The 115,343-nt window shown below is 55.5% G+C and carries 96 protein-coding genes and 1 pseudogene (1 of these 97 cut by a window edge); 81 read left to right on the forward strand and 16 right to left on the reverse strand.

The features are described from left to right. Positions 1-79: 79 nt before the first annotated feature. Complete coding sequence (locus FLT43_RS21545; RefSeq protein ID WP_087443144.1) at positions 80-1,165, reverse strand: suppressor of fused domain protein; 1,086 nt, start codon at positions 1,163-1,165, stop codon at positions 80-82. A gap of 309 nt (positions 1,166-1,474) precedes the next feature. On the opposite strand from FLT43_RS21545, the gene FLT43_RS21550 reads away from it, so the two are divergent. The 11 genes from FLT43_RS21550 (at position 1,475) to FLT43_RS21600 (ending at position 19,646) form a co-directional block, all read left to right on the forward strand. Then, entirely contained in the window at positions 1,475-2,692 is a 1,218-nt protein-coding gene (locus tag FLT43_RS21550; protein ID WP_087443145.1) for an ABC transporter substrate-binding protein, read from the forward strand. Positions 2,693-2,742: 50 nt separating this feature from the next. Continuing rightward, the gene (locus FLT43_RS21555) at positions 2,743-3,771 is read left to right on the forward strand and encodes an ABC transporter substrate-binding protein (protein WP_174818147.1); all 1,029 of its coding nucleotides are present in this window, start codon (positions 2,743-2,745) and stop codon (positions 3,769-3,771) included. Positions 3,772-3,784: 13 nt separating this feature from the next. Then, on the forward strand, positions 3,785-4,633 hold the full coding sequence (locus FLT43_RS21560) for an alpha/beta hydrolase (RefSeq protein WP_087443146.1): 849 nt from the start codon (positions 3,785-3,787) through the stop codon (positions 4,631-4,633). A gap of 13 nt (positions 4,634-4,646) precedes the next feature. Further along, positions 4,647-5,435 carry a 2,3-dihydro-2,3-dihydroxybenzoate dehydrogenase gene (locus FLT43_RS21565; RefSeq protein WP_087443147.1) on the forward strand — a complete coding sequence of 263 codons (789 nt, stop codon included), beginning with the start codon at positions 4,647-4,649 and terminating at the stop codon, positions 5,433-5,435. 25 nt (positions 5,436-5,460) lie between these two features. Then, positions 5,461-6,714, forward strand: a complete 1,254-nt coding sequence (gene dhbC / locus FLT43_RS21570; RefSeq protein ID WP_087443148.1) for an isochorismate synthase DhbC — start codon at positions 5,461-5,463, stop codon at positions 6,712-6,714. Next, complete coding sequence (locus FLT43_RS21575) at positions 6,690-8,345, forward strand: (2,3-dihydroxybenzoyl)adenylate synthase (protein WP_279627761.1); 1,656 nt, start codon at positions 6,690-6,692, stop codon at positions 8,343-8,345. Before dhbC ends, FLT43_RS21575 begins: the two co-directional genes overlap by 25 nt. 26 nt (positions 8,346-8,371) lie before the next feature. Further along, positions 8,372-9,352 (forward strand): isochorismatase, encoded by a 981-nt coding sequence (locus tag FLT43_RS21580; RefSeq protein ID WP_087443149.1) that lies wholly within the window; start codon positions 8,372-8,374, stop codon positions 9,350-9,352. A 15-nt stretch (positions 9,353-9,367) separates the two neighbouring features. Next, positions 9,368-16,576, forward strand: coding sequence for an amino acid adenylation domain-containing protein (locus tag FLT43_RS21585; RefSeq protein ID WP_087443150.1), 7,209 nt, complete (start codon positions 9,368-9,370; stop codon positions 16,574-16,576). Next, the gene (locus FLT43_RS21590) at positions 16,569-16,796 is read left to right on the forward strand and encodes an MbtH family protein (protein ID WP_087443151.1); all 228 of its coding nucleotides are present in this window, start codon (positions 16,569-16,571) and stop codon (positions 16,794-16,796) included. Before FLT43_RS21585 ends, FLT43_RS21590 begins: the two co-directional genes overlap by 8 nt. Further along, positions 16,793-18,238 carry a DHA2 family efflux MFS transporter permease subunit gene (locus FLT43_RS21595; RefSeq protein WP_087443152.1) on the forward strand — a complete coding sequence of 482 codons (1,446 nt, stop codon included), beginning with the start codon at positions 16,793-16,795 and terminating at the stop codon, positions 18,236-18,238. The genes FLT43_RS21590 and FLT43_RS21595 overlap by 4 nt, the downstream gene beginning before the upstream one ends. A gap of 316 nt (positions 18,239-18,554) precedes the next feature. Continuing rightward, a complete protein-coding gene (locus FLT43_RS21600; RefSeq protein ID WP_127510898.1) occupies positions 18,555-19,646 on the forward strand; it encodes a hypothetical protein in 1,092 nt (363 codons plus the stop codon). Between the two features lie 136 nt (positions 19,647-19,782). On the opposite strand, the gene FLT43_RS21605 is transcribed toward FLT43_RS21600, so the two are convergent. Together FLT43_RS21605 and FLT43_RS21610 are read right to left on the reverse strand one after the other, a co-directional pair. Then, complete coding sequence (locus FLT43_RS21605; protein ID WP_087443154.1) at positions 19,783-20,487, reverse strand: SMI1/KNR4 family protein; 705 nt, start codon at positions 20,485-20,487, stop codon at positions 19,783-19,785. Between the two features lie 99 nt (positions 20,488-20,586). After that, positions 20,587-21,027: an NUDIX domain-containing protein gene (locus tag FLT43_RS21610; RefSeq protein WP_087443155.1), complete on the reverse strand. Its 441-nt coding sequence runs from the start codon at positions 21,025-21,027 to the stop codon at positions 20,587-20,589. Between the two features lie 267 nt (positions 21,028-21,294). Here FLT43_RS21610 and htpG point away from each other — a divergent pair, with 267 nt between their 5' ends. Then, positions 21,295-23,175 carry a molecular chaperone HtpG gene (gene htpG, locus FLT43_RS21615; RefSeq protein ID WP_087443156.1) on the forward strand — a complete coding sequence of 627 codons (1,881 nt, stop codon included), beginning with the start codon at positions 21,295-21,297 and terminating at the stop codon, positions 23,173-23,175. Between the two features lie 187 nt (positions 23,176-23,362). Here htpG and putP read toward each other — a convergent pair whose 3' ends face one another. Beyond that, positions 23,363-24,859 (reverse strand): sodium/proline symporter PutP, encoded by a 1,497-nt coding sequence (putP, locus tag FLT43_RS21620; RefSeq protein WP_087443157.1) that lies wholly within the window; start codon positions 24,857-24,859, stop codon positions 23,363-23,365. A gap of 118 nt (positions 24,860-24,977) precedes the next feature. On the opposite strand from putP, the gene FLT43_RS21625 reads away from it, so the two are divergent. Beyond that, on the forward strand, positions 24,978-25,265 hold the full coding sequence (locus FLT43_RS21625; protein WP_087443158.1) for a hypothetical protein: 288 nt from the start codon (positions 24,978-24,980) through the stop codon (positions 25,263-25,265). Positions 25,266-25,296: 31 nt separating this feature from the next. Here FLT43_RS21625 and FLT43_RS21630 read toward each other — a convergent pair whose 3' ends face one another. Beyond that, positions 25,297-25,776 carry a hypothetical protein gene (locus FLT43_RS21630; RefSeq protein ID WP_087443159.1) on the reverse strand — a complete coding sequence of 160 codons (480 nt, stop codon included), beginning with the start codon at positions 25,774-25,776 and terminating at the stop codon, positions 25,297-25,299. Between the two features lie 1,673 nt (positions 25,777-27,449). Between FLT43_RS21630 and FLT43_RS21635 the strand changes: the two genes are divergently transcribed. From FLT43_RS21635 to mntR, 4 genes are all read left to right on the forward strand, one after another. Further along, positions 27,450-28,193 (forward strand): metal ABC transporter ATP-binding protein, encoded by a 744-nt coding sequence (locus tag FLT43_RS21635; RefSeq protein ID WP_087443163.1) that lies wholly within the window; start codon positions 27,450-27,452, stop codon positions 28,191-28,193. Further along, the gene (locus tag FLT43_RS21640; protein WP_087443164.1) at positions 28,193-29,053 is read left to right on the forward strand and encodes a metal ABC transporter permease; all 861 of its coding nucleotides are present in this window, start codon (positions 28,193-28,195) and stop codon (positions 29,051-29,053) included. Before FLT43_RS21635 ends, FLT43_RS21640 begins: the two co-directional genes overlap by 1 nt. Before the next feature lie 47 nt (positions 29,054-29,100). Continuing rightward, on the forward strand, positions 29,101-30,084 hold the full coding sequence (locus tag FLT43_RS21645; RefSeq protein ID WP_087443165.1) for a metal ABC transporter solute-binding protein, Zn/Mn family: 984 nt from the start codon (positions 29,101-29,103) through the stop codon (positions 30,082-30,084). A gap of 109 nt (positions 30,085-30,193) precedes the next feature. Then, complete coding sequence (gene mntR, locus FLT43_RS21650; RefSeq protein ID WP_087443166.1) at positions 30,194-30,604, forward strand: transcriptional regulator MntR; 411 nt, start codon at positions 30,194-30,196, stop codon at positions 30,602-30,604. A gap of 58 nt (positions 30,605-30,662) precedes the next feature. Here the strand turns inward: mntR and FLT43_RS21655 are convergent, their stop codons facing one another. Next, positions 30,663-31,226, reverse strand: a complete 564-nt coding sequence (locus tag FLT43_RS21655) for an SLOG family protein (protein WP_087443167.1) — start codon at positions 31,224-31,226, stop codon at positions 30,663-30,665. A 317-nt stretch (positions 31,227-31,543) separates the two neighbouring features. On the opposite strand from FLT43_RS21655, the gene FLT43_RS21660 reads away from it, so the two are divergent. From FLT43_RS21660 to FLT43_RS29425, 8 genes are all read left to right on the forward strand, one after another. Beyond that, on the forward strand, positions 31,544-32,200 hold the full coding sequence (locus tag FLT43_RS21660; RefSeq protein ID WP_087443168.1) for a hypothetical protein: 657 nt from the start codon (positions 31,544-31,546) through the stop codon (positions 32,198-32,200). Beyond that, entirely contained in the window at positions 32,197-33,693 is a 1,497-nt protein-coding gene (locus FLT43_RS21665; protein WP_087443169.1) for a contractile injection system protein, VgrG/Pvc8 family, read from the forward strand. The genes FLT43_RS21660 and FLT43_RS21665 overlap by 4 nt, the downstream gene beginning before the upstream one ends. Positions 33,694-33,734: 41 nt before the next feature. Continuing rightward, a complete protein-coding gene (locus tag FLT43_RS21670) occupies positions 33,735-34,880 on the forward strand; it encodes a pentapeptide repeat-containing protein (RefSeq protein ID WP_087443170.1) in 1,146 nt (381 codons plus the stop codon). A gap of 68 nt (positions 34,881-34,948) precedes the next feature. Further along, on the forward strand, positions 34,949-35,557 hold the full coding sequence (locus FLT43_RS21675) for a hypothetical protein (protein ID WP_087443171.1): 609 nt from the start codon (positions 34,949-34,951) through the stop codon (positions 35,555-35,557). Between the two features lie 46 nt (positions 35,558-35,603). Further along, positions 35,604-36,113 carry a DUF4280 domain-containing protein gene (locus tag FLT43_RS21680; protein WP_087443172.1) on the forward strand — a complete coding sequence of 170 codons (510 nt, stop codon included), beginning with the start codon at positions 35,604-35,606 and terminating at the stop codon, positions 36,111-36,113. Positions 36,114-36,135: 22 nt separating this feature from the next. Further along, positions 36,136-43,731, forward strand: a complete 7,596-nt coding sequence (locus FLT43_RS21685; RefSeq protein WP_087443173.1) for an RHS repeat-associated core domain-containing protein — start codon at positions 36,136-36,138, stop codon at positions 43,729-43,731. A gap of 13 nt (positions 43,732-43,744) precedes the next feature. After that, positions 43,745-44,230, forward strand: a complete 486-nt coding sequence (locus FLT43_RS21690) for a hypothetical protein (RefSeq protein ID WP_087443174.1) — start codon at positions 43,745-43,747, stop codon at positions 44,228-44,230. 68 nt (positions 44,231-44,298) lie between these two features. Then, the gene (locus FLT43_RS29425) at positions 44,299-44,448 is read left to right on the forward strand and encodes a hypothetical protein (RefSeq protein ID WP_164776227.1); all 150 of its coding nucleotides are present in this window, start codon (positions 44,299-44,301) and stop codon (positions 44,446-44,448) included. A 476-nt stretch (positions 44,449-44,924) separates the two neighbouring features. Here FLT43_RS29425 and FLT43_RS21695 read toward each other — a convergent pair whose 3' ends face one another. Next, positions 44,925-45,176 carry a helix-turn-helix domain-containing protein gene (locus tag FLT43_RS21695; RefSeq protein ID WP_307719679.1) on the reverse strand — a complete coding sequence of 84 codons (252 nt, stop codon included), beginning with the start codon at positions 45,174-45,176 and terminating at the stop codon, positions 44,925-44,927. Positions 45,177-45,268: 92 nt separating this feature from the next. Between FLT43_RS21695 and FLT43_RS30675 the strand changes: the two are divergent. The 6 genes and pseudogenes from FLT43_RS30675 (at position 45,269) to FLT43_RS30900 (ending at position 49,212) form a co-directional block, all read left to right on the forward strand. After that, positions 45,269-45,535 (forward strand): annotated as a pseudogene (locus FLT43_RS30675) (DUF6809 family protein). Between the two features lie 390 nt (positions 45,536-45,925). Continuing rightward, positions 45,926-46,744: an RHS repeat-associated core domain-containing protein gene (locus FLT43_RS21705; protein ID WP_087443177.1), complete on the forward strand. Its 819-nt coding sequence runs from the start codon at positions 45,926-45,928 to the stop codon at positions 46,742-46,744. Positions 46,745-46,750: 6 nt separating this feature from the next. Then, on the forward strand, positions 46,751-47,296 hold the full coding sequence (locus FLT43_RS21710; protein WP_087443178.1) for an SUKH-4 family immunity protein: 546 nt from the start codon (positions 46,751-46,753) through the stop codon (positions 47,294-47,296). Between the two features lie 727 nt (positions 47,297-48,023). After that, complete coding sequence (locus FLT43_RS29755) at positions 48,024-48,197, forward strand: hypothetical protein (RefSeq protein WP_174818143.1); 174 nt, start codon at positions 48,024-48,026, stop codon at positions 48,195-48,197. Positions 48,198-48,357: 160 nt separating this feature from the next. After that, on the forward strand, positions 48,358-48,897 hold the full coding sequence (locus tag FLT43_RS21720; protein WP_087443179.1) for a SecY-interacting protein Syd: 540 nt from the start codon (positions 48,358-48,360) through the stop codon (positions 48,895-48,897). Between the two features lie 42 nt (positions 48,898-48,939). After that, the gene (locus FLT43_RS30900; RefSeq protein WP_373994916.1) at positions 48,940-49,212 is read left to right on the forward strand and encodes a DUF3349 domain-containing protein; all 273 of its coding nucleotides are present in this window, start codon (positions 48,940-48,942) and stop codon (positions 49,210-49,212) included. A gap of 825 nt (positions 49,213-50,037) precedes the next feature. On the opposite strand, the gene FLT43_RS29435 is transcribed toward FLT43_RS30900, so the two are convergent. Together FLT43_RS29435 and nfi are read right to left on the reverse strand one after the other, a co-directional pair. Continuing rightward, positions 50,038-50,181 carry a hypothetical protein gene (locus tag FLT43_RS29435; RefSeq protein ID WP_164776223.1) on the reverse strand — a complete coding sequence of 48 codons (144 nt, stop codon included), beginning with the start codon at positions 50,179-50,181 and terminating at the stop codon, positions 50,038-50,040. Between the two features lie 119 nt (positions 50,182-50,300). Continuing rightward, a complete protein-coding gene (gene nfi / locus FLT43_RS21730; RefSeq protein ID WP_087443183.1) occupies positions 50,301-51,008 on the reverse strand; it encodes a deoxyribonuclease V in 708 nt (235 codons plus the stop codon). A 325-nt stretch (positions 51,009-51,333) separates the two neighbouring features. On the opposite strand from nfi, the gene FLT43_RS21735 reads away from it, so the two are divergent. The 3 genes from FLT43_RS21735 to FLT43_RS21745 are packed head-to-tail and all read left to right on the forward strand — an operon-like array spanning position 51,334 to position 54,881. Continuing rightward, the gene (locus FLT43_RS21735; protein WP_087443184.1) at positions 51,334-52,086 is read left to right on the forward strand and encodes a DeoR/GlpR family DNA-binding transcription regulator; all 753 of its coding nucleotides are present in this window, start codon (positions 51,334-51,336) and stop codon (positions 52,084-52,086) included. Next, on the forward strand, positions 52,087-53,013 hold the full coding sequence (gene pfkB, locus FLT43_RS21740) for a 1-phosphofructokinase (RefSeq protein WP_087443185.1): 927 nt from the start codon (positions 52,087-52,089) through the stop codon (positions 53,011-53,013). After that, positions 53,010-54,881, forward strand: a complete 1,872-nt coding sequence (locus FLT43_RS21745) for a PTS fructose transporter subunit IIABC (RefSeq protein ID WP_087443186.1) — start codon at positions 53,010-53,012, stop codon at positions 54,879-54,881. The genes pfkB and FLT43_RS21745 overlap by 4 nt, the downstream gene beginning before the upstream one ends. Before the next feature lie 90 nt (positions 54,882-54,971). Here the strand turns inward: FLT43_RS21745 and FLT43_RS21750 are convergent, their stop codons facing one another. Further along, positions 54,972-55,859: a helix-turn-helix domain-containing protein gene (locus tag FLT43_RS21750; RefSeq protein ID WP_087443187.1), complete on the reverse strand. Its 888-nt coding sequence runs from the start codon at positions 55,857-55,859 to the stop codon at positions 54,972-54,974. 296 nt (positions 55,860-56,155) lie between these two features. Here FLT43_RS21750 and FLT43_RS29440 point away from each other — a divergent pair, with 296 nt between their 5' ends. From FLT43_RS29440 to paaX, 24 genes are all read left to right on the forward strand, one after another. Continuing rightward, positions 56,156-56,296 (forward strand): hypothetical protein, encoded by a 141-nt coding sequence (locus tag FLT43_RS29440; protein WP_164776221.1) that lies wholly within the window; start codon positions 56,156-56,158, stop codon positions 56,294-56,296. Between the two features lie 859 nt (positions 56,297-57,155). Then, the gene (locus FLT43_RS21755; RefSeq protein WP_087443188.1) at positions 57,156-58,160 is read left to right on the forward strand and encodes an ABC transporter substrate-binding protein; all 1,005 of its coding nucleotides are present in this window, start codon (positions 57,156-57,158) and stop codon (positions 58,158-58,160) included. Positions 58,161-58,187: 27 nt separating this feature from the next. Next, positions 58,188-59,144 (forward strand): ABC transporter permease, encoded by a 957-nt coding sequence (locus FLT43_RS21760; RefSeq protein WP_087443240.1) that lies wholly within the window; start codon positions 58,188-58,190, stop codon positions 59,142-59,144. Beyond that, on the forward strand, positions 59,131-59,919 hold the full coding sequence (locus tag FLT43_RS21765; protein WP_087443189.1) for an ABC transporter ATP-binding protein: 789 nt from the start codon (positions 59,131-59,133) through the stop codon (positions 59,917-59,919). Before FLT43_RS21760 ends, FLT43_RS21765 begins: the two co-directional genes overlap by 14 nt. Positions 59,920-60,020: 101 nt before the next feature. Next, on the forward strand, positions 60,021-61,094 hold the full coding sequence (gene pdhA / locus FLT43_RS21770) for a pyruvate dehydrogenase (acetyl-transferring) E1 component subunit alpha (protein WP_087443241.1): 1,074 nt from the start codon (positions 60,021-60,023) through the stop codon (positions 61,092-61,094). Further along, positions 61,091-62,074, forward strand: a complete 984-nt coding sequence (locus FLT43_RS21775) for an alpha-ketoacid dehydrogenase subunit beta (protein ID WP_087443190.1) — start codon at positions 61,091-61,093, stop codon at positions 62,072-62,074. Before pdhA ends, FLT43_RS21775 begins: the two co-directional genes overlap by 4 nt. 22 nt (positions 62,075-62,096) lie before the next feature. After that, positions 62,097-63,416, forward strand: a complete 1,320-nt coding sequence (locus FLT43_RS21780) for a dihydrolipoamide acetyltransferase family protein (RefSeq protein WP_087443191.1) — start codon at positions 62,097-62,099, stop codon at positions 63,414-63,416. Then, positions 63,417-64,859 (forward strand): dihydrolipoyl dehydrogenase, encoded by a 1,443-nt coding sequence (gene lpdA, locus FLT43_RS21785; protein ID WP_087443192.1) that lies wholly within the window; start codon positions 63,417-63,419, stop codon positions 64,857-64,859. It begins immediately after the preceding gene. Continuing rightward, positions 64,852-65,835 carry a 1,2-phenylacetyl-CoA epoxidase subunit PaaA gene (gene paaA / locus FLT43_RS21790; protein ID WP_087443193.1) on the forward strand — a complete coding sequence of 328 codons (984 nt, stop codon included), beginning with the start codon at positions 64,852-64,854 and terminating at the stop codon, positions 65,833-65,835. Before lpdA ends, paaA begins: the two co-directional genes overlap by 8 nt. Next, entirely contained in the window at positions 65,832-66,173 is a 342-nt protein-coding gene (gene paaB, locus FLT43_RS21795; protein ID WP_087443194.1) for a 1,2-phenylacetyl-CoA epoxidase subunit PaaB, read from the forward strand. Before paaA ends, paaB begins: the two co-directional genes overlap by 4 nt. A gap of 1 nt (position 66,174) precedes the next feature. Next, complete coding sequence (paaC, locus tag FLT43_RS21800) at positions 66,175-67,008, forward strand: 1,2-phenylacetyl-CoA epoxidase subunit PaaC (protein WP_087443195.1); 834 nt, start codon at positions 66,175-66,177, stop codon at positions 67,006-67,008. Positions 67,009-67,023: 15 nt separating this feature from the next. Next, positions 67,024-67,524 carry a 1,2-phenylacetyl-CoA epoxidase subunit PaaD gene (gene paaD / locus FLT43_RS21805; RefSeq protein WP_087443196.1) on the forward strand — a complete coding sequence of 167 codons (501 nt, stop codon included), beginning with the start codon at positions 67,024-67,026 and terminating at the stop codon, positions 67,522-67,524. A 121-nt stretch (positions 67,525-67,645) separates the two neighbouring features. After that, positions 67,646-69,106 carry an NAD-dependent succinate-semialdehyde dehydrogenase gene (locus FLT43_RS21810; protein WP_087443197.1) on the forward strand — a complete coding sequence of 487 codons (1,461 nt, stop codon included), beginning with the start codon at positions 67,646-67,648 and terminating at the stop codon, positions 69,104-69,106. A gap of 53 nt (positions 69,107-69,159) precedes the next feature. Continuing rightward, entirely contained in the window at positions 69,160-69,462 is a 303-nt protein-coding gene (locus FLT43_RS21815) for an EthD family reductase (protein ID WP_087443198.1), read from the forward strand. After that, positions 69,459-69,920, forward strand: a complete 462-nt coding sequence (locus FLT43_RS21820) for a PaaI family thioesterase (protein WP_115057727.1) — start codon at positions 69,459-69,461, stop codon at positions 69,918-69,920. Before FLT43_RS21815 ends, FLT43_RS21820 begins: the two co-directional genes overlap by 4 nt. A 154-nt stretch (positions 69,921-70,074) precedes the next feature. Next, positions 70,075-70,851 (forward strand): enoyl-CoA hydratase-related protein, encoded by a 777-nt coding sequence (locus FLT43_RS21830; protein ID WP_087443242.1) that lies wholly within the window; start codon positions 70,075-70,077, stop codon positions 70,849-70,851. An 11-nt stretch (positions 70,852-70,862) separates the two neighbouring features. Further along, positions 70,863-72,218: a phenylacetate--CoA ligase family protein gene (locus FLT43_RS21835; protein WP_087443200.1), complete on the forward strand. Its 1,356-nt coding sequence runs from the start codon at positions 70,863-70,865 to the stop codon at positions 72,216-72,218. After that, entirely contained in the window at positions 72,215-72,997 is a 783-nt protein-coding gene (locus FLT43_RS21840; RefSeq protein WP_087443201.1) for an enoyl-CoA hydratase-related protein, read from the forward strand. Before FLT43_RS21835 ends, FLT43_RS21840 begins: the two co-directional genes overlap by 4 nt. Before the next feature lie 14 nt (positions 72,998-73,011). Then, a complete protein-coding gene (locus tag FLT43_RS21845; protein WP_087443243.1) occupies positions 73,012-73,833 on the forward strand; it encodes an enoyl-CoA hydratase-related protein in 822 nt (273 codons plus the stop codon). A gap of 3 nt (positions 73,834-73,836) precedes the next feature. Continuing rightward, the gene (locus FLT43_RS21850) at positions 73,837-74,715 is read left to right on the forward strand and encodes a 3-hydroxyacyl-CoA dehydrogenase family protein (protein ID WP_087443202.1); all 879 of its coding nucleotides are present in this window, start codon (positions 73,837-73,839) and stop codon (positions 74,713-74,715) included. Continuing rightward, complete coding sequence (locus FLT43_RS21855; RefSeq protein ID WP_174818145.1) at positions 74,705-75,475, forward strand: 3-hydroxyacyl-CoA dehydrogenase family protein; 771 nt, start codon at positions 74,705-74,707, stop codon at positions 75,473-75,475. Before FLT43_RS21850 ends, FLT43_RS21855 begins: the two co-directional genes overlap by 11 nt. Beyond that, positions 75,453-76,652, forward strand: a complete 1,200-nt coding sequence (locus FLT43_RS21860) for a thiolase family protein (protein ID WP_115057726.1) — start codon at positions 75,453-75,455, stop codon at positions 76,650-76,652. Before FLT43_RS21855 ends, FLT43_RS21860 begins: the two co-directional genes overlap by 23 nt. 60 nt (positions 76,653-76,712) lie before the next feature. After that, positions 76,713-77,135: a thioesterase family protein gene (locus FLT43_RS21865; protein WP_087443205.1), complete on the forward strand. Its 423-nt coding sequence runs from the start codon at positions 76,713-76,715 to the stop codon at positions 77,133-77,135. A 127-nt stretch (positions 77,136-77,262) separates the two neighbouring features. Next, positions 77,263-78,117, forward strand: coding sequence for a phenylacetic acid degradation operon negative regulatory protein PaaX (gene paaX, locus FLT43_RS21870; protein ID WP_087443206.1), 855 nt, complete (start codon positions 77,263-77,265; stop codon positions 78,115-78,117). Between the two features lie 202 nt (positions 78,118-78,319). Here the strand turns inward: paaX and FLT43_RS21875 are convergent, their stop codons facing one another. From FLT43_RS21875 to FLT43_RS21885, 3 genes are all read right to left on the reverse strand, one after another. Then, entirely contained in the window at positions 78,320-79,300 is a 981-nt protein-coding gene (locus FLT43_RS21875; protein ID WP_087443207.1) for an electron transfer flavoprotein subunit alpha/FixB family protein, read from the reverse strand. Between the two features lie 89 nt (positions 79,301-79,389). Continuing rightward, entirely contained in the window at positions 79,390-80,148 is a 759-nt protein-coding gene (locus FLT43_RS21880; RefSeq protein ID WP_087443208.1) for an electron transfer flavoprotein subunit beta/FixA family protein, read from the reverse strand. Positions 80,149-80,345: 197 nt separating this feature from the next. Continuing rightward, complete coding sequence (locus tag FLT43_RS21885) at positions 80,346-80,930, reverse strand: fatty acid metabolism transcriptional regulator FadR (protein WP_087443209.1); 585 nt, start codon at positions 80,928-80,930, stop codon at positions 80,346-80,348. Between the two features lie 208 nt (positions 80,931-81,138). Between FLT43_RS21885 and FLT43_RS21890 the strand changes: the two genes are divergently transcribed. The 14 genes from FLT43_RS21890 to FLT43_RS21945 all read left to right on the forward strand — a co-directional run bounded on the left by FLT43_RS21890 (position 81,139) and on the right by FLT43_RS21945 (position 100,246). Next, entirely contained in the window at positions 81,139-83,313 is a 2,175-nt protein-coding gene (locus FLT43_RS21890) for a (Fe-S)-binding protein (protein ID WP_174818144.1), read from the forward strand. Between the two features lie 299 nt (positions 83,314-83,612). Then, complete coding sequence (locus FLT43_RS21895) at positions 83,613-86,009, forward strand: 3-hydroxyacyl-CoA dehydrogenase/enoyl-CoA hydratase family protein (protein WP_087443211.1); 2,397 nt, start codon at positions 83,613-83,615, stop codon at positions 86,007-86,009. A 35-nt stretch (positions 86,010-86,044) separates the two neighbouring features. Beyond that, the gene (locus tag FLT43_RS21900) at positions 86,045-87,226 is read left to right on the forward strand and encodes an acetyl-CoA C-acyltransferase (protein WP_087443212.1); all 1,182 of its coding nucleotides are present in this window, start codon (positions 86,045-86,047) and stop codon (positions 87,224-87,226) included. A 107-nt stretch (positions 87,227-87,333) separates the two neighbouring features. After that, entirely contained in the window at positions 87,334-89,118 is a 1,785-nt protein-coding gene (locus FLT43_RS21905; RefSeq protein WP_087443213.1) for an acyl-CoA dehydrogenase family protein, read from the forward strand. A gap of 38 nt (positions 89,119-89,156) precedes the next feature. After that, a complete protein-coding gene (locus tag FLT43_RS21910; RefSeq protein ID WP_087443214.1) occupies positions 89,157-90,836 on the forward strand; it encodes a long-chain-fatty-acid--CoA ligase in 1,680 nt (559 codons plus the stop codon). A 56-nt stretch (positions 90,837-90,892) separates the two neighbouring features. Further along, the gene (locus tag FLT43_RS21915) at positions 90,893-91,321 is read left to right on the forward strand and encodes a PaaI family thioesterase (protein WP_087443215.1); all 429 of its coding nucleotides are present in this window, start codon (positions 90,893-90,895) and stop codon (positions 91,319-91,321) included. A 292-nt stretch (positions 91,322-91,613) separates the two neighbouring features. Next, on the forward strand, positions 91,614-92,909 hold the full coding sequence (locus FLT43_RS21920) for a CapA family protein (protein WP_087443216.1): 1,296 nt from the start codon (positions 91,614-91,616) through the stop codon (positions 92,907-92,909). A gap of 146 nt (positions 92,910-93,055) precedes the next feature. Continuing rightward, the gene (locus FLT43_RS21925; RefSeq protein ID WP_087443217.1) at positions 93,056-94,588 is read left to right on the forward strand and encodes a cellulase family glycosylhydrolase; all 1,533 of its coding nucleotides are present in this window, start codon (positions 93,056-93,058) and stop codon (positions 94,586-94,588) included. A 197-nt stretch (positions 94,589-94,785) separates the two neighbouring features. Next, positions 94,786-95,340, forward strand: coding sequence for a delta-aminolevulinic acid dehydratase (locus FLT43_RS21930; RefSeq protein WP_087443218.1), 555 nt, complete (start codon positions 94,786-94,788; stop codon positions 95,338-95,340). Positions 95,341-96,848: 1,508 nt separating this feature from the next. After that, positions 96,849-97,010 carry a hypothetical protein gene (locus tag FLT43_RS29445; protein WP_164776686.1) on the forward strand — a complete coding sequence of 54 codons (162 nt, stop codon included), beginning with the start codon at positions 96,849-96,851 and terminating at the stop codon, positions 97,008-97,010. Positions 97,011-97,202: 192 nt separating this feature from the next. Continuing rightward, a complete protein-coding gene (locus FLT43_RS21935; protein ID WP_087443219.1) occupies positions 97,203-97,451 on the forward strand; it encodes a hypothetical protein in 249 nt (82 codons plus the stop codon). Beyond that, complete coding sequence (locus tag FLT43_RS29450) at positions 97,435-97,587, forward strand: hypothetical protein (RefSeq protein ID WP_164776685.1); 153 nt, start codon at positions 97,435-97,437, stop codon at positions 97,585-97,587. Before FLT43_RS21935 ends, FLT43_RS29450 begins: the two co-directional genes overlap by 17 nt. A gap of 288 nt (positions 97,588-97,875) precedes the next feature. Continuing rightward, positions 97,876-98,745, forward strand: a complete 870-nt coding sequence (locus FLT43_RS21940; protein WP_087443220.1) for a MurR/RpiR family transcriptional regulator — start codon at positions 97,876-97,878, stop codon at positions 98,743-98,745. Positions 98,746-98,902: 157 nt separating this feature from the next. Next, positions 98,903-100,246 (forward strand): helix-turn-helix domain-containing protein, encoded by a 1,344-nt coding sequence (locus FLT43_RS21945; protein ID WP_244194241.1) that lies wholly within the window; start codon positions 98,903-98,905, stop codon positions 100,244-100,246. A 1,076-nt stretch (positions 100,247-101,322) separates the two neighbouring features. Here the strand turns inward: FLT43_RS21945 and FLT43_RS29760 are convergent. Further along, the gene (locus FLT43_RS29760) at positions 101,323-101,766 is read right to left on the reverse strand and encodes a hypothetical protein (protein ID WP_140399036.1); all 444 of its coding nucleotides are present in this window, start codon (positions 101,764-101,766) and stop codon (positions 101,323-101,325) included. A gap of 500 nt (positions 101,767-102,266) precedes the next feature. Between FLT43_RS29760 and FLT43_RS21955 the strand changes: the two genes are divergently transcribed. The 3 genes from FLT43_RS21955 (at position 102,267) to FLT43_RS21965 (ending at position 104,809) form a co-directional block, all read left to right on the forward strand. Beyond that, positions 102,267-103,142, forward strand: coding sequence for a radical SAM/SPASM domain-containing protein (locus tag FLT43_RS21955; RefSeq protein ID WP_087443222.1), 876 nt, complete (start codon positions 102,267-102,269; stop codon positions 103,140-103,142). A gap of 218 nt (positions 103,143-103,360) precedes the next feature. Beyond that, positions 103,361-103,543, forward strand: coding sequence for a hypothetical protein (locus FLT43_RS21960; RefSeq protein WP_087443223.1), 183 nt, complete (start codon positions 103,361-103,363; stop codon positions 103,541-103,543). A 414-nt stretch (positions 103,544-103,957) separates the two neighbouring features. Next, complete coding sequence (locus tag FLT43_RS21965; protein WP_087443224.1) at positions 103,958-104,809, forward strand: DUF6612 family protein; 852 nt, start codon at positions 103,958-103,960, stop codon at positions 104,807-104,809. A 108-nt stretch (positions 104,810-104,917) separates the two neighbouring features. On the opposite strand, the gene FLT43_RS21970 is transcribed toward FLT43_RS21965, so the two are convergent. Both FLT43_RS21970 and FLT43_RS21975 read right to left on the reverse strand, forming a co-directional pair. After that, positions 104,918-106,210, reverse strand: a complete 1,293-nt coding sequence (locus FLT43_RS21970) for a histidine--tRNA ligase (RefSeq protein ID WP_307719737.1) — start codon at positions 106,208-106,210, stop codon at positions 104,918-104,920. A 254-nt stretch (positions 106,211-106,464) separates the two neighbouring features. Next, on the reverse strand, positions 106,465-107,298 hold the full coding sequence (locus FLT43_RS21975) for a hypothetical protein (protein ID WP_087443225.1): 834 nt from the start codon (positions 107,296-107,298) through the stop codon (positions 106,465-106,467). Between the two features lie 499 nt (positions 107,299-107,797). Between FLT43_RS21975 and FLT43_RS29765 the strand changes: the two genes are divergently transcribed. The 6 genes from FLT43_RS29765 to hflX form a co-directional block, all read left to right on the forward strand. Then, on the forward strand, positions 107,798-108,004 hold the full coding sequence (locus FLT43_RS29765) for a hypothetical protein (protein WP_221936163.1): 207 nt from the start codon (positions 107,798-107,800) through the stop codon (positions 108,002-108,004). After that, positions 107,980-108,615, forward strand: coding sequence for a transposase (locus FLT43_RS30590; RefSeq protein ID WP_221936164.1), 636 nt, complete (start codon positions 107,980-107,982; stop codon positions 108,613-108,615). Before FLT43_RS29765 ends, FLT43_RS30590 begins: the two co-directional genes overlap by 25 nt. 28 nt (positions 108,616-108,643) lie before the next feature. Further along, the gene (locus tag FLT43_RS30905) at positions 108,644-108,934 is read left to right on the forward strand and encodes a transposase (RefSeq protein ID WP_423250189.1); all 291 of its coding nucleotides are present in this window, start codon (positions 108,644-108,646) and stop codon (positions 108,932-108,934) included. Between the two features lie 1,174 nt (positions 108,935-110,108). Then, a complete protein-coding gene (locus tag FLT43_RS21985) occupies positions 110,109-113,708 on the forward strand; it encodes a family 10 glycosylhydrolase (RefSeq protein ID WP_244194023.1) in 3,600 nt (1,199 codons plus the stop codon). Positions 113,709-113,883: 175 nt separating this feature from the next. Then, positions 113,884-114,036 (forward strand): hypothetical protein, encoded by a 153-nt coding sequence (locus FLT43_RS29780; RefSeq protein WP_164776476.1) that lies wholly within the window; start codon positions 113,884-113,886, stop codon positions 114,034-114,036. A 657-nt stretch (positions 114,037-114,693) separates the two neighbouring features. Continuing rightward, a protein-coding gene (gene hflX, locus FLT43_RS21995; RefSeq protein WP_087440579.1) for a GTPase HflX crosses the window boundary here: on the forward strand, positions 114,694-115,343 show its 5' portion. It continues 625 nt past the right edge of the window; the window shows 650 of its 1,275 coding nt (coding positions 1-650); its start codon is at positions 114,694-114,696; the stop codon falls past the right edge of the window.

Consider the following 115,343-nt stretch of genomic DNA (forward strand, 5'->3'; position numbering starts at 1 on the left):
TGCCGTATGTAAGCTGCCTGCACGACAAGCAACGCCCCATCGAGCACAGGCAACCCTGTGTTCGACGGGGCGTTTGCGATCATATACAGAATTTGACTCTCCCGTCGAAAATCCATTCCTCCGGGGCGGACGGGCGCTCGAACAAGCGCTCCGTGCCTTGTTCCTCAGCATAGTGCCGCTCTTCCTCCGTAATCGGAATCATCCAGAGCAGATTGACCGGATCGCCGCCGATCTTCGGCAGAGCGATAGCCGGCGCATACGGCGGCTGGGCAAGGGCCACCGCGGTGAAGCGCTCGTGACTGAGGGCGATCTCGCTGCACGGAATCGTATGGCCCTTGGCGACGAACGTAAGATAAGTCCAGGGCAGATTGGCCTGCCCGCTTATGTACTGCAGCATCGGCTTCCCATGCTCGGCCAGCCAACGCGAATCGCAGGCGAAGGCGAACTCGAACCTCCGCAGCAGCTCCGGCGTCTCCGTATATTGCTCTACCTTCGGCTGCGGCAGAATGGATACCCCCAGCGTCACCACATACGTGATATCGCCTCGTTCGACCGTCACCATGGCCCGCGGAGGCCAATGGCCGCCGTCTATGGCATAGTAGTTGGCCACGGGACCAAGTCCGGATTCAATAGCCTCTAGATACTGCTGCTGTATCCCTTCCCATGAATGCTCGTCCCAGCTCTGCCAGAACTGATTGGCGAGCTCGATGCGCCGGAACAATGCGTTGGAATCCGGCGTTCCCAGCGGGAAGCACAGGTCCGACTCCTTGATGCAGTCCCTCGCATAGCCGGGATAACTGTGTTCGTCGGTGGACGAACCGGCCCATCCGGGGATGACGCTCACGATCTCATCCCGATAGAGCAGGGCGGCGGCATCGCCTTCCTCGAACCAGACGACAGCCAATTGCTCGGGAGCGAGCCGCTCCGCCCCTTCGGGATGGGCGCAGCAGTCTCTCGGCAGCATCGGAGCCCGGCCATGGCCCATCGTTTCCACGTCGAGCGCCTCCGGCGCTGGCCCGTAGTTCCTGACCCAGCAAGCGCGAACGCTCGCGTATTCCTCGCCCGGGCAGTTCCATAAATAAAAATAAACGCAATCCTCATATTCCTCCACAAACGCTTGAATCGGGCAGATGGGCGAGAACTCTTCCAAAATGATATTTTTCATGTCTTCACCTCACAACGCGTATGCAATCCATTTGTTGCCGCCAAGTGGATATGGAGATAGGATAGCATCCGGCCGGCGAGGATACAATCAAGCTCGATATTATTTTATAGCTCTCCTTTTGGCAGCCCCTTTCCTTTGGAGTTCATAAGATTTGCATGGTCACATTTCTTCCATAATTTGATTGACTAGAGTGGATACTTATGGTAATTTAATTAATGATAATGATTATCATTATCATTAATAGCGCAGGAAGGCAACCACCATCCTATGCTTCATGCTTATCTTATATTAGCAAAAAGGAGGTTCCCCGTGGTTTCAAAAAAAGAGCTGCCGATAGACAGAAGCTTGCGGTCGCCTGACCGGAGCCGGAAAACCAACCTGAATGGGATCAAAGAATTTATGGATCAGCATTATGACGAATCGCTGTCGATCGGGCAACTGGCGCGGATGGCCAATATCAGCCCCAAATATTTTGTCGATCTCTTCAAGAAAACCTATGGCCTAAGCGCTATGGATTACTTGACGGCCGTGCGTATGAACCACGCGAAGCGATATTTGGCGGAATCCGGAGAGCGTCTGCGCGATATTGCTCTGAAGGTTGGGTATAAGGACGAATTCTACTTTAGCCGCAAATTCAAGAAAGAAATCGGTGTGTCTCCGTCCGACTTCGCGAAGAACGCGAGACGGCATATCGCCGCCTGCTCCTCTGCGTTGATAGGGCAATTGCTTGCGCTGGATGTCATGCCGGTGGCGGCGCCGCTCGATCCGAAGTGGACGCCTCATTATTACCACGCTTTGCGGACGGAGATTCGATTCCATCTGATGCTTACCGCTCCTTATGCCTATCGCCCGTTCGAAGTGAATCTGAACCGGCTGGTGCAGGCTCGTCCCGATGCGATTATTGGCACCGATGATCTCACATCCCTGGAGGAGACGAAAGTGAAGGAGATTGCTCCCTCTCTCATAGTGTCGGCGCAAGACGGGTGGCGGGATCAACTGCAGAAGATTGGCCATTTTTTAAATAGAGAAGATAAAGCGGCGCAATGGATAGGCCGTTATGAACAGAGGGTTCAGTCCGCCCGGAAGCAGATTGGCGAAGTGTTGGGACAGGACAAGATACTCGCTCTGCGCATCTATGGACACCGCATCCATATCTATGGGAACCGCGGGCTAGAGGAGGTGCTCTATCACGACCTCAAGTTGGAATCCGCATGCCAGAACGAAGCGTCCAGCGGTCCGCCGTTGACAATAGAGCGATTGGCGGAGATTGCCCCCGACCGAATTCTGGTCTTGATATGTCCCGAAGCGTCGTCCCGCGCCTTCTGGCTGGCGCTGCAGCACTCAGCCGAATGGCGGAAGCTGACAGCGGTAAAGAACCGGTATGTCTATCCCATTACCTCCGATCCGTGGTGCGAATATTCCGCCGTCGCTATTACGCGTATGCTTGATGAAGCCTTGCTGCTGTTTACCGGAAATTGTCCAAATGGTTTTCTGGATAATGGCTATGGTGAATCCTTCGCCACCTGATCTATACTCAGTTCGAATGAGAATCATTATCACTTAGGGGGAGATATACCGTGTCAAAATCTCAAATTCATGCCAAGTCCAGCTTCATGGCCCGCATGTCGGGATTGCTGTGCTGCGTGCTTCTGGGAAGCGTGCTGACGGCCTGCTCGATGGCAGAGAGCGAAGCCGCGCCGACCGGCCAACCAAGCTCTGTAACCGCCTCGGAAGTGTCTGCCGCAGCGGCGGACAGCGGCGCGAAGCCTTCCGGCGGCGAGCGGACGGTAACGGACGAGCTTGGCCATGAAATCAGAATTCCCGCCGAGCCCAAGAACATTTTCGCTCCCAACATGGAAGATTCCTTGCTCAAGCTGGGCGTCAAGCCGATAGCGCAATGGTCCAACGGGAACATGGGGCATGATTACCTGCAAGAGGAATTGAAGGACGTGCCGAAGCTTGATCTCTCGGGAGGACTGCCATCGCCGGAGACGTTAATGGCTTACAATCCTGACTTGATTATTTTGCATACGGACACCTATGCCCAGAACGGGAACTATGAAAGCTACTCCAAGATTGCGCCAACCTATGTATTCAAAAATGCTTCCGGAAATATTGAGAAATCCCTCACTGCCATTGGAGATCTGCTTGGCAAAACCGAGGAGGCCAATAAGGCGCTGGAGGCTTATCAGCAAAAAGTGAAGGAAGGCCGGGAAAAGCTGAAGGAAGCGGTCGGAGACAAAAAGGTGGCGATTATCCGCTTTGCCCATAAAGGCGTCAGCCTGATGGGCGGCCAATACTTGTGCGGTTATGTCGTGCACCGCGATCTGGAGCTCGGGATATCCAATCTGGTAGGGAATGAGAATAGCGCCAGCATATCTATGGAGATTCTCCCGGAATTGGACGCGGACTATATTTTTGTTCTCAATGCCTATAACCAGGGGACGGAGCGCATGACAGAAATGATGGAAAGTCCAATCTGGAAGAGCATGCCTGCCGTCAAGGAGGGCCATGTATACGAAGTCAGCAATAAATATTGGCTTGGCAGCGGGCTCATCGCTTACGAAAAAATTGTAGACGACACGGTTCGGCTGCTGACGGAATGAGCGGGGGGATAACATGACACGGAACATCATTACGCTTGATCAGCTTGCGCGCCGCCAGGTCGGCATTCCCCGCGCGGAGCAGTGGACGCTGCGCTCGCGGGCCGAGAACCGCACCTACCGGATTATTGTGGCGCAGCCGGAGGGGGAGCCCCCTGCTTCGGGATATCCGGTGATCTATTTGCTGGACGGCAACTCGGTATTCGGAACGATGGTCGAGGCGGTGCGCCTGCAGAGCCGCCGTCCTGACAAGACGGGAGTGGCTCCGGCAATCATTGTAGGAATTGGCTATGAGACGGAGGCTTCCTATGCGCCGAATCGCTTTTACGATTACACGCCGGTTCCGAATACGGAGTACAGGCGCAGATCCGATGGAGCAGAGCTGCCTGAACAAGGCGGGGCAGTTGCGTTCCTCCAATTCATCGAGGAGGAGCTGAAGCCGCAGATCGCAAGCGAGTTCCGGATTGACCGGAACAGGCAGACGATATTCGGGCACTCTCTCGGCGGTCTGTTCGTGCTGTATGCGTTATTAACGAAGCCGGATGCGTTCCGGCACTATATTGCAGGCAGTCCGTCCATCCATTGGAGCAAGGAATATTTGCTGGAGCAGGAGGAGACATTCACGGCCCGTGTGCGGGAGGAGCCCGTCAACGTCCGGCTGCTGCTCGGAGTCGGGGAGCAGGAGAAAAGCCATGTCGCCCGCAATTGCGACAGCGCCAGGGAGCTCGCAGAGCGACTGTCTTCTCTCTCCGACTGGGGAGTGAGCGCCGTATATCAAGAATTTGAAGATGAAGGGCATGTCTCGGTGCTGCCGATTCTGATCAGCCGGGCATTGCGGTTTGCCCTGCATCCGGAACAACAATGAGGGGTTGACTAAGGTGGAGTATCCAGGAATCAAGGGAAAAGTCGCATTGGTTACCGGCGCTGCCCAAGGCATCGGGGAAGCGGTGGCGCGGTCGCTTGCCGGACTCGGGGCGATCGTCGCGGCCGTCGATCAGAACGCCGCGGGCGTCGAGAAGCTCGCAGCCGAACTGCGCGGCGCGGGGAATTACCGTGCCGCAGCATACCCGGCAGACGTGGGAGACCGGGCGGCCGTGGAAGAAGCGGTGGAGCGAATCGAACAGGAGCTGGGTCCGATTGAGATTGTCGTCAATGTGGCGGGGCTGCTGCGGGCAGGGCCCATCGAGTCGCTTACCGATGAAGATTGGCAGGAGACCTTCAGGGTCAACGTCAACGGCGTATTTTATGTGTCCCGCGCTGCCGTCAGGCACATGGCGCTCCGCGGTTCCGGAGCCATTGTGACCGTAGGGTCGAACGCGGCCGGGGTGCCGCGGATGCATATGTCAGCCTATGCGGCTTCGAAGGCGGCCGCAGCCATGTTCACCAAATGTCTCGGGCTGGAGTACGCCCGGAACCATATCCGCTGCAATATCGTAGCGCCCGGATCCACGGACACGGACATGCAGCGGGCGTTATGGAGCGGCAATGACGGCGCGGCGGCCGTCATTAGCGGCTCGCCGGAGGCGTTCCGCTTGGGTATCCCGCTTCGCAAGCTGGCCATGCCCTCAGATATTGCCGATGCGGTGATCTTCCTCGTATCCGACCGGGCGCGGCATATTACGATGCATGAATTATGCGTCGACGGCGGTGCGACCTTGGGGTGCTGAGATAGATGGAAGGGAGACGGTTGAAATGCTGAAATATGACGATGCGGCTCTTGCGGCTTCTGCCGCAGAGCTGCTGGAGCAATACCGGACGGGAACGTCCTTCTTTTTTTCTTCGCCCGAACGGACTGTGCTGGCGCGGGGAGAATGGGCGCGGGTGCCCGTACAAGAGGGGCTGGACGGGTGCCATCGCCTGCCCGAGCGCGTGGCGGCTCTTCTCGCCGTGGCGAGACAGGCGGGCCATGCCATACCGCTCGTTGCAGGCGCAATTCCATTCGCTCCTGCGAAGCCCGCGCAGCTCATCGTCCCGAACGATGTGCAATGGGCAGGACCGTTGCGCTTCGATACCGGCCTGCTGCGGGAACAGCCCGTGGCATCGGCATGGGAGATCCAGCCGATTCCGGAGCCGGACAGATTTATGGATGGCGTGAACGAAGCGCTGGCCCGTCTTGGCGAAGGCGCGCTTCAGAAGGTGGTGCTGTCGAGAACGCTGCGCATGACGGCGCCGGAAATTGTCGATGTCCATCAACTGTTGCGCAATTTGGCTGGTCATAATACCCATGGTTATACGTTTGCGGTCGATTTGGCGGCGGGAGATGACAGCGCGGCGGAAGCACACACGGGGCGCACCGGTCCCCGCACGCTGATAGGGGCCAGCCCGGAGCTGCTCGTCACGAAGACAGGGGGGCGGGTGACGGCCAATCCGTTGGCAGGCTCCGCGGCCCGCAGCGATGATCCCGATGAGGACAAGCGCAGGGCGGCTGCGCTGCTCGCCTCCGGCAAGGACAGGCATGAGCATGAAGTCGTGATCGATGCGGTCGTCGCCGCGTTGCGTCCCTATTGCCGGGCCTTGCATGTTCCCGCCGGGCCGTCGCTCGTGCAGACGAAGACGATGTGGCATCTCTCCACCAACATAACCGGGGAGCTTGCCGATCCTGCGGTTTCATCGCTGGAGTTGGCCATGGCGCTTCATCCGACGCCTGCGATTTGCGGAACACCCACGGATCTCGCTCGCGCCGTGATTAAGGACATCGAGCCCTTCGAGCGGGATTACTATACAGGCGCAGTCGGTTGGTGCGACGTGAATGGAGACGGGGAGTGGGCTGTCACGATCAGGTGCGCGGAGGCGGAAGGACGGACGCTGCGCCTGTTCGCCGGAGCGGGAATCGTCGCCGGCTCGAACGCGGCCTCGGAGCTTGAGGAGACATCGGCCAAGTTCCGCACGCTGCTGCTTGCCATGGGAGTGGATCAAGAACAATGTTCAACGGTGAAGGAGAGATGAGCATGGTGCTGCCGGGATGCCCTGCATGGCCGGAAGAATGGGCCGAACACTACCGCGAGCTGGGATGCTGGCGCGGAGAGACGTTCGGCGGAATGCTGCGTCAGCGCGCCGCGGCTCACGGGGATCGCGTTGCTATCGTCAGCGGCGATCGGCGGATAAGCTATGCGGAGCTTGATGCCAGCGTGGACCGCCTCGCTGCCGGATTCCGCAACTTGGGGATTCGGCCGCGTGATCGGGTTATCGTTCAGCTGCCGAATATTCCGCAATTTTTTGAAGTTATTTTTGCGCTGTTCCGGTTGGGGGCCCTGCCCGTCTTCTCGCTGCCGGCGCACCGCAAGAGCGAGATCGTCTATTTATGCGAATTCACCGAAGCCGCGGCTTATATTATCCCTGATACCGACATGGGATTTGATTACCGGAAGCTTGCCGATCAGGCGCGGGAGGCGGCTCCAGGCTTGCGCCACGTGATTGTGGCGGGGAATCCGGGGAAGTACGCGGCGCTGGACGAGCTGTATGCCGAGCCTGCGGACGACATCGAGGGGCCGCGGCCCGAGGATGCTGCCTTTTTCCAGCTTTCCGGCGGGACGACCGGGCTTCCTAAGCTGATTCCCCGCACGCATGATGATTACATCTACAGTCTGCGGGTGAGCGCCGAGATCTGCGCTCTGGATGGGAACAGCGTCTATTTGGCGGTGCTTCCCGTCGCTCATAACTACCCGCTCAGCTCGCCGGGAACGCTGGGAACGCTCTATGCCGGCGGCAAGGTTGTGCTGGCGCCTGGAGCCAGCCCTGACATCGCGTTCCCCCTTATCGCGAAGGAATGCGTCACAATTACAGCCGTCGTGCCGCCGCTGGCCTTGATCTGGCTCGATGCGGCGGGATCCCGCCGTGATGACCTGTCTTCTCTTCAGGTCTTGCAGGTAGGCGGAGCCAAGTTCAGCGCGGAGGCGGCCAAGCGGGTACGCGATGCGATGGGGTGCACGCTGCAGCAGGTCTATGGAATGGCGGAAGGGCTGGTGAATTACACGAGGCTGGATGATCCGGAAGACATTGTCGTGAACACGCAAGGACGGCCGATGTCGCCATATGATGAAATCCGGCTGGTCGATGACGATGACTGCGATGTCGGGCCGGGGGATACGGGGCATCTGCTGACGCGCGGGCCTTATACCATCCGCGGCTATTACAAGGCCGAGAAGCATAACGCCAGGGCGTTCACGACCGACGGATTTTACCGTACGGGCGACTTGGCCCGATTGACCTCATCCGGTTATCTGGTCATTGAAGGCCGGGCGAAGGACCAAATTAATCGCGGCGGAGACAAGGTGGCGGCCGAAGAAGTAGAGAATCACCTTCTGGCCCATCCCGGCGTGCACGATGCGGCGGTGGTGGCGATGCCGGACGAGTTCCTCGGGGAGCGCACATGCGCCTTCGTTATTCCTTATCCGTCCTCGCCGCTGACGGCTGCTGAACTGAAAGCCTTCCTCAGGGAGCGAGGGTTAGCAGCTTACAAAATCCCCGATCGGGTGGAGCTCACGGATTCGTTCCCGAAGACGGGGGTTGGCAAGGTAAGCAAAAAGGCGCTGCGCGAGCTTATTGCCAGTAAGCAGCACGCGCTCGCCGATCTGTGAAAATAACGATGAAAAGAGGGGATATTATGGCTCTTCCTTCCATATTGCCTTATCCGATGCCTGCGGAGTCTGAACTGCCGGCCAACAAGGTGGCCTGGACGCCCGATCCGAAGCGGGCCGTTCTTCTGATTCACGATATGCAGCAATACTTCGTCGACGCTTTCAACGCAGATGAATCGCCTGTCCCGGAATTAGTAGAGAACATCCGGGAGCTTCGCGCGCAATGCGCCGCGCTCGGCATCCCTGTCGTGTACTCGGCCCAGCCCGGCGGACAGAGCCCCGAACGGCGCGGATTGCTATGCGATTTCTGGGGACCGGGCATGAATGACGGGCCAGATCAGAAAAAAATCGTGGAACCGCTGGCTCCCGGCGAGCAGGATATCGTGGTGACGAAATGGCGGTACAGCGCGTTTCAAAAAACAGAGCTGCTCGATATCCTGCGCCAGCAGGGCCGGGATCAATTGATTGTGTGCGGCATTTATGCACATATTGGATGTCTCATGACCGCATGCGAAGCATTCATGCAGGATGTGCAGCCTTTCTTCGTCGCCGACGCTGTCGCGGATTTCTCGGCAGACAAGCATCGGATGGCTCTCGCTTACGCCGCCGAACGCTGCGCGGTCACGATTACGACCCGGCATCTCGTCGAGGATCTGGCCCGGTTGGGGGATTCGGCGTCTATTTCTGAATCCGCTCCGGCGTCTGAGCCGAGCCTTCAGGCCCCGCCCGAAGGAGAGCCCTTGCCATTGACGCGGCAAGCGGTGCGCGTTGAAGTGGCAGGACTGCTGCAGGAGCATCCGTCCCGGATTGCGGATGATGACAACCTGATTCATATTTGGGGACTGGATTCGATCCGGATTATGAGTCTGATCGAACGTTGGCGCCGCGGCGGAACCGAGGTAAGCTTCTCGGAGCTGGCCGAACGCCCTACATTGGCCGACTGGTGGCAGCTTATATCTTCCCGGATGAGCCGCTCTTTGCCGAACGGCGATTATTTTACTGTATAGAAGGAGGCGATGCTCATGCATGATCTTGATGGTGGCCGCTGGCCTTTGTCAGGGGCGCAGTCGGGCATTTGGTTCGCGCAGCAGCTTGATCCGGACAACCCGATATTCAATACCGGAGAATACATTGACATCCGCGGACCTGTTGACCCGGATCGCTTCGAGACGGCGGTACGCCAGGCCGTAATGGAGGCGGAAGCGCTGCACGCGCGCTTTGAGGAGGATCAGGACGGTCCTTGGCAGACGATCGTCCCGTCATCCGATTGGACGATGCATAGGATCGATGTCAGCAGCGAGGAGGATCCGCATGCAGCGGCAGAAGCCTTGATGAAGCACGATCTGGCTCAGCCTGTTGACCTGCGCCGCGGTCCGCTGTTTACCGAAGCGTTATTCAAGCTTGCGCCCGATCGGTTCTATTGGTACCAACGCATTCATCATATTGTCATCGATGGTTACGGCTTCTCGCTATTGACGCGAAGGGCGGCGCAAATTTATACGGCGCTCGCTCATGATTTGCCGTTCAGTGAAGGGGCATTCGGTTCGTGGCGCTCGGTCCTGAAGGAAGATGCGGCTTATCGCGCATCGGAACGGCTGGAGCGGGATCGGCAATTTTGGCTGGCCCGCTTCCCCGATCATCCGGAAGCGGCCAGTCTGGGCGATCGGACTCAGCGCACGTCGCGAAGCTTCCTACGCCAGTCCATGGAGCTGCCGTCAAGCGTCATGGACGCTTGGCAGGCGGCCGCAAGCGGAATGGGGACAAGCTGGCCCGACGCCGTGTTGGCCGCCGCTGCGCTCTATGTGCATCGGCTCGCCGGCACGGACGACGTCATACTCGGCGTGCCGATGATGTGCCGCCTCGGTTCCGCGGCGCTGCGCGTTCCCGGCATGGTAATGAATCTGCTGCCGCTGCGTGCCGCCGTCCGGCCGGATATGAGCGTGAGCGAGCTTGTGGGGCAGATCTCCGGGAATATGCGCGAGATCCGAAGGCATCAGGACTATCGGCATCAGGATCTGCGGCGCGACCTGAAATTAGTGGGGGACAACCGGAGGCTGTTCGGACCTCTCATCAATATCATGCCGTTTATCGAGGAACTGAACTTTGCCGGATACCGCGGCAGCATACGCAATCTGGCGGCCGGTCCTGTCGATGATCTGACGATTCATGTCTCCTGCGGCTCCAGCGGGAGCGGGCCGCGCATCGACTTCGATGCCAACCCCGCAATCTACGATGCAGGTGAGCTGAGCGCGCATCTGCGCCGCTTCCTGCATGTGCTGGACAAGCTGGCTGCGTCCGATCCCGGCCAACCGATCGGCCGCCTGGATCTGCTGCTGCCTGAAGAACGTCTTCAGGTGGTGGATGCATGGAATGACACCGCCCACAGGCTGGCGCAATGGAGCGTGCCGGCATTGTTCGAGGAGCAGGCAGCGAGCACGCCCGATGCCGTGGCGGCGATCTTCGAAGATACATCGCTCCGTTATGCGGACTTGAACGCGCGCGCCAACCGGCTGGCGCATCTGCTGATTGCGCATGGCGCCGGCCCGGATCGGATCGTGGCTCTGGCCCTCCCGCGTTCGCTCGAGATGGTCATCGCCATCCTGGCGGTGCATAAGGCGGGAGCGGCTTATTTACCGATCGATCCGGATTATCCGCCCGCCCGGATTGCCTATATGCTGAATGATGCCGCTCCGATGTGCCTCGTTACGGTCCAGGAGGCAGACTCCAGGCTGTCTGGTTCCGGCCCAATGCCGAAGATCTTGATGGATGAACCTGCGACCAGGGACCGCCTGGAACGGCAAGCCGAACACAATCCGAATGACGCCGACCGGATATGCCGCTTGTCGCCGCTTCATCCGTCTTATGTCATTTACACCTCCGGATCGACGGGCAGACCGAAGGGCGTCTTACTTACCTTCGAAGGACTGGCCAACCTGCTGTTATGCATGCGTGGGCGGTTCGCGCTGGATGACCGGGATCGGCTGCTGTCCGTGACGACGATCTCCTTCGATATTTCCGTCATGGAGGTGCTGCTGCCGCTCACGACGGGCGCCAGCATCGATATCGCTCCGAAGGATACGATTCTGGATCCGCAAGCGCTGGCCCGGATAATCAAAGAAACGGGGGCCACGATTATGCAGGCGACCCCGACGCTATGGCAGGCGCTTGCCGCCAGCCATCCCGGCAGCTTCGACGGGCTGACGGTGATAACCGGGGGCGAGGCCTTGCCGATCGGGCTCAAGCTTGCTCTGCAAGATCTGGATTGCGAGGTGAATAACCAATACGGCCCAACGGAGACGACCATTTATTCGACCGCTGCCTTGCTGGGTCCGGAGCGCACGGGTAAGCCGTCTATTGGGGGGCCGATTTGGAATACGAGGCTGTACGTGCTCGATGCGGCGCTGCAGCCGGTTCCGCCGGGGGTCGCGGGGGAGCTGTACATTGCGGGCGCCGGGTTGGCGCGCGGCTATCTGGGCCGGCCGGAGCTGACGGCGGAGCGGTTCGTGGCGGATCCGTTCGGGCCTCCGGGCACCCGGATGTATCGCACGGGCGATCTCGTGACATGGCTGGCTGACGGCTCCATTGATTATTTGGGGCGTGCTGATCATCAGATTAAGCTGCGCGGCTTCCGCATCGAGACAGGCGAGATTGAGGATCTTCTCGTCCGGCATGCCGACGTCGCGCAAGCTGCGGTGATCGTCCGGGAGGATCGGCCGGGGGAGCGGCGCTTGGCCGCTTATGTCGTTCCGGCCTCGCCTTCCGGGATCGATCCGGACGCTTTGCGCCGCTACGCTGCCGGCCAGCTGCCTGACTATATGGTTCCCGCGGCGATCGTCATGCTGGATGCCATGCCTCTGACGCCGAACAAGAAGATTGACCGCAAGGCGCTGCCTATGCCCGATTCTGGACAAGCAGCTGCAGGGCGCGGACCCCGCACCCCGCAGGAGGAGATGCTCTGCGCACTGTTCGCCGAGGCGCTCGGACTGCCCCGCGTCGGCATCGATGATGACTTCTTTGCGCTGGGCGGCCATTCCTTGCTTGCCGGGAGAGTCATCCTCCGCATACGCGAGTCGTTGGGCGCCGACCTAAGCATTGGCAGCCTTTTTGAAGAGCCTACGGTGGCGGGGCTTGTCCGGCGGCTGGACGATTCGCGGGAAGCCCGGCCGGCTATGCGTCGAGCCAAGCGGGAGGACGATATTCCGCTGTCCTTCGCCCAACGGCGGTTATGGTTCTTGTATCGTCTGGAGGGACCGGCTCCGACTTATAATATTCCGCTGGTCGCCCGCCTGTCCGGTGAGCTGGACATTCGTGCACTGGAGGCGGCTCTCGGCGATGTGGCGGACCGGCATGAGACGCTGCGTACCGTGTTCCCCAATGATGCATCCGGCGCCTCGCGCCAGCTGATTCTGGATGCCGGCGAGGCACGCCCTCGGCTGATCTTGACCAAGACCAGCGAGGCGGAGCTGCCTGAACGGCTGAAGGAAGCCGTCCGCTACCGCTTCCGGCTAGCGGACGAGCCTTCGCTTCGGGCCGAATTGTTCGAGCTTGGGCCGAATGAATACGTGCTCCTGCTGCTCCTGCACCATATCGCCGGGGACGGATGGTCGCTGTCTCCGTTGACGCGCGATCTGTCTGCCGCCTATGCGGCACGCAGCCGTGGCGAGCATCCGGCATGGCCGCCTCTTCCGGTTCAATATGCGGACTACGCAATCTGGCAGGAGCGCCTGCTGGGAAGCGGCGGAGATGCTGACAGCCTGATGGCCCGCCAGCTTGAGTTCTGGACGCGAACGCTCACAGGGTTGCCGGAGGAGTTGGACTTGCCGGCCGATTACCCGCGTCCGGCAGCGGCCAGCCATCAAGGCGGCACCATCCGTTTCCATATTAACAAGGAGCTCCACGGCCAGCTCTTGGATCTGGCCCGAGCTGGCAAGGCGAGCCTGTTCATGGTGCTGCAGGCCGCGCTGGCCGTGCTTCTGACGCGGCTGGGCGCGGGCACCGATATTCCGATCGGCAGCCCGATAACCGGCCGGAACGACGATGCGCTTGACGGTCTAGTCGGCTTGTTCATCAACACGCTGGTGCTTCGAACCGATACGTCAGGGGACCCCAGCTTCCGCGAATTGCTTGCCAGGGTCCGCGAGGTGAATCTGAACGCGTATGCGCATCAGGATGTGCCGTTCGAGCGTCTCGTCGAAGCGGTGAACCCCGTTCGCTCCCGTTCTCGGCATCCGCTCTTTCAGATTATGCTGGTGCTGCAAAATACGCCGGCTCCCGCGCTCGATTTGCCGGGCGTTGCAGCCAGCCTTCAATTGGAAAGCGCGGACACGGCGAAGTTCGACCTGACCGTGGAGCTTCAGGAACGCCGCGATGCGAATGGCGGACCAGACGGATTGGACGGCATGGTGGAATACAGCGCCGATTTGTTCAAGCGCAGCACGGCCGATGCGCTGGCGGCCCGCTATGTGCGCGTGCTGGAGTCGGCCGCTGCCGCACCGGACAAGCCGATGGGCCAGCTTGATATTTTGATGCCGGAAGAGCGGCGGCGCATCCTGACGGAATGGAGCGCTCCCGAAGCTGCAGCGCAGCCGCCGGTCACCATTCCGGAGCTGTTCGAGGCCCAGGCCATTCGTTCGCCGGAGGCGGCAGCCGTCGTTCATGAAGGCAGCGCACTGAGCTATGAGGAGTTGAACCTGCGGGCGAACCGGCTCGCGCATCTGCTCATGGCGGAGGGGGTAGGTCCCGAGCAGCTCGTGGCATTGGCCCTGCCTCGGTCTATCGAGATGGTTGTCGGCGTATTGGCCGTGCTCAAGGCGGGTGCCGCCTACCTGCCGCTCGATCCGGATTATCCCGCCGAGCGGATCGCTTATATGCTGGAGGATGGAGCACCGTTGTGTATGGTGACGAACGCTCAAGTATCCTCCAGGCTGCCGGAGGCCGGAGGCCTGCCGCGGATCGTGCTGGATGAGGCCGCTGTCCATGAGCGGCTGCGGGAGCAATCCTCTGCCAACCCAAGCGCTCAGGAACGCAACGGGCTCCTGTCTCCGCTCAGTCCGGCCTATATCATCTATACGTCGGGGTCTACGGGCAAGCCCAAAGGTGTCGTTATCCCGCACCAAAATGTCGTGCGCTTGTTCGCGTCCACCCGGCACTGGTTCCGCTTTGGAGCGGAGGATGTATGGACCTTGTTTCATTCGTACGCATTCGATTTTTCGGTATGGGAGATCTGGGGTGCGCTCCTGCATGGAGGCCGTCTCGTCGTCGTGCCTCATACGGTAAGCCGATCGCCGGACGAATTCCTGCGCTTGCTCGCGCAAGAGGGCGTGACCGTCCTGAATCAGACGCCGTCCGCCTTCTATCAGTTGATGCAAGCCGAGCGGGAACAACCCGGGTTAGGGCAGACGCTTTCCCTGCGGTATGTTATTTTCGGAGGCGAAGCGTTGGAGCTGGGCCGGCTGGAGGACTGGTATCGCCGCCATCCGGATCATGCTCCGAGATTGATTAACATGTACGGCATTACGGAGACGACTGTCCATGTCAGCTACAATGAGCTGGATCGGGACAGTGCCGCCCCGGGAGCCAGCAGCTTAATCGGCGGGCCGATACCGGATCTGCGAGTGTATGTGCTCGACGGGGCGCTGCAGCCGGCTCCGCCCGGAACGGCGGGGGAAATGTATGTTGCAGGCGCTGGTCTGGCCCGCGGTTACTGGGGCCGTCCGGGATTGACGGCAGAGCGGTTCGTCGCCGATCCGTTCGGCCCGCCGGGCAGCAGAATGTACCGCACCGGGGATGTGGCGAAATGGCTCGCTGACGGCACCCTGGATTATGTGGGCCGCGCCGATCATCAGGTGAAGATTCGGGGCTTCCGCATCGAACCGGGCGAGATCGAAGCCGTGCTAGCCCGTCATCCCGAAGTCGCCCAGGCGGCCGTCGTGGTGCGCGAGGACCGGCCGGGGGACAAGCGGCTGGCCGCTTATGTGGTGTTCGCCGCGGGCGCAAGCCTCGGGCCGTCCGAATTGCGCCGGCATGCCGCCTCCCAGCTGCCCGATTACATGGTGCCGTCCGCGATTATCGGCATCGACGCGCTCCCGCTCACCCCGAACGGCAAGCTGGATCGCCAGGCGCTGCCGGCGCCTGAGCTCGCCCTGGAGTCGGACGGCGGCAATCCGAGAACGCCGCAGGAAGAGGTGCTGTGCGATCTGTTCGCCGAAGTGCTCGGGGTGCGGCGCGTAGGGATCGACGACAGCTTCTTCGAATTGGGCGGTCATTCGCTGCTGGCGGTTCGCCTCATTAGCCGCATCCGCGAGGCGTTGGGCCGGGAGCTTGGCATCGGCAGTCTCTTCGAGGCGCCGACGGTAGCCGGGACTGCGGAGAGGCTCGATATGGACGGAGGTCACAGCGCGCTGCAGGTGCTGCTGCCGCTCCGAACCTATGGCGCGCAGCTGCCGCTGTTCTGCGTGCATCCTGCGGGCGGGCTGAGCTGGTGCTACGCCGGCCTGATGAAGCATCTCGGCATGGACTATCCCATCTACGGCCTCCAGGCCCGGGGCATCGCCCAAGCGGAAGAGCTGCCGAAGACGCTGGAGGAGATGACGTCAGATTATATAGAAGCCGTTCGCTCGATTCAGCCGCACGGTCCTTATCGCCTTCTGGGCTGGTCTCTGGGGGGAAATGTGGCGCATGCGATGGCTGTCCAGCTGCAAGAAGAGGGGGAAGAGGTCTCGTTTTTGGCTATGCTCGACGCTTACCCGAGCCATTACCTCCCGATTCGGGAAGAGCCGGATGAGGAGGAGGCGTTGACCGCGCTGCTTGCCTTGGGCGGCTACGACAAGGACAGCATTGGCGGCGTTCCGCTTACGGTCGCGAACGCGATCGAGATACTTCGAAGCGACAGCAGCGCTTTGGCTACGCTTGACGAAGCAACCATTTTGAATTTGAAAAAAACGTATGAGAACTCGGTCCGCCTTCTCGGAGCCTATACTCCGCGCCGATTCGAGGGGGAGCTTCTGTTCTTCCGCTCGACGATTATACCGGATTGGTTCGATCCGATTGAGCCGGAGATGTGGATTCCTTACATAGGCGGACGGATCGATCGGCATGATATCGCCTGCCGGCATAAGGACCTGTGTCAGCCAGGGCCGCTTGCCGAGATCGGCGCGACGCTTTTGGCCAAGCTGAATTCCGCGAACGGCGCGGCCGCCAGACAAGATGGGAGGGAGCTAATCCATGAGTAATCCTTTTGAGCAAGCGGACGGCGCTTATCTGGTGCTAATTAATGAGGAGGGGCAATATTCGTTGTGGCCTGCCTTCGCCGCGGTGCCGGATGGATGGAGTACGGTCTTGGGGCCGGAGACGCGTCAGGGGTGTCTGGACTATATCACCTTGCATTGGACCGACTTGCGGCCCCGCAGCCTGCGCGATTCTTCGGATCCTGTCCATGGAGCAACGCAATGAAGGCAGGATTGAACCCGAAAACGGCCGTATGCATCGTATACGTGGCGGCCATGTTCACGGTGGCCATGGACGCCACCGTCCTGAACGTTGCGCTGCAGACGATCAGCCAGGAGCTGCAAGTGCCTCCGGCCGCATCGGGAGTGCTCAATGTGGGCTATCTGGTAAGCCTCGCTGTCGTCCTGCCGGCTGCAGGCTGGCTGGGTGATAAGTGGGGGACCAAACGTGTTTTTATGCTCGCGCTCGCCTTGTTCACGGGAGCCTCGGCACTGTGCGGCTTCGCCGGCAGTTTGACGGCGTTGACCGTTTTTCGGGTCGTGCAAGGGATCGGCGGCGGGCTGCTTACTCCGATAGGAATGGCGATGCTGTTCCGCATGTTCCCCCCGCAGGAGCGGGCCAAAATATCTCGGGCACTCATTCTCCCGATCGCGGTTGCACCTGCGGTCGGGCCGATTCTTAGCGGGCTGCTTATTGAGCATCTGTCGTGGCGCTGGATATTTTATGTCCATTTGCCGATCGGGATTCCCGCCTTGCTGTTCGGTATCGTCTTTTTGAAGGAGCATCGGGAGCATGAGGCGGGACGCCTTGATGTTCGGGGCCTCCTCTTGTCGGCGCCTGGTCTGGCTCTGTTGATGTATGCCCTTAGCCAAGGTCCTATGCAGGGCTGGGGTTCTCCCGCGATCTGGACAACGGGGGGAATGGGTCTCATCCTGATAGCGGCCCTTGTCGCCGTCGAGCTGCGGGTGAAGCAGCCGCTGCTTGATCTGCGGTTGTTGGGCGACCGCTTGTTCCGTACCGCAGGTCTCGTCGCCATGTTTTCTGCGGCGGGCTTGCTCGGCATGCTGTACGTGTTCCCGCTAATGTACCAGAATGCGCTGCATGCCTCGGCGCTCGATACCGGCTTGACCACCTTCCCGGAGGCGCTTGGCCTTATGCTTGCTTCTCAGCTTGTGCCGTGGACCTATCCGAGGCTAGGGCCGAAGCGCGTCATGGTTATGGGGCTATTGTGCACGGCAGTCTTCTTCGTGATGCTGAGCACGGTCGGCCCTCATACGAATCCATGGCTGATTCGGAGCCTGCTGTTCGGTGTCGGCGTCTTTTTGGGCCATACGGTCGGCGCCGTTCAGATAGCGGCCTTTAGCAATATTCCGCCTGCATCGATGGGCCGCGCCTCGACCTGGTTCACCGTACAGAACCGGCTGGGGCCGGCCATAGGCTTGGCGATTCTGTCCGGCATTCTTGCATTGGCGGGAACCCACACGATAAATGCCGCTGGAGGCATAGAACCGAATATCATGGCGTACCGTGCCGCTCTGCTCGGGGCCGCAAGCTTTCTGCTCATGGGCCTGTGCTGTGCGTTGTGGATTCGCGACAGCGATGCGGCCGCCACCGTTGCGAAGCAACCCCCGGTGAAGCCGGATGGGGAAAAATCGGTTCAAGCGTGAAATGAAGCAAGCGATGAAGCGGCAGGGGTAACAGACCTTGGTTCAGTACGCTGAACTGAGGTCTTTTTTCGTTGTCTGGGTTGGTCCCCTTCCTTATGCACATGGAATTACCGAACCGCGAAGCGGACTGAAATTATTTTTTTCACGCCACCTGGTTGTACTTATCCCTTCCGGATCTCCTCTATATATGAAAGAACACATATCGCGCAGGGCAGGGCAGTCATCTTAACCGGGGAGACCGCCGCGGGGGATGCGCGCCGCTCTTCCTTATCCTAATGATGATTCCGGTCTGCGCGGCCAAATTGGAGGAGGTGTAATGATGATTCGATGTTCGCAATCCGACAAACCAATCGTGACCGTGCCCAATGTTGTCCCCCAGATTCATGTTTACGGGAAAAAAAGCGGAACGACCCGCTTCTTCCTCTCGGACAACCCGGAGACGATCAGCAGCGTCACGACGTCATTCACGAACGGCTTTGCCACGCTGTGGCATGATACCGTCCGGGGAAGGAAGCGCGTGCAATACCGGCTGTTCGTATGGCATCTGAACCAGACGGGAGCTCCGATTACATTCGGCGTCACGGTCGAGAACGCATCCTGCGGCAGCCCGATACGCGTTCGCCAAGTCAAGCATTCCATCGGCGTGATTGCGGACTTCCCCGCACTCGGCAGATGCTCTGCCAAGGCACTGCTCGGGCGTACGCTCGCCCCGCTTATTCCCGACGACCGCTCGATCCGCGGCGGGCAGACCGGGCTGGTGAAGGAATGGCTCGTCCCTGACGGAGAACTGGTAGGCGGCGTGATGGAATTTACGCTGTCCAGTCCGAAGGAGCTTGATTACCGGGTGCGCACCGTGGCCGCCAATCGTCCGGGGGCCGATGTAAGGCTCAATCATACCCCGGTCGTGCCCGCCTATCGGACGGCCGAGGGCAAGTCGCACCCGCGCGGCTCCTGGGACTTCTCCGACATCGAAGGCTTCGCGGATCCGGCGTGCTCGCAGCCTGTCACGTATGTCGCCGGAAGCGGGAGCATGAGCTTCGCCATCCATAACGGCGGCAATGATAATCTGATGACGGCCGCTTCCAGCTATGATCCGGCGAATGCGGAAGTGGCGAACAAGGGACATTACGGCGTTATCTACAAGCTGAACCTTGCCCTTAGCAATCCGCATCCTCAGCGCAAGACGGTGACCGTCTACTTGACGGGACGCGGAGGGCCTTACGCGGGAGCCGTTCGCTGGAACCGGGGACGAACCTATGGAGTGCCCCGGCTGTCGCCCGCCGTAGAAGCGGTCGAGGCCGCGACGGTCACCATTCCGGCCCGGCGCACAGTAGCTTGCCCTGTCTATGTGTCGACCGCAGGCGCCTACAGCACGCCGGCCGCAGTCTTATGCGTTACGCGCGAATAAGAATCCAATCCAACACTGCGCCCTGATCGCCGATCAGGGCGTTCTTATGGAAATAAAAATATAGAGGAGAATTTTCAGCGGCCGTGGGATTATGAATCCCGCCGAACGAGGGGTGACGGCGGGAGCGGCGATATTGTCAGCCCATATATACGAATTCTTTGTCAAGGTTTTCAAATCCAATTTCTTGATGTAAAACCTCTTCCAACTCGTCTAACGAAATCAGCCCGGATAAAGTTAATTCGTTGCCATTCGGAATGTTGTATTTATAGTCAAACAAGTCCCGGTTGTATATTTCTTCTATTTTTGCGGCTTGGCGCTGGCTTAAATACGGTTTATGAGTTCTCAGCATATTAAATAAATTCGCTTTCAAATCACCGCCTTCCGCTGCGCTTGAATACTCATCAATTTCAGCAACACACTCTAATAGTTTCCGAAAAATAAAATCTTGCAGGTTTTTGGCCAATATACTCGCACTTTCACTATCATGCGGAACCAAAGTAACAGGAACATTTTCCACGCACTGTTGATCAAATTGGAATACATATAAGTCACCTCCGCCTGTCATCGCAAAGGGAACAAATTGAAATTCAGGTTTTGTCGCTCTGTAATCTTCCGGGTCTTTTAACTCTTCAATCTTTTCTACGATTTGATTCAATTCAAGAAGTTCAATGTCATCTCCGAATAACAACAGTGGCGGGTTGCTTTTAAATTTTTCCCAGTAAGTAGCATGCCAATTGGGTCCATATTCTCCCCAATCAAGCATTCCATCGTCGTATAGTCTTTTATACAAATCAGGGTATTTGACACCAAATCGTTGCTCTATTTGTTCTATTTGATTCATATGTTCTCTCCTTAAGTCATGTTCGTGCGCCTAATGTATGCTCAAGTGTGAATCTCCGCCGATTTTGAGGAAAATTCGATTCGTCAAGCAGCCGGGACATCATTCGTTCCGGCCGGAATATGCGGCAGCGCCGGGGCTGCGCAAAGCTTGAATTGCGGGCCACGTGAAAGAGGCCAGATTGTCCGGCAGCTCCGATAATGGGAACCAGCGCACATCCTTCAGCGCTCCGCCTTCTTCGCGGTTGCTGGCATCGCCCGCGACGACACGGGTCTCGAAGATGACCGAGATCCAATGCTCGCCCCGGCCCGGATCGATCGTCTCGGCGGTGCAGAGCAGCCGCTTCACCTGGATGTGAAGCCCGACCTCTTCCAACACCTCGCGAACGGTCGTATCCTCCAGCGTCTCGTATAAGTCCACCTTGCCTCCGGGAATGCTCCATTTGTCCTTCTCCGGCTGGCGTCCCCGCAGCACAAGCAGAATCTCGTTCGCTTCATTCATAATAACGGCGCCGACGCCGATTCTTGGTAAGGATGTTTCCATTTTTGTTCTCCTATGAAACTCTATTTTGGGATGATTAGCGAGGCTTCGGGAATGGGCCTGCCTCGTGTTTACTATACATCCAGGCGTCCAAGCAGGCAAATGAGAGGTGCATTGACAAGCTGCAAGCAGCGAAGAGAAGGAGAAGTTGCTTTCTCTTATGCTTGAACATATTGACACCCAAATTTAGTATATGATATATAAAAGGAAGTGTTAGCACTCGTTCGTCTAGAGTGCTAAAAAAGAAGTGTTATCGAAAGGAGACCCATCATGGCGAAAAAACAATTTAAAGCAGAGTCGAAACGACTGCTCGAGATGATGATCAACTCCATTTACACCCAGAAGGAAATCTTTTTAAGAGAATTGATCTCCAACGCCAGCGACGCGATCGATAAAATCTACTACAAAGCCCTGACCGACGATCAACTCGTGTTCGACAAAGACAGCTATTACATCCGAATTACCCCGGACAAGGAGAACCGGACGCTGACCATCTCTGACACGGGGATCGGCATGACGAAGGACGAACTCGAGAACAATCTGGGCGTTATCGCCAAGAGCGGATCATTCGCCTTCAAGAACGAGAACGAGCTTAAGGACGGCCATAATATTATCGGGCAGTTCGGGGTCGGCTTCTATTCCTCATTCATGGTGGCGGATGTCGTGACTGTCATCAGCAAGCCGCTGGGCGGCGAAGAAGCGTACAAATGGGAGTCGAAGGGCGCCGACGGATATACGATCGAGCCATGCGAGAAGGATTCGGTAGGAACGGACATTATTTTGAGAATCAAAGAAAATACCGAGGATGACAGCTACGATGAGTATCTGGACGATTACCGCCTGAAATCGATCATCAAAAAATATTCCGACTTCATCCGCTATCCGATTAAGATGGATGTGAAGGGGCATCGGCCGAAGGAAGACGCCGAGAATGAATTCGAAGAATATACGGAAGAGCAGACGGTCAACAGCATGGTTCCGATCTGGCGCAAAAATAAAAACGAGCTGACCGCGGAAGATTACGAGAACTTCTATGCCGAGAAGCGGTACGGCTTCGACAAGCCGATCACCCATGTCCATATCAAAGCGGACGGCGCTGTCGTCTACAATGCGATTCTCTTCATTCCGGAGAAGACGCCGTTCGATTATTATACGAAGGAATACGAGAAAGGGCTGGAGCTGTATTCCAACGGCGTCCTCATCATGGACAAATGCGCCGATCTCCTGCCGGATTATTTTAGCTTCGTCAAAGGGATGGTCGACTCCGAGGATCTGTCGCTTAATATTTCCCGGGAGATGCTGCAGCATGACCGTCAGCTCAGCCTGATCGCCAAAAATATCAAGAGCAAGATCAAGAGCGAGCTGCAGCGCCTGATGAAGGATGATCGGGAGAAATACGAGCAATTCTATGAATCGTTCGGCCGTCAACTGAAATACGGCGTATACAGCGATTACGGCATGAACAAGGAAGTGCTGCAGGACCTGCTCCTGTTCCGCTCCTCGAAGGAGAAAAAGCTCGTCAGCCTGGACGAGTATATCTCCCGCATGCCGGAAGATCAGAAGTATATCTACTATGCGTCCGGCGAATCGATCGACCGGATCGAGAAGCTGCCGCAGACGGAACTGGTGGCTGACAAGGGCTATGAGATTCTGTACTTCACCGATGATATCGACGAGTTCGCGATCAAGATGATCATGAGCTACAAGGAGAAGGAATTCAAATCGGTCTCCAGCGGCGATCTCGGTATCGACGCGGACGACAGCGAGAAGGAATCCGACACGGAGAATAAGGACAATCAAGAGCTGTTCGATGCGATGAAAGAGATTTTGAAGGACAAAGTGAAGAACGTGAAGGCATCGAAGCGGCTGAAGTCCCATCCGGTCTGCCTCTCTAGCGAAGGCGAATTGTCCATCGAGATGGAGAAAATTTTGAAGGCGATGCCGAACAGCCAGGATGTTCAGGCGGACAAGGTGCTGGAAATCAACGTCAACCATGACGTATTCCAGTCGTTGCAGGACGCGCTGGCGAACGACCGCGAGAAGCTGAGCCTGTACACGAACCTGCTGTACAATCAGGCGCTGCTGATCGAAGGGCTGCCGATTGGCGATCCGGTACAATTCACGAATGATATTTGCAAAGTGATGGTATAGATGAGGGCAAGGAGAGAACCCGATGCTGGCGTTAGCCGGTGTCGGGTTTTTGGCGTACGCCAGGCATGGGCGTCATCTTTAGGGTGAACGTCCCGAAAGGGAACTGGCTTGCTCCATCTGAGGATTGTTTTCACATACGGTGATGTGTATGCAGAGGCGGGGGGAATCTCCCCCCACCCGCAATGGATCATGCTTCTTCTACATTTGTATGCAACAGTTTCAAGCTGGTATCAAACTCTTGTTCGATAGCTTCGTCCCGTTGATAGGTAAACAGGCTTATGACAATACTGGCGATAAGGTTGACGATAAATCCGGGAATGATTTCGTATATATCCTTAGTAATTTGCAAGTCAATGTTTTTCCAGATAATCACGGTTGCTGCACCTGCTAACATTCCGGCAATGGCACCCCAATTGGTCATTTTTCTCCAGTACAGGCTTAATACGATAACGGGGCCAAAGGAAGCGCCAAAACCGGCCCAGGCATAAGCGACGAGACTTAAAATGGTTTTATTCTCACCGCCCAACGCGAGCAGGCAGGCGATGACTGAAATCGTTAGAACAGCCATTCTTCCAAAGAACACAAGTTCTTTATCAGAGGCATTTTTACGCAGAATCAGCTTATATAAATCTTCTGTTAATGCACTAGAGGTTACAATGAGCTGAGAAGACACCGTGCTCATTATGGCAGCCAATACAGCAGCAAGGACTATTCCGGCAATAAACGGATGGAATAAAATTTGTCCAAGTTGAATGAAGACAGCTTCTGGATTAGACAATATATAATTTGTTTGTGTAAAAAAAGCAAGACCAATCAATGCTGTTAATGAAGCGCCAAGTAATGAGGCAACCATCCAGCCCATACCGATACGTCGCGCAGTTTTGGTCTCCTGTACAGAGCGGATGGCCATAAAGCGGACGATAATATGTGGTTGACCAACATAGCCAAGTCCCCAGGCAACTGCGGAGATGATGCCGAGCGCAGTGGTGCTAGTAAATAAATCCAGGAGGGACGGATCTATGGATCTGATTGTATCAACTGTGTTGGCCAACCCACCCGTCTCGCTCATCGCTAACAACGGCACAAGGATAAGGGCAAGCAGCATGATAAGCCCTTGGACAAAGTCCGTCCAACTGACAGCAAGAAAGCCCCCAAACAATGTATAGGCAACAACCACTCCGGAAACGAGGAGCAGCCCCGCTAGGTAAGGAAGGGAGAAGGAGTTTTCAAAAAAGACGGCTCCTGCCACCATACCTGAGGAAATATAGAATGTAAAGAAAATAAGGATAACAATGGAGGAAACGATCCGCAGAAGTTTGGTGCTATCCTTAAATCGATTTTCCAAAAACGACGGAATGGTAATGGAATTTCCGGAAACTTCCGTGTATGTGCGCAAACGCGGGGCAACAAACAGCCAGTTAAGATAGGCCCCAACCGATAAGCCAAGGGCAATCCAGGTATTTGACAGTCCCGTCAGGTAAATTCCTCCCGGAAGCCCCATTAACAGCCATCCGCTCATATCGGCAGCCCCAGCACTTAAAGCGGTTACAGCAGGCCCTAAGGAACGTCCCCCTAACATATAGTCCGTCAAGTTTGTCGTTTTGCGGAAAGCATACCACCCTATACCCAGCATCGTTGCCATATATATCACGATGGCAATCATTTTTAGGGTATTTTCTGACATTCTCCCACCTCGCTTAAAATGGTTATCATTCAATATATAACCATTACATTAACATGTTGACCTGAATTTCGAAACAGCCAGGATGGGTGGTTATGCTACAGCTATGGGATTTCTGGCTATGGCGAGAAATTACACTGCTTTGGGGTGGGCATCAGCTATTCTCGCAGTACTCGCTGAAATGGAATTCGGTGGAAAAAGCTTACTTTCGAAGTATCTTGATAACGGAAACAGATACTTAATCGAACTTCTTACCTTCATGGATAAAAATAAACAATATGATATCATCAGAGTAAAGCTTCCATTTCTTCAGTACTACCATGTTGATGGTGATATTCGATTCGTTATTGGCCAGGGCCAAGTCACCGGGGTTCATTATCGTGGTGGTGACTGGGCTACTGATCAATAATCTAGGTAGAAAAGTAAGAGATAACTGTATGTTATCTCTTACTTTCTTCTATTTCCTTTAAAAATTGGTCTAGGAATTTTAATTTATCAAACATGAATTCATTTGTAATTTTGTATTCTTTAGTTTTGGATTTTTCATAATCATGTAGTGAAATTTCCCCATTCTCAGAAATAATAAATTCCAATAACTCTCCGTCTTCCCCCTTAATCCTAAGTTGATAGCTTGGAGGCCCAGGGAAAGCATGAGCAAAAGTGGCCTTTTTAACTTTTATTTCAGGAAGTGATTTCATTACTAATTCAATTTCTTTTTTATCTTTTACACTTCCAAGACTATAGTGTTGTATCTCTTTCGATTTTAGTATATAGATAGAGTCAATTTCTGTTCCTTCAATGTGCTCCATAATCAAATCATTAAATGAGAAAGATCTAGTCTGATCGTAAAATCTGGTCCCGTACACACAAAACCATAATATAATTGCAATATAGATGATAGGCCTCTTATATTTTGACATTCTGTTCCCTCCTTAATTATTTGCAATTAATACACTCCCTACATTTTACCAGGAAATATCAATTACAGAACCACCCTGAATCCGCTTCCCGGCATACATCAACCCACGGTCACTCACCCGGATGTTCCACGAGGTTCATCAAATCCTTAGGCCTCAAGCGCGTGCCGTCCTCACCCACACTCCGTCAGCGTCTGGATTCGGCGGCGGCCAGCAGTTACGATTGGCAAACCATTTTGCTGGAAGAGTCGGCAGACTTACTGTGTGCACTTAACGTCCCGCTAACGCCTGTTCATGCTACAAGTCCAGAGAGGCAAGCGTTATCCTGACTGCCACTGGATCTGGACGTTTCGCCGTTCGACAATAGCAATACCCGGAAAGAAGGCCCTGACGTAGGTGGAGGGCTATGCTCCTTTTTTGCTTATCTGGCACAGGAAGGGTATGGGGTCAACGTCAATCTGCGCGAAGGCGTGAAGAACGAGAAGGCAAGCGCGTTTACCTGGGCTCCATGGAAATGGACCGACAAAAAGTTGGAGCGCCCCATTCGCGTAGTCTACCAGGTGATTGAACGAACCGTGGAAGCCGATGGACAAATCCTGCTGGTGCCCAAGATTGAGGTGCAGGTGTTTTTCACCACACTACGGTGTCCGCCTTGGCAAGTGATTAAGCTTTTCCGTGACCACGCTACCAGCGGCAGTTTCACAGCGAACCCTTATAAAGCAAAAGCAACTACTAATCACTAGCATCTTATTCCAAACGTATGGTAATGTGGGAAATGGTGGGATGAAACGGCGGAAAAATATTTCAAAAGAGGGAGGTGAAATAGAATGTAGGGAAGGCAAGCAGTGGATTTTTCGGAACTGACACAATATTTTAATGGCATACGTTCCAGTATTGGGAATGTCGCGGATCGAACCGGGCAATCGCTGTGGAAAGTAGAAGTGCAGTTGGGCCAGTTAACGAGACAACTGGAAAAAATGAATACCCTACTTACCGTGCTCGTCGTAGTTGTTATCGTATATTTGGTGGTTAAGCTGATCATGTTCAAAAAGCATAAATCGCAAGCTTCTCAATAAACCAATGAAAGGGAGGGTGACTTTCCGGAAAAATACGGGAAAGCCACACTTCTTCTTGTCGTTGTGTTCATCATTGGTGCACTGTATATTCCCAAGCTAAATCATACGGCCAAAGTGATTTCATTTAATGAATTGATTAAAGAGCATGTTAACGAAGAAGAGATCGAATATCTCTTCCTTAGTAAATCGATTATGGGGGAGAGGGAACGAGTACTCCGGATTTATTCCAAGATTGAAATGAAAAGGGAGGATAACCCAGAACGTCTGTCTCAGAAGGAAAGGATTTACTTGAACTTCGGGAATGTGTATGGACTGCAATACGTGATAATGGTTACTGACCTTGGAATCGTGGATACATTCGATTATAAGTACGCCGCTTATTCGAACACGAACCCGGTGCTGGAACTCCAGTGCCGGGTTCTTTTGCTATATCCGCTGCACTGCAGCCGAATAGTTTTTCTCTTTTTTCGAAACTTTTTTCCTCCAAAAAAACACAATAACGAGCCTTTACTTTTCCTACGAGATGGTCTAAGATAATAAATAAGTTTCCCTAGGAAAACATTTTTGTTCAGAAACATATTTTATGGGGGAGGGAAAAATATGCGTCAAACTATAGATGTTAATAATTTGCACATATCGTATTACGGAAAAGAGGTCATCAAGGATGTAAGCTTCTCGCTGCAGACCGGCAAGCTTATCGGCATCCTCGGGCCGAATGGGGCGGGCAAGTCGACATTGATGAAGGCCATGCTCAATCTCATTCCCCGCGACGGCGGCGAGATTACGCTGGGGGGAGAGCCGCTTACCTCGATGCGTAAAAAAATCGCCTATGTGCCGCAGCGCTCTAATATCGATTGGGACTTCCCTATTATCGTGAAGGATACGGTGCTGTTGGGGACGTTCCCGACCCTCGGCCTCTTCCGGCGGCCGGCCAAGCAAGATAAAGAATGGGCGCTCGAATGTCTCCGCAAGGTCGGCATGGAGAAATTCAAAAACAATCAGATCGGCGAGCTGTCCGGCGGCCAGCAGCAGCGGGTGTTCCTGGCGCGTGCGCTTGCCCAGAAGGCGGAGTACTTCTTCCTTGACGAGCCGTTTGTCGGAATTGATGTCGCCAGCGAGAACGTCATCATCGATATTTTGAAGACGCTGCGGGATGAAGGGAAGACGGTGTTCGTCGTCCACCACGATTTGAGCAAGGTGGAAAGCTATTTCGACAATCTGATATTGATGAATAAGGAATTGATCGGCTGCGGGCCGGTCGATCACGTCTTCCGCCCGGAATTGATGCAGGAAGCCTATCAGACGCCGTTTACGATGATAGGGAAATTGGGGGTTGGAATGTGATGGAATTTATCCAAGATTTAATGGCCTATGAGTTTTTGCAGCGAGCTTTTGTCACTTCGATTATTGTAGGTATTATTTGCGGCGTTATCGGCTGCTTTATCGTATTGCGCGGGATGGCGCTCATGGGGGACGCAATCTCTCACGCCGTTCTGCCGGGTGTGGCCATCTCCTATATGCTGGGGATCAATTACTTCTACGGGGCGGTAGTCTCGGGGATATTGACGGCGGTCGGGATCGGAGTCATCAATCAGAACAGCCGCGTCAAGAGCGATTCTTCCATCGGGCTGGTGTTCTCCGCCGCCTTTGCTCTCGGCATCATTCTCATTACGAGCGCCAAGAGCGCCACCGACTTGACGCAAATTTTGTTCGGGAATGTCCTGTCGGTACGGGCATCGGATATGTGGCTGACCGTTGCCGTCGGAGGCATCGTGCTGCTGGCGGTCCTGCTCTTCTACAAAGAACTGCTGGTCTCGAGCTTCGATGAGACGATGGCTGCGGCTTATGGATTGAAGACGCGCCTTATCCACTATTCCATTATGGTTCTGCTGACACTTGTCACGGTAGCGTCCTTGCAGACGGTTGGCGTCATTCTCGTTGTCTCGATGCTGATTACGCCGGCGTCCACCGCGTACTTGCTCACGAACAGACTGTCCACGATGATTGGGCTCGCGATGTTCTTCGGCGCCTTGTCTTCGATGATCGGCTTGTATGTCAGCTTTCTCTACAACCTGCCGTCCGGCCCGGTTATTGCCTTGGCGACGACGTCTATCTTTGTGCTGGCGTTCCTGTTCTCTCCGAAGCAAGGAGTGATTCGGCGCATGCTGAAGATGAACAAGCGAAGAATGGCCGTCGGGAAGTAATAACGGGATAAGGATAAATTTATGATAACAAAAAGGAGTTCAGGAAAATGAAAATGTTACAAAAATTCATGCTGCTGTCAGCGATGGCAGCCCTGCTGGTGCTGGCCGCGTGCGGGCAAGCGAATTCGGGCAAATCGGGGGATGTTCCTGCCTCTTCGGATTCAGCTTCCGAGTCTGCCACAGAAGGACCGCTTAAAGTCGTCACTTCCTTCACGATTCTCGAGGACTTCGCCCGGGAAATCGGCGGCGAAGATGTAGAGGTTCACAACCTGGTGCCAACGGGCACGGATCCTCATGAGTACGAACCGCTGCCGGAGGATATTAAAAAAGCGACGGATGCGGATGTCCTTTTCTATAATGGCTTGAATCTGGAGGGCGGCAAAAGCGGCTGGTTCTTCAAAATGGTCGAGTCCGTCGGCCAAAAAGAGGAGAATGTGTTCAACCTGACAGAACGCGTAGAACCGATGTATATCGGCGGCAAAGACGGCCATGAGGAAGAGATTAACCCGCACGCATTCATCGACCCTGCCGTCGGCATCAAGATGGCGGAGGATATGCGGGATGCGCTCATGAAGAAGGACCCTGCACGCAAAGAGAATTACGAGAAGCGGGCAGACGAATATATCACCAAGCTCACAGAGATTGATAAGGAATATGAAGAAAAAATCAATTCCATCCCGGAAGAGAACCGTATCCTCGTTACGAGCGAACGCGCATTCCAATATATGACGACGCATTATGGACTGAAGGAAGCGTATATTTGGGAGATTGACACGGAAGAGAACGGCTCGCCAACCCAGATTAAATCGCTGGTTGAATTTATTAAGGAGCATAAAGTACCGGTCCTCTTTATTGAATCCAATGTGGACCCGCGGCCAATGGAGACCGTCTCGAACGAGACAGGCGTCCGCATCGCCGAGAAGCGGATCTACTCCGATGAGATCGGGCAGCGGGGAGAAGAAGTCGATACGTATATCAAATATTTGGAATATAACCTTGAACTTATGCATAGCGAATTAAGCAAATCATAGAAGGATGAAGCCAAGTGTGCTTCCGTGACTCACCGGAGAGGAGCACGCTTGAAGCATGAACTGCCGGTAGGCAACGAGCCTGATCGCGATTCAGAAAAGGGGGGAGGGCATGCGAACCCCGGGTATGGAGGATCACCTCGAACAGATCTACCTGTTGACCAGAGCCAAAGGGTTCACAAGAGTATCGGATATCGCGCAAGCTCTGTCCATTCATGATTCCTCCGCTTCCAAAATGGCGCAGAAGCTAGGGAGAACGGGATATGTGCAGTACGAGAAATACGGGAGAATCTGCTTAACGGATAAAGGGTTCCAGGTGGGACAGCAACTGTTCAACCGGCACCAATTGCTGGAGAAGTTTTTGCGGCAGATTGGTGTTCAGGAGGAACAGATCCATCAGGAAGTCGAGCAGATTGAGCATCATTTCAGTTGGAGCACGATTGCCCGGATTCAAGAGCTTGTCCGTTTTTTTGAAGAGGAGCCGATCGTGCTGAGGGAGTTCCACAAAAGGCAGACGCTCTAGCTTGGTCTGGATGGCTGCCTGACTGCTTTCAAGACAGTGCACACTCTGCAGCCGGGCTTCAGCATCCGCCGAAGGCGTCGAGATGCTCTTCCTCTGCGATCGCCTGAATCTCTTCGGCCCCGATGCGGAGGTACATATAACCGTCCTGGGCCTGCTTCTGCAGCGCGCGCTCCTGGACGAAGCGGGGGCTCGCTTCCCCAGCGTCTTCATCGTAGACGAGAAGAATGCCGTCGGTCTTGCGGAACAACAGATCGTCTCTGGCGACGAACTGCCATTTTCCGATGTAAGGGCCGTTGCTGACTGCGCCGTAATAATCGACCTGTTGTATAAGCTGCTCGAAGAATGCTTTTTTCTCTTCATTCCATTGGTCCGCCTGCTGGCTGTAGGCCGTAATGATCGAGCATTTGAGATGCGGGTATTGCGCCTTCAGCGCGAGCGCGGCTTCGCAAGCCCACAGATCGACCCCGTATTGGCCCGGGGTGATGACCCATTCGAGCCCTTCCTCCAGCAGGGGGATCAGCCGGGCTGCGATCGCTTTGCGAATGTAAGGGATGCCTTGATGCTTGTTATTGTAAATGCCGAGCTCATGAGCGCGGTAGCCGGTAACAAATAAGTTTTTCAAGTGGACTGCCTCCAAGTATGGAATCATCGTCAATCGTTCGTTCTAATCCACTATTATACATGAGGCGGCATGAATGTGCCGCAGGCAGGGCGGCATGCGCCGCCGCCCGTGCCAGCAGATGGCTTCCGAGTGACTCGGGAGTCATCTTTTTTTTGTTCCTGTCCGCCGCTTGATTAGATACAAAAACTGAAAAACTTGGCCAAATGTGCCGATATCATTAGTAACCTTCAATGGATATTTATTCAAGTTTATCGAAGAATGGGAAGTTGGCGGGACGAGCATAAAAATCTGGCGACGATTCAAGGAGGAGTCAGGCGATGACGCATCTGGATAAGAAGATTATTGAGCTAGAGCAGGCGAAGAAAAGGCTGGAGCAGCAGAACAGCCGCAGTCAGGAGGGCCAGGAGGACGCGGAGCGCGAGGCGCAAGCCGAACGGCACGCGGCCCGTGAGGAGAGGGAAGCGCAGTGGCGGAGGGAGATTCGGGAAGGAATGCGGAGCGGCCGCCTCGACATCGCGGGCACTTCCGTCGAATTCCAGCCGGCAAGCTTTTTTCAACCGGGTATTCGTTTCTTGTTCCCTGGGGAGTTTCTCGTCTGCGCGCTTGATACCGAGCAGCAGAAGGTGTACCGGAACGAAGCCCATGCCGTCAATATCCTCTTGCAGTACACGGATCACCCCGGGCAGCCCATCGATATGACAGCGATGAAGAGCGAGATGATTCGCAATATGAAGAGCATGGAGCTGAATACCGAATGGGTGGAGGATGGCATGAAGGAGGTGAACGGACGGCCGATTCACTACTGCGCATTTTTGAACCCGGTGGCGCACGGGAAGGTATTTAACTTTTTGTTTTTTGCGGATGCGGGGCGCAAGCGGCTTATCGGGAACATCAATTGCAACGGGAAGGACAGCAAGCTGTGGTCCTGCATTGCCCAGGAAATGATCGATTCGATGGAGGTGGCGCGCAGATGAGCGTATCGCAATTATCTTATCAAAATGTGAGAATTGCCCCTTTTCCCCATATGCAGCTGTTGGAGATGTCTATCGTGCAAGAGGTGAACGAGCATGGGAAGCTTACGTTCACGGGCCGAATGCCGGAGGATCATAAGGACAATGATCTGTTCGCGATGAATGAGCAGACGCCGGTTCAAGTCGTGCAGATCACGGAGCAGGGCGAGGAGCGGGTCTTATTCTCCGGTATTTTGTCGGAGATGCGGATCGAGAAGTCGCGGGAGGTCTATTCCGTCTATGCGGAAGCGCTCACAAGCACGGTCATGCTCGATATCCGCGTGAAAAACCGGTCGTTCCAGGACGCCGCGATGACCTACAACCAGCTCGTCCGCCATCTGGGCGGCGATTACTCGAATTACGACGTGAACTATACGTCGGAACAAAATCCTCCCCTCGGCGCCTTGGTCGTGCAGTACAAGGAAACGGATTGGGCCTTGCTGAAAAGATTGGCCTCCCGTCTTGATACGGTGGTCGTGCCGGCCGAGAACTTCAAGGACATCAAATTCAGCTTCGGTCTGCCGGATACCGGGGCGGTCAAGAAGCTGTCTCCTTCCAACTATGTCATTACGAAAAAGCTGGCCGACTATATGAGCTACCACAAAAATGTCCGCCGCAATGCGATGGAGAGCGATTTTATTTTCTATGAGCTTACGACGGATCAGTGGCTGCATCTGGGCGATGCCGTTGATTTCCAAGGGGCGCGGCTCTATGTCGGCAAGGCCGTGTCCACGATGGACCGGGGAAGCGTCAAGCACACCTACACGATTACGACCCGCAAAGGCTTGAACCGGCAATCGCCGTACAATGACGCGATCCGCGGCGCATCGATAGGCGGCACGGTGCTGGCCATTAACCGCGACAAGGTGAAGGTGCGGCTTGATATCGACAAGGATCAGGATGCCGGCAAGGCTTGCTGGTTCCCGTATTCCACCGTCTATGCCTCCGCGGACGGCAGCGGCTGGTATTGCATGCCCGAGGCGGGCGACAGCGTCCGGGTGACGTTCCCGAGCGAGCGGGAGGAGGAGGCGTTCGCCATCAGCTCGGTCAACTCGTATGCGGGAGAGCCGGCAGGAGGCGGACCGCAGGCTAGCCTGGGAGCAATGTCCGGCGGCGGCTCTGCGGGCGGGGGATCGCAGGATCGGATGGGCGATCCGAATGTCCGGTATTTCCGCAACTCTTCGGGCATGGAGGTCACGCTGGCCCCCGGCCATGTGTTGATTTCCGCGAATAACGGCCAGGCGACGATTCGGCTTGCCCAGGACGGCTCGATTACGATCGCCGGGCAGAACGAGGTCTCGCTGACCTCGAAGGAGAACGTGACCATCCGGGCGGACAAGACGCTGATGATGACCGCAAGCGAGGAGATCGCGATCGAGAGCCAGAAAGGCGGCAAGATCGTGCTCAACAGCGGGGGAGACGCGGAGTTGAAGGGGAACAAAGTACTTACGAACTAGTGTGGCACTAAAGGCGCTCCGCGCAGAAAGGGAGATTCGCCGTGACAAGAGATGAGGCGCTGCGGCATTGGACGGATACGGCCGTTGCCGCGAAGCGGTGGGAGCAAATGCATGCGCTCCATCAGAGCGTGATGAGGGACAGAGACAGGCTGGCGGCGGAATTCATCGCGTCGTTCAAGCACCTATGCCGTCACATTCGGCGCATGCAGGACGAGAAGCGCAAGGGAAAAATCAAATACATTCATTACTCGGCGCTGCGGAGCCGCCTCATGAGCGGCGATCACCGCTGCCGGATTGATGCGTATGACAGGCAGTGGTATGCGGATGCCGCGGACTGTTCCGCCGAATATGATGCAGGTTGGGCGTTCGGCCGCCTGGACGAGTTCACGCGCGCGATTGCGGAGCAGGGCAAAAGGTATGTCGGCAAGGTGCTGCCAGCCGATGTGGAGGCGGTCATGCGGGGCGAGGCCGTCTGGTATACGGCCTACCTCGTCAAGCTGGCCCGCCATGCGGTAAGAGAGGCGGTTCGCAGCGACGAGTTCGCGGCCATCGACAAGGAAGACGAGCTCTACATCATGGTCGGCGAGTACAAGGACCGGAGCGAGCTGGTCTATCGCTATGAGGCCCGGGAGAAGGGCAGCCGCGAGATGCGGGAGATGCTCTCCGCGGGCCAGCGGAGCGAATATGTCTATGAAGTATTCAGCGGGACGGATCTGAGCGGGATGTATTTCTCCTTGCTCAACTTCAGCTACGCGAATCTGTCCGCAAGCACGCTGGCCGGCAATGCCATCTGGGGCTGCGCGTTCATCGGCTCGGACTTCCGCGGGGCCAATCTGGAAGGAGTCGATATGAACCGCAGCATCGTGCATGGGGCGAGCTTCAAGGAGGCGAACCTGCGGAACGCGAGCCTGGAGCATATTCAGGGAGGACTGTCCTTCCCGGCGCCGGAGGAGCTTCATATTCCGCCCTTCATGGAGACGAGCTTCCAGGATGCCAATCTGGAGCATGCGAGCTTCCGGGGGGCCGATCTGCGGGGCGCGGATTTCCGGGGCGCGGCTTTAAGGCAGGCATGCTTCACCGAGGCGGGACTGGAAGGCGCGATATTTGCGGCCGAGGATGTGAGGCATCTCGGCTTGAGCGAGCGGCAGCTCGCGGGCATCGTGATTGCGGAAGGGTGCCGGGCCTGATGCGCCGCGATTCGGCGGGGGCATACGACTGATCAGGAGTGATCAAATGGATAGGGGGCGGGAGGTATATGGACTATTTCATCATTGCGCAGGATGAGAGCGCGGATCAGCAATTCCGCTTCGCCGGCTTGAAATCGACGAATAAAATCATCGAGGTGACGCCGGATCAGGCGGACGATATTCAGGACATTACCATCGTATTCGTCGAGGGCCAGGCCGACAGCGTCTACCCCGATTATATCGGCAAGCCGGTCGTGCTGGTGGCGGATGAGGTCAAAAAAGTGCTGGAGCTGCATGATCCGAAGCTGGTGTTCAAATGCGCCATCCTGTCAGACCCGAAGCACAGCATGCAGAAGGTATACTGGCTCCTGCTGCTGCCGAGGGTCGACTGCTTGTCGGAGCGGACGGAGTTCCAGAAGACGGGCGCGGTCAAGCGCATCGTCATCGATCAGGCGAAGGCTGCCGGACATGCCATTTTCCGGGTTCAAGGCTTGCTGGAGAAGCATGTCTTCATCCCTCTCGATGTGGCCGAGAGTCTGCTGCGAAGGGAGCTGCTGGGGATTCGGCTGGAGAAGGTGGAGCAAGATCGTGGAGATTCGGACGTATCCCAATCGGACGTATCCCAATCGGATGCATTCCGACCGGGCGCATTTAAAGAAGGAGCGGTGCGCTCGTGATTGATAAGCCGAGCGTTCATAGACGGAAAGGCAAGGAGGAATAGATATGCATGAAATGATAGCGGACGGCGGAGGCGGCGAGGGTCAAGCCGAGCCGAAATATGTGGTGCACGGCGCCTTCTGCGCCTGCAGCCAGGGAACGCGCCCCGCTCGGCTCATTATCCCGGCGAGCCACGGGGATTACATCCATGATCAGCCGCAATTGAATGTAGAGGACCAGGTGCCAATGGTCAATATCCGTCCGTTCGGACTATGTCAGAGCACGCAGAATCCTGCCGTGCAGGCCGTCATCGACGCGCTACCGCCGATGCCGAAGCAGGAGGAGGCCGGGTGGTTCGCCAGCCTGTTCATCAAGAAGGAGGCTCCGCCGCCGGAAGAGGTTCCGGTGCCCGTATGCGTAGCGATGTGCGTGCCCAATGTGACGCCGGGGATGCTCTGGCAATCGGGCAAGGAGAACGTGTTGGTCGAGGGTGCGCCCGCCCTGCTGAGCGACGGATGGATTACTTGCGCATACGGGGGCCTCATCACGATCGTGCACGACGGGCAAAGGGAATAGAACCTCGAGGAGGGGGAAGAGGATGAGGATTCGTTACGGGGGAGTAATCCTCGAACTCCCGGTTGAGCTTCAACGCCTGACCGGGCTTGTTTTAACGAGAGAGGTCAATGAACATATCCAGCTTCAGTTCAGCGCCATCATCCCGGAAGAGAAGAAGGACAGTTATATTCATGAACTCGGGTACGGATCGCCGATTATCGTCTACCGGGAGCTGGAGGACAGCAGTGAACCGGACAGCGGGAGCCGGCAAGGGGAAGTGTTGTTCCACGGCCCGATCCGCCGGATGGATATCCAGTGTGTGCGCGGTGTGTATACGCTGCAGGCCGAAGCCTGTTCCTATACGTGGGCGATGGACATCGAGCGCAAGCGGCGCTCGTTCCAGCGGGTCGATATGACCTATGCCGATGTGATTGAGCAGGTGCTGCAGGACTATCCGCATGCCAATATGCAGGATCATGCGACGAATCACGCCCGGATTGGCGGGCTGATTATGCAGTATGACGAGACCGATTGGCAGTTCATCAAGCGGCTGGCCTCGCATTTCGGCGCTGTCGTGGTGCCGGATGCGGCTTCGGGAAGCGCTCGCTTCTCGCTCGGCGTATCTGCGGATCGGGAACCGGTGGAGGTTAGCGATGCGCAATATGTCATCCGGAACGACTTCCGCCGCAGCCTGCTGGCGCGGACGAACGAGAATCCGGAGCTGCAGGAGACCGACTTCATCAGCTTCGAGATCGACACGCCGCTCTGGCTTCCGTTAGGGGGACGCGTCAGCTTCGCCCGGAGGCCGTTCGTTATCCGCGCCGCCGCATCAGCCGTGCGGGACGGCCTTCTGCGCCACACGTATACATTCTGCACCGCCGATGGAATCAGACAAGGCTATCGGTCCAATCCGCGGATTCAAGGCTTGTCGCTGGACGGGACGATTACGGACATCTCGCGCAACCGCATTCGGGTGCAGTTGGCCATCGATTCCGCCCAGGCGAAGGGCGATACATGCTGGTTCCCTTATTCGACGGGGATAGACAACCAGATCTCGTACCTGATGCCGAAGCCGGGCTCGGGCGTCAAGCTGCATTTCCCGACGGTGAATGAGAGAGAAGCCATTGCGATCGGCTCGGTCAGGAAGGGAGGCGAGGCGAGCAAGTACGGGCATAAGCAGTCCGACCCGAAGGTGCGATCCTTAACGAATGATACGGGCAAGGAAATGAAGCTGACCGGACAGGATGTCGTCTTCAGCGCCAATGACGAGGGCAGCATCAAGGTGCGTGTGTCTGGAGACGGCACCGTGGAGATCGCCGCGGATACCGATCTATACCTCAGCGCCGCAACTGCTGTGGCGCTTGGGGCCAGCGAGAGCGCTGCGGCGGAAGCGGCTGCGGCCGTGCCGAAGCGAATCTCGATCTCGGCGGGGGAAGATGTGTTCATCAGCCGGAGTCCGGGGGAATACGTCGATCCGGCGCATGCGATCGCAATCCAGGATTCGACTTATGTTCAAGGAGCGAAGATTATCTATCTGGGCGAGCCCGGCGAACCGCCTGCCGAGACCTTCGACGACAGTGCTCAGCTGGCCGAGGACGCCAAGCTGATGGAGGAGGTTAACGCTCAGGCGCTGGCCTATCGCGAGGCGTGCATTGCCAAGGCGGAGGCGGCGAAGAGCAAGTTCGGGTTCGGCGCCATCGCCTTGGTGGTCGGCGTCGTCGCGGTAGCGGTCGCGACGGTTGCGACCGGAGGCGCCGCACTGCCGCTAATCGTCGGCGCCGCCGGCACCGTCTCGGCCATCGTGGGCGCGAGCGAGATCGCGGAGGGCCGGGAGGATTTCGCCAAGGCTCAGGTCGGCGATCTGAGCCAATCCTATAACTTCATGCGGGATACGGTGCTCGGCGGCGACGAGGAACTGTACAATATCGTCAAATACGGCTCGGTCACCATTTCCGTGCTGGGCGGAGGCTTCTTGGCCGGGGGCACGACTTTGTTGGCCGGCGGTGTGACCGGCGGGACGATGAGTGCGGGGATAACAGCGATATTTGATCCGTACCAGCCATTGGACGGCACCTTCAGTTGGAAAGCGATGGCCGGGCATTATTTGAAGAGCTTCTATAACGGGGCCTTGGCCGGAACGCTCTCGGCCGGCGTGTTGAAGGGTGTTCCGTGCGGGGCCGGTCCGCTCACCCAGTTCGGCGGCAGATATAGTGCAAGCTTCGTGGCTTCAAGTGTGCTCGATATCAGCAATTCCGGCGATGTGAATTTCCTGAACAATGCGGTAAGCAGCGTATTCGGCGCGGCGTTCTCCTTCATGGGAGGAAAAAGCCGGATCGGCCGCTACGGCGCGTCCGTCACCGGGGATATGGCTGGAGGTTCCGCGATCCAGCTTCTGCAGAACGGGACCATCGACAAGGATACTTTTTTTGACCAATTGAAAAAGTCCCTCGTGAGCAATGTCGGAAATCTGGTGACGAGGTTAGACCCGATTGATGTCGCCAAAGGCCGGTTCTATCTGCAAGCGACTGATCTGGTCGTGCATGATATCGGTGATACGCTGGAGCTGACGCGCAGCTTCAATTCGCAGAACCCGTTCGTGGGCATGCTGGGCAAAGGCTGGCTTAGTTCGCTGGAGAGCTCGCTGACCCGGGTAGAGGATCGCGCCTTCCTTATCTGTATGGATGGCCACTATGAGAGCTTCATCCTCCAGGAGGGCGAATGGCGCAATGAACGGTCGGGAGCGCTCGATTACCGGTTAGTCGAGGAGCCGCGCCGAGGGAGATATGTCGTCAAGCATCAACGATACACGTATGTCTATGACGGGTCCACCGGACGGCTGGTCTCGTTCACCGACGGCAACGGCAACCGCACGGAGCTGGAATATGAGGAGGAAGGCCTGCGATCGTTGACGACGCCAGGCGGCAAGGAGCTTGCTTTTACCTGGAGGAACGGCAAGCTCGCCGCGATCACGGACAACATCGGGCGCATGGTCGAATACCGGTATGCGGGCGATCTGCTGGCCGGGGTCACCTACCCGAACAAGGGCGAGGTCACTTACGCCTATGATAGCGAAGGGCGTCTCACTTCGATTACCGATCAGAATGGCCATACCTATGTGCGCAATGAGTACGACCACGCCGATCGGGTCATTCGCCAGTATGACGGCGAGGGCCATGTCGCGGATATCGTCTACGACGAGCGGGCCAGGATGACGACCTTTACGTTTCATGCCACCGGAGTCGTGGAGACGTACAAATACAACCGCGATTATTTGGTTACGGAAGCGCACTACGATGACGGCACGCAGGAAGCCTACACCTACGATGCCTGGCAGAACAAGGACAGCCATACGGCCGCCAACGGCACCGTCACGCGCTGGGTGTACGATGCCTATGGCCATTTGCTGGAGGAGGTTCGGCCTGATGGCACGAAGGTGGAGCACCAGTACGACGAAGACGGGAACCGGATTCGCACGGCGACGGCCGGTGGCAGCGAGACTTGTTACGCCTACGATACCCAGGGGAATCTGCTGGAGGAACGGGTGCGGATCGACGACACGAACGAATCCGTCACCGCTTATGAGTATGATGAATTCGGACGGCTGATCCGCCGCATCGATCCGATGGGCCAAGCGACAACGTTCCGGCATGAGGTCAAGCATACCGATGCGCCGACCTTCGTACAGGATGCGGAAGGCCAGCAGTTCAAGTATGGCTATGACGCCGCGGCCCGGATGACGAGCATTACGACCTCCTACGGCACGGTGGAGATTGCCTACAATGTGCTGAACCAGCGGACGCGCATCATCGATGCGGCCGGCAACACGACGGTGCTGTTCTATGATCCGATGGGCAATGTGATCAAAAAAGTGCTGCCGAACGAATATGTGGAGCGCTTGGGCAACGGCATCGGGACGGAATATCGCTACGACTTCATGGACCGCCTCATTCGGACAACGGATCCGATGCAGAACGAGCAGCGGGTCATGTACGATATCCATGACAATCTGGTGAAGGCCGTCCATCCGAACGAATATAGCCGGACAGAGGATGACGGGGCCGGAGTCGAATATGAATACGATCACCGGAACCGCCGCATCCGGAGCTTGTTCCCGGACGGCGGCATCGCCCGCACGAAGTATGATGCTGTCGGCAATATCATCAAGACGATCGATCCGGAACGGTATAATCCTGAGACTGATGATGGTCCGGGCACCGAGTATGTCTATGATGAGATGAACCGTCTCGTTCAGATTACCGATCCAGAGGGGCATGTCATCAAGCGCTTCTTGTATGACGAGGAAGGCAGAGTCGTCAAAATGATCGATGCCCGCGGGTGGCTAAGCGGGGAGACGGATGAAGAGCGCTTCGGCACGCTGTATGCCTATAACCGGGCCGGCTGGCTGGTCGAGAAGCGGGAGCCGATCGAAGCCGAGGGCGGGGCGATCCTGTACAAGCTGACCTTGTACCGGCATGACCAGGCGGGCCGTCTCGTGGAAGAGCGGCGGACGGCGGAGCATGTCGGGGCGACCGGGTATGCGAGCCGGTACCATCGTATCCGCTACCGGCATGACAAGCTGGGCCGGGTCATCCTGGTCGAGGATGATACGGGAGCCGAGATCCGCTACACCTATGATTGCTTGAATCAGGTTACGTCCGAGCGGCGCAAGCTGAGCGAGCAGAAGGAACAAGTCACCCGCTATCAGTACAACGCGGTCGGGCTGCTAGAACGCAAAATCGATCTGATCGATGCGGAAGATCTGGCGGAGGGCCGCTCGTTGAGCGGAAGCGAGGATAAGATCGCCGCCGTGACCTCCTATCGCTATGACCGGAACGGCAATATGATCAAGCTGGTCACGCCGGAAGGCTATGAGACCGAGATCAGCTACGATCGGGCCGATCGCATCATTCAGATTAGCCGCCGGGAACGCCAGGACAGCAAGGCGCGGAGTGTCTACTTCAAGTATGACCGTGCGGGCAATGTGCTGGAGGAGACGGATACGAACGGCCACCGCGTGGCCTATAGCTATGATCTGATGAATCGCCTCATCCGCACGACAGGCAAGCGGGGCGAGACGACGCGCCTGTTCTATGATCGGACGGGACAGATCATCAAGCGGGTGTCGCCGAACCAGTATAATCCGCTTACGGATGACGGCGACGGCACTATATACCGTTATGATGCGTTGAACCGGCTGATCGAGGTTCGCGATGCCTGCGGTCAGATCGTGGAGCAGAACCGTTATAATCAGGCGGGCGAGTTGATCCGAAAGCTGAGCGAAGGCATTGGCGTGGAATATACGTATACCATCGGCGGCCGGGTGAAGCAGATTCGCACCGCGGAGGCTGCAGCCCGCGGCAAGGTAAGCCAGGAGTACACGTACGACGCGCTTGGCAATATTACGGGCGTCGTGGACGGCGAAGGGAATAGGACGTGCCACAGCCTGGACGCATGGGGCAACATACGGGTGCTCACTCGTGCGGATGGAAGCGAGGAGCGGTACAGCTACGACCGTGCAGGAAATATCATTAGCTCCACGGACGCCAACGGCCATACGACCTTGTACCGCTACAACAGTCTGGGCAAGCTGGCGGCGGTGGAGGATCCGTCGCAGCAGCATATTGAGTACCAATACGACCGCCAGGGCCGGCTGACGCGGCAGGTCGATCGCAACGAGCGCGTTATCGAGTATGCGTACAACTTCGACGACCAACTGGTGAAGCGAAGAGAAGCCGCAGGAGGCGCGGAAGAAATCTACGTCTACAACGAGGATGGCATGCTGCGAACGGCCGGCAATGATCGGATGCGGTATGACTATACGTATACGCCGGACGGCAGATTGGCGGCGAAGTATATAAGCGAACCGCCGCTTGGCATCCGCCGCAAGGGCGAATGGGCTGGATCGCCTCCGTTCGCGGACCCGTTGACAAGTCCCGGAGCGAATGGAGCGGCCGCTCCCCAGTCTTGGCATCCGATGGATGCGCTTGAGCCGGAGGCTGCGGGTGCGGGTATGCGTAAACTGCTCGAGTTCCGCTATGACCCGGACGGACAGGTAACCGGGTTGACCGACGCCGCAGGCAGACATACGGAATACCGCTATGATAAAATAGGCCGTATCCAGGAAGTTCTGCAGGGCCGGGAACGTCTCGCGCAGTACCGCTATGGCGAAGGCAACCGCATCGCCTCCATTCTGTACGGAAGCGGGATCAGCGTCGAATACGGCTATGACCGGGACGGCCAGATGACGAGTCTGCGGGCGGCCGGCCAAGACGGCCGGGACCTGATGCGCCATACGTACAGCTACGACAATAACGGCAACCAGATTGCCAAGATGGAGCATCATCAGCTTACCCTTTACAGCTATGACCGCTTGAACCGCTTGCAGGAAGTGGATTACGGCAGCGGCGCCCAGGAGTCGTATAGCTACGACCCGGCGGGGAACCGCATCCGCCGCGTGCTGGACGGACATGCCACAAGCTATGCCTACGACAGCCGCAACCGTCTGCTGTCGCTGCTCGAGGACGACGGTAGCCGCACCGAATTCGAGTACGACCGCCAGGGCAATTTGCTCTTCGAACGCTCTGGCTGCGCCATGACGACCTATGCCTATGACGCGTTCAATCGGACCGCGCAGGTCGAGATGCCGGACGGCAGCTATGTCCGCCATGACTACGACCCGGAAGGGCTGCGTAGCGGCATATGCGAGAACGGCGTGACCAGCCGCTTCGTGTTCGACGGCTGGAACATGGTGAACGAGTTGGACGAGGAGTGGAACGCGAAGGCCTCCTATGTGCGCGGTCATGAATTGCTGGCGCAAGTGGACGGCCAAGGAGATGCCTACTACTACCTGAACAACCAGCACGGCGACGTCGTGCATATCACGAATCGGCTGGGCGGCATCGTCAACAGCTACGAGTACGACGCCTTCGGCCATACCTTGTCCGCCACCGAAGGCATCCCGAACCGCTTCCGCTATGCGGGCGAGCAGTTCGACCCCGTCACGCAGCAATATTACCTGCGCGCGCGGTTCTACAACCCGGTCATTGCCCGGTTCACCCAGGAGGACGAGTACCGCGGCGACGGCCTGAACCTGTACGCGTACGTGGGTAACAACCCAATTCGGTATGTGGACCCGAGCGGGTATAGCAGCCAGAATGTTGGTTGCGGTGGTGGCGGTAAGAAGGAAGGGCCTTATGGAGGACAAAATAAATCTGATTTTAATGAGTTTACAGAAATAACGTTAAAATACAAACCCGAAATGCCTAAATATCAATTTATTAGAAAAGCTCAAGCTCTTCAAAAATTGGGAGATGAAGGAAAATTAGTCAAGGCACAAAATCCTGTATCAAGAGATAGAAGTGTTACGAAGAATTATAGACAAGATCTAATTAAAAGGATTTGGAAGCAATATGGAAGAAATAATCGAGACTTTGCAGATAGGCTAATAGATAAAATTACCGATCATAAAAAAATGCAACCTGATCACATTTGGGAATTGCAGCTTAATGGTCCAGATAATGTAAATAATCTCAAGTTTTTGGACTCATTTACAAATGAGGATATTGGATTGAGGCAAATCTGGCCACAAATAAGAAATTTACCAGTAGGTACAAGAATTAAAATAAAGATAGAATTATAAGAGGTGAAAGTTAATGAATGAAACATTAAAAAAAATTATTGAAAAAACTCGAATTGCTCTAGAATCAGATCCAGATGGGCCTGTTATAGGAAAAATTAGGTCGGGGAAAGAGGTTGATTTTGAGAAAATTAAAGGTCCGAAAGATTACTATGATTTTTTAGGTATTAGTAATGGGGCAAGATGTGGTGCTATAGACCTGTTCCCATTAGAAACCATGTCAGGAAGTCAAAGTCTATTGGAATTTATAGAAAATCCAGAAGATGCTAAAGAACAGTGGATTTATATAGGTCAAACTCTTTATGAGCCACTGCTAATAAACGAGTTAGATGGATTGGTTTATCAATTTTATGAGGGTCCGCCTCTTGAAAAAGGGGAATGTTATGGTACATTTGATTGTTTTTTGTTGAATTATGTATTTGGAAAGAAATATAGTGAAATAATTCCAGATGCTGATAATGATGATTGGTTCCAGTTACTAAAGAAATTGCAAATTGTATAGCTATGCAATTAAGAACTGCCCTACTTGTTCCAGGATATTACACATTCAATGAGAAAGAGCAACGAAGCATGAAAAAAGTCCTAGAAATGTGCATGGAAGATAAAAAAACGAATTTTGAAGGGGTTATTATGGGGTTAACTATGCCTTTTGAAAGTGATATCGTGGACTGGAAGGCTTTTTTTGAAAATATCTACAAGGAACTATTTGGAGAAAAATAAGGACTAATTCTGGATTCCGCTCCTCGACTGGTACTGGTTTAAAGAACACCCGTAGGATGCACTGGTATTATTCCACAAAAGGTCACAAGTAAGCTTCAGGGTCAAAAATTTAATAGTTTTGTCTTTTTCATAATTTCTTGAATGACTTTGTATTTGGTGAGCGATATATTGAGGTGGGGGGAAAGATGAATGGTATAATCTTCTGAAATCATCTGAACTTTTTTAAACCATTTGAAGTGTTAACTTTTATGAATAATTTGATTGTTTAATACACCCTAGACAGGGTGCCAATTTGATAGCGAACTTTAGGATTTTATGCACCAGCACTGCTACCTCACCAAAAGGCATGGGGAGAGGGGGAAATTCGGGACACTACTCCGACGTATTGCTTGGACAGACCTTTAATAATGAGATGATTGTGAAAAATGAGAAAATACCAAGCGCTGCATCCTGACATTCAGGTGTGCAGCGCTTTGTTATTTACGTTTTTTGCTTGGCGGGTAAGGCTCCTTAAGATCCGTTCGGTTTAAAAGATAGTCTGTACTCGTGTTGTGCAGATCAGCCAGTTGGATTAGGATTCTGGTTGGTATGTCAACATCACCGCGTTCGTAGTTGCTGTAAATACGTTGGCTGCAATTGAGATATGCGGCGATTTGTGTCTGTGTCATGTTCTTCATTTCTCGCAGATCTCGAATTCGTTTGTACAATTGTACCACCTCAAATATCATTATAGTTTAGCGATTAATTCGCTATTTACTTTTAGTGAAATATTCGCTAAACTAACTTCAAGGCACTGATTATAGAAGAGAGGGGTGCACATATGAAAACCATCTTAGGAGAACTGTATCACGGTAATCTTTGCCCGGAAGCGCAGATCGTATCCAAAAATCCGGCATGCCATGACACGACTCAAAAAATTATGGAGGAGATGAAAAGGTGGCGGGAGCGACTGCCCGAAAGCGAGTAAGATCAGCTTGAAGATTTGATGAATTTGGTTGCTGAAATGAATGCGCCGGATTCTTTTGTATACGGCTTTAAACTGGGAGCAATGATGATGATCGAAGTTTTAGGCGCTGGGGAGAAATAAGGGACGGGGACAGTGAAGACTATGTGCGCGAGAGCTAGAATCGGTGCTGGGAGAGTCCAGAAGGAAACGGTTATACTGTCGCTGCTTGAGGACGACGGCGGCCGGACCGAGTTCGAGTACGACCGCTCCAGGGCAATTTGCTTTCCGAGCGTTCTGGCAGCGCTATGACGACTCTATGCCTATGACGCGTTCAACCGGACCGCCAAGGTCGAGAAGCCGGACGGCAGCTATGTCCGCCATGAATACGACCCGGAAGGACTGCGCAGCGGCATATGCGAGAACGGCGTCACCAGCCGCTTCGTGTTCGACGGCTGGAATATGGTTACCGAGCTCGCCGAGGAGTGGAATGCGAAAGCCTCCTGTGTGCGCGGCCATGAATTATTGGCGTAGGTGGACGGCCTTGGAGATGCCTACTACTACCTGAACAACCAGCACGGCGACGTCGTGCATATCACGAACCGGCTGGGCGGCATCGTCAACAGCTACGAGTACGACGCCTTCGGCCATACCTTGTCCGCCACCGAAGGCATCCCGAACCGCTTCCGCTACGCGGGCGAGCAGTTCGACCCCGTCACGCAGCAATATTACCTGCGCGCGCGGTTCTACAACCCGATCATTGCCCGGTTCACCCAGGAGGACGAGTACCGCGGCGACGGCCTGAACCTGTACGCGTATGTGGGTAATAACCCGATACGGTATGTGGACCCGAGCGGGTATTCGTGTGAGGAAAAAGGGAATGTTTATGGCAAGGGTGAAAATTTTGATGCTATAAGAGGTTATAGGGGAAGAGATTTAACTAATTTACCAAAAGAGTATCTAATTGATCCTAGATTAATGGTTGAAATGAATTATAAAGGTAAAGGCGCTTCGGGAACGAATTCAGCTGGTTGGGAAAGAAACTCAAAAAAATTCTTTAAAGAATTGCTTAAGAGAAACCCAGAGTTTTGGAGCGAAAAAAATACATCGGAAATTAGGAGAGGTAGGGCTCCAGAAGTTGATGAGCACTTTGTAAAATATTTTCCTCAATATATGGATTATTTAGAAGATCCATTGAGACACCATCATATTGGAGAAGGTGGCCAAGCCGCAGCTTTGCCAGTCACATTGCACCCTGGCTATGGTGGGGTTCATAATATTGAAAAAGAATGGGGAATAACAGGCGTGGATGATATAATTGCAAACAGATTAGATACCTTATTAAGGAGATGATTCGGTATGATTTCACCACGCGAGTTTAGGAAGAAATGGGATTCCGAAAAAAATGGAAAACTTATTAATTATTCTGCTGAGCACCTTGAGAAATTACCACTCTCAAAAGAAGATAGATTATTTTTGAGCGAAGCTGGATTACCCGCGTCTGCTCCTCCATATCTAGAATTTAAAACAGTACAAAATTTATATGATCAAAAAAATAACAATTGTAAAGTGAAAGAGGAATATCTCCCAATAGGTACTACAGGGGGAGGCGATTATGTCTATATAAACACATATAATAGGAACATAATATATCTCGACAGTGGAAATCAAAATAAAGAAGTTTTCATTAACTCCACTATTAATCAACTTGCTGAATGTATACTTTTATTTTCAAATATGATAGATAAAGCTATTGATACAAATGGTGAAGACGCTTATCTTGATAATGATATTCCTCCTGAGTTAATAACTTGGATTACGAATGAAATAAAGCGTGCAGATCCAAAATCTCTAGAAGAAGGAGCATTTTGGCACACAGAACTCAAAGAATTAATAAATGAATAGGTTTTTTGAAAAAAGGATTAGTATTAGGTTGAAGGGCCCCAAAAGTGAGAAATTAAAAGAAACTTTTGGGGCTATGGACTTAAAGCGATACGTTCCGGAAGGATTTTGTATTACTGGTTTCTGTATTTGATTCATTTTGGATCCCAAGCAGTTACTATATTGAAAAATAAATATGATGGAAGTTAATTTTGGAGACCTTCCGAGCGTGAATCCAGACTTTCGTCAATAGCTTAATAAAATGAAATTGAGGTTGTTATTTATGAGTACAGATGAAGTGGCACCTCCGTGTGAAGTCCTTGACGCTCTTATAAATAACACAATTATACCGATTCTTAAGCAATTGGAAGAGATAACGAGGAGAAGAGTTTTCAGTTAATAGATTTATATGGAGAACAAAAGTCAAGCGCCTAACTCAACCAATAAGAATAAGATTTAGACCTACCTTCAACTCCGAACAATTAAAGTTTCAGGTTGAAGCTGTTTTTTCAAGGACATTTCACCAGAAGGAACAGGATGCTCAGGTTTCTGGACAAAAGGTAAAGTTAACACTGATAATCTCAAAGTATCAAGAACTCCTTGGGTAGCGTAGTAAAATGTGTGGCAATGGAAAGGGGGAAGTAGGGTTACTTTTAAAAATATGATTCCGGCTTTCACGCAAAATAATTTCAAACCTAACATACCATTAATTGAGGCTTATTTCCGTTTTATTAAGATGGAATAAGCCTTTTTGTATAATAAGCATAACCAGCACGGCGACGTCGTGCACATCACGAACCGGCTGGGCGGCATCGTCAACAGCTATCGAGTCCGACGCCTTTGGCCATACCTTATCTGCTTCGAAGGCATCCCGAACCACTTCCGATATCCGGGCGAGCAGTTCGACCTCGTCATGCAGCAATAGTACCTGTGCGCGTGCTTCTATAACCCGGTCATTGCCCGGTTCACTCAGGAGAACGAGTACCGCGGCGACGGTCTGGACCTGTACGAATAGGCGTATGGGGAAAAAACCAGGTTTTTGCAGATAGACTTCAATTATTATTGACAATTAAGAGGTGATTAGGGTGAGTGTCAAAGAAGAATTAGCCCATTATTATGATGAATTACTGAGTTACTGGAATAATACTTTTGGAACTTTACCAAAGATCCCATTTGATGAAGAGGCTAATCCCTTATTATATCAAGGCGAACCGGATGAAGATGAGTATGTCTCTTGGAAGCCGATAGTAAAAGAAGAGCAGGAAGATTTTGAAGCGATTGAGACGAATATTGATTTACATTTACATTCATCTATAAAGGAGTATTTTAATTCCTTTTGGTTTTTAAACCTTCAGGGTTTTTATAATTCAAAGTTAATTATTCTAGAACCTGTTGAACCAGGTATGGACATTAATAATTTTTTTGTTAATCAAAAAAAATACGAGGAACATCAAGGAAAAATAATAAAAAATATTCAACTTGGTTACATTTCACCAGAGAATATGGCAGTGATGGTCAACAACGAGACTGGAGAAATTCTACAAGAAGATTTTGAAACAGGGCATACTACTGTGATTGCCAAATCTTTAGAAGAACTTATTAAAGGCTTACGAGTCACAAGATAAAATTGATTGATAATATATGAAAGGTGGGCTTCTGCCCTAGGAGTGAATTTTGATGTATATATTTACTCTCTAGTATCTTTAGGAGGTAAGCCAATTCCAAAGTACTTGGAAAGCACATATATGATGTTAAAAAGTACTTTTCCTAATGGTATTGGAGATGAGGAATACTTTCCACTCATTTCCTTGCTTTACGAGTATATGTCTGACAGAAATTTAGCTAAGGTTATTTCGTCAATCACTGAAAAAGACATAACTATCACTATTAATGACATTCAAAAACAGTGTCAGCAAACCTCGCAAGTGATGAAGTCATAGATAATATTAGAGCGAAACTTCTTCGTCATGGTTTTGAAGAGTGGACGGAAGAGGAATAAATACTGTGACCTTGAATGCTTCAGACATTCAAGGTTTTCTTTATTTGTGGGGCTACCCAGTGTGGAGTGAAGAATAGCACACATAACCCATGTATTTGTTCACGAGGCATTAAGGCACAAGCTAAATTACTGGAAAAAATATACAACAAACTTGAGGAAGAGGTAGATTGGGGGCTAATTGACAACATTGATCTCAAGACTGTTTAATTGTTTAGATTAAGAAGTGGTTTCCCAAAATACAGCCACCGAACCAAACACTAAACAACTTGAAAATCACACTTGCTAACTAAAAGCTTATTCCACTTTGAAGATAAGGAGGAATAAGCCTTTTTTCAAAGTAGGGTAAGAATATAGGGAAGAAAATAACTAACAGAGGAAAAGGCAGGATTATTAAGCTTTGATACAATTACCATATGAGGCGGCAATGGAATCTCCACAGTTACCCACCGTATGGAAGAATGTCCACGAAATTGAAATTATGAACTCGATTAGATTTAGCAGACCGAATTCGGCTTTATAAGAGGGGGTGTTGACCGGAAGGGCTGCGCAGCGGCATTTACGAGAACGGCGTCACCAGCCGCTTCGTGTTCGACGGCTGGAATATGGTGAACGAGTGGACGAGGAGTGGAACGCCAAGGCCAGTTATGTACGAGGCCATGAATTAATGGCGCAAGTGGACGGCCAAGGAGATGCCTACTACTACCTGAACAACCAGCACGGCGACGTCGTGCAGATCACGAACCGGGATGGGCCGTATCGACAACAGCTACGAGTACGACGCCTTCGGCCACACTTTGTCCGCCACCGAAGGCATCTTTCGAACAGCTTCCGCTACGCGAGCGAGCAGTTCGACCCCGTCACGCAGCAATATTACTTGTGCGCGGTTCGAAATACGGTAGACTTTCTTCATAGAAATATCATCGACGTACTAACTTACGTAGATCTGTTAATGTGCTATTAACTTCTGGTATCGGTAAGAAGAAGATGGGCCCTGCCTTGAGTTTTACAAGGCGATCTTACTCCTCTTACTCAAGTCCCGCTCTCCTCGGTTTTCATATTCTTTTGAATTTGGGACAACACTCTATTAACAAGTTGATCAGCTTGCCGAGTTGTTTCTGGTAAACGATATTTGGGAGAGAGCTTTAATATCCATTCGCAGGCTGTTGCTAGGGAAATGCGATGACCGATAGACACGAAAATAGGCTTAATATTTTCCTGAGTCCTTAAAACATTACCAATTATGTCACCGTTATCAACTAATGGAGCGATAGCTCCTCTGTTTTGTTCAGGGGCTTGGAACTCGCCTACTAACCTAGTTTTCCCGCATCCAATCGTAGGAATGTCAAGTAGAACTCCCAAATGGCTCGCTAATCCAAACCGTCTGGGATGTGCAACTCCCTGTCCATCACAAACAATCAGTTGGGGAGGAGTTTTTAATTGGTTGAATGCTTTAAGTATCGGAGGCAGTTCTCTAAATGAAAACAATCCTGGAATGTAAGGGAAGTGAGCAGTGTCCACAACCACTACTGACTCAACTATAGTTAGTGAAGTAGCATTCAAAATAACAATTGCTGCAATTAATTTATCATCCTTTTTGCTGTACGCTACGTCTACTCCGGCAACATAATTGATTTCAGCAAAGTGATCTTCCTTTATAACTTTTAAGGATAACTCTTGCTGTAAGTTGATTGCGTCTGCTTCCGACAGTTCCCATGTATGTTTTAATATTTGTTCCATTATAGAGTCCCTTCACCAAAAACATTTGGATTTTTAACGGTTTGTTATTAGATTAACTATCTAACAATTATATAACAAAGTTAGTCTATTAGGGGGCCTACCTCAGCAACTAGTAAGGCAATAATGGTTTTGAATAAACTCTTTTAATGGCTTATTCCAACTTTACAATAAGGAGGAGTGAGCCTTTTTTCTCCCGCATTTTGTCATAATCTGATTGAATTTGAACGAAAGGTGAACGTTAATAATAAAATATGATTGTTTTTGATTGAATATGATTGATTTTTGTTGGCGGTTTCAATACAATAGCGTTGAAGGAGATGATAAGATGTTAACCCCGGAACGACATCGAATTATTTTGGAACTGCTCAAGGAAAAGGGAGTCGTCAAGATTCAAGAGCTCGTTCATGAGACCGCTTCCTCCGAAGCAACGATTCGGCGAGATCTGAGCCATCTGGAAAGCGAGAATCTGCTGAAGCGGGTTCACGGCGGTGCAGCCCTGCTCCAAGGTAAAGGGATGGAAACTTCTTTAAGTGAAAAATCCACCAAGCAGTTAAGTGAAAAGAAACAAATCGCTGAGCTTGCCGTGTCTCTTATTCAAGACGGGGATTGCATTTATCTCGATGCCGGGAGCACCACCTACGAGATGATTCCTTTGCTTGTTGATAAAAAGGTGACCGTCGTAACCAATGGACTTATGCATCTTGAATCTCTTTATGAATATGACATTCAGGCTTACGTTGTTGGGGGAAAGATAAAGGGGCTCACCAAAGCGTTAATTGGCAGTCAAGCAGTACGCGGCTTGCAGGATTATAGATTTGACAAATGCTTTCTTGGCACCAATGGCATTCATGAGGAGCTTGGCTATACGACGCCAGATCCCGAAGAGGCCAACATCAAGAAGATGGCGCTCCATTTATCCGAGAAGAGCTACATCGTTGCCGACAGAAGCAAGTGGAACAAGGTCTGCTTTGTACAGTTCGCGGCTATCGATGAGGCAGCGCTTGTTATTGATCAGTTGGAACCGGAAGAAGAGAGCTCCATTAACAACAAGACGAAAGTAATAAAGGTTGTGAAATAAATGATTTATACAATGACGCTCAATCCTTCGATTGATTACTACGTGTACGTGGACCAATTCCAGGTTGGCGGGTTGAATCGAATGACGAAAGATCAGAAATATCCGGGCGGTAAGGGCATTAATGTCTCGCGGGTATTATCCCGGATCGGCGTACCCACGAAAGCCCTTGGATTTGTCGGTGGCTTTACGGGACAGTACATTCAAGACGGTTTGAATAACGAAGGCATCGAGACCGATTTTGTGAAGGTCGAAGGAGATACCCGGATTAACATCAAGCTGAAGACCGGGGAAGAGACCGAGATCAATGGCGCAGGTCCTGCCATCTCGAAAGATAAGGTCCACGAACTGCTTGCCAAGATTGAGGGGATGAGCAACGGTGACACGCTGGTCCTTGCAGGCAGCATTCCTTCAAGCTTGGACGCAGGGTTATACCGCGATATCATGAGGCGCTGCATGGATAAGGGCATTCGAGCCGTTGTCGATACAAGCGGCCAGGTCATGCTTGAGCTGCTGCGCTACCGTCCGTTTCTCGCAAAGCCCAATCAGCAGGAGCTGGGAGAATTCTTCCATGTGAACATTGAATCCTTAGAGGATGTCTTGCGCTATGGCCGCCAATTGGTTGATCGGGGTGCACAGCATGTCATTGTCTCCATGGCTGGTGACGGCGCAATGCTTATCACCACTGAAGCAGCCTACGTGGCGAATGTGCCGCAGGGCAAGGTGATCAACTCGGTAGGTGCAGGAGACTCGCTCGTTGCAGGCTTTATCGGATGTTATGCCGTAACCGGCTCCATTCAGGAGGCTTTCGCCTATGGCGTCGCAACCGGGAGTGCAACGGCATTTTCAAGTGACTTGTGCAAGAAGGAATATATTGAAGAACTGCTTCCGCAAATTAAACTGACTCAAGTGGGGGAGAGTGCATCATGAGAATTACAGATCTACTGAAGCAGGACACGGTCATCCTCGATCTTCATTCGACGGGGAAAGAAGCGGTTATTGATGAGCTGATTGCTAAGTTAGACGAAGCGGGACGCTTAAGCGATCCTAAGGCTTTTCGAGAAGCGATTATGCTTCGTGAAAGCCATAGTACAACAGGGCTTGGGGACGGAGTGGCCATCCCTCATGCGAAGACGGTTGCGGTTAAGGGGCCTGCGATATGCTTTGGGCGATCCGTCGAAGGCGTGGATTTTGAGTCGCTGGATGAGCAGCCGGCGCATTTGTTCTTCATGATCGCTGCGACGGATGATGCGCATGATACCCATGTCGAGACGCTGTCAAGATTGTTTACCCTGCTGGATGAGAATATGCGTGAGGCAATGCTGAAGGCAACTTCGGTGGAGCAATTGCTAAGCATCGTGGATCAGCGTGAAAATGAAGTGCTGGCAGAGCAAGCGTCGAGTGAAGCTTCTGCTGCGAATGCTCGGCCGGCATCTGAACAGGATCGTCCATACCTTATTGCTGTAACGGCCTGTCCGACAGGCATCGCTCATACCTATATGGCCGCGGATGCGTTACAGCAGAAGGCGAAGGATATGGGCATCGATATTAAGGTCGAGACCAACGGTTCGACTGGTGTTAAAAATGGGCTGACCGCAGATGACATTGTTCGGGCTACGGCGGTTATCGTGGCCGCGGATAAGCAAGTCGAGATGAATCGTTTTGCCGGTAAGCATGTGGTTCAGGTTCCGGTTGCGGATGGAATTCGCAAGACCGGGCAGCTCATTGAGCGGGCACTCAAGCAAGACGCACCTGTTTACCGCGCCTCCGGAGAAAAGACGGAGCAGAAAGAGGGCAGCGGCGGGAAGCGCGGCGTCTACAAGCACCTGATGAACGGGGTAAGCAACATGCTTCCATTCGTTGTTGGGGGCGGCATCTTGATAGCGTTATCATTCCTTGTTGGAGGAATTAACGCCGAGGGTGAGATCGCAGAGCTTCTATCCATGATCGGGAAAGCCGCCTTTATGTTTCTAGTGCCGATTCTGGCTGGCTTTATTGCAAGCAGTATCGGAGACCGCCCCGCGTTTCTGCCGGGTATTGTGGGCGGTTATCTTGCGGCTGAAGCCGGTGCCGGCTTCCTTGGCGGGCTCGTTGCCGGATTCCTGGCCGGTTATGTTGTTGTTCTGTTGAAGCGTCTCCTACAGAACCTGCCTCAAGCCTTGGAAGGAATTAAGCCAGTTCTGCTATTCCCGCTGCTAGGGTTGCTCATCGTGGGCATCTTGATGGTTACGGTCGTTAATCCGCCCGTCGCGGCTTTGAACGGCATGATGACGGATTGGCTGAACAGCTTGAATGGAGCAAATGCGATTCTGCTCGGTCTAATCCTAGGCGGTATGATGGCGGTCGACATGGGCGGCCCGATTAACAAAGTAGCCTTTACGTTCGGGATTGCAGCGATTGAAGCGGGCAACCTCGGTCCTCATGCTGCGGTCATGGCAGGCGGTATGGTTCCGCCGCTAGCAATCGCACTGGCGACAACGTTCTTCAAGAACAAGTTCACCGAGAGCGAGCGGAAATCCGGCGTGACCAACTATGTCATGGGTTTGTCGTTCATTACGGAAGGAGCGATTCCATTTGCTGCGGCTGATCCGCTCCGTGTACTGACGAGCTGTATTCTTGGATCTGCGATTGCGGGCGGTCTCGCGATGGCCTTCGGCATTACGCTCCCTGCTTCACACGGGGGAATCTTCGTTATCGCTTTAGTCAATAAGCCATTCCTGTATCTTCTTGCGATATTGATCGGTTCGATCGTATCCGCCCTTACGCTTGGCGTATGGAAGAAGACAGTAAGAGTCTAATTTGTTCCAAATATAACGGCCGTTCCAAGCATGCGAACCCTCGGAACGGTCTTTTTCTGATCTTGTGCATGAAAACTACATGCAAAGTCATTATTTTCTCAGTCCAAATTCCTTTATTTTATTTTCGACAAAAAGTGTGAAGGTATATTGTTTTTTGAGCTTGAACAGCATAATGGCTTGTTCGAAATCCGCTAATGCCGATGTATGCTGCTTTAAAAAATAGTGATTTAACCCTCTTTCATAATACAGCTCTCCAAAAAGATAGAGAGAATTGTATTTCAAGCATTGTTCGATTCCTTTGCTGCAATAGTGTATACAGTTGTGATAGTCCTGACTTCTTGATAACGAACGTGCGAGCGCGTAGATGTTTTTGATTGGCAATGTCCTGTCTTCGATATAATAGTGCCGATGAATATGGCGGTACGTCCAATGTAAAATACGCAGAGCCTTCCGGTTCTGGCTGGATTCAGACAGCAAGATGCCAATACTGTTAATAATCGTCAATTCCTGTTCCGAACAAAACTTTAAGCATTTGCATGTTTTTCTTAATGCTGTTTTCAGCATCGTTAAGCATGAATCGAAGTCCTTAGAGGAATAGTAATGAGATACCGCTTTCGCCCAGAGAAGGAATTGCTGATCTTCGGATGCTTCAAAAAGATGGCTTTCTTCTTCCAGAATCTTCATCACTTGTCCGAAATCATTTTCTTGAATAAAGGAGTGGACAATAAATTTAATATTATTTTTGTAGGTGATATTGGAATCGTTATGGATATCAAATAAATATTTTACATTTACTCTTAATTTTTTGGACAGTAAGTATAATATAAAGCCAGATGGTATCTCTCGCCCATTTTCAATGTTGCTGATATGAGGTTGCGTACAGATCCCCTTCGCTAACGCCTGCTGACTCAACCCTTGCTTCAGACGCAATTCTTTAATAATTTTCCCGATTTCAATAGTATTTAACGTATAAACCATATAGTTCCCCCTTTACACAATTTTACACTTGTTTATCTGATCCTGGAGGAAATATGCTTGTCCTGGTTGGGAACTTCAATTCCTCCTTTTGTATTTTTCGGAATAATTCAGCTGTATTTTTATGGCTTTTCGGTAATGATCTTTTCACTTCCCTGCCGATTTGGGCCGGATTCCCGACGGTTTCACATTATTGAAACAGAATATAACTATCCTTATTTATCGATCGAATTCGAACCATGTTATCGTTAAATTAGAATTAGTGAATAAATAGCTATGTAAGAAAGGGGAAAAATGATATGAATAAGATCGCGAGTGCATTTTTGATTATCGCCTTATTTTTTGGTTATCAGCAAGCAGCTTCGCCCGACACCGATTCATCATCAACAGCCGTAAAATTGGAATTGCGCAGTGACCATCATCTGATTGGAGGGCATTAAGGAAGTTTTGCTAATCATCTTGAATGGTGTAATTTCATCTGCCGCAAGTACGATTCCGTATGCATCCGAATCTTATACCGTTACGATGTAACTAAGGAATCTAAGAGAGGAATAGCCAGTCAAAATTGACGAACAAGCCTCAGCGACTTAATGACCTGAATACAGGAAAAATTGCACCTCTCTCACGAATAATGTGAGGGGGGATTTTCATGTTCTAGGCCGCTCGGGATTATTGGAGCTGCCGGTTCAAATCACAATAGAACAAAAAAACCATATGATGAGGCTGCCAACCCGATGTTGTACCAGAGTGAACCCGATGAAGAAGAATATATTTTTTGGACCCTTTTCGGTATATTCAAATTAGGTTCATTTCACCGGGAGGTGCAGCTTTAAGGCGGAGCGATATGATATAAATCACATTTTATATTTTAAATGTGTCTAAATATTGACACTAATTATGACGCCGTGATATTATAACGTTAAAATAACGCACCATCGAAAAAACGTATTATAATTTGCGATGAACCTCAAGAAAAACCACGATAACCGATTGCAAGCTCCAGCACGACAACGCGCATCTACGCTATCTTTACACGCTTACGTACATCTCCGCATCTAAGCTACCAGGCAGCAGCGCTTAGCTTCGAGGGCAAGCGCAACTCACATTATCCTTCCATGCGAACGCAGAATACAGACGTGCACGAATGAACTTTCCATGAAGCATCAGAGGAACACATTTCATGTCTCGATGACCGCAAGAGAGCTTTACACTCAGACAACTCGCCAATACGCTTATTATCTATTTCTTATCTTGAAAGCGCAATCAATTACAATCCTTATTGTAAAGGAGCGAGATTGGATGAAACCGTTTTTTTCGATTGTTATGGTTTGTTCACTGCTGCTGCTGGCGGCATGCGGGAATTCGAGCGAACCGAAGGACACGGGCAAGAATGAGGACGGTAAAAAGGTGGTCAAGATCGGCATTGCGCAGTACGCGAATCATCCTTCACTGGATGGGGCGAGAGAAGGCTTTTTGCAGGCGTTGAAGGATGCCGGGTATGAGGAAAATGTCAATTTGCAAGTGGATTTCCACAATGCGCAGGGTGACATGAACAACAACCTCACAATAGCCCAAAAGCTGGTCGGCGACAAAAACGACCTGATCCTGGCGATCGCCACGCCGACCGCGCAGGCGGTTGCGAAGGCGACGAAAGACATTCCCGTTCTATTCACGGCCGTGACAGATCCGGTCACATCGAAGCTGGTCGACAGTCTCGAGAAGCCGGGAGGCAATGTGACAGGCACGCGCGACACGAATCCGGACGCGATCAAGAAGACGATGGAGACGATCAAGAAATTTTTTCCTGAGGCCCGCAAGATAGGCGTCATTTACAATTCCGGCGAGCAGAACTCTGTTGTCAACGTCGCTAACGTCAAGCAGGTGCTGCAAGAGGGCGGACTGGAGACGGTCGAGGCCACCGTAACGAACAGCTCCGAGGTGAAGCAGGCCGCCGATTCACTGGTAGGGCGCGCGGATATTATCTATCTTACGTCGGATAACACGGTCATTTCGGCGCTCAGCTCGGTCGTGTCGGTCGCGAATGACAAGGACATTCCGCTGTTCTGCGAGAGCAGTGAATCGGTCGGGGAAGGCGCATTCGCATCGATCGGATTCCAGTACTACGATCTGGGCTACACGACAGGCAAGATGGCGGTGGAGGTGCTGAAGGGCGCATCGCCAGCAGACATCCCTGTCCAGTTCTCCGAGAAGCTTGATCTGATGATTAATCCGAAGGCGGCGGAGGCGCAAGGAATTACTTTGACGGAAGAGATGACACAAGGCGCAATCCTGATTGAGAAATAAGTCGTTCCAAATTAGGAGGATGCAATCGTGCTATATGCGCTGACGGGTTCTTTGGAAGCAGGGGTCATTTACGCGTTGATGGCCCTGGGCGTTTACTTAACGTTTCGGATTCTCGACTTTCCCGATTTGACCGTCGATGGCAGCTTTGCCACCGGCGGAGCCGTGGCGGCGGTCATGATTACGTCCGGCTATTCCCCGCTGCTCGCCACATTGGGCGCGCTGCTGGCCGGATGCGTGGCAGGAACCGTAACCGGCCTGCTGCATACCAAAGGGAAAATCAATACGCTGCTGTCCGGTATTATTTCGATGATTGCTTTGTATTCGATCAATTTGCGGATTATGGGCAAGGCGAATACGCCGCTATTGGGGGAGAACACCTTGTTCACGCAGCTTGCCTCCTTCTTGTCCAGCTTGCAGCCGATGGCGATTTTGGCAGCCGTAGGAATATTCGTCCTGCTCATCAAATGGGCCATCGACTGGTTCCTGGATACGGAGATTGGCTTGGCGATTCGCGCCACCGGCGACAATGCGAAAATGATCCGCAGTCTCTCGGCCAACACCGACAATATGAAAATTATCGGGCTCAGCCTGTCCAACGGATTGGTAGCGCTATCCGGCGCGCTTATCGCCCAATATCAAGAATTTGCGGATGTCTCGATGGGGATCGGAATTATCATCATCGGCTTGGCCTCCGTCATTATGGGGGAAGCCGTCTTCGGCCATGCTTCCATCCGGTGGGCGACCTTCGCCGTAATCGGAGGAGCTATCCTTTATCGCCTCATTATTATGCTCGCTCTCCGCATCGGGTTGGATCCGAATGACCTGAAGCTGCTGACCGCCGCGATTGTGGTCTCCGCCCTCGTCATGTCGCGGGTTCTCGCTACATGGAAAGACAGGCGGGTGAAGTCCTCCCAGGAAGATGTTCCGCATGTGCCCATCGACATCGACCAGGGAGCAAGGGGGGAAAGCCATGCTGAAACTTGACGGGATTCGGAAAGTGTTCAACCGCAGGACGGCGAGCGAGAAGATCGCTTTGCAACATACGAATCTGACGCTTCGCGAGGGCGATTTCGTATCGATTATCGGTTCTAATGGAGCGGGCAAGTCCACGCTGATGAATATTATCTCGGGCGGGATGGCGCCGGATAGCGGGACCATCGAGATCGACGGCGAGAACGTAACCGGCCTCTCCGAATTCGAGCGCTCGCGCAAGATCGGACGCGTGTTCCAGGACCCGATGGCCGGCACGGCGCCGACGATGACGATCGAGGAGAATCTCGCGGTCGCCTTCTCGCGCGACAAAAGACGCACCCTGCACCGGGGCGTGAACAAGAAGCGGAAGGAGCTGTTCCGGGAGAGCCTGGCGTCGCTGCATCTCGGGCTCGAGAACCGGCTGTCGGCCAAGGCCGGACTGCTGTCAGGCGGCGAGCGGCAGGCGCTAAGCCTGCTGATGGCGACCTTCACGCAGCCGAAGGTGCTGCTGCTGGATGAGCATACGGCCGCACTTGATCCGGCGCGGGCGCAGTTGATTACGGCGCTGACGAAGGAAGTGGTCGAGCGTTCCAACTTCACGACGCTGATGGTGACGCACAATATGCAGCAAGCCATCGAGCTCGGGAACCGCTTGATTATGATGGATGCCGGCCAGATTATTTTGGATGTGCCGGAAGAGGAGAAGAAGCATCTGACGATCGAAGTGTTGTTGCAAAAATTCGCCCAGTTGAAGGGAGTGGCGGATGACCGCTTGCTGTTGGGATAGATAAAAAAGGGGAGGGAGCGGTAATGATGATTCAAAGTCAGGGGCATCCGTCTGCCCCGCCAATCGAAGAGCAGGCAGGAGCGGGAACGCGGCATGAAGACATGCGAGGGCTGCTTGAGCCTTATCAGGTGCTGGCGCCGGACGGGGAGCTTCGCCACCCTATCGAGGGGGCCATTGACGAGGATCTGATGATACAAATGTACGAGAACATGGTGCTGGCAAGAATGTTCGATCGGAAGGCGGTCAACCTGCAAAGGCAGGGCCGAATGGGCACGTACGCCCCTTATGAAGGCCAGGAAGCTTCGCAGGTCGGGAGCGCGCTGGCGCTGTCCCCCAATGATTGGTTGTTCCCCAGCTATCGCGATCACGCTGCCGCGATGACGCATGGGCAGGCGCTTAGCCGCGTCCTTCTCTATTGGATGGGGCATATGGAGGGCTCCATCAGTCCGGAAGGCCGCCATATTATGCCGCCGTGCGTGCCGATAGCCACGCATTTGACGCATGCCGTAGGCACGGCGTGGGCCGCCAAGCTGAAGGGGGAGAAGCAGGCGAGCATCGTGTACTTCGGCGAAGGGGCGACCTCGGAAGGAGACTTCCACGAGGCTTTGAATTTTGCCGGGGTGTATCAGACCGCCACCGTCTTCTTCTGCCAGAATAACGGGTACGCGATCAGCGTGCCGTTCCATGCGCAGTCCGCTTCCCGGACGATCGCCCAGCGCGCGGCCGCTTACGACATGCCGGGGGTGCGGGTGGATGGCAACGATGTGTTCGCCGTATGGCTGACCGTGCGCGAAGCGATTGAGCGTGGCTTGGACGGCGGCGGACCGACGCTTATCGAGGCGGTCACGTTCCGTTACGGGCCGCATACGACCAGCGACGACCCGCGCAAGTATCGCGATCAGGCCCGGCTATCCGCCGAGTGGAGGGAGCAGCGCGATCCGATAGAGCGCTTGAAGCGGCATCTCGTGAAGAGGGGAGCCTGGAGCGAGGAGCATGAGGAGCGTCTGGCGGAGCGGGTCAGCGGCCTGATCGAGGCCGCGGTCGTGGAGGCCGAGAGCTATCCGAATTCCCGGCCTGAAGATATGTTCATGCACGTAAGCGCTGACATGCCGTGGTCTGTGGCCGAACAGCGGGAACAGAGCGGCCTGTGTGCGGAAAGGCAGGGTGAGGCATGAGCCGGAGGTTTACGATATTGCAAGCGATTCATGAAGCGCTCGATCAGAAGCTGGCGGACGATCGGCGCGTCATGCTGACGGGCGAAGACATCGGCGTCAACGGCGGCGTGTTCCGGGCGACAGAGGGGCTGTTCGACAAGTACGGCAAGGAACGGGTCGTCGATACGCCGCTGGCTGAAGCCGGCATTATTGGCTCGGCGATTGGGCTGGCGCTGAATGGCTTCATTCCGGTCGTCGAAATTCAATTTTTGGCCTTCATTTATCCCGGCTTCGAGCAGCTCATCACCCATGCGGCCCGCATGCGGTATCGGACGCGGGGACAGTACAATGTCCCTCTTGTCATCCGCACGCCATACGGAGCGGGAATCCGCGGGCCGGAGCTTCATTCGGAGAGCGTGGAAGCATTCTTCGTCCATACGCCCGGCCTCAAGGTGGTCGTGCCGAGCAATCCTTATGATGCCAAAGGCCTGCTCATTAGCGCCATCGAAGATCCCGATCCGGTTGTTTTTCTGGAACCGGCCCGGATCTATCGCGCCTTCAAGGAGGAAGTGCCGGAGGAGATGTACCGCATTCCGTTAGGGAAGGCGAATATCGTCCAGGAAGGCACAGACGTGACGCTGATATCGTGGGGGGCCATGATGCGGGTGGCGCTTGAAGCGGCCCGGCAGCTGGAGCAGGAGAAGGGCTGGTCCTGCGAAGTCATCGATCTCCGCTCGCTGTATCCGCTCGATCGGGATGCGATTGCGGCATCCGTGAAGAAGACGGGCCGAGCGCTGATTGTTCATGAGGCGCAAAAGACGGCCGGGGTCGGCGCGGAAATTGTCTCGCTGATCAATGACGAAGCGCTGATGTATTTGCGGGCTCCGATTCAGCGGATTACCGGCTTCGATGTGCCGGTTCCGCAATTCTCGCTCGAGGATGTTTATGTTCCGACGGTTGAGCGGGTGAGAGCGGGAATCGCCACTGCAATTCAGTTCTGACCGTTCAGGAGGGGGAACGCAAATGATAGAGTTCAAGCTTCCCGACGTGGGAGAAGGCATTCACGAAGGGGAAATCGGAAAATGGCTGATCAAGGAGGGAGAGCGGGTTGCCTGCGATCAGCCGATCGTCGAGGTGCTGACGGACAAAGTGAACGCCGAGCTGACCGCTCCGGCAGGCGGCGTAGTGCACAAGCTGATGTTCGCCGAGGGGGACGCTGTCCAGGTAGGCCAGGTGCTATTCCTTCTTGAAGCGGAGGGGCGCGTACCCATGGATGGATTGGGGACAGAAGCGGAACAGGCAGCCTCTGCCGTTGCCGATCCTCCGCCTCCGCTCGCAGTGCCCGTGCCGCCGGCCGCACCCGCATCCCCGGCAGGAAGAGTGCGCGCGGCCCCCTATGTTCGCCAGCTTGCGCGGCAATTGAATGTCGACATCGAGCAGGTGAAGGGGGGCGGAGCGGATGGCCGCATTACCGAAGAGGATGTGCGGCGCTATGCGGCGGCCGGCACGGCGAAGGAAGCGGAAGACTCTGACATGCCGCGACTGGATGCGGTTCTGCCTGTGCGGGAGCGGACGGAGACCGCTGCCCGGCCGCAGGATGCCGCTGCCCGGCTGGAGGCTGCCGGACTGGCGCCCGCTTGTCCCGAGGAACGGATTCCGCTGCGGGGCGTGCGCCTGAAGATCGCCGAACGGCTAGTCAAGGCGGTGACCATCATCCCGCATGTCACGCAGGTGGATGAACTGGAGGCCGATGCGCTGCAGGCGCTGCGCGAACGTCTTCAGCTGCTGGCGGCCGAACGGCAGGTGAAGCTGACGTACTTGCCGTTTTTTATCAAGGCGATCGTCATCGCGCTCAAGGAATTTCCGGCCTTCAACGCGTCGCTTGACGACGAGAGCAAGGAGATCGTCTTGAAGCGCTATTATCATATCGGGATTGCGACCGATACGCCGGACGGCCTTATCGTTCCGGTCATCCGGCACGCCGATCGGAAGACCGTCTTCGAGCTGGCGGAAGAGATTGGGCGGCTGTCGGAGCGGGCCCGCGCAGGGAAGCTGGCGCTGGAGCAGATTACCGGCGGCACCTTCACGATCAGCAACGTCGGGCCGATCGGCAGTCTGCTCGCGACGCCGATCATTAACCATCCGGAAGCGGCCATTCTGGCGCTGCACAAGATGGAGCCGCGTATGGTTGTCCGCAACGGGGAAGGCGTCATCCGTCTCATGATGAATATGGCGCTCTCCTTCGATCACCGGATTATCGATGGAGCGGATGCGATTCGGTTCACGAACCGGATCAAGCGGCTGTTGGAGCAGCCTGACTTACTATGGGCGGAGATGGTATAGATGGTTGTCGGCGAGATTGCAGTAGAAACGGAAGTTGTTGTTATTGGCGGCGGTCCGGGCGGGTATTCGGCGGCCATTCGCCTGGGCCAGTTGGGGCAATCGGTTGTTCTAGTGGAAAAAGAAGAGCTGGGCGGCGTCTGTCTTCATTCGGGCTGCATTCCGTCCAAAGCGTTGATTCATGCGGCCAGCCTATATGACGATGCCAAGTCGGCCTCCAAGCTGGGGCTGCGGCTCGACCCGGGGGCGCTTGCCTTCGATATGTCCGTATGGCAGCAGTGGAAATCCGGCATCGTCGGCAAGCTGCGAAGCGGCGTGGCACAGCTCTGCGCTGCCAACGGGGTTACGGTCGTGAAGGGGAGCGCCGTCTTCCTGTCCGCCGACCGCGTCGGGGTGGAGACGGAATCCGGCTTCGAGACCTATAAGTTCCGGCAGGCGATCATCGCCTCGGGATCACGGCCGCATCTCCCGGCATTCACAGCAGTTGGCGGTCCACGCATCCTCACTTCGGCGGAGGCGCTGGAGTCGGAGACTCTGCCGGAGCGTCTGGCCATTATCGGGAGCGGCTACATCGGCATCGAATTGGGCATGGCCTTCGCCAAGCTTGGATGCCGCGTGACGCTTATCGAGCGGGAGGAGCGTATCATCCCGCTTGTAGACGGCAGCCTCGCCGCGGAAGTGAAGCGGCGCGCCAGCAAGCTGGGAATGGTCATCAAGACGGGGACGGAAGTGCGCGCGGTGGCTGAGCATGACGATCATGTCGAGCTGCGCCTCGAATCGCGGCAGCATGTTGAGGAGAGCATCCTCTGCGACAAGGTGCTGGTGACGACCGGGCGCATGCCGAACACGGAGGGGCTCGGCCTTAGCCAGGCGGGGGTGCAGGTGGATGAGCGCGGCTATGTTCCGGTCGATGCGGAGTGCCGGACGAATGTGCGCCACATCTTCGCCATTGGGGATATTACGCCAGGGCCCGCTCTTGCCCACCGGGCCGCGAAGCAGGGCACGGTCGCCGCAGAGGTTATCGGCGGACTTCCTAGCGCCTTCGATTCGCCCTATGTGCCGTATGTCATTTTCTCCGATCCGCAGATTGCGGGCGTGGGGCTGACCCGGGCGGAAGCCGAGCGGCAGGGCATGAAGGTGAAGACGGGGCGCTTCCCGTTCCGGGCCAACGGATACGCGCTGGCGGCCGGGAAGACAGACGGCTTCGCGGAAGTGGTCGTCGACGCGGATTCCCACTTGCTGCTGGGCATGCACGCGGCAGGCGCGGATGCCGGCAGCTTAATCGGCCAAGGCGCGCTCGCACTCGAATTGGCGGCGAGAGCGGAAGATGTGGCCATGACGGTCCATCCGCACCCGACGCTCAGCGAAGGCTGGCTGGAGGCGGCAGCCGCCGCCTTGGGGCATGCCATACACATTGTGAATGAGAGGAGGCTGGAAGATGAGTAATCGGACGGACCCGGATAGAGCGCTGGACGACGAGCGTCTGGCGCATTTCCTGAACCGGATTGACCGGGGCGACAAGATTGAAGCGGACGATTGGATGCCAGACGATTACCGCAACCAGTTAATCAAGCTGATATCGATGCACGGCGTGAGTGAAATTATGGGAGCGCTGCCCGAGAAGGAATGGGTTCCGAAGGCGCCGACGCTGCGCCGCAAGCTGGCGATCATGGCCAAGGTGCAGGATGAGATGGGGCATGGACAGCTGCTGCTGCGCGTCGCAGAGGATCTGATGGCGCCGCTTGGCCAGACCCGTGAGGATCTGCTGCGCAATCTGTTCTCCGGGAAGTTGAAGTTCCACAACGTCTTCCATATGGAGGCGCCTACCTGGGCGGATGCCGGCGTCATCGCCTGGCTCGTCGACGGCGCGGCGATCATTACCCAGACGATGTCGCTGGAGACATCCTACGCGCCGTATGCCCGCGCGCTCCAGCGCATCTGCGCGGAAGAGAAATTCCATGCTCAGCATGGGGAGAGCATCGTGCTGGAGCTGGCCGAAGGGACGCCGGAGCAGCGCCGGATGCTGCAGGAGGCAGTGAACCGTTGGTGGCCTTCCTTGCTGATGTTCTTCGGCCCGCCGGATGATGGGACCGTGTCCAGCAATCAGCAGCTGAACATGCGCTACAAGATTCGCTCGCAGACGAACGAGGAGCTGCGGCAGGCCTTTTTCAATAAATATGTGAACCGGATTTTTCATCTGGGCTTGACGCTTCCAGATGACACGATCCGCTATGACGAAGCGGAAGGCGTCTGGCATTACCGGCAGCCCGACTGGGACCGCTTCGTGCAGATTGTGCGCGGGAACGGGCCTTGCTCGGCACAGCGGCTGCGGCTGCGGAAGACATCCTACGAAGAGGCGAAATGGGTGCGCGACGCGATGCTGGCGCCCCGCACATCCTATGCGGCAGGAGGAGCGATATGAGCAGCGAACGTGAGGAGCAGTTTGCCATCTATGAGGTGTTCAGCCAGAAGAGCCCGTCTGCCGGCTTCGCGCACCAGTTCAGCTTGCTGGCGCCCAACCCGGAAGCCGCGCTCATGATGGCGCGGGAGAACTTCATGCGCCGCGAGCCCTGCATCAATATCTGGGTCGTGAACCGCGACGATATCCATGGATTGTCGCCGGAGGAACGGGCGAGCCTCGAACGGCTGGACAACAAAAGCTATCGCGAGACGAAGGGCTACGGCGATGTGCAATCGAGGTGGCGCATCCACAAGGAAGCGTACGAGAGTAAAGCGGATATCGTCCGGAAGGAGGGCTGACATGACAGAGCTTATTTGGACAGAGACGGCGGAAGAGGCCAAGCGCAGCCCGGAATATGCGCGGGCCTTGCAGGAATTGCTGCTCCAGATTGCAGACGATGACTATATTTTGGCTTACCGGGGATCGGAATGGCTAGGGCTGGCCCCTCACATCGAGGAAGATGTCGCCTTCTCGTCGATGGCGCAGGACATGATGGGGCATGCGGCGATGCTGTACGGGATGCTGGAGGAGCTGGGGGCCGGCAAGGCGGATGATCTGGCGCATTTGCGCAGCCCGGAGGCGTTCCGCAATGCCATTCTGGCGGAGCGTCCGAACGGGCCGGGCGAGTATGCGGATGAGCCGCATTATGATTGGTCCTATGCGATTGCCCGCTGCTGCCTGTATGGCCTGTTCAAGGACATCCGGCTGGAAGCGTTGCGCCGGTCTTCGTATGTGCCGCTGGCGCAGACGGCAAGCAAAATGCAGCGCGAGCATCACTATCACATCCGGTATTGGCGCTCATGGTTCATGCGGCTGGCAGACAGCACGGACGAAGCGCGCTTGCGCTTGAACGCGGCTGTGGCTCAGGTGTGGAGCGATGTCGGCAGCCTGTTCCCGCTTGGCAGCGAGGAGGAAGCAATCGTCCGCTTCGGGCTGAGCATAGGCGGCGACGAATTGGCGCGGCGGTGGAAGACGGCGGCGCAGAGCTTGTTCGAAGCGAGCGGGCTCGTATGGCCGGGAGACTGGGCCATTCCTGTCCGGAATGGACGCGACGGACAGCATACCGACGATCTGGCGCAAGCCGTCGCCACCTTGTCGGAGGTGTACCGGATTGATCCGGCGGCTGGCTGGTAAAGGGGGAGGTTCATCATGACGCAGCAGACCCGGCAAATGCTGACGGGGCTGGAGGAGCGAATCTGGACATTGCTGCGGGAGGTCAAAGATCCGGAAATACCCGTCATCAGCATGATCGAGATGGGCATGATCCACAGGGTGGTTATCGACGAGGGCGCCGTGGACGTTGAGGTGCTGCCGACCTTCATTGGCTGTCCCGCTCTGGACATGATGAAGAGCGAAATTCAGGAGAAGCTGCTCTCCATCGAGGGAGTGCGCGAGGTGAGCGTCCGCTTCCTGCGGGAGCCGGCCTGGACCTCGGATCGGATTAGCGGCGATGGCAGGGAGAAGCTGCGTTCGTTCGGCATCGTTGCACCGCCGCGCGGCTGCCCGCCCGGCGAGGATTGGGAGGTGCGGTGCCCCTACTGCGATTCGCCGCATACCCGTATGGACAATATGTTCGGTCCGGCAGCTTGCCGCAGCATTTTATATTGCAAGCACTGTAAAAATCCGTTCGAAGCCTTGAAAGTGTTGTGAGGAAATAGGAGCAATCATAGACTAGTGACAAGCAAGATAAGGCAAGGAAAATATTGCGCACGATTGCGCAGCCTCTGAAGCGGAGCAAGCTGCAGAGGAAGAGGGAGGGTATCTAATTACGATGGAAAAAAGCATGCAGACCGTAGAAGTGAAGTCGATGTTCATTAACGGAGAATGGACGCAGTCGCAGGGCGGCGGCACGCTCCGCGTCGTCAATCCGGCAACCGGAGAGGAAGTCGGGACGGTAAGCTATGGCGACGGCAAGGATGCGAGAGCCGCCATCGAGGCGGCCCATCAAGCCTTCCCGGGCTGGTCCCGCCTGACTGCCCGCGAGCGTTCGAAATATTTATATCAATTGTACGAACTGGTGCGCAGCCACCGCGATGAGCTGGCAGGCATCATCTCGGCCGAGATGGGCAAGCCGCTCCGGGAGGCCAAGGGCGAAGTGCTGGGGGCAGCCGACAACTTCATGTGGTATGCAGAGGAAGCGAAGCGGGTGTACGGCGAGACGGTGCCGTCTTCCGTGCCGAACAAGCGGATTATGGTCAGCCGCCAGCCGGTTGGCGTCGTCGGAGCGATTACGCCGTGGAACTTCCCGGTTAATATGGTCGCACGGAAGATTGCGCCCGCACTGGCCGCGGGGTGCACCGTCGTCTTGAAGCCGGCGGAGAGCACGCCGCTGAGCGCGATTCGGCTGTTCGAGCTGATTGCGCAAGCCGGGTTCCCGGCCGGAGTCGCCAATCTGGTCATCGGGCAGCCGGAGGCGGTCGGCCAGGAATTGCTCGATAATCCGAAGGTGCGCAAAATCGCCTTCACCGGCTCGACGCGCGTCGGCAAGCTGTTGATGGAAGGGGCGGCCAAGCATGTCAAGCGGGTCAGTCTGGAATTAGGCGGGCATGCGCCATTTATCGTGTTCGAGGATGCGGATCTGGACGCGGCAGTCGCGGGGCTGTTCGAGAGCAAATTTCGCAATTCGGGGCAGATGTGCATCTGCACGAATCGCCTGTACGTGCATGAATCTGTGGCGGAGGCCTTCAGTGCCAAGCTGGTCGAACGGCTGAGCAAGGCGAAGGTCGGCGACGGCCGCAGCAAGGAAACGGAAATCGGCCCGCTCGTAAATCAACGGGCGCTCGATAAAGTATTGCGCCATATCCAGGATGCCCAGGATAAAGGCGGGCAGGTCGTGTTCGGCGGCAAGCGCTTGGCGGAGGGCGAGTACGGCAAAGGCTTCTATTGCGAGCCGACCCTGATTACCGACGTGACCAAGGAGATGGAGATCGCCTTCGAGGAGACGTTCGGTCCGGTCGTGCCGATGATGACGTTCACGGACGAAGCAGCGGTCATCGAGATGGCGAACGATACGCCATACGGCTTGGCCGCTTATGTGTATACGCGTGACAACAGCCGCTGTTTCCGCCTGGCGGAGGCGCTGGACTATGGCATCGTGGGCATTAACGACGGTTCGCCGGCGCAGACGCAGGCGCCGTTCGGCGGCTGGAAGGAGAGCGGGCTCGGCCTGGAGGGCGGACGGTACGGGATGGACGCCTTTTTGGAGACGAAGTTCGTCTCGTTCGGGATGTAAGGAGATTGATGGATTTGATGAATTGATTTCGATAGATAAGGGAGGACAAATTCATGGTCAAATTAATTGCTATTTATCGCAAGCCCGAGGATGTCGAAGCGTTTAACGAGCATTATTTCCAGACTCATGCCCCGCTGGCGGCGAAGATGCCCGGCCTCGTGAAGATGGAGGTGGGAACGATTTATGGAACGCCTATGGGCGAGAGCGATCTGCACCTGATTTGCGAGATGTATTTCGAATCGAAGGAGGCCTTGAAGGCAGCCTTGTCGTCCCCGGAGGGCAAGGCGTCGGGCAAGGATCTGATGGGATTTGCCGGCAAAGTGGTGTCGATGCATATGGCGGAGGTGCACGAGTGAGCCAGCCGACGCATCGCAACCGGTTCAACGATCTGCTCGGAATCGAGGTCGTTCAGCTTCAGCGCGACGGCTGCGTCATGCAATTGCATATCCGCCCCGATCTCCATAATAGTCTCGAAGGCGTCGTGCATGGCGGCGTGACGAATACGCTGGCCGACGTCGCCATGGGCCATGCGGCTGTGCCCCCGGTTGATGGAGTGCAGCAGTGCGTGACCGTGGAGAGCAAAATCAATTATTTGTCCCCGGCCATCGGCGAACTGCTCGTGGTGGAGGCCCGAGTGCTGAAGCGAGGGCGCAATCTGATCGTGACGGACGCGCGCATCACCTGCGACGGGAAGCTTGTCGCCGTCTCTTCGGGAACCTACGCGCGCGTCAACTCGGGACGGTGGGAACGGCGGGCGGAGATGCCGGCCGCGAAGGATATGCCGGCCGCGGACATGAAGGGGAAGCGGCCATAAGGCGAAGGGACAGAAAAGTACCCGTCCCCAAGGAGCGGCGGGAAGAGAGGGGCTGATCGAATCGATGGAGCAGCAGGAGCTGAGGCAGAGGCAGGTGCCAGTGCAGGATCATGGGCAGGTCCCGGTGCAGGAGCTGGAGACGGAGCAGTCAGTGATGCTGGATCATCACGGCGATCACGGGGAGGTCGCCATCATTACGCTGAATCGGCCTGGCGAATTGAACGCCTTCAATTATGAGGCGCTGGTGCGGCTTGGCGGGATCGTCGAGGAGATCCGGCAGGACCGCCAGCGGATTCGGGCCGTCATCGTGACGGGAACGGGCCGCGCCTTCAGCGCGGGGGCCGATCTGAAGGAGCGGCGCACGCTGAATGAGCAGCAGGTGCGCCGCAATGTGCGAGCGATCCGTGATGTGTTCACCGCCATCGAGGAGCTTCCGCAGCCGACGATTGCGGCGGTGAACGGATATGCGTTCGGCGGCGGCTTCGAATTGACGCTCGCCTGCGATTTCCGCTTTGCGGTCCGGGATGCCCGCCTGGGCCTCCCTGAGGTGAGCCTGGGCATCATACCCGGGGCGGGCGGAACGCAGCGGCTGCCGCGGCTCATCGGGCCGGCGAAGGCGAAGGAGCTCATCCTGACCGCACGGAAGATTAGCGCCGAAGAGGCGCTGCAATACGGGCTGCTGAGCGGAATAGCCGATGACGCGGAGCAGCTCCGCCGGATGGCGCTCGAATTGGCCAATGAGATCGCCGCCAATGCGCCGCTCGCGGTCTTTCAGGCCAAATATGCGATGAACCGGGGCAGCAGCGTTGATCTGCACTCCGGCTTGGAGGTTGAGGCGCAAGCTTACGAGATGATTATCCCGACGAAGGACCGGGCAGAGGCGTTGGCAGCCTTTGCGGACAAACGAAAGCCTGTCTTCCGTGGGGAGTAGGAGGGTAGCGCGTGATATTCAATGTCGAAATGGAAACGATGCCGCGCGAGCGGATGCGGTCACTCCAATTGGAGAGACTCCGTTACACCGTCAAGCGGGCATATGACCGGGTGCCTTTTCACCGTGCCGCGCTGGATCGGGCCGGCCTGGCGCCGGAGGACATTCGCAGTCTGGAGGACCTCCGCCGTCTGCCGTTCATGCAGAAATCCGATCTGCGCGATCATTATCCGTTCGGATTGTTCGCGGCCGAGATGAGCGACATTGTACGCATTCACGGCTCATCCGGCACGAGGGGCAAGCCGATTGTTGTCGGTTACACGAAGCGGGATATTGAAGCCTGGGCGGACATTGTCGCGCGCGCCATCTGCTGCGCGGGCGGCCGGCCCGGGGATATTTTTCACAATGCATATGGTTATGGCTTGTTCACGGGCGGACTGGGCCTGCATTACGGCATCGAGCGTCTGGGCGCGGTCGCCGTGCCCGTATCGGGAGGGAATACGCCCCGGCAGATTACGCTCATTCAGGATTTCAAGCCGCGCGGCCTGTCGGGCACGCCGTCCTATATTTTGAATCTGGTGGAGGAAATGCGCAAGCAGGGCATCGACACCCGGGAGACGAGCGTCGAGTACGGCATTTTCGGCGCGGAGCCGTGGTCGGAGGAGATGCGCCGCCATCTGGAGGATGCGCTTGGCATCAAGGCGATCGACATTTATGGCTTGAGCGAGGTGCTCGGGCCCGGCGTCGCGATTGAATGCCAGGAAGCGCAGGAGGGGCTCCATATTGCCGAGGATCATTTCTTGGCGGAGGTGGTCGATCGCGAGACGGGCGAACCGCTGCCGTACGGGCAGGAAGGCGAGCTGGTGTTCACCTCGCTGACCAAGGAAGCGTTCCCGGTCATCCGGTACCGGACGGGCGATATTGCGTCGCTTCATCCCGGCACATGCCAGTGCGGCCGCACGACGATGCGGATGTCGCGGATTAAGGGAAGAGTGGATGACATGCTGATTATCCGCGGCGTCAACGTCTATCCGACGGAGCTGGAGGCGGTGCTGCTCAATTACTCCCAGCTCGCTCCCCATTATCAAGTCGTCATTGAGCGTGATAATACCCTCGACCGCTTCGAGGTTCATTGCGAGATTACGCCGGAATTCAGGAGCCAGGTAGGCGGAGTTCAGGGGAGCCGGGAAGTGGCCGAACTGGTGAAGGAGATCGGCAAGGAGATCAAATACTCGCTCGGCGTCTCGGTCCTGCTGCATGTGAACGAGCCGAATTCGATCGCGCGCAGCGAAGGCAAAGCCGTCCGCATCGTCGACAACCGCAAGCGGGCGGCAGCAGTTCAAGAAAACGAAGGAGTGGAGGCGGGATGACGACGAAGCTTGGCAACGTTGTGACCGTGTCGTCGGCCGGAGCGGTGGGCGTGCTTGCCCTGAACCGGCCTGACGTGCTGAATGCCTTGAATCGCGAGCTGATGCAGGAGCTCGTGGCGGAGCTGGAGCGGATGGACCGGGACGATGCCGTGAAGGCGATCGTCATTACGGGAAATGATCAGGCCTTCGCGGCCGGAGCGGATATTAAGGAAATGGCGGATGAATCCGCCGTATCGCTGCTGCTGAAGCGGCAGTTCGATGTCTGGGATCGCATCGGCGGCATTGAGAAGCCGATCATCGCCGCCGTGAGCGGGCATGTGCTCGGCGGAGGCTGCGAGCTGATGATGAACTGCGATCTCGTCGTCGCCTCGGATACGGCGCGCTTCGGGCAGCCGGAGATTCGGCTTGGCGTCATGCCCGGCGCCGGCGGTACGCAGCGGCTGACGAGGGCGGTGGGACTGCGCAAGGCGATGGAGCTGCTGCTGACCGGGGACACGATGCCGGCGGAAGAGGCTCTGCGCTGCGGGTTGATTAACAAGGTGGCGCCCGTCGAGCTCTATCTCCAGGAGGCGCTGAAGCTGGCGCACCGCATTGCTGCCCAGCCGCCGCTGGCTGTTCGCCTTATCAAGCAGGCGGTTCGCAAGGCGGAGGATCTTCCGTTGGCCGAAGGGCTTGATTATGAGCGCCAATGCTTCTACCTGTTGTTCGCGAGCGAGGATCAGAAGGAAGGCATGGGCGCTTTTCAAGAGAAGCGCAATCCCCAATTCAAGGGCAGATAGGAGGAGACATGGCCGTGTACGAGACGATTCTGTATGAAGTATCAGCGGGCGTGGCCCGAATTACGATGAACCGGCCGGATAAGTACAATGCCTTCACCGGGCGGATGATTGCCGAGATGATCGCTGCGTTCCGCCAAGCGGGCAAAGACGCGGCAGTGCGCTGCATCATCCTGACCGGGGCAGGCAAAGCGTTCAACGCGGGACAGGATCTGGGCGATGTGCCGGGAGCCGATGGGCACACTGCAGACGGTAAAGCTGCAGACGGGCAAGCCGCGGCCGGAAATCACGGCGATATGCTGCGCTCGCGCTACAATCCGCTGATTACGCAGATCCGCAACACGGAGCTGCCGGTTATTGCGTCCGTGAACGGGGTGGCGGCAGGAGCGGGGATGAGCCTCGCTCTCGCTTGCGACCTGCGGGTGATGTCCGAGCGGGCTTATTTCGTCAGCGCGTTCGTCAATATCGGGCTCGTCCCCGATTCGGGGGGCTGCTACTTCCTGCCCCGTCTCGTCGGCCTGGCCAAGGCGATGGAGATCGCCACGATCCGGGATCGCGTCACGGCGGAAGAGGCGCATCGAATAGGTCTCGTCAATCGCATTTGCTCCGCCGAACGGCTGGACGAGGAAGCGGACGCGCTTGCGGCTAGGCTAGCTCAGCTTCCGACGCGGGCCGTCGGGCTGATGAAGCGGACGATGAACCGCGGGCTGGAGATGGATCTGGCGCAGACGCTGGAGCAAGAGGCGTATGCCCAGGAGATCGCCGGGCGGACGGAGGATCACCGGGAAGGCATGCAAGCCTTTCTGGAAAAGCGGACGCCCGTGTTCAAGGGGGTGTAGCCGATGGGAAGCCATGTTCCCGGGGGCAGCCCCGGGGCGGTCGGCATTGTCGGCGCAGGCACGATGGGAGCGGGAATCGCTCTCGTCTGCGCCCGGCGGGGCCGCCGCGTTTATTTGCAGGACATCAAGCCGGAGGTGCTGGACGCCGCGCAAGCCTATATCGATTCCATCCTGACGAAAGACGTCGCGAAGGGGAGAATTTCAGAGGAGGAGAAGCGGAAGACGCATGATCTCGTCGAGCCGGTGCAGGATATGGCAGCGTTAAGCTCATGCCCGATCGTCATCGAAGCGGTTCCCGAAAAGCTGGAGCTGAAGCGCTCCGTGTTCGCCCGCTTAACGAAGCTGTGCGGCAGCGATGCGCTGCTGCTGAGCAATACGTCTTCCCTCTCCATTACGGAGCTTGCGGCGGGCTTGCCCCATCCGGACCGCATCATAGGCTTTCACTTCTTCAACCCTGCGCCGGTTATGCCGCTCGTCGAAGTGATTCGCGGGCACAAGTCGGGTGAAGCTTGCGTCGCTGCCGCGCGCCGGTTCGCGGAAGAGCTGGGCAAGGTGCCCGTGCTAGCGGAGGATTCGCCGGGCTTCATCGTGAATCGCGTCGCGCGACCCTACTATAATGAAGCGCTGCGCATCATGGGTGATCGGATGGCCCGCCCGGAGCAGATCGACCGCATTATGAAGCTGGCCGGCGGCTTCAAAATGGGGCCGTTCGAGCTGCAGGACCTGATCGGCCTCGATGTGAATCTGGCGACGACGGAATCGGTCTACACCCGCTTCTATCACGAGAGCCGCTTCAAGCCGAGCCGCCTCCAGCAGCGCATGGTGCAGGCGGGAAGCTTGGGCAGAAAGACAGGGGAGGGATTTTATCCATATGACCAATAATGTGGTCCTGTTGGCTGGAGCCAGTCCCTTGCGAGACGGCTTGCATGTGCTGCTGGAACGAAGCGGTTACCGGGTCGTATCCTTGGCTGAGGCCGAGGAGAGCGGGGCTTCCCTGCCGATTCGGTACGGCGTGGAAGTAACCAATGATGATGTGGCGGAGAAGCAGGCCAGCATCGTGAGGATGGATCGGCTGCTCAGCCCGGAGGTGCCGATCGCGGCCACCTCGCTCGCTCTGTCGGCAACCGAGATTGCGTCATGGGCATCGCGGCCGGAGCGGATATGCGGCTTCGGCACGTTCGCATCTCTGGAAGAGCGCGAACTGGTCGAAGTGGCTCCTGCCCTGCAGACATCGAAGGAGGCGATCCGTGGGCTGGAGGAGTTGTTCCTCACCTTGGGGAAGCAGGTGGAGATCGTGCAGGATGAGGCGGGGCTTGTCTTCCCGCGTATTCTCGCCCTGATCGTCAATGAAGCCGCCTTCGCTCTGATGGAAGGGACGGCTTCTGCCGCGGATATCGATACGGCCATGAAGCTGGGAACCGGTTATCCGCACGGCCCGCTCGAATGGGCCGATCGCATCGGGCTGGATGACGTGCTGGCGGTTCTGCGCGGGCTGCACCGCGATCTGGGAGAAGAGCGGTATCGTCCGGCGCCGCTGCTGCGCAAGCTGGTGCTGGCTGGCCGGCTCGGCCGGCGCAGCGGGCAAGGCTTTTATTCCTATGATACTGGGGGGGAACGAGATGGGAATACCCGTAATCATTGATGCGGTGCGGACGCCGATCGGCCGCTATGGCGGGGCGCTCAAGGATGTGCGCGCCGATGATCTGGGGGCGCTCGTCATTCGCAGCCTGCTGGAGCGGAATCCGGTCGGCCCGGAGCGGATGGACGGGGTCATTCTCGGCTGCGCGAATCAGGCGGGGGAGGATTGCCGCAATGTGGCGCGGATGTCGCTGCTGCTGGCCGGGATGCCGGTAGAGGTGCCGGGCGTGACGGTGAACCGCCTGTGCGGATCCGGGATGGAAGCGGTCCATCAGAGCGCCTATGCGATTATGGCGGGAGCGGGGCACGCGTATATTGCCGGAGGAACGGAGAGCATGACGCGGGCTCCGTATGTGATGTTGAAGCCGGAAGCCGCTTACCAGCGGGGGCATCAACAGATGTATGACACCACTCTGGGCTGGAGGATGACGAATGACAAGCTGGCCGCCCTCTATCCGCCGATCAGCCTGGGGGAGACGGCGGAGAATGTCGCGGAGCAGTACGGCATCAGCCGGGAGGCGCAGGATGAGTTCGCGATCTCCAGCCAGCGGAAGTATGCCGAAGCCCAGGCTGCCGGGAGATTTGCCGCCGAGCTCGTGCCGGTGGAGGTGACCGGGCGCAAGGGCGAGATCACGCGGTTCGAGCAGGATGAGCATCCGCGCCCCGAGACGACGCTGGAGCAGCTGCGGAAGCTGAAGCCGGCCTTCAAGCAAGGGGGAACCGTAACGGCGGGGAACTCGTCGGGCCTGAATGACGGGGCGGCGGCGCTGCTCATGATGGAGCAGGAAACGGCTCATTCGCTCGGACTGCGGCCGCGCGCCCGGGTGATTGCTTCGGCGTCTGCCGGCGTCGATCCGTCCGTGATGGGAATCGGCCCCGTGCCGGCCGCGCGCAAGGCGCTTCAGCAGGCGGGGCTGTCGATCCAGGATATCGATCTGTTCGAGCTGAATGAAGCGTTTGCCGCACAGGCGGTTGCCAGCATGCGTGAGATGAATATCGCTCCGGAACGGGTGAATGTGAACGGCGGCGCGATTGCCATCGGCCATCCGCTCGGGTGCAGCGGGGCCCGGATTTTAACGACGCTGCTCTATGAGATGGAGCGCCGGGAAGCCCGTTATGGCTTAGCCGCAATGTGTATCGGCGTAGGGCAAGGCATCGCTACGATTATCGAGCGATTATGACCGGACCAGGGCAACGCGAATGGACACGGTTGATTGTTAGCCAGGCGAGGAGGAATCGACATGAAGCCAGGATTGATTCCGGGCGCCGAAATTTCTTTTGTCGTTACCGTCACCCCGGACATGCACCCTGCCTTTGACGGGATCGTCATTCACGAAGTGATGTCCACCGTCTCCATGATCTACTTTATGGAGAAGGCAGGCCGCGAGATGATTGTTCCTTTTTTGGAAGAAGAAGAGGAAGGATCGGGGTTCGCCCTCGATATTAAGCATGTAGGGCCGGCCGTCGCCGGGCAGGAGGTGACGTTCCGCGCCGTCTGCACCGAGGCGGGCCCGAAGCGCATCATCTGCGATGTGACGGCCGAGACGAAGTTCAATCTGGTCGGGACGGGGTCGTTCACGCAGGCGATCTTCGACAAAAGAACGATGGCGGACCGGTTCGCGGCCCTGCGCCGCAAGGTGGAAGAAGAGCAGAAGGTGACCTGACGGCATAGCGGCGGTTCCTCCACTCCGGCGATGTCCCCCATTTTGCTTGAGCTATGGAGGGGCAAATGATACAATTTGACAAAGATGCAACATTTGGCAATCATACGAACGACTAGGAGTGGTGAACATGAGGCCGCAATCGATGCTGTTTACCATATACGGCGAGTATGTACGTCATTATGGCAGTGAAATCTGGGTCGGGAGCCTGACCGGCCTGATGGGAGAATTCGGCTTGACCGAACAGGCCGTACGGGCCGCCATCTCGCGTATGCTGCGCCAAGGCTGGCTGGAGTCGCGCAAAGTGGGGAACCGCAGCTATTATTCCATGTCCCCGCGCGGCAAGCGGCGCTTGAACGAGGCGGCGGCCCGCATCTATAAGCAGGAGACGGATACGTGGGACGGCAAGTGGTGCATTGCCAGCTACAACATTCCCGAGAAGGAGCGGAGCATACGGGATCAGCTTCGCAAGGAGCTGGCATGGCTCGGCTTCGGCATGCTGACGACAAGCACCTGGATTAGCCCGAATGATCTGACCGACAAGGTAAGGGACATCGTGGAATCACGCGGGATTTCCAGGTATGTGGAAATTTTCAGGGCGGATCATGTCGCTTGGAGCGAGCCTGCACAACTGGTGCAGAAGTGCTGGAACATCGATGAGATCAATGCGGCTTACGCCGAGTTCATTGAGGAGTACCGTCCGAGCTATGAGAGATTAGTGACGATGACGGAGCAGGAGGAGGCCGTACCCGACGGCTATTGCTTCGTGGAAAAGACCAAGCTGGTCCACCAGTACCGGAAGTTCCTGTTCATCGATCCCGACTTCCCTGAAGAGCTGCTGCCGGATGTGTGGCTGGGCAAGGAAGCGGATCAATTGTTCCAGAACTACTACGATATGCTGCATCCGGGCGCCAGCCGTTTTTTTGAGCAAGTCTATGAACCTTCGCCCGATGCGCTTCCGGTTCGCGACAGGGAGCATGCGTGAGGCACGTAAGGCGAGACGGCCGAATTCCAGCCAAGCGGCCCTCCCGGATTTACGTTTTATCCGGCATTTTGCGGCATTTTTGCTTCCATGCTTTAACGTAGGGTCGCATTACCGCCGGATATTTTCTTTATAGCTACCCACAATCATGATAAGGGGCATTCCAGCCGCATCGTGCCGGCTCGAATGCCCCTTAGTTGCTGCGCTACGCCTTCAGCGCTTGCTTGAACTGCTCGGTCAGAAGCGGCACGACCTCGAACAGATCGCCGACGATACCATAGTCGGCAATCTGGAAGATCGGCGCTTCCGGATCCTTGTTAATCGCGATGATGACACGCGATTGGCTCATGCCGGCCACATGCTGGATCGCGCCGCTGATGCCGCAGGCGATGTACAGCTCCGGCGTAACGACCTTGCCGGTCTGGCCGATCTGCAGCGCGTAGTCGCAATAGCCCGCATCGCATGCCCCGCGGGAAGCGCCGACGGCGCCGCCCAGCACCTCGGCCAACTCCTCCAGCGGCTTGAAGCCGTCGGCGCTGCGGACGCCCCGGCCGCCGGAGATAATAATTTTCGCTTCGCTCAAATCCATCTTGCCGGCCGTGTTCTGCACCACCTCGCGAATGACGGCGGCCAACGGCGGCTCGGGGTACGCGATGGCCGATACCGGGGCAGTCCGGCCCGCTTCGGCTGCCGGCGGCTGGATATTGTTCGGACGGATCGTGACAGTCCATGGGCTCGCCAGGAACTTTTTCTTCTCCATCGCTTTGCCTGCATATAGAGGGCGAGTGAATAACAGTTCGCCGCTGCCGTCCGCCTCAATGGCGATGACATCGGAGATCTGTCCCGCGCCTAATGCGGCGGCCAATTGCGGAGCCAAATCTTTGCCCTGCGCGGTATGGCCGAAGAACACGCCATCCGGCTTCGCTTCCTGCACGACAGCCTGCAGCGCCGCAAAATAAGCTTCCGGATGATAATGAATAAGAGCGGAATGCTCTACGGTATAAATATGATCCACGCCATATGGGACCAGATCGGCTGCAAAGCGCGCTGCCTCCGCCCCTATCACGGCTGCGGCCACGGTGCCGCCATCGCCTGCGGCCATCCGGGCCGCACTGATCGCTTCATAGGATACCTGGCGGAGAACGCCGCCTTTCGTCTCGGCTACGACAAGAATCGTTTTGGACATATTAAATCCGCCTCCTCGGGAATATGGGGCTGCTCAAAAACCCCGTTTTGAACAGGTACTGTCATTGGCAATCTGGCAGAAGACACCGGCTAGACGACCTTGGCTTCCGTGCGCAATAGCCGGAATAGCTCCTGCGCCTGCGCCGACGGCTCGCCGGAGATCAGCTTGCCCGCTTGCCGCTGCGGAGGCAGGAACAGCTCCGTCTGTGCCGTGCGCGCCTCGGCGGTGACGCCGAAATCATCCAGCGTCAGCTCGCGGAGCGGCTTCTTCTTCGCCTTCATAATGCCCTGCAGCGAAGGATAGCGCGGCTCGTTCAGCCCTTGCTGGGCCGTGAACAGCGCCGGAAGCGGCAGCTCCACGACCTCGGTGTCTCCTTCGGCATCCCGGGAGCCGACGGCGCGACCGTCGGCGATATCCAGCTTCGTGATAGCTGACACATGCGGAATGCCGAGCAGCTTCGCCATTCGCACAGCCACTTGGCCCGCGCCGTTGTCGACCGAGAAGTTGCCTCCGAGCACGAGGTCGGCGGATTCCGTCCCGACGAAGGCGGCCAATGCTTGCGCGACGGCATGTTCATCCGTGCCGATGCGCTCGTCGTTGATCAAGACCGCTTCGTCAGCGCCCATGGCGAGCGCCGTGCGCAGCGCCTCGATTGCCCGTTCCGTCCCCACGGAGACGACGGTAACTTTGCCCCCTTGGTCATCGCGGATGCGAATGGCTTCTTCTACCGCATACTCGTCATAGGGGTTAAGCACGAATTTGACATCGTCGTCCATGACTTTGCCGTCCTTGATGACGATCTTTTCCTCCGTATCGAATGTCTGCTTGACTAATACGATGATATTCATCGTTCATTGCCCCTTTCGCTTGATTTACCATGCAGGAAAGTGGAAAGTGCAATTCTGGATGAAGGATGCAGCGCGCGTGGTGTTTTCCCCATGGCGGATAATTATAAGTATTAAATTAATGGTTCAAAAAGTTCAAAAAGTGCGGGTTTCAGCACCAAAAAGGTTGTAAACCTGACGTGTGGAACAACCTCTAAAACTTAGGCCTCCAGTCCTTTGAGGAAGAAGGCTATCGTGCCATCCAACTGGCCGGTGAGCGAATATTTCTGCCCGGAAATAAGCCATGACGTCACGACTTCGTCCATAGAGCCGAAGATAAGCAGGCGGGTAAGCTTGACGTCGAGATCGGCACGGAACACTTTTTCCTCGATGCCTTGCGTAATAATTTTTTCAATGAGCACAATGTATGGCTTAATGATCTTTCCGATTTCTTTGCGGAGCTCGAGCGAGCTTTGTCTGAGCTCGATCTGGGAGACAAAGGCAAAATCCGGGTTGTTCTCCATCTCGGTAAAATGAATTTCGCACACGTTGCGCAGCGCTTCCTTGGCTCCGGTCGTTTCTTCGAGACTCGCGTGAAACTTGCCGATCAGCTCGCCAAGCTTCTCGCGGAACAAAGAAATAAGGATATCCTCCTTTCGCTTGAAATAAAGATAGATCGTACCGTCAGCGACCCCGGCCGTCTTCGCAATCCTGGAAACTTGCGAACGGTGAAATCCGTGTTCGGCGAATACTTTGACCGCTGCTTCGAGGATTTGGGAATATTTTTCTTTTTTCTGACTTGCCATGGAATCACCTCAGTGCTAAAATGTGAATCACGAATGAATGAACGCTCATTCATTTTCTGCTGATATCATAAAATAGAACCGGATCCTTGTCAATGATTGGATCGGGAACCGGGTAATCGCCCAGCGGAAGAGCAGTGGTATGAGCGTGCTGTAAGCGCTCGCCGCAATGAGTTCATTCATTTGCAAAAGGGGAAAGGAGATGGTTCCGATGCCGGGAGCGATCGTGCAGCTCGTCCTATTTTTGGCCGTCACGGGACTCGGCGTCTACGCGTTCGCCAGAGCGGTCATTCACCGGTATATGTATGTCAAGCTGGGGCAGCCGGTGGACTGGGACGGGCGCGCGAAGCGCAATTTGCGCGACTTTGCGGTTCAAGTGTTCGGTCAGACGAAGCTGCTCAAGGACAGGAAGAGCGGTCTGATGCACATTGTCATTTTTTATGGGTTCATTATTTTGCAAGTCGGTGCGCTGGATATTATCTATAAAGGATTGTCCGGCCGCCCGCTTCCGATTCCGGGCTATGAGGCATTCGTGCTGCTGCAGGAAGTGACGGTGACACTGGTGCTTATCGCCATGGGGTATGCCGCTTACCGCCGGTACGGCGAGAGGCTGGATCGGTTGAAGCGCGGATGGAAACCCTCCATCGTCGTTTTCTTCATTTTCTCGCTCATGCTGTCGGTCTTGCTGACGATGTCGTTCGAGCGTCTCTTGGAAGGGAATGACTTCTCGCTCTACGCGCCGATTGCATCTCTCATCGCGATGCCGCTGGCCGGCCTGTCCCAGACCGCTGCAGAGGTGCTGTACATGGTATGCTGGTGGGCGCATCTGCTTATATTGCTGGCATTTCTCGTTTATGTGCCGCAGAGCAAGCATTTTCATCTGTTATCGGCTCCGGTCAACCTGCTGCTGCGCCGCACGGATCCCGTCGGCCGCTTACGGAAGCTCGATCTGGAGGATGAAGAAGCGGAATCATTCGGCACAGGCAAAGTGGAGGATTTCACCCAAAAGCAGCTGCTCGATCTATACGCTTGCGTCGAATGCGGGCGCTGCACCAACGTCTGTCCGGCCGCGGGAACGGGCAAATGGCTGTCGCCCATGCACATGATCGTCAAGCTGCGCGATCATTTGACAGAGAAGGGAGCGGCCGTCACCTCGCGCTCGCCCTGGATTCCGTCCTTCGTCTTCTCAACGAACGGCACGCACGGCATGCGGGCAGACGGATTGGATCTCGGCGAGTGGCAGGGGGAGGGCGTGACCGACATAGGTCCGACGATGCGGGCGCAAGCGGCGTCGTGGCAGACGGCGGGAGACCGCCCGCCGGGCGAGCTGGAGCTGATCGGCGACGTCATGTCGGAAGCCGAGATCTGGGCGTGCACGACGTGCCGCAATTGCGAAGACCAGTGCCCTGTCGGCAATGAGCACGTCGACAAGATAGTCGACATGCGCCGTTATCTCGTGCTGACGCAGGGGAGCATGCCGCATGACGGACAGCGGGCGCTGCAAAATATCGAGCGCCAGGGCAATCCGTGGGGAATCAGCCGCAGCGACCGGGTCAAATGGGTGCGTGAGGTCGATCCCGAAGGCATGCTGCATGTCCCGACCGTGAAGGAGAACCCGGAATTCGACATCCTGCTGTTCGTCGGCTCGATGGGCTCGTACGACAACCGCAGCCGCAAGGTGACGCGATCACTCGTGCGGCTGATGAACGAGGCCGGCGTGAACTTCGCCATCCTCGGCAACGAGGAGAAGAACTCGGGCGATACCCCGCGGCGCATGGGCAATGAATTTTTGTTCCAGCAGCTGTGCGAGGAGAATATCGCCACATTCCAGAAATACAACGTGCGCAAGATCGTTACAGCCTGTCCGCATACCTACAACACGTTGAAAAATGAATATCCCGAATTCGGCCTGGAAGCCGAAGTTCTGCATCATAGCGAGCTGCTGGACGAACTGGTTCGCACCGGGAAGCTGGTTCCGCGCCATGAGGTGGAGGAACGCATTACGTATCACGATTCCTGCTATCTGGGGCGTTACAATGGCGTCTACGAACAGCCGCGCAACGTATTGCGTGCCATCCGGGGAGTGACGCTGCTGGAGATGGAGCGCACCCGCGAGAACGGCATGTGCTGCGGGGCCGGCGGCGGCATGATGTGGATGGAGGAGACGGCAGGCAAGCGCGTCAACCTGGCCCGCACGGAGCAGGCGCTCGCCGCGAAGCCGACCGTCATTTCCTCGGCTTGCCCGTACTGCCTGACGATGATGGAAGACGGCACGAAGCTGCTTGAGGCGGAAGAAGCCGTACAGACGCGCGACATCGCCGAAATTTTGGAGTTGGCCGTGTTCGGTTCCGTGAAATCGGACGACAGGCAGCCGGTTTCTGTGTAAAGGGATGACACAACGCATCTTTTTATGATTAAAATAAATTCATGGGAATTAGTGGAAAGTCATTGAAAGCTAGCAAACAACCTCTTCTTATGTAATCACACAAAACGACCTCTAAGATTCAACACCGCCAATAATTATCGCCAACCAAGACCTACCTAATATAACCATTCATCTATGCGTCAACATCATGCATACCCAAGAACCTGCTTCAGCAGGGGCATCCAGAGAAGCCAACCGCATATCAACGTTGTTCTCATCATGTGAAAACAGACCATTTCAATTTGGGAGGGATCTCGCATATGGTTCAACCGATTCAACGCGCCGCCGTCATCGGCTCCGGCGTCATGGGAGCGGCCATCGCCGCCCACTTGGCAGGCGCGGGCATTCACTGTCTCTTGCTTGACCTCGTGCCAGCCCAGCTCACCGAAGCAGAGGCGAAGAAGGGGCTCACGCTCGAGCATCCCGCTGTACGCAACCGTCTGGCCGTTGACGCCATCGCACGCTTGAAGAAGACGAAGCCGGCGCCGCTGTACAGCGAGGCATTCGCAGCACGGATTACGCCGGGCAATCTGGAGGACGATCTGTCGAAGCTGTCCAGCGTCGATTGGATTATCGAGGTTGTAGTCGAACGGCTCGATGTCAAGCGCGAACTGCTCGGACGCATCGAAAAAGTATGGAAGCCAGGCACCATCGTGTCGTCGAACACCTCAGGCATATCCATCAATGACATGGTTGCTTCCTGCGGCGCGGAATTCAAGCGGCATTTTTTAGGCACTCATTTCTTCAATCCGCCACGTTATATGAAGCTGCTTGAGATTATTCCGGGAGAGACGACCGATCCGGAGATCGTGTCCTACATGCACGGGTTCTGCGAGCGCCGGCTGGGCAAAGGTGTCGTAGTGGCCAAAGACACGCCGAACTTCATTGCGAACCGCATCGGCACCTACGGCTTACTCGTGACGCTGCGCAACATGCTGGAAGTCGGATACACCGTGGAGGAAGTCGACGCCGTCACCGGGCCGGCCTTGGGGCGGCCGAAGAGCGCCACCTTCCGCACGCTCGATCTGGTCGGGCTTGATACGTTCGTGCATGTGGCTGCCAATGTGCATGGACAGACGGCGGCGACGGCGGAGAAGGATGTGTTCAGCGCTCCTGATGTGCTGGGCAGCATGGTGGACCGGGGCTGGATTGGCGAGAAGCAGGGCCAGGGCTTCTATAAGAAAGTGAAGACGGATTCCGGAACGCAGATCCAGGCGCTCCGCTTCGACACGATGGAATACGAGCCGGTGCGCAAAGTATCTTCCGCTTCGCTCGAAGCGGCCAAGTCCGTCAAGGGAGCCGGCAACAAAATCAAAGCCCTGCTCGGCACGAAGGATCGTTATTCCGAGCTTGGGTGGAATACGCTCAAGCCGGTGCTGCTCTATGCGGCGCACAAGCTGGGCGAAATCGCCGATTCGATCGCCGACATCGACAACGCGATGAAGTGGGGCTTCAACTGGGAGCTCGGCCCGTTCGAGGTATGGGACGCGATTGGCTTGGCAGCGGCTGCCGAACGGATGGAGGCCGAGGGCGACGTGCTGCCGGACTGGGTCCGCGCCTGGATAGACGCGGGGCATACCAGCTTCTATGAGCAGCGGAACGACCAAAGATTTTACGCCCATGGCGGGGCGTGGAGCGAGCTGGAGACGCCGGCGGAGCATATTTCGCTGCAGCGGCTCAAGCAGCAGAACAAGGTCGTGCTGTCCAACACGGGCGCGAGCCTGATCGATATCGGCGACGGGGTCGCATGCCTGGAATTCCATTCGCCGAACAACGCTATCGGGGCGGATATCCTGACGATGATTCAGCAGAGCGTGGAGGAAGTGCGCCGCAATTACCGCGGGCTCGTCATCGCGAACGAAGGGCGCCACTTCTGCGTCGGCGCGAATGTGATGCTGCTTCTGATGGAGGCCCAGGAAGAGGAATGGGATGAGATTGATCTCATCATCCGCCAGTTCCAGAATACGATGCTGACGCTGAAAAGACTGGAAAAACCGGTCGTGGCGGCACCGCATCAGATGACGCTCGGCGGAGGCGTGGAGGCGTGCCTGCCGGCCGACAAAATCATTTTCTCGGCGGAGACGTACTTCGGTCTGGTCGAGACGGGGGTCGGCCTCATTCCGGCGGGCGGAGGCTGCAAGGAGATGGCGCTGCGATCCAGCCGGATGGCGGGCAGCACGGACGCGGACCTGCAGTCGTTCGTGAACAGCTATTTCGAGACGATCGCGATGGCGAAGGTCTCGACAAGCGGCCATGATACGAAGCGGCTCGGGTATATGGGACCGCAAGATTCGGTCATTATCAATCAAGACCGCCGCGTCTACGAGGCGAAGATGGCGGTGCTGGAAATGGATCGCGTCGGATATGAGCCGCAGGAAGAGGAGCGCATCCGCGTCGTCGGCGAACCGGGCAAGGCGGTGATGCAGCTTGGCGCCTATACGATGCAGCTTGGCAACTACATCTCGGATCATGATCGGCTGATTGCCAACAAGCTGGCCCATGTGCTGGCGGGGGGCAACGTGCCGGCGAACAGCCTGGTCAGCGAGCAGTATATGCTCGATCTGGAGCGCGAAGCCTTCCTGAGCCTGTGCGGCGAGCCGAAGACGCAGGCGCGGATGCAGCATATGCTCGCCAAGGGCAAGCCGCTGCGCAATTAATGTCCTTCTACACTATGAAATGAGGGGAGATCGCAATGAAAGAGGCAGTCATTGTATCGATGGCGCGCACGCCGGTCGGCAGAGCCAAGAAGGGGAGCCTCGCGCAGACGCGCGCCGAGGACCTGGGCCGCATCGTATTGGAAGAGGCTGTCCGGCGCGCGCCGGGCTTGAATAAGTCGGACGTCGAGGACGTCATCCTCGGCTGCGCCATGCCGGAAGGCGAGCAAGGATTGAATATGGCGCGCATCATCTCGCTGTATGCCGGTTATCCGGATACGGTGCCGGCTGTGACGATTAACCGGTTCTGCGCCTCGGGCCTGCAGTCGATCGCGTTCGCGGCGGAACGAATAATGGCAGGGGGCGCGGAGACGATCATCGCCGGCGGCGTGGAAAGCATGAGCGCGGTGCCGATGACCGGGTTCAAGCTGGCCCCGCACCCGAAGATGGTGTCTGATATGCCGGAGGTCTACATGGGCATGGGATATACGGCGGAAAATGTGGCGAAGCGGTTCGGCATCAGCCGCGAAGAGCAGGATCGCTTCGCGGCGGACAGCCACCGCAAGGCGGCGGCCGCTATCGCCGCAGGGAAATTCCGCGACGAGATCGTGCCTGTAGCCACCGTGCAGAAAGGGGCTGGCAGCGACGGGCGTCCGTGGGAGAAGGAGATCTCCTTCGACATGGACGAATGCGTCCGCCCGGATACGACGGAGGAGGTGCTCGCCAAGCTGAGGCCGGCATTCGCTCTCGGAGGCAGCGTCACGGCGGGCAACAGCTCGCCGATGAACGACGGGGCGGCGGCCTGCGTGCTGATGAGCGCGGAGCGGGCCCAGGAGCTCGGGCTGAAGCCTCTCGCGGCGTTCCGCAGCTTCGCGCTGGCCGGCGTGGCGCCCGACATTATGGGCGTCGGGCCTGTCGAAGCGATTCCGAAGGCGCTGCGCAAAGCCGGCATTACGCTGGATCAGGTTGATCTGATCGAGCTGAATGAAGCGTTCGCCTCGCAATGCTTGCAGATTATCCGCCAACTGGAGCTGGATGAGAGCAAGGTCAACGTGAACGGCGGCGCGATTGCGCTCGGCCATCCGCTCGGCTGCACGGGCTCGAAGCTGACGGCGACGCTGGTCCATGAGCTGCGCCGCCGGGGCGGCGGTTATGGCGTCGTCTCGATGTGTATCGGCGGCGGGATGGGGGCCGCTGGCGTGTTTGAAGTCTTTGCCTAAATCCCGGAAGAGGTTGTTCAAAAAGGCCGCTTCGAGTTCCTGCAACCTTCTCGGTGCTGAAAACCGGCCTTTTTGAACTCACATTAAAATGAGAAAGGAAGATAACGATGACTGTGTTGGATCAGAAAATCAAAGGCGGGAGCTTTGTCATTGATGATATCGCGCCGGATGCAATCGTTACGCCGGAAGATTTCACCGAAGAGCAGCGCATGATGATGGATACCACTCGCGATTATGTGGAAGGAGAGGTGCTGCCGAACGACGAAGCGATCGAGAAGCTGGACTATGATCTGACGGTGAAGCTGATGCGCAAGGCCGGCGAGCTCGGCTTGCTCGGCGCCGACATCCCGGAAGAATACGGCGGCCTGGGGCTCGACAAGGTCAGCTCCACGCTGATCGGCGAGACGCTGACGAAGGCATCGGCCTTCGCGCTCTCCATCGGCGCGCATGTCGGCATCGGCACGCTGCCGATCGTGTTCTTCGGCACGCCGGAGCAGAAGAGTAAATATTTGCCTGATCTCGCGACAGGGGCCAAAATCGCCGCTTACTGCCTGACCGAACCGTCATCCGGCTCGGATGCGCTGAGCGCCAAGACGACGGCGAAGCTGTCGGAGGACGGCAGCCACTATGTGCTCAATGGCTCCAAAATCTTCATCACGAACGCAGGCTTCGCCGACATCTTCATCGTGTATGCGAAGGTGGATGGCAAGGACTTCACCGCCTTCATCGTGGAAAAAGGCATGGAGGGCTTTACGCTCGGACCGGAAGAGAAGAAGATGGGGATCAAAGGCTCTTCCACCTGCCCGCTCTTTTTCGAGGACGTCAAGGTTCCGGTGGAGAATGTGCTCGGCGAGATCGGCCGCGGCCACATCATCGCGTTCAATATTTTGAACATCGGCCGCTTCAAGCTGGGAGCGGGTTGTCTCGGCGCATCGAAGGAAGCGATCGAGCTGAGCGTGAAATACGCGAGCGAGCGCAAGCAGTTCGGCAAGGCGCTCACGACCTTCCCGCTTATCGGCAATAAGCTGGCGGATATGAACATTGCCACCTATGTGACGGAATCGATGGTATACCGCACGTCCGGCTTGGTGGATTCTGCACTCAAGGATATCGATTATATGCAGCCGGATTCGGGCCAACTGATGGCCAAAGCGATTGCCGAGTACGCGCTGGAATGCTCGATTAACAAAGTGTTCGCGTCCGAGGCGCTTGATTTCGTCGCGGATGAAGGCGTGCAAATTCACGGCGGCTACGGCTTCACGCAAGAATATAAAATCGAACGCATTTACCGCGACTCGCGCATCAACCGCATTTTTGAAGGCACGAACGAGATCAATCGCCTGCTTATTCCGGGCATGCTGCTCAAAAAGGCGGCCAAAGGCGAGCTTCCGCTTATGCAAAAGGCGCAGGCGCTGCAAGCCGAGCTGATGTCGATCGTCGCTATGCCGGATTCGGGCGAAGCGATGGCCCTGGAAGGACATCTGGTCTCGATGTCGAAAAAGGTATTTCTCATGGCCGGTGGTCTGGCAGCGCAAAAATACGGCACGTCGCTTGAGCAGCAGCAGGAAATCTTAAGCAACCTCGCCGATCTGATGATCCTCGTCTATGCGATGGAGAGCGCCCTGCTGCGCACGCGCAAGCTGATCGCGAAGAGCGGCGAGGAGAAGGCGAAGCTCGCCATGCAGATGACGTCCGTCTATGTGCATGAGACGCTTGCCGATATCGAGCGCATCGCCAAGAGTACGCTGGCGGCGATGGAATCCGGCGACATGCTGCGGACGCAGCTGTCGATTCTGAAAAAACTGACGAAAAGTTCACCGATCGACGCCATCAGCATCAAGCGTGAAATCGCGGCACGTGTCATTCAAGCGGAAAAATACGCGGTCTCGTAATACGCGGGCATTCCCCCGCGAGGAAGGGATGGTTAGGTATGCCATTGGAGAAGCCATGGCTCCGTCATTACCCGCAGGAAATTGACCCGACGTATCAGTACCCGCGACATAACGTCGCTCAATTTTTAATCGATGCGGCGCGGGATTATCCCGATCGTCCCGCGCTCGAATTCATGGGTAAGCAGCTGCGGTATGAACGGCTGCTGGAGGAGAGCTGCCGCTTCGCCAATGCGCTTGCGCGCCTTGGCGTCGGCCGCGGGGAGCGGGTGGCGATAATGCTGCCCAACTGCCCGCAGACCGTCATCGCCTATTACGGCACGCTGATGGCCGGCTGCATTGCCGTGCTCACCAATCCGCTCTACAAGGAGCGCGAGGTGGAGCTGCAGCTGGCCGATTCCGGCGCCGCGGCGATCGTGACGCTTGACGCCCTGTATCCGCGGGTGCGCGCCGTAATGGCGCGTACCCAGCTGCGTCATGTCATCGTGACGTCCATCAAGGATTACTTGCCGTTTCCGAAAAATATGCTCTACCCGATCAAAGCGAAACGGAGCGGCCATGCGGTCGAGGTGGAGTACGGCGAACAGGTCCATGCCTTCGCTTCCCTGCTGAAAAGCGTTCCGCCCTGGTTCAACTGTGTCGAGGTCGACCCGGAGCAAGACCTGGCACTGCTGCAGTATACTGGAGGAACCACGAGCACACCCAAGGGCGTGATGCTGACTCACGGCAACTTGGTTGCCAATACGATACAATCGGGCGCCTGGTTCTATAAGGTGAAGCGGGGGGAAGAGATTTTTTTGGGAGCGCTTCCTTTTTTCCATGTGTTCGGCATGACCGTATTGATGAATCTATGCACGCTCTGCCGGGGAATGAACGTGCTCGTGCCGAAGTTCGAGCCTGCCGAGGTGCTGCGCATCATCCATCGGCTGCGACCGACGGTGTTCCCGGGAGCGCCGACGATGTACATTGGGCTCATCAATCATCCCGATCTGTACAAATATGATCTGTCTTCCATCCGTACGTGCATCAGCGGCGCCTCTTCGCTGCCGCTTGACGTGCAGGAGAGATTCGAGGAGCTGACGGGCTGCGTGCTCATCGAAGGCTACGGCTTGACCGAAGCTTCGCCGATTACGCATGCGAATCTGTTGTGGGGCAAGCGCAAGCACGGCTCCATCGGCATTCCGTTCCCAGATACGGAGGCGAGGATCGTGGACGCGGAATCGGGAGAAGAGGTGGCCGAGGGCGAGGTCGGAGAGCTTGTTGTCCGCGGCCCGCAAGTGATGAAGGGATATTGGAACAGGCCGGAAGAGACGATGAAGGCGCTTCGGGACGGCTGGCTGTTCACCGGCGACTTGGGGCGGCAGGACGAGGACGGTTTTTTCTCGATTGTCGATCGGAAAAAAGATCTGATCATTGCTGGCGGCTTCAACATTTATCCGCGCGAGGTGGAAGAGGTCCTATTCGAGCATCCGAACGTGCAGGAAGCGGTCGTGGTCGGCATGCCCGACGCGTACCGCGGGGAGACGGTCAAGGCTTATATCGTGCCGCGCGCCGGAAGCACGCCGACGGCTGAAGAGCTCAATGTCTGGTGCCGCGAGCGCCTCGCTTCCTTCAAGGTGCCGCGCCAATACGAATTCCGCAGTGAGCTGCCGAAGACGATTGCCGGCAAGGTGCTGCGCCGCAAGCTGCTTGAGGAAGAAGAGCTGCTGCTGAAACGGTAAATGCCGGCCGGCCGCCGCAGCGGCAATGAACGAAGGAACGGCGGAGGTGAGAAAAAATGAAGCGACAATCGGCAACCCCCGCGTCCATTGGCGGCGTGCCGCTTGAACAGCTGTTCGAGCAAGTACGGGGCACCTTCTGGGAATATCTCGGGTGCGAGGTGGTCACGGCCGAGCCCGGCAAGGTCGTCCTGAAGCTGGATGCCGGGCGGCATCATATGAATGCCATCAACATCGTGCATGGCGGCGTGGTATCCTCCCTGCTAGACAACGCCATGGGCTTGGCCACGATGCTGGCTCGTCCCGGGGAGAATACGGTGACTTCGAACTTGAACGTTCACTTCGTTGCCCCCCTGCATGCGGGCGAGCTTCGTGTCACGGCGGACATTGTGCATGAGACGCGCCGGTCGATTACATGCACCGGGCAAGTATTCGGCGCTGACGGCAAGCTTGGTTCTCTCGCGACGGCGACGTTCCGCGTCATTTGACGCCAACGGCGGCCGGCAACGATGATGTGGAGAACGCCCCTGCACAGGTTATGTGTCAGGGGCGTTGTTGTGATCCGGCTAAGCTGCGATTGCGTGCGTATGCGGTGCTGTGCGGTTCAAACGGGCGGCGGATCGCAGCACAGATCTGGCAGATTTCGCAGTTCTCGAGTTTTCGCAATTCTATCAGAATGTATTTCTTTGCGAAGCCCTTTTATGTATGATGGGGTCAACCGGAATATTCTGGTTGGCCTTTTTCGCGTTAAGACCAATACATAGTGTACCGGAGGTGTCCATGACGGAATCGATCAGCTTTGCCGCAACTGGCGACAGTCTTATCTCCCGGCGGCTGCCCGCGAATGACCTAGCTTATCGGGAAGTGGCGTCGATTATCCAGCAAGCGGATGTGCGGTTCACGAATCTGGAGACGACCGTCCGCCGAATGGAAGGGTTTCCGTCCGCGGTGAGCGGAGGCTCCTGGGCGATGGCTTCTCCTGAGATGCTGGGCGATCTGCTGAAGTATGGCTTTAATCTGGTAGCCTGGGCGAACAATCATACGCTTGATTACTCGTACGGGGGATTGGAAGCAACCGAGAAATATTTAGATCAACACGAACTGGTTCATGCAGGAGCCGGAAAAGATTTGGCGAGCGCAAGCGAGCCGCGTTATTTGGAGACGGCCTCCGGCCGGGTTGCGCTCATTGCAGCAACGGCGAGCTTCGATCCGACATGGATGGCGGGGGAGCAGCGTCCGGATATGAGCGGAAGGCCGGGTGTCAATGGGCTGAGACATCATGTCATGTATACGCTTCATCGTTCGAGGCTGGAGCAATTGAAATGCATCGCAGAAGCCTCGCATATCAATGATCCTTATACTCTTATGGTACAGAAAGGTTATATGAAGGAGCATCCGGAAGGAATGGTTCCATTTGGGGCGTATCTGTTTAGAGAAGGGGAGCATGAAGGAGAGACTTGCCAGCTGCATAAGGCGGACTTGGACAGGATCGTCCGCTCCATTCGCGAGGCGAGAAGACAGGCGGATTACGTTATCGTGAGTATCCATGCTCATCAGCCGCAAGGCCAGAGCTTCGATCGCCCGGCCGGGTTCGTAGTCGAATTCGCCAGATTATGCATTGACGAAGGGGCTCATGCGGTCATTGGCCATGGTCCTCATATCATCAGGGGCATCGAGGTGTACAAGGATCGCCCGATCTTCTATAGCTTGGGCAATTTCATTTTTCAGAATGATTCGTTCCTGCGCCAGCCTGCAGATTTCTATCAAAAATATGGCTTAGGGCATCAGCATCGCCCAGCGGACGCCTATGATGCGCGAAGTCCGCAGGGTACAACCGGCCTTGCGGCCGATGCGGAAGTCTGGCAATCCGTCATTCCTTATTGGAAGATGAGGAACGGCAAGCTAACGGAATTGACTCTCTTTCCGCTTGAGCTTGGCGGCGGGCGGCCAAGGTACCGGAGAGGCTGGCCCCAATTGGCGGCTTCCTGTGAGGTATTGACCAGGATGGCCGCCTTGTCGGAACCGTGTGGCGTAACGATTCAGATAGAAGATGGCGTAGGCAAAGTATTATGGTAGGTTTGCTTGGCAGGATGGGACTGCTCCGGCTTGGTAGGATGAAACTGATCTGGCTTGGCAGGATGGGAATGATCTAGCTTGGCAGGATGGAACTGATCGACCTTGTCCGTCGGCATGGCATACGCTAGCGTGGAGGATGGAACGGGATGGAGCAATCGGGACACTTCGGAGAATCGGGATTGGGCTTGCGCGTCCGCGGAACGCGGTTCATTGACGATGCTGGACGGCAGGTACTGCTGCATGGCGTCAACATGGTGTGCAAGGAGGAGAGCCGCCACTGGGTAGGCGGCTGGAGCGATGAAGACTTTGCCCGGCTTCGCCGTTGGGGGCTCAATGTCATCCGCCTCGGCATGAATTGGAATGCGCTGGAACCGGAGCCTGGCGTGTACGACGACGAATATGTCGAGGGGCAGCGGCGCTTGATCCGGCTGGCGCATCAGCATCAGATCCGGGTCTTCCTCGATATGCATCAGGATCTGTACAGCACGCTGTTCGGCAACGGCGCTCCTGCCTGGGCGACCTTCACCGATGGGGAGCTTTATGAGCCGGGACAGGTATGGAGCGATGCGTATTTATTCAACAAAGCGGTCCAGAAGGCGTTCGATCATTTCTGGCGCAATACGCCGGCTTCCGACGGAATCGGGATTCAGGATCATTTTGCCCAGGCGTGGGGGCATCTGGCGCGGAAGCTGCATACGGAGCCGAATGTTATCGGCTACGATCTCATTAATGAGCCGTTCATCGGCAGCGGGGCGGAGCAGGCGATGGCCTGGATCTTGGCCAAATATGCGGAGCTGTATGCCGCGCGGTACGGGGAGACCGATCCGGAGGAGATGCTCGCGGCCTGGATGGAGCCGGAACGGAAGCAGGCGGCGCTCCGCCTGCTGGAAGACGTGGAGCTGTTCCGGCAGGTGGTCGATGCCCCAAGTCCGGTGCTGCAAGCCTTCGAGGCAACGGCGCTCTCCGCGCTGTACCGGAAGGCCGCGGCGGCGATTCGGGAGACGGATGCGCACGGCCTGCTGTTCCTGGAGACGAATTATTTCTCCAACCTGGGTACCCGCAGCATGATAGAGCCGGTGATCGGTCTGGCCGGCATTCGCGACGAGCAGCAGGTCTATGCGCCGCACGCCTATGATCTGGTCACCGATACGGAGCTGGCTCATACGGCGAACGATGCGCGCTTGGAGCTGATCCTGACCCGCCATGAAGAGACGCGGCAGCGGCTGGAGATGCCGCTGCTTGTCGGCGAATGGGGGGCATTCTATGGCTCGCCCGACACGGGGCATGTGTCGCTTCACATCCAGCGCCTGCTGGAGAAGCTGCTCTGCAGCGATACGTATTGGGACTACACGCCGGATATGGATCGCAGTCCGTCCTTCCTCGGCGTGCGGCGCGGCTATCCGATGGCGGTTGCCGGCGCGCTGAAGCAGTACCGCTTTGAGCATGCTCTCGGTTCCTTCAGCATGCGTTGGGAGGAAGCGGGCGAGAGCAAGGCGGCGACGATCATATATTTGCCGGCTATTCGCCATGTTGCGTCCGGGACCGTGACGCTGGAGCCGGAGGGCGAAGGCTATACGATCCAGCCCATCGAAGGCTCGCCTGCCGGATATATGATCATCCCGCCGGTTCGGCAGGGGAACCGCAGTTTGATCATAGCGGGCAAGCAGCCGGAAGGATGATTTTGACAATGAAAGCGGACGTGTGATAGGATACTTGATATATTTACCATCATCATGATTTTTAGAAGGAGTTATTTTTCAATGACACTATCGATTCAACTCTAACGCATTGCTTCCGCAGTACGGGCCCGGGCTCCTCCTGCTATCCGGCAAGATATTCTGGATAGATGGTTAACACATTTGAGGAGGAGATAAGTATGAGTAAACCGGAAATGAACGTTGCCTTGGTATGCGGCCCGGACAGCGATATGGACACGCAGGCGATCCGTGCGGCATTTGAATATTTCGGAGCACGGGTATTTACGTATTGGATTGGAAGACCGAGTGATTTCAATGCGGTGCTGTCGGGAGAGGATCTGTACCCCGGCATGGACCTGATTATCCTCAACTTCCATGGCGATGAGGGACAATTCTGCATGCCGGAATTGGGAGAGGATGTCTATGAGGAGGACGAGCCGCGCGGGGATTACGGCCCGGAGGAGATTCGGCGGTATGCGAAGCTGGATCATCACATCGTCATCAGCAACGGGTGCTCCCTGGGTGAGCCGGCATTGGCGCAAGCCTTCCTGGACGCGGGATGCAAGATGTATATCGGACCGGATGACTACCCGGAAGGCACCTCGGCGCTTATGTTCGTTCTGCGTCTCGGCTACGAGATGATTCAGAACAAGAAGAGCGTGCGTGAGGCCGCCGAGGCGGCCCGCGCGATGGATGAGGAGAACCTTTCGATGTACCGGCTCTACACGGCTTAATGGATCCAATAGGTGAGAAGAAGAGTCTTGGCGGTATCCGCCAAGGCTCTTTTTAATGGACAGGGGCCGGGATTCTGCCTGATTTCTGCCTGATCCTCTCGTAGCCCATGTTTCAGATCATGACATGCAGCTCATGGCGGAATCCTGCATAAGTACAGCGATTTTTTGCTTTAAAGTGAATATTAGGGAGTATTCCTGCAAATCTTCATCATTTTCCCCGAAAAGTCCTCCTTCCAAGCCCTAGTAGGCGAAATTGCTGCATTATTGCAGGCTGTTGAGAAAGTCCGAGGGATTTTGTGGCACTTCATTTTTTGTGGTGGATCTCGTCTCTCAGTAGAAAAAAATCGATTTAAAACGCTATGGGTGCCAAGTTTTGAGTAGGAAAATGGACAATCTCCACCCCTTCGTAAAAAACAGGGGTTTCCAACGGCCTGAAAACTGCAGCATTTCCCTAGACACGTCTGTCCGGTAGGCGAAAACCGCAAAACTGCACGATTTCTCCAGACACGCCTATTCGGTAAGCGAAATCCTGTGAAAATACAGCAATTCGGTATGGGCGACTTTACCAAAAAGGGAATCCTGCAAAACTGCAGGAATTTCGCCCGTTTCGCTTTGACTTGAAGCAAAAGGGCCTAAAATGTTGTAGATTTGCAGCAATTCCTCGGGATGTGGACTCTTTGAGCCGAAATTCCTGTAAAATAGCAGCAATTCCCTCCACACGTTCAAGCCCCAGGAGGCAACGATGCCTCCAGAAGGCAACAATGCTTCCAGAAGGCAATTATGCCCCCTGAAGGCGATGATGCCCTCAGGATCCGATGCGGTCTCTTGGATCCCGTAAAATCAGGCCGTTGAGAAGCCTATGGGACTTTTCGCCGCTTCATTTTTTATAAAGTAGAGTTCGTCTCTCAGTAGAAAAAAATTTTGAGTGCCAAGTTTTGATTGTGTACATGGACATCTCCACCCCTTCGTAAAAAACAGGGGTTTCCAACGGCCTGATTATTGGAGGCTTCATTTTGGGGAGAAGCGGCTTCCCCGGAAAAACTGTATTATTGCAGTTTTCGACGGGCGAACCAGCAGTATACAGACTGTCAGGCTGTATACGCATCCCGCATTATCCGATCGAGAAGAACGCAAGCAAGATGCGTACGAGCAAGAGGAACGCAAGCAAGATGCGTGCGAGCAAGAAGGAGCGCAAGCAAGATGCGTGCGAGCAAGAAGGAGCGCAAGCAAGATGCGTGCGAGCAAGAGGAACGAAAGCAAGATGCACACCAGCAAAATATATGTAAGTAATAGAGCTATTCAAGCAAGAGGAACGTAATAAAGAGGCACTCAAGAGTCCAGCATCAAAGTCGGTTACCGAAGCGGTCCTGCGTGGCTGTTGATTTCGGTCCCAGACTGGCCGGTCGGGAAGAACACGAAAAAACAGAAAAAACAGGGCGGCACTTGAGCTTCACTCCCCCGGCCGCTGCCGCTTCGGTCTTGGTCTTGCCGGAGGGGAGCAGGTTCAAGTGCAAGCATCTGACCGGACGGGAAGCAAGCTGGCTGCCAGCTTCTTTCCGTCCGATCCGGGAGTGGAGAAAATTTCGTCTTTAAATCGGCAAACGGGAGATTTGTTCTCATGCATCGAGTATGATGTGATCAAGTATGGCGGAACGAGTCAAAGGGGATGAGGATATGAAAATTGCCCGTATCGACGTGTTTCCTCTACGCCTGCCGATGAGCCAATCGTTCAAACGATACCCAATGGGGCCGTCGGGGAAGCCAGCCTCGGGGCGCCTCATGTCTATGTGCGAATTACGGCGGACAATGGCGTCTTCGGCTAGGGGGAGGCAAGACCGAGCCCCTGCTGGAGCTGCGAAACTTTGCAAGCGGTTACAAACGCGAGCGAGTACTATCTCCGACCGGCGCTGATCGGCCTGAAGGCCAAGGACTGGAAGACGATGTACCGGGTGATGAACCGGGACATCCAGCCGGGGCTGGGCAGCGGCCAGCCGATTGCGAAGGCGGCCATCGATATGGCGCTGCATGAATCCGACCGGCGCCGCCGGGCAGCGCAGTACTTGGGCATTGCCTATCCGGCCGAACGGCGGTCCGATGTTCCTAAGCGATGATCCGGTCAAGACCGGCCCCGTTATCAAGGAGGGCGAGGTTCAATTGCCGATGCCGCCGGGCATCGGATGCGTTCTTTCGCTGAAGAAGCTCGATCACATCTTGCCGATAACGATTAGCAGCTCTTTTTTCATCTAAAAAGGAAGAGATATCCGTCATTTTTTCGTTATTGGGAAGCGAAATCCATTATTTTGGTACACAAGATACTTGGTGCGATCCGGTGTACTGCAACATTGGAGAAGGTGAGGGCTTTAAAATTAATGCGCTGGCAAGCGAAGGAATACAATTCCGTAATTCGGCTTGTTCACTGAATCGAATGGACTCTATGATGACGCAGGTATGGCTGAGAGCGCGCCAGCTGTCCGGGCCTGGCGCCTTGAGGAGGGACCCGGATAAGCGGTATGACGAAGGAAAGAGGTGACTGCGATGAGGCGTTCCCAAGTGGCCGGGATCAATCAATCATCCATTCTCCGCATATCAAGCATCTATCCGTCTCTGACGAAGTCCGAGAAAAAGGTGGCGGACATCGTACTGAAAGATCCGGAGACGGCCGTATTTTACACAATAACCGATCTGTCCAGGCATGCGGGGGTCGGAGATACATCCGTCATCCGGTTCTGCCGGAAGCTCGGGTATACGGGCTATCAGGAATTCAAGCTGTCGCTCGCGCAGAACTTGGGGACGGTGGAAGAGCAGATACGGGGCGCTCTGGAGCCAGGGGATGATCTGGAGAAGATCGTCAAGAAGCTGAATGCGCTGAATCAACAGCGGATACAAAATACGACGGCGCTCATGGACGGCGCGAGTCTGCAAAAGGCGATCGAGTGGATCGGCGGTGCGGCGAAGCTGTACTTCTTCGGCGTCGGGTCCTCGGGCATTACCGCGATGGACGCCAAATATAAATTTATGCGGCTAGGCTTTCAGGTGGTGGCGGAAGCGGATGCGCATTTCATCGCCATGAATGCGGCCCTTGCCAATGAAGGCGACGTCGTGATCGCCATCTCTACTTCGGGCAGCACGAAGGAGCTTGTCGATTCGGTCGCGATTGCCAAGCAGAAGGGTGCGCGCATCATTTGCCTGACGAGTCACGCTCTCTCGCCGGTGACGCGCTATGCCGATGCCGTGCTGCTGACGTTGGCGAAAGAGGGGCCATTGCAGGGCGGCTCCTTCTCCAGCAAGCTGGCGCAAATCCATGTGCTTGATCTTTTATCGACGGCGCTCGCGCTGCTGGACAAGGAGCGGAGCTATCAGTACCTGGAGATGAAGGCCAAGTCGGGGCTCGGCAAGCTGTATTAGTCGGCTCGGGGCCGGGGCGGGCTTGTTCGCATGCGGTGCCTCTTGCACAATGGACCTATGTACAACATCGGAGGTGACGTGCTCACCTCTGGCTGCCGTTCATGTTAAAGGTATGCTCAACGGGAACTACATTATAATCGGACGGAGGCGCATCAAGATGTGGATGGATAAGAAGGAAGTAACGTGGGGCTCGCCCGAAATACGCATCGGCATAATCGGACCGGAAGCGATGATGGGGCTGATGGAGCATTGTCTCAAAGGCTTCCCGTCCTTCGAACCGGTCATGCGAAGCTACCGCCAGGAGGAAGAGGCGCCGGATCTGGCGCATGAGCTGGCGGAGAAGGTGGATGTGCTATTGTTCACCGGGCCGGTCTCTTATCAACTAGCCAAAAATCAATATCAATTCGACATTCCCTGCCTGTTCGTTCCGCTTACGGGATCAGGCCTGTATGCCGTCTTGTTCCGGCTGGAGCGCAAGCTGGATGCAGCGGCCATCACGGTCGATACGCTGAACCGGCAGATGCTCGTGTCCACCTTCCGTGAGTTGGGCCATATGTGGACCGCTTACGAAGGGGAGGCGCTCCCGGCCTGGCCGGAGCTGGTCGAATTCCACCGGGGGCATTACGAGGCCGGCCGTTCGTGCTGCGCCATCACGGCGATCCGCAGCGTCTCGTTGCAGCTGGCCCGGGAGGGAATTCCGTGCGAGTGGATCGTGCCGACGGAGCAGGATATTATCGTGACGCTGGAGCGCGCGCTCCTGTCGACGGAATGGCGAAGGCATAAGGAAGTGCAGGTCGTCGTCGGCCTTATACAGACCGATGGGATGGAGAATCTGGCGGAGCGGCAGCTATCGGAGCATGAGATTCAGCGGCTGGAGCAGGATGTCTATCATCTGATTCTCAACTTCGTGAAGCATCTGGACGGGCATTTCACGCAGCAGTCTTCCGGAGAATATTCCTTCGTAACCACGAGGGGCGTGTTCGAGCGTGAGACCGGCGGCTATAAGCGGATTCCGCTGGCGCGAAATGTCCATAAGATGAATGGGATTCATCTTAGCATCGGCATCGGCTTCGGACGTTCGGCGGCCGAGGCGGGCGTGCATGCGCGGCGTTCGCTTCAGCTGGCCTGCGACGGGGGCGGCGGCATGTGCTTCATCATCCGCGAGGATGAGAGCGTCATCGGTCCGCTGGAGATCCATGAGCCGCATGAGCTTGATCTGTCTCTGGTCGATGCCGCATTGGTGAAGCAGGCGGAGACGGCGGGACTGACCTCGATTTACCTTAGCCGCCTGATCGCTCATATGACCCGCTTCGGCAAGGTTGATTACTACGCCCAGGAGCTGGCGACGGTGCTGGGCGTCACGGTCCGCAGCGTTCACCGCTTCCTGCTGGCGCTGATGGATGCGGGACTGGTCGATATTGTCGGAGAAGAAAAGGGCGCTTCCCGGGGGCGGCCGCGTCAGAAATACCGCATCAGCTTTTTGAGCCGGTTGATTCGTTAATGGTTGGAGATCGGAAGAGAAGGGGAGAAGGGGCGGATTGACGGTATTGGGGCAAGTTGGCATATGCGGCAGAACAGCGGGGAGAAGGCGCTGCGTCACACCTCCGCTTCATAAAGGCAAGGATGACGCGACATCATTACGATTCCTTATCTGACAAGACCTATCAATATTTGCACGGAACCTATGCTCCCTAAGCGCCGGATGCCTTCGGCTCCGGATGAAGCCGCCTGCGCTGCCCGACAACCGTCTTTCTCTCTGGAGAGAAGGCGGTTTTTTGCGTTTCTTGTTTCCCTATTCTATGAAATAAGGCGGTTGGCATGAACCATATATCTATGACTGTCCGGCACTGAATGCATACATTATAGTAAGCAGTGACATGGTGGTAAGAAGCTCCTATATATAGCTGCCATGAGCTGCCACAATCAATGCTGGCGCTTGCGATGAATGCGATGAACGTCTCCCAGGTTACTCCTCATCCTTGCCGCTCCATGCTGACTCGGGGATAGTGGCCAGCCAGGGAAGGAGACGGGAGTAGCCGCGATTCTCTTCATCGGTACAAGCATGGCACCCAGCGAACCGCATCTCAGGAACCGGCTCTGCGGCTCGTTGGGGGCCGTGCGTCCACAAGAAGTGGAGTGGGCGCCACGAAGGCAGCCCGGTCGGCCGCTGTCCCACACTGTCCTCGAGCACCCTGCGAGGCGCGCGGTTTTTGGCATGCCTGTTCGAAATTAAGGCTGATTGTCCAGCAGTCTACCTATTCCAAATAGGAAATACAAGCATATTTTATAGCATCAGCCGAAATAGATGACCTCCTGTTGATATTATGCCTATCATCGCGTTATGCATGTACCCTATCAAATCTCTTTATTTTGTTGTTACGGGTCATTGTTGCTTCATCACCTTCGGCAGAAATTTGAAGGGGAAAGGAATGAAGGGTGTTGATGATGAGCGGTTATGAGAGAGTGATGAATGCCATTCGAGACGTTGATCTGGCTGAAGTCGAAGTCAGATATAACTGCGGCCAAAAGCTAAAATTTGATTTGACGAAAAAGTATGACATCCTGAGTCAGGAGCTGTTAGAGCAATGGTTGAGCAATATCGAATGGGGACGAGTCGAGAAAGTGAAATGGAAAACGTGCAGCGGCGAAAAAACGACGATGTATATGCCGGGATGCGGCGGCAAGAGTCGTTGCCATAAGAGCAAGTATCATCATGACGGATGCAAATGCGAGAAGTGCAAGCCGAAGAATCATCACCATGACGGATGCAAATGCGAGAAATGCAAGCCGAAGCATCATCACCATGACGGATGCAAATGCGAGAAATGCAAGCCGAAGCATCATCATCATGACGGATGCAAATGCGAGAAATGCAAGAAGCACCATCACCATGACGGATGCAAATGCGAGAAATGCAAGAAGCACCATCCCCATGATGGATGCAAATGCGAGAAATGCAAGCCAAAGCACCATCACCATGACGGATGTAAATGCGAGAGATGCAAGCCGCATCATCACCACCGTGAATGCGATCCATGCAGACCCGATCCATGCTGCAGCTGCAACTCCGACCCGTGCTGCTGCAAGCCTCGGTTCGTATGGCGCGACCACGATCCTTATACGCGGTTCCAGCCGAAGCCGCAAATCCCGTATAAGCATTACCCGGCCGGTAATTGTTAAGCCGTATCCGGTACGCAGCGGTCATTCACAGCCCGCCGCGTCGTCTACTTATTTCGGCCCCAAATGAAGAGAGAGATAGCTAGGCGTGCGCTTCGATTGAAGCGCACTATTTTTCCGCCTTGCATCCCTTTTATTCTTCAGGCTCCGTTCGCCAACTGGCATATTTCAATATAAACGGGCTGACTCCTTCAGGGTGCATTGTCTGCCACACCTTATGTGTATATGGAACGATCAACGGTACCTCTCGATCCCATCTTTTTTGCCGAATTCCATCTATTTTTGCACCGAACCGCTATAATGAGAGAGACAACCGATAGCGAGATAGAATGGAGAACATAGACTTGAGGACCTTTAAAAAAGTATATATCGAGATTACAAGCATCTGTAATCTGGCCTGCAGCTTCTGTCCACAGACCGAACGGAAAGCGCAGTTCATCCAGCTCGACGCGTTCCATCGTATTCTTGATGAGATAAAGCCGCATACGCGCCATATCTATCTTCATGTCAAAGGCGAGCCGCTGCTCCATCCCCGCATTGATGAACTGCTGGACGCCAGCCATGAGAAAGGGTTCAAGGTCAATATCACGACCAACGGCACGCTGATCTGGAAGAACCGGCATAAGCTGCTTGGCAAGCCGGCGCTTCGGCAGATGAATTTCTCCCTCCACAGCTTCGACGGGCATGAAGGATCGGAGAATCGGGAGCAATACTTGTCCGATATTTTATCGTTCGTGCGGGAGGCGGCCGAGCATCAAGTGATTTTTTCCTTCCGGTTATGGAATCTGAATCCGGAGCATGCCACGTCTCTGCAGAAGCGAAGGAACCGGGAGACCTTGGAGATGCTGGAGAAGGAATTTAACCTGGATTACCATATCGAGGAAAAGGTGGTTCCCGGGGGAGGCATCCAAATCACGGATCGCATTTACTTGAATCAGGACTATGAATTCCAATGGCCAAGCTTGCATGCGCCTGAGGATGATGGCAAGGGCTTCTGCCATGGGCTGCGCAGCCAGGCGGCGGTGCTGGTCGACGGAACGGTCGTCCCGTGCTGTCTGGACGGGGAAGGCGTCATTCGCTTGGGCAATGTTCACCATACTCCATTTGCCGAGATCGTGGAGGGGGAGCGCGCGAGCCGGCTGTATGACGGATTTTCGCGAAGAGAAGCCGTTGAAGAATTATGCCGGAAATGCGGATACCGCAAAAGATTCGGAACTTAATGTAAGGTATCGCACAAGGACCCCTGCTGACGTCCTATCAGACATAGACAAAGTCAATATTTTAAAAAATAGCATTGAATATATAGGTAGAAATATTCGATGATATTTCTTTACGTATGAATTTTATATAATCAAAGTTTGATATCTATATTCGGTCAGTGTTGCAATCGGAAATGCAGAAATAAAGACTGGAAACAACTATTACAGGAGGTGGGTTTTTGGATAAGTTCACGAAAGACGAATTAGAAGAAGCTCTCCGGGCTATAGATTCAACGATTAGTAAGTGTGAGAAAGTACAGCCAAAATTGAAACCAGGTACTTCTCAGCACACGCTGCTCATACGCAGGATTAAGGCGCTCTATATCGCATCAGCGCTGATAAAAAGGGAATTGGGTTTGTAAGCAAATGAAAAAGGAAGTAGTTATAAGGGACGAAAATTGAACCGCGACTTAGGTGTTGTCGAATCGTGACAATACCCCGTGGCCGGGAGCCCGTCCGTTGAACACCGCTTATCTCGTTCCCTTTGCATTGCCATTCATGATGAGAAGCGAGGACAGCGCATCTTGAAGCATCGGCTTGCCGATCGTCTCGCCCTGCGGTCCATTGTTCCGATGGAGCCGAATGATAACCATTGGACAAGAGTGTGATTTGTCGAATTATGGTGGTTGAAGTCATGCTGTTTTAGTCCTTTATCACCACATAATTAGTCGAATAATTTCGCCTACTTGGGACTAAATCCCCTGTCGCGCAGATTGTGGATATGGTTATATGGATAGGTATGAAAATTCGTTACAGATCTTAGGAGGATACTCGCTTTGAAAAAATGGACACTTGCATTATTAGGGGCAATCTTAGCGTTGGGAATCACGGCTTGCGGCGACAAAGGCGCTTCCGGTGAAGCGACCAACGCGGAAAAACCGGCGGACACACAAACAGAAAGCGCGCCGGCATTGACTGCGGATGAACTGCTGACGAAGATGGCGGAAGCCAGCCAAAAGATGAAGAACTTCGCTATGGATGCGAGCATCAACCAGAACATTACGGTCTCTCAAGGCGATCAGAAGCAAGAGCAGAAGGTTGATATCTCGATGAAGGCGGAATTCAACAAAGAGCCGTTCGGCATGTATCAAGAGATGAAAATGTCTATGCCGGGCCAAGGCGAACAGGACATTAAGCAATATATTTCGAAAGATGCGATCTACACGCAAGTGGATGGGGAGTGGGTCAAGCTTCCGGACGAAATGATTGGCGATATGGTGGCATCACTGGAAGATTCCGCGAAAATCGAGACTCAAATGGAACAGTTCAAATCGTTCTCCAAAGATATGAAAGTAGCGGAAGAAGGAGACAAGTACGTATTGTCAGCTGATTTGTCGGGCGATGGAATCAAAGAGCTGGCTAAAGACTTGATGAGCCAGTCGGGCAGCGGCGAAGACGCACAAACGCAGGCGCTGATTGAGCAAATGGATATCAAAAATGTCAAAGTTACGTATGCGGTCAACAAAGAATCGTTCTTGCCTCTTCAGTCCGACGTCAACATGACGATGGAAATGGAGCAAGACGGCCAAAAAATCTCCATGGACATGGTGATGAAGAGCTCGTTCTCCAAGCATGACGAAGTAGGCGAAATCACAGTGCCTCAAGAGGTGCTGGACAGCGCTCAATAATTTGTTCGCGTTCAACCGCCGGATCCGGAAGGATTCGGCGGTTTTTTGCGCGGGTGGAGCTTTTCTCGCTGCGTGTTGGAGGCGAAGGAGAAATCTATTCTCTCCGCTTTATGCCAGCCCCAGCTTGCTCTCGATCTGCCAGATGGCCTCCTCCATGGTGATGACTGTCTCCGTCTGTTCGACCATGTCCTTGAGACGGAGCGCCCCGATGGCGGCCTCGCTCGCGCCGATAAGCAGCACGAAGCGAATTCGTTGGGATGCGGCGGAGGCGAGCGCTTTTTTGAGCTTCCGCCCGCTTGTATCCAGCGAGGTGCGAATCCCGCTGGCCCGAAGCGCGGCGGCGGTCCGGAGAACCTCAGGCAGGGTATCCCCGATCGCAATGACGACGGCCGGAGCGGGGGGCCTTGCAACCTGCCGCCGCGCAACTAATGCCATGATCGACTCCATGCCGAATGACAGCCCGACGGTAGGGCAGGCTGCATCCTGACGCCCGGTGAACTGGCCGATGATTGCGTCGTATCTTCCGCCGGCGCCGAGGCTCGAGGTGAAGGTGCCCGACGCATCAAAAATTTCATATACGGTGCCGGTATAGAAAGACAGCCCGCGGGACAGGAACGGGTCGAAAACGCAGCTTGCCGCGAGCCCGGCCCCGTCGATAAGACGCTGCAGAGCGCGCACCTCGGATACGCCCTCCGACGATAGGAGGCCGTAAGCCGTGGCGAGCGAGTCGGCTGAGATCTCTTCTCTCTCCATTAGGGCCGCTATCGCCCCGGTTACCGCTGGTTCCAAGCCTTTGGCAAGCAGCTCGTCCTTGACCCCTTCTTTTCCGATTTTAGCAATCTTGTCGAGCGTCAGCATGACCGACAACGCCTCCCCGGCCGGGACGCCAATCGATTCCAGCAGTTCTCCGAGGAACCGCCGGTTGTTCCATTTTATCGTCACCGGGATCTCCAGGCGGCGGAACGCCTCGACGGCGAGCTGCATCAGCTCGGCCTCGGCTTCCGGCCCTGCAATGCCGACGATATCGGCATCGCATTGCAGAAATTCCCGCAGCCTGCCCCGTTTCACTGGCCCGTCGCGGAACACTTTGCCGATCTCATACCGCTTATACGGCAGCTCCAGACCGGGATTCATCGCGATGACCTTGGCGAACGGGATCGTCAGATCATAGCGAAGCCCTAACTGCCGTTTCCCTTGATCGCTCAACCGGTACATTTCCTTCACAATTTCTTCCCCGCCGGCATATTTCGAGGCCAGTACATCAAGCTCATGCAAGATCGTGCTCTCCATCGCCTCGAAGCGGTACAGCTCGAACAGGTTCCGCAGCACGTCCTGCACTTGCTGGCGCGCCGCTTGCTCCGGACCGAAAAAATCATAAGTACCTTTTACATTTTGCATCATATCCATCCTCCCTTGTTCATATGGAAAATAAAAAACGCGCCGGACCTCTTGGTCCCGCGCGCCGGATATATGCCGCAGGGAGGCCAACGCGAATAGCGCTAGCCCTCCCTGATAAGTTCAGGGGTGCTAACGCTTCTTGTGATGATGAAGTTGGTTCTGCTTGATTCGGTTCATGAGCAGGTTCCTCCATCGCAAGTAATATTACAGAGTATAGCGTATGGGTTGGGAAAAAGCAATCAACTCCTCCGCCGATCTCACGAAGCAGAATAAGACTGGAGTTGCGTCCTCGCCTTCTGAATGATATCTCCGATCTTTTGCTCCAGCTGCAAGACTTGGCGGCTGCGTTCAGTCCGCTGGCGGGAGGAGGATGTCATCGAGGCGAGCGCCTTCAAGCTGGCGCTGGCATCGCCCTTCCTTGCGGCTTGCGTCAGCGTCCTCCGGGCCGCAGAGAGATTGCTCTTATAGGTGCCAGCGGCACTCTTCAATCTCCTGATCTGGACCTTGACCGTATCAATGGCGGAGAGAGTCTGGCGAATGCGCTTGACGGCGTCGGTGCGGACCTGCCTGGCCGACTTCAGCACGGCTTGGCGGCGGCGGATGTCCTCCCGCGCGATCTGGACGAGCGGCTTCATGCCGGTATGCTGCAGGCGGAGCGCCGCGTTCAACTGTTTGTTCTTCCACGGCTTCGCGGCCGAGATCTGCTTGTTCAAGGCGCTGTAGGCGTCGAACAGCGGCTGATACTTCTTCTTCGCCGCTTGTACTTGTGAGTCGAGGCGCTTCAGCTTCTCCTCGTGCAGCCCCTTCAGCTGCTGGCGGATCGCGGTCAGCGCCTCCGCGTTGTCGTAGTGCAGCCGCTTCGTCTTCTCCTGCCATTCCCGCTCCGACATCTCAAGCTGAAGCAGCTCCTGGTAGAGCTGAGTCAGCTTGTCCGCCTGTGTCCGGCCCGCTGCCGCCACCATCTTGTCGAAGGCGGCCTTGGCCGTGGCGGACAACTCCGCCGCTGCCGCATGGAGTGCGGCCGGGCCGGCCAACAGGCATGCGAGCGCCACGAGGAGCGCCGTCATGATCGCGCCTAGTTTCTTCATCATGTTCAATCCCATCCTCTCTTCATCATTTTCATAAGATATCCGGCCCTGCCTGTCTTCCATATCCCCGCACGCAAGAAAGGAAAAAGCAAAAAAGCACCTGCAAGAAGGGCCATCAAGCCCATTCCTGCGGGTGCTTCCATCGCAAGTGCCGTTATATGTCATTGAAGTTAATGATATGAAAGAATGCAAGACTTGTCAAGGCGAACAGATGATGATAGTGCTATACTTCTCAAAACAGACGATGAGAGTGCCTTACTTCGTAGTATAGAGCGGCCTGAGTGCCTTTATAGTGCGTCAGTGCGTCATTGTGAAAAGCGGAGTTTGTGGAAATAGGAGAGGTAGAGGGCAATGTCATTAAGATAAGGCGTGGAAACCATAATCAAGCACAAGAGCAGGTTATCGAAAAGATAGCCCGCTCTTTTTTTGAAAGAAAATCAAGACTTAACAGGTAGATGGATATGTGTGGCGAAGACCCTTGAAACACGAGGAGGCCACGTCCATGAATGAGTATGCGAATTCGCTAAAAAAAACGCTGACATCCCTCATACGAGAAATGGCAGCCGCACCAGCTCCTTATGTCAAAAACCCTGAAAAAGATTTTACCCGAAAGAAAAAGCTGCCCTTTGAAACGGTGATGCAACTCCTGATCTCCATGGGAGGGAACAGCCTATATAAGGAACTTTGGAATCACAAGGCTATGACGTAAACACCGCAACCACTTCCGCTTTTGTCCAACAGAGGAATAAAGTGCTGCCGTCTGCTGTGGAATTCTTGTTTCACGCATTTACGCAATCGGTTACGGATATCAAGGACTACCGAGGGTATCGGCTACTTGCCGTTGACGGTTCGGATTTGCATATCGCAACTGACTCTGCGGACACGGACACCTATTTTCAAAGTCAACCGAACACGAAAGGCTATAACCTTCTGCATTTGAACGCTGCCTATGACTTGTGCAACAGACTGTACGTGGATGCCATTGTTCAGCCACGAAGGTTATGCAACGAGGGAAGGGCGCTGGCTGCTATGGTTCACCGTTCTCCAATCAAGGGCAAAACCATTGTGATTGCCGATAGAGGTTATGAAAGTTACAACAATTTCGCGCATCTTGAACGCAAAGGGTGGAACTATGTCATACGGGTAAAGGATTTGGATTCCAATGGTATTCTTTCGGGCTTGCGTTTGCCCTCTAGCGGAGAGTTTGATAGGAACGTTCATCTGACACTCACCAAAAAACAAACCAAAGAGGTCAAGGCTAATCCCGAGATTTACAAGTTCGTTCCTTCCACGTCAACCTTTGATTTTGGATTTGCATGAGAACTTGTTTTACCCGATTTCCTTTCGGGTGGTTCGTTTCGTCCTGCCGAGTGGCGCTTTTGAGACCGTCATTACGAATCTTACCGCCACGGATTTCCCACCGGGTGAAATCATGTCAATGTATAACATGCGATGGGGCATTGAAACCTCATTCCGGGCATTAAAGTACACTGTCGGTCTGACGAATTTTCATGCAAAGAAACGAGAGTCCATCACCCAGGAGATATTCGCAAGAATGATCCTGTACAATTTCGCTGAAATGATAACCTCGCACGTCGTCATTTCCCAAATGGAGAAACGGCACCCCCTATCAAGTTAACTTCACGGTTGCCGTTCACGTGTGTAGACACTTCCTGCGCTCAAGGGACGATGAACCCCCGCCTGATGTTGAAGCGCTGATTCGCAAAAACATTTTGCCGATTCGACCCATTCGCCCAGGGCAGCAGAATACGCGCAAAATACGCTACAAATCAGTGGTTAGCTTCGTCTATAGAGTAGCATAATTTGTTTCATATGAACATTTTTTTAAGCGGATCATCCCTCCGCTTTGTTTGCTGTACACTTTTTTCCTTGCTTGTATACAAAAAAGAAACGGCACAGGGCTTTTTCCCATGCCGTTTCGGATTCCATTTTTATTTCCGCTCTTGTCTTGGAGCTAAACTTAATGACATTGAGGTAGAGGGGCCGGTTTTTTGGCGAAATCCTGCACCAGTGCAGCAATTTTTTGTTTTGACTGGCCGATTTGGCAGCATTCCTGCAAAACTACATCAATTCCACTCGACTTCCTCCGATCCAAGCCGAAATATCTTAAATTCCTGCACATTTGCAGCATTCCCTTTACCAAGTAGGGGGGATGGTCGAAATCCTGCAGAATTGCAGCATTCCTTTTAGCGAAGTAGCGTTGTGGGCAAAATTTTCGCAATTTCGGCCGCTACCAAGTAAGGGTGTCGGTCAAAATTCTGCAGACTTGCAGCATCCCCTCACCAAGCAGGGCGTCGGCCGCAATCCTTCAAAATTGCAACTTTCCTTATATTAGTAGCTTTTCCGGCAAAATCCTGACATTAGAACATGCGCTTTACCTACCTTCTGCATAGAAGCGGCTTTGTCGGCTTTATCCCAAAAACTGCGTACGGCCATGCTGATGATGAGCACGATCGATTGCCGCTGGTATTATGCCGTCGGCACTCTCCATCCCGGTCTTGACTCGGAAGTCAGGGTCGCCAGGAAAGCGAAAGCAGCGGGCATATGAGGAGACGTGGCGCTAATACGTCATCCAACGGGGAAATTCCTGCCCTATTTTAAAATTATATTTTAAAAAGTGTATTGATATTTAAAATAATGTTTCAATATGATAGGAAGTAACAGCCGCGAGCTGTTCAGATGAGAGTAAAGGAGGGAGCATTGATATCTGTTCGCTATGCTTGGCAGCATGATTGACAACACGAAAGAAGCTAAGATGTGATCAATCATCTCATTAGGGAGTGAATGAACGAATGAACAGGACACGGCATTCATTTCACGGCAGGGCGATGATGTCTCTTATGGTGGCGCTTATTCTTTTGCTGGGGACGGGGTTAACCGGATTTGGAAGCGCTTTACCGCTTGTCTATGCGGAAGAAGCGGACGGAGCGGGGCCGATCGTGCTGGAGGAATTCGAGAATCTCGAGAACCTGCGGGCCAGCCATGTGAGAGCCAATTCCGCCGAATTGAGCCTGGTCAGCCGGCCGGAGACCATCTATCACGGTCATCATGCGGTAAAGCTGAGCTATGACTTTATCGGCCAACCGGATACATCGGCAGCGTATGTGAACTTCTATAATCCGGATGGCACAAGGGGGAGGGTGATCCCGGGCAAGCCCCGGAAGCTAGGCGTATGGGTGTACGGCAATCAAAACAATAACTGGCTGCGTGCAGCGGTGGCGGATGGGAGCGACAAGGCTTTACCTGCGATCGATTTTACGACGTCATCGGGCTTCAATTGGCAGGGATGGAAATATGTCACCGCTGACGTTCCGCAAAATATACAATGGCCTCTGAAGCTGAACCAGATCTATATGGCCGCGACAAAAGCGGAAAACAAAAACAGCGGAGCCATCTATTTCGATCGGCTGTCCGCTATCTATGCAAGCTCACCGATTCTTCAGCTGGACATCGCTGGATTGCCGCCGCAAATGCAGGCCGGGAGCAGCCAAGCGATCCAAGTCGTTGAGACGCGCAACGGCAGTACGGCTCCCCAGCGGATCGAGAGCGGCGTCCACCTGACCAGCAGCGACGAGAGTGTCGCAACGGTGACAAGGGCGACGTATGATTCGATCACGGCCGTCGGCGTCGGAACTGCCATTATTATGGCCGAATACGGCGATGCGCCCCCGGTCCGGGTGACGCTGAACGTGACGGAGGATGCGCCGGAGCTGGAGCGGATTGAGGTGTCCGGCCCGCAGAAGATGGTGCGGACAGCAACCGGCGCATTGAAGGCGTATGCGGTCTACGCGGGTAACGAGGCGCCGGTGGAAATGTTCGGCGGCGCCAGCTTCGCCAGCAGCCGGCCGGAAGTGGTGAGCGTCGATGACCGCGGCGGACTTGAAGCGCGGGCGATAGGGGCGGCGACGATTACGGTTACGTCTGTAACCTACCGCGGTATCTCGGCGGTGCATGAGATCGAGGTGACCGAGCCGAACCCTGAGCTGGAGAGCATCCAATTACGGAGCTTGAGCGCGGTCGCGATCGGCGGCTCGTTCGAGACGGAGGTGTACGGCATCTATTCGTGGGTGGAGGAGCCGGTGAAGATTACGGAAGGCGTGAAGTATACGAGCAGCAATCCTGAGGTCGCCTCGGTCGATGAGAACGGGATGGTTATCGGAATCAAGGCAGGTGGAACGCGCATAATGGCAACGTATGAGGGCAAGACGAGTTCCGTGTATATCGTGGTCAACCAGCCAGCGGCTATTCCGAAGGCGGAGATGAGAGCGGCGTGGATCGCGACGGTGGAAAATATCGATTGGCCGGCGAAGGGCACGACCGGCGCAGAGGAGCAGAAGCAGCAGTACAGGAAGCTGCTCGACGAGCTGCAGGCCGCGGGAATGAATGCGGTCATTATGCAGATTAAGCCGACGGCAGATGCCTTCTACCCGTCGGAGTACGGCCCATGGTCGGAGTGGCTGACGGGCGTGCAGGGAAAGGATCCGGGGTATGATCCGCTCGCGTTCATTTTGGAGGAAACCCATAAGCGGAATATGGAATTCCATGCCTGGTTCAATCCGTACCGCGTCAGCATGAAGAACGATATTGGGAGGCTGGTGGAGGATCATCCGGCGCGGAAGCATCCGGATTGGGTAATCTCGTTTGGCGGCAAGCTGTATTTCGATCCGGGCAATCCGGAGGCGCGGCAATTTATCACGGACAGCGTCATGGAGGTGGTGAAAAAGTATGACATCGATGCCGTTCATTTCGATGATTACTTCTACCCGTATCCGATTGAAGGCACGGAATTCCCGGACGATGTGTCCTATACGAAGTACGGCACGGAATTCCCGGATCGGGCTGCCTGGCGCCGGGATAATGTGAACCAGTTCATATGCGGCGTAAGCGAGGCGATCAAGCGGGAGAAGAGCTACGTTAAGTTCGGCATTAGCCCGTTCGGTATCTGGAAAAATAAGAGCAAGGATCCCGAAGGCTCCGATACGAACGGTTTAAGCAGCTATGAAGCACTGAACGCCGATTCGAAAAAATGGGTGGAGGAGGACTGGATCGACTATATCACTCCTCAGATTTATTGGTATATGGGCTATTCTCCGGCCGCCTATGACAAACTGATTGCCTGGTGGAGCGGGGTGACGTCCGGGAAGAACGTGCATCTGTACAGCGGTCAGGCAATCTACCGCATCGGACAGGGTGATGGCTGGATGGATCCGGAGGAAATGCCGAACCAGGTGAATTTCAACCGCAATTTCGCGGAAGTGTCCGGCAGCATGTATTTCAGTGCCCAATGGTTCGCCGCGAATCCGCTCGGCTTCACGGATCGTCTGCGGAGCGATCTGTACCGGTATCCGGCGCTCGTACCGGCGATGCCTTGGCTTGATGCGCGGGCTCCGGCCGCACCCTCCGGGGTATCGGCCCGCAATGCGAACGGGGGCATCGAGCTGAAGTGGAAGACGGCGAGCGATGAGTCGTACTTTGCCGTCTATCGGTTCGAGGGCAAGACCGCGGGCAGCATCGCAGACCCGGCGCATCTGCTTGGCACGATGCGCAAGCAGGCCGGGCAAGCGATGCAGACTTACGTGGATCGCGCGGCGGCGAAGGGACAACAATACACGTATGTGGTGACCGCCGTCGATCGGCTTCATAACGAGAGCATTGCCAGCGAAGCGGTCACCTTGACGGCTGCGGAACCGGCCGAGCCGAAGCCGAAGCCGACTCCGTCCGATCCGCCGTCATCGTCGGGCGGTTCCTCCTCGTCTCCGTCTCCGGCGCCTTCCAAGCCATCGCCGCCTGCGGACCCTATGACGCCGACCGTTCCGCCGGTAGAAGCGGCCGTTCCGGTCTTCCCGGATCTTACCCCGGTGGCTTGGGCGCAGGAGGCTATTCAGCAATTGGCGGCGCTTGGGATCGTCAGGGGGGATATGGACGGCAAGTTCCGGCCGCTGAAGCCGGTGACGCGAGCCGAGTTCACGGCGATGCTCGTGCGCGCCTTCGATCTGCAGGATGACGGCACGCCGCTCAACTGGAACGATGTGAAGGAGACGGATTGGCATTATACCGTCATCGCGGCAGCGAAGCAGGCCGGGCTGGTGCAGGGCACCGGCAAGGACAGATTCGAGCCGAACCGTCCAATCACCCGTCAGGAGATGGCGGTTATGGCTGCGAAGGCGCTTGCCGCCTTCACGAGCATGCCAGAGGCAGCGGATGCGGAGTCGGTCTTGGCCCGGTTCAAGGATCGGGAATCGATTGCTTCCTATGCCGCCAAGGCGGTTGCGACGCTCGCACAGGCAGACATCGTGAAGGGAACGGGCAGCGGCCTGTTCCATCCGAAGGGCGAGGCGAACCGGGCGCAGGCCGCGGTCATCGTCTGGAATATCGTGCAGAAGAAGGAATAACGGTTGCGAAGAAACGGAACAGGCCATGTTGTATAACCGGGAGCTCCCGGGGTTATCTTTTTCTCTACGGGGTGGGCGACCTTGGTGGGGGAACCGGAGGGGTGGAATCGTCGGAATCGATCCGCTGATCTCCCCCTTGCCCCAGAGCGGCTATGCCTTCCGTATACCTGCCGTCATGGGCTTAACCTCATCGGGAGTCATTAATGAAGCGCTGCAGACGGAGCCCGATATGGAAGTCAGTGCCGTCAAGACCGGAAATCTGCTGGACGATCCGGCTGTGCAGGCCGTGATTCAGGAGGAGAAGAAGCATAAAGAGCCTCGAGGGTGAAGAGAGCCATTGCCGGAAAAGTTTCGTACCTGCTCTTGCTCTTGGGATGGACCTGTGTTAGGATGAGGATAACTTTGACAGAACGGAGGGTCACCGATGATTGACATGGCAGCCATCTTCCGCTTGGGAAGAATCCGATTGAACGTATGTGACACTAACTGAATAGTGCTCATTTGCTCTGCCTGTGTGCAGAGTGATCGGGAATGGTCTGCCTTGGTTGCTCAGAGGAACCCTAATATGTTGCGCGACAGAAGAGGGAGGGACGATGCCTGCCTCTTTTGTTGTGCCTATATGACGCAGCACCTGCCAGGAACGAAGCGCTGGATGAAGCCGCTTCTTCTTCGGCGAACGCCTTCATTCGTGCGCCTGCCTGCTCCGTAACGGAGCCTGCTGGCCGAGCGTCTGTAGCTCTACTAGGATATTGGCAGGATGGAAGGCTTGCGGGGTGACCGTGACTTCACGCGTGCCGTGCGGGGTATGCTTATATGCAGGGATGCTATGCTCCTTTGCGCTAAGCGGCTTCTTCGCGGGGCTCGTCTTCCGATGACTCGACGCACAGGCGGAATGCCTGTGTTTTTTTTGTATTGCTTACTCATGATTCACAATAATGATGATACGTACCCAGGCGAGGCTTGGGTGCGCAACGGGGGAATAAATATGGAACAACTTACGATACAGCCGCAAAAAGCGGTACTGGCCGGCGTAAATCTGAATCATCAGCCGGACTTCGACTACTCGATGGAGGAACTGGCGAATCTGGCCGCGGCCTGCGGCGTGGAGGTCGTCGGCGTCGTGACGCAGAACCTGAGCAAGGTTAATACGTCGCATTATATCGGCACCGGCAAGCTGCAGGATGTGGCGATAATGCTGAATCAGCATGAGGCGGATATGGTCATTTTCAATGATGAGCTGTCTCCGTCGCAGCTTCGCAATCTGGAAAAGGATCTCGACTGCAAGGTCGTCGATCGCACGCTCCTTATCCTCGATATTTTCGGCGATCGGGCTAAGACGAAGGAGGCCCTGCTTCAGGTGGAAGTGGCGGAGCTGCAATATATGCTGCCGCGTCTGGTCGGTCTCCGGGAATCGCTGGGCCGTCAGAGCGGCGGGGTCGGCACGAGGAACAAAGGGGTGGGGGAGAAAAAGCTGGAGCTGGATCGCCGCCGGATTGAGGAGCGGATTACCGCTCTGAACAAGGAACTCGAGACGCTTGTGGCCCATCGCCAAACCCAGCGGAAGAAGCGGAAGAAAACTGAGCTTCCGGTCGTATCGCTTGTCGGTTACACGAACGCGGGCAAGTCGACAGTGAT

Origin of the sequence: Paenibacillus thiaminolyticus (assembly GCF_007066085.1) — a bacterium.
Taxonomy (GTDB): domain Bacteria; phylum Bacillota; class Bacilli; order Paenibacillales; family Paenibacillaceae; genus Paenibacillus_B; species Paenibacillus_B thiaminolyticus.

Excerpts from the sequence above, each read along its gene's own strand:
- FLT43_RS21545 (WP_087443144.1), bottom strand. The coding sequence starts at position 1,165 with ATGAAAAATATCATTTTGGAAGAGTTCTCGCCCATCTGCCCGATTCAA.
- FLT43_RS21560 (WP_087443146.1), top strand. The coding sequence starts at position 3,785 with ATGACACGGAACATCATTACGCTTGATCAGCTTGCGCGCCGCCAGGTC.
- dhbC (WP_087443148.1), top strand. The coding sequence starts at position 5,461 with ATGCTGAAATATGACGATGCGGCTCTTGCGGCTTCTGCCGCAGAGCTG.
- FLT43_RS21575 (WP_279627761.1), top strand. The coding sequence starts at position 6,690 with ATGTTCAACGGTGAAGGAGAGATGAGCATGGTGCTGCCGGGATGCCCT.
- FLT43_RS21580 (WP_087443149.1), top strand. The coding sequence starts at position 8,372 with ATGGCTCTTCCTTCCATATTGCCTTATCCGATGCCTGCGGAGTCTGAA.
- FLT43_RS21585 (WP_087443150.1), top strand. The coding sequence starts at position 9,368 with ATGCATGATCTTGATGGTGGCCGCTGGCCTTTGTCAGGGGCGCAGTCG.
- FLT43_RS21590 (WP_087443151.1), top strand. The coding sequence starts at position 16,569 with ATGAGTAATCCTTTTGAGCAAGCGGACGGCGCTTATCTGGTGCTAATT.
- FLT43_RS21595 (WP_087443152.1), top strand. The coding sequence starts at position 16,793 with ATGAAGGCAGGATTGAACCCGAAAACGGCCGTATGCATCGTATACGTG.
- FLT43_RS21600 (WP_127510898.1), top strand. The coding sequence starts at position 18,555 with ATGATGATTCGATGTTCGCAATCCGACAAACCAATCGTGACCGTGCCC.
- FLT43_RS21605 (WP_087443154.1), bottom strand. The coding sequence starts at position 20,487 with ATGAATCAAATAGAACAAATAGAGCAACGATTTGGTGTCAAATACCCT.
- FLT43_RS21610 (WP_087443155.1), bottom strand. The coding sequence starts at position 21,027 with ATGGAAACATCCTTACCAAGAATCGGCGTCGGCGCCGTTATTATGAAT.
- htpG (WP_087443156.1), top strand. The coding sequence starts at position 21,295 with ATGGCGAAAAAACAATTTAAAGCAGAGTCGAAACGACTGCTCGAGATG.
- putP (WP_087443157.1), bottom strand. The coding sequence starts at position 24,859 with ATGTCAGAAAATACCCTAAAAATGATTGCCATCGTGATATATATGGCA.
- FLT43_RS21625 (WP_087443158.1), top strand. The coding sequence starts at position 24,978 with ATGGCGAGAAATTACACTGCTTTGGGGTGGGCATCAGCTATTCTCGCA.
- FLT43_RS21630 (WP_087443159.1), bottom strand. The coding sequence starts at position 25,776 with ATGTCAAAATATAAGAGGCCTATCATCTATATTGCAATTATATTATGG.
- FLT43_RS21635 (WP_087443163.1), top strand. The coding sequence starts at position 27,450 with ATGCGTCAAACTATAGATGTTAATAATTTGCACATATCGTATTACGGA.
- FLT43_RS21640 (WP_087443164.1), top strand. The coding sequence starts at position 28,193 with ATGGAATTTATCCAAGATTTAATGGCCTATGAGTTTTTGCAGCGAGCT.
- FLT43_RS21645 (WP_087443165.1), top strand. The coding sequence starts at position 29,101 with ATGAAAATGTTACAAAAATTCATGCTGCTGTCAGCGATGGCAGCCCTG.
- mntR (WP_087443166.1), top strand. The coding sequence starts at position 30,194 with ATGCGAACCCCGGGTATGGAGGATCACCTCGAACAGATCTACCTGTTG.
- FLT43_RS21660 (WP_087443168.1), top strand. The coding sequence starts at position 31,544 with ATGACGCATCTGGATAAGAAGATTATTGAGCTAGAGCAGGCGAAGAAA.
- FLT43_RS21665 (WP_087443169.1), top strand. The coding sequence starts at position 32,197 with ATGAGCGTATCGCAATTATCTTATCAAAATGTGAGAATTGCCCCTTTT.
- FLT43_RS21675 (WP_087443171.1), top strand. The coding sequence starts at position 34,949 with ATGGACTATTTCATCATTGCGCAGGATGAGAGCGCGGATCAGCAATTC.
- FLT43_RS21680 (WP_087443172.1), top strand. The coding sequence starts at position 35,604 with ATGCATGAAATGATAGCGGACGGCGGAGGCGGCGAGGGTCAAGCCGAG.
- FLT43_RS21685 (WP_087443173.1), top strand. The coding sequence starts at position 36,136 with ATGAGGATTCGTTACGGGGGAGTAATCCTCGAACTCCCGGTTGAGCTT.
- FLT43_RS21690 (WP_087443174.1), top strand. The coding sequence starts at position 43,745 with ATGAATGAAACATTAAAAAAAATTATTGAAAAAACTCGAATTGCTCTA.
- FLT43_RS29425 (WP_164776227.1), top strand. The coding sequence starts at position 44,299 with ATGAAAAAAGTCCTAGAAATGTGCATGGAAGATAAAAAAACGAATTTT.
- FLT43_RS21695 (WP_307719679.1), bottom strand. The coding sequence starts at position 45,176 with ATGATATTTGAGGTGGTACAATTGTACAAACGAATTCGAGATCTGCGA.
- FLT43_RS21710 (WP_087443178.1), top strand. The coding sequence starts at position 46,751 with ATGATTTCACCACGCGAGTTTAGGAAGAAATGGGATTCCGAAAAAAAT.
- FLT43_RS29435 (WP_164776223.1), bottom strand. The coding sequence starts at position 50,181 with ATGAAGAAAGTCTACCGTATTTCGAACCGCGCACAAGTAATATTGCTG.
- nfi (WP_087443183.1), bottom strand. The coding sequence starts at position 51,008 with ATGGAACAAATATTAAAACATACATGGGAACTGTCGGAAGCAGACGCA.
- FLT43_RS21735 (WP_087443184.1), top strand. The coding sequence starts at position 51,334 with ATGTTAACCCCGGAACGACATCGAATTATTTTGGAACTGCTCAAGGAA.
- pfkB (WP_087443185.1), top strand. The coding sequence starts at position 52,087 with ATGATTTATACAATGACGCTCAATCCTTCGATTGATTACTACGTGTAC.
- FLT43_RS21745 (WP_087443186.1), top strand. The coding sequence starts at position 53,010 with ATGAGAATTACAGATCTACTGAAGCAGGACACGGTCATCCTCGATCTT.
- FLT43_RS21750 (WP_087443187.1), bottom strand. The coding sequence starts at position 55,859 with ATGGTTTATACGTTAAATACTATTGAAATCGGGAAAATTATTAAAGAA.
- FLT43_RS29440 (WP_164776221.1), top strand. The coding sequence starts at position 56,156 with ATGAATAAGATCGCGAGTGCATTTTTGATTATCGCCTTATTTTTTGGT.
- FLT43_RS21755 (WP_087443188.1), top strand. The coding sequence starts at position 57,156 with ATGAAACCGTTTTTTTCGATTGTTATGGTTTGTTCACTGCTGCTGCTG.
- FLT43_RS21765 (WP_087443189.1), top strand. The coding sequence starts at position 59,131 with ATGCTGAAACTTGACGGGATTCGGAAAGTGTTCAACCGCAGGACGGCG.
- pdhA (WP_087443241.1), top strand. The coding sequence starts at position 60,021 with ATGCGAGGGCTGCTTGAGCCTTATCAGGTGCTGGCGCCGGACGGGGAG.
- FLT43_RS21775 (WP_087443190.1), top strand. The coding sequence starts at position 61,091 with ATGAGCCGGAGGTTTACGATATTGCAAGCGATTCATGAAGCGCTCGAT.
- FLT43_RS21780 (WP_087443191.1), top strand. The coding sequence starts at position 62,097 with ATGATAGAGTTCAAGCTTCCCGACGTGGGAGAAGGCATTCACGAAGGG.
- lpdA (WP_087443192.1), top strand. The coding sequence starts at position 63,417 with ATGGTTGTCGGCGAGATTGCAGTAGAAACGGAAGTTGTTGTTATTGGC.
- paaA (WP_087443193.1), top strand. The coding sequence starts at position 64,852 with ATGAGTAATCGGACGGACCCGGATAGAGCGCTGGACGACGAGCGTCTG.
- paaB (WP_087443194.1), top strand. The coding sequence starts at position 65,832 with ATGAGCAGCGAACGTGAGGAGCAGTTTGCCATCTATGAGGTGTTCAGC.
- paaC (WP_087443195.1), top strand. The coding sequence starts at position 66,175 with ATGACAGAGCTTATTTGGACAGAGACGGCGGAAGAGGCCAAGCGCAGC.
- paaD (WP_087443196.1), top strand. The coding sequence starts at position 67,024 with ATGACGCAGCAGACCCGGCAAATGCTGACGGGGCTGGAGGAGCGAATC.
- FLT43_RS21810 (WP_087443197.1), top strand. The coding sequence starts at position 67,646 with ATGGAAAAAAGCATGCAGACCGTAGAAGTGAAGTCGATGTTCATTAAC.
- FLT43_RS21815 (WP_087443198.1), top strand. The coding sequence starts at position 69,160 with ATGGTCAAATTAATTGCTATTTATCGCAAGCCCGAGGATGTCGAAGCG.
- FLT43_RS21830 (WP_087443242.1), top strand. The coding sequence starts at position 70,075 with ATGCTGGATCATCACGGCGATCACGGGGAGGTCGCCATCATTACGCTG.
- FLT43_RS21840 (WP_087443201.1), top strand. The coding sequence starts at position 72,215 with ATGACGACGAAGCTTGGCAACGTTGTGACCGTGTCGTCGGCCGGAGCG.
- FLT43_RS21850 (WP_087443202.1), top strand. The coding sequence starts at position 73,837 with ATGGGAAGCCATGTTCCCGGGGGCAGCCCCGGGGCGGTCGGCATTGTC.
- FLT43_RS21855 (WP_174818145.1), top strand. The coding sequence starts at position 74,705 with ATGACCAATAATGTGGTCCTGTTGGCTGGAGCCAGTCCCTTGCGAGAC.
- FLT43_RS21860 (WP_115057726.1), top strand. The coding sequence starts at position 75,453 with ATGGGAATACCCGTAATCATTGATGCGGTGCGGACGCCGATCGGCCGC.
- FLT43_RS21865 (WP_087443205.1), top strand. The coding sequence starts at position 76,713 with ATGAAGCCAGGATTGATTCCGGGCGCCGAAATTTCTTTTGTCGTTACC.
- paaX (WP_087443206.1), top strand. The coding sequence starts at position 77,263 with ATGAGGCCGCAATCGATGCTGTTTACCATATACGGCGAGTATGTACGT.
- FLT43_RS21875 (WP_087443207.1), bottom strand. The coding sequence starts at position 79,300 with ATGTCCAAAACGATTCTTGTCGTAGCCGAGACGAAAGGCGGCGTTCTC.
- FLT43_RS21880 (WP_087443208.1), bottom strand. The coding sequence starts at position 80,148 with ATGAATATCATCGTATTAGTCAAGCAGACATTCGATACGGAGGAAAAG.
- FLT43_RS21885 (WP_087443209.1), bottom strand. The coding sequence starts at position 80,930 with ATGGCAAGTCAGAAAAAAGAAAAATATTCCCAAATCCTCGAAGCAGCG.
- FLT43_RS21890 (WP_174818144.1), top strand. The coding sequence starts at position 81,139 with ATGCCGGGAGCGATCGTGCAGCTCGTCCTATTTTTGGCCGTCACGGGA.
- FLT43_RS21895 (WP_087443211.1), top strand. The coding sequence starts at position 83,613 with ATGGTTCAACCGATTCAACGCGCCGCCGTCATCGGCTCCGGCGTCATG.
- FLT43_RS21900 (WP_087443212.1), top strand. The coding sequence starts at position 86,045 with ATGAAAGAGGCAGTCATTGTATCGATGGCGCGCACGCCGGTCGGCAGA.
- FLT43_RS21905 (WP_087443213.1), top strand. The coding sequence starts at position 87,334 with ATGACTGTGTTGGATCAGAAAATCAAAGGCGGGAGCTTTGTCATTGAT.
- FLT43_RS21910 (WP_087443214.1), top strand. The coding sequence starts at position 89,157 with ATGCCATTGGAGAAGCCATGGCTCCGTCATTACCCGCAGGAAATTGAC.
- FLT43_RS21915 (WP_087443215.1), top strand. The coding sequence starts at position 90,893 with ATGAAGCGACAATCGGCAACCCCCGCGTCCATTGGCGGCGTGCCGCTT.
- FLT43_RS21920 (WP_087443216.1), top strand. The coding sequence starts at position 91,614 with ATGACGGAATCGATCAGCTTTGCCGCAACTGGCGACAGTCTTATCTCC.
- FLT43_RS21925 (WP_087443217.1), top strand. The coding sequence starts at position 93,056 with ATGGAGCAATCGGGACACTTCGGAGAATCGGGATTGGGCTTGCGCGTC.
- FLT43_RS21930 (WP_087443218.1), top strand. The coding sequence starts at position 94,786 with ATGAGTAAACCGGAAATGAACGTTGCCTTGGTATGCGGCCCGGACAGC.
- FLT43_RS29450 (WP_164776685.1), top strand. The coding sequence starts at position 97,435 with ATGTTCCTAAGCGATGATCCGGTCAAGACCGGCCCCGTTATCAAGGAG.
- FLT43_RS21940 (WP_087443220.1), top strand. The coding sequence starts at position 97,876 with ATGAGGCGTTCCCAAGTGGCCGGGATCAATCAATCATCCATTCTCCGC.
- FLT43_RS21945 (WP_244194241.1), top strand. The coding sequence starts at position 98,903 with ATGTGGATGGATAAGAAGGAAGTAACGTGGGGCTCGCCCGAAATACGC.
- FLT43_RS21970 (WP_307719737.1), bottom strand. The coding sequence starts at position 106,210 with ATGATGCAAAATGTAAAAGGTACTTATGATTTTTTCGGTCCGGAGCAA.
- FLT43_RS21975 (WP_087443225.1), bottom strand. The coding sequence starts at position 107,298 with ATGATGAAGAAACTAGGCGCGATCATGACGGCGCTCCTCGTGGCGCTC.
- FLT43_RS29765 (WP_221936163.1), top strand. The coding sequence starts at position 107,798 with ATGAATGAGTATGCGAATTCGCTAAAAAAAACGCTGACATCCCTCATA.
- FLT43_RS21985 (WP_244194023.1), top strand. The coding sequence starts at position 110,109 with ATGAACAGGACACGGCATTCATTTCACGGCAGGGCGATGATGTCTCTT.
- FLT43_RS29780 (WP_164776476.1), top strand. The coding sequence starts at position 113,884 with ATGGGCTTAACCTCATCGGGAGTCATTAATGAAGCGCTGCAGACGGAG.